Origin of the sequence: Kitasatospora sp. NPDC005751, from assembly GCF_040630835.1 — a bacterium.
Taxonomy (GTDB): Bacteria; Actinomycetota; Actinomycetes; order Streptomycetales; family Streptomycetaceae; genus Kitasatospora.
On sequence record NZ_JBEXYC010000010.1, the window covers coordinates 1 to 115343 of the forward strand.

The 115343-nt window shown below is 75.4% G+C and carries 87 protein-coding genes, 1 pseudogene and 1 riboswitch; of the genes and pseudogenes, 53 read left to right on the forward strand and 35 right to left on the reverse strand.

Annotation, left to right across the window (positions count from 1 at the left end; all coding sequences use genetic code 11):
• Positions 1–125: 125 nt before the first annotated feature.
• The 3 genes from ABZ497_RS12655 to ABZ497_RS12665 form a co-directional block, all read right to left on the reverse strand.
• On the reverse strand, positions 126–3356 hold the full coding sequence (locus ABZ497_RS12655; protein ID WP_359804619.1) for an amino acid adenylation domain-containing protein: 3231 nt from the start codon (positions 3354–3356) through the stop codon (positions 126–128).
• Positions 3353–9010 carry an amino acid adenylation domain-containing protein gene (locus ABZ497_RS12660; RefSeq protein ID WP_359804621.1) on the reverse strand — a complete coding sequence of 1886 codons (5658 nt, stop codon included), beginning with the start codon at positions 9008–9010 and terminating at the stop codon, positions 3353–3355. Before ABZ497_RS12660 ends, ABZ497_RS12655 begins: the two co-directional genes overlap by 4 nt.
• Before the next feature lie 102 nt (positions 9011–9112).
• Positions 9113–12406: an amino acid adenylation domain-containing protein gene (locus ABZ497_RS12665; protein ID WP_359804623.1), complete on the reverse strand. Its 3294-nt coding sequence runs from the start codon at positions 12404–12406 to the stop codon at positions 9113–9115.
• Positions 12407–12994: 588 nt separating this feature from the next.
• Between ABZ497_RS12665 and ABZ497_RS12670 the strand changes: the two genes are divergently transcribed.
• The 5 genes and pseudogenes from ABZ497_RS12670 (at position 12995) to ABZ497_RS12690 (ending at position 20031) form a co-directional block, all read left to right on the forward strand.
• Entirely contained in the window at positions 12995–16117 is a 3123-nt protein-coding gene (locus ABZ497_RS12670) for a phosphocholine-specific phospholipase C (protein ID WP_359804625.1), read from the forward strand.
• A gap of 242 nt (positions 16118–16359) precedes the next feature.
• Positions 16360–16626 (forward strand): annotated as a pseudogene (locus ABZ497_RS12675) (DUF899 family protein); the annotation flags it as partial.
• Positions 16627–16799: 173 nt separating this feature from the next.
• Positions 16800–17195: a hypothetical protein gene (locus ABZ497_RS12680; RefSeq protein ID WP_352295246.1), complete on the forward strand. Its 396-nt coding sequence runs from the start codon at positions 16800–16802 to the stop codon at positions 17193–17195.
• Positions 17196–17270: 75 nt separating this feature from the next.
• Positions 17271–19418, forward strand: coding sequence for an MMPL family transporter (locus tag ABZ497_RS12685; RefSeq protein WP_359804627.1), 2148 nt, complete (start codon positions 17271–17273; stop codon positions 19416–19418).
• A 46-nt stretch (positions 19419–19464) separates the two neighbouring features.
• Positions 19465–20031, forward strand: coding sequence for a MarR family winged helix-turn-helix transcriptional regulator (locus ABZ497_RS12690; RefSeq protein ID WP_359804629.1), 567 nt, complete (start codon positions 19465–19467; stop codon positions 20029–20031).
• Between the two features lie 50 nt (positions 20032–20081).
• On the opposite strand, the gene ABZ497_RS12695 is transcribed toward ABZ497_RS12690, so the two are convergent.
• Positions 20082–20852: a TetR/AcrR family transcriptional regulator C-terminal domain-containing protein gene (locus ABZ497_RS12695; RefSeq protein WP_359804631.1), complete on the reverse strand. Its 771-nt coding sequence runs from the start codon at positions 20850–20852 to the stop codon at positions 20082–20084.
• Positions 20853–20977: 125 nt separating this feature from the next.
• Here ABZ497_RS12695 and ABZ497_RS12700 point away from each other — a divergent pair, with 125 nt between their 5' ends.
• Positions 20978–22165 (forward strand): FAD-dependent monooxygenase, encoded by a 1188-nt coding sequence (locus tag ABZ497_RS12700; protein ID WP_359804633.1) that lies wholly within the window; start codon positions 20978–20980, stop codon positions 22163–22165.
• On the opposite strand, the gene ABZ497_RS12705 is transcribed toward ABZ497_RS12700, so the two are convergent.
• The 3 genes from ABZ497_RS12705 to ABZ497_RS12715 form a co-directional block, all read right to left on the reverse strand.
• Positions 22138–22905 carry a response regulator transcription factor gene (locus ABZ497_RS12705; RefSeq protein ID WP_359804635.1) on the reverse strand — a complete coding sequence of 256 codons (768 nt, stop codon included), beginning with the start codon at positions 22903–22905 and terminating at the stop codon, positions 22138–22140. The genes ABZ497_RS12700 and ABZ497_RS12705 overlap by 28 nt on opposite strands.
• Positions 22906–23511: 606 nt before the next feature.
• Positions 23512–24765 carry an MFS transporter gene (locus tag ABZ497_RS12710; protein WP_359804637.1) on the reverse strand — a complete coding sequence of 418 codons (1254 nt, stop codon included), beginning with the start codon at positions 24763–24765 and terminating at the stop codon, positions 23512–23514.
• Positions 24762–25370, reverse strand: a complete 609-nt coding sequence (locus ABZ497_RS12715; RefSeq protein ID WP_359804639.1) for an SDR family oxidoreductase — start codon at positions 25368–25370, stop codon at positions 24762–24764. Before ABZ497_RS12715 ends, ABZ497_RS12710 begins: the two co-directional genes overlap by 4 nt.
• A gap of 179 nt (positions 25371–25549) precedes the next feature.
• Between ABZ497_RS12715 and ABZ497_RS12720 the strand changes: the two genes are divergently transcribed.
• Entirely contained in the window at positions 25550–28933 is a 3384-nt protein-coding gene (locus ABZ497_RS12720) for a BTAD domain-containing putative transcriptional regulator (protein WP_359804641.1), read from the forward strand.
• Positions 28934–28975: 42 nt separating this feature from the next.
• Here ABZ497_RS12720 and ABZ497_RS12725 read toward each other — a convergent pair whose 3' ends face one another.
• Both ABZ497_RS12725 and ABZ497_RS12730 read right to left on the reverse strand, forming a co-directional pair.
• Positions 28976–30196, reverse strand: coding sequence for an LLM class flavin-dependent oxidoreductase (locus tag ABZ497_RS12725; RefSeq protein ID WP_359804643.1), 1221 nt, complete (start codon positions 30194–30196; stop codon positions 28976–28978).
• The gene (locus ABZ497_RS12730) at positions 30193–31551 is read right to left on the reverse strand and encodes an NtaA/DmoA family FMN-dependent monooxygenase (protein WP_359804645.1); all 1359 of its coding nucleotides are present in this window, start codon (positions 31549–31551) and stop codon (positions 30193–30195) included. Before ABZ497_RS12730 ends, ABZ497_RS12725 begins: the two co-directional genes overlap by 4 nt.
• A gap of 262 nt (positions 31552–31813) precedes the next feature.
• Here ABZ497_RS12730 and ABZ497_RS12735 point away from each other — a divergent pair, with 262 nt between their 5' ends.
• Positions 31814–32605 carry an arylmalonate decarboxylase gene (locus tag ABZ497_RS12735; RefSeq protein WP_359804647.1) on the forward strand — a complete coding sequence of 264 codons (792 nt, stop codon included), beginning with the start codon at positions 31814–31816 and terminating at the stop codon, positions 32603–32605.
• An 81-nt stretch (positions 32606–32686) separates the two neighbouring features.
• Here ABZ497_RS12735 and ABZ497_RS12740 read toward each other — a convergent pair whose 3' ends face one another.
• Together ABZ497_RS12740 and ABZ497_RS12745 are read right to left on the reverse strand one after the other, a co-directional pair.
• Entirely contained in the window at positions 32687–34588 is a 1902-nt protein-coding gene (locus tag ABZ497_RS12740) for a hypothetical protein (protein ID WP_359804649.1), read from the reverse strand.
• A gap of 54 nt (positions 34589–34642) precedes the next feature.
• Complete coding sequence (locus tag ABZ497_RS12745) at positions 34643–36172, reverse strand: SDR family oxidoreductase (RefSeq protein ID WP_359804651.1); 1530 nt, start codon at positions 36170–36172, stop codon at positions 34643–34645.
• Positions 36173–36454: 282 nt separating this feature from the next.
• On the opposite strand from ABZ497_RS12745, the gene ABZ497_RS12750 reads away from it, so the two are divergent.
• On the forward strand, positions 36455–37177 hold the full coding sequence (locus tag ABZ497_RS12750; RefSeq protein ID WP_359804653.1) for a CBS domain-containing protein: 723 nt from the start codon (positions 36455–36457) through the stop codon (positions 37175–37177).
• A gap of 157 nt (positions 37178–37334) precedes the next feature.
• A complete protein-coding gene (locus ABZ497_RS12755; RefSeq protein ID WP_359804655.1) occupies positions 37335–37985 on the forward strand; it encodes a beta-glucanase in 651 nt (216 codons plus the stop codon).
• Between the two features lie 55 nt (positions 37986–38040).
• Here ABZ497_RS12755 and ABZ497_RS12760 read toward each other — a convergent pair whose 3' ends face one another.
• Positions 38041–38412 carry a hypothetical protein gene (locus ABZ497_RS12760; RefSeq protein ID WP_352290761.1) on the reverse strand — a complete coding sequence of 124 codons (372 nt, stop codon included), beginning with the start codon at positions 38410–38412 and terminating at the stop codon, positions 38041–38043.
• A gap of 151 nt (positions 38413–38563) precedes the next feature.
• Here ABZ497_RS12760 and ABZ497_RS12765 point away from each other — a divergent pair, with 151 nt between their 5' ends.
• Positions 38564–38932, forward strand: coding sequence for an SHOCT domain-containing protein (locus tag ABZ497_RS12765; protein ID WP_359804657.1), 369 nt, complete (start codon positions 38564–38566; stop codon positions 38930–38932).
• Positions 38933–38991: 59 nt separating this feature from the next.
• Here ABZ497_RS12765 and ABZ497_RS12770 read toward each other — a convergent pair whose 3' ends face one another.
• Positions 38992–39402 (reverse strand): organic hydroperoxide resistance protein, encoded by a 411-nt coding sequence (locus ABZ497_RS12770; RefSeq protein WP_352290759.1) that lies wholly within the window; start codon positions 39400–39402, stop codon positions 38992–38994.
• Positions 39403–39661: 259 nt separating this feature from the next.
• Here ABZ497_RS12770 and ABZ497_RS12775 point away from each other — a divergent pair, with 259 nt between their 5' ends.
• Both ABZ497_RS12775 and ABZ497_RS12780 read left to right on the forward strand, forming a co-directional pair.
• Positions 39662–40144, forward strand: a complete 483-nt coding sequence (locus ABZ497_RS12775; RefSeq protein WP_359804883.1) for a MarR family transcriptional regulator — start codon at positions 39662–39664, stop codon at positions 40142–40144.
• Positions 40145–40335: 191 nt separating this feature from the next.
• Complete coding sequence (locus ABZ497_RS12780) at positions 40336–42501, forward strand: TnsA endonuclease N-terminal domain-containing protein (protein ID WP_359804659.1); 2166 nt, start codon at positions 40336–40338, stop codon at positions 42499–42501.
• Positions 42502–42769: 268 nt separating this feature from the next.
• Here the strand turns inward: ABZ497_RS12780 and ABZ497_RS12785 are convergent, their stop codons facing one another.
• From ABZ497_RS12785 to ABZ497_RS12815, 7 genes are all read right to left on the reverse strand, one after another.
• The gene (locus ABZ497_RS12785; protein ID WP_329491376.1) at positions 42770–43153 is read right to left on the reverse strand and encodes a VOC family protein; all 384 of its coding nucleotides are present in this window, start codon (positions 43151–43153) and stop codon (positions 42770–42772) included.
• 127 nt (positions 43154–43280) lie between these two features.
• Positions 43281–44240: an STM4011 family radical SAM protein gene (locus tag ABZ497_RS12790; RefSeq protein ID WP_359804661.1), complete on the reverse strand. Its 960-nt coding sequence runs from the start codon at positions 44238–44240 to the stop codon at positions 43281–43283.
• Positions 44237–45571 (reverse strand): STM4012 family radical SAM protein, encoded by a 1335-nt coding sequence (locus ABZ497_RS12795; protein WP_359804663.1) that lies wholly within the window; start codon positions 45569–45571, stop codon positions 44237–44239. The genes ABZ497_RS12790 and ABZ497_RS12795 overlap by 4 nt, the downstream gene beginning before the upstream one ends.
• The gene (locus tag ABZ497_RS12800) at positions 45568–46461 is read right to left on the reverse strand and encodes an STM4013/SEN3800 family hydrolase (RefSeq protein ID WP_359804885.1); all 894 of its coding nucleotides are present in this window, start codon (positions 46459–46461) and stop codon (positions 45568–45570) included. The genes ABZ497_RS12795 and ABZ497_RS12800 overlap by 4 nt, the downstream gene beginning before the upstream one ends.
• 74 nt (positions 46462–46535) lie before the next feature.
• Positions 46536–47783 (reverse strand): STM4014 family protein, encoded by a 1248-nt coding sequence (locus tag ABZ497_RS12805; protein ID WP_359804665.1) that lies wholly within the window; start codon positions 47781–47783, stop codon positions 46536–46538.
• A 15-nt stretch (positions 47784–47798) separates the two neighbouring features.
• Positions 47799–48740: an STM4015 family protein gene (locus ABZ497_RS12810; RefSeq protein ID WP_359804667.1), complete on the reverse strand. Its 942-nt coding sequence runs from the start codon at positions 48738–48740 to the stop codon at positions 47799–47801.
• A gap of 98 nt (positions 48741–48838) precedes the next feature.
• Positions 48839–49792 (reverse strand): STM4015 family protein, encoded by a 954-nt coding sequence (locus ABZ497_RS12815; protein ID WP_359804669.1) that lies wholly within the window; start codon positions 49790–49792, stop codon positions 48839–48841.
• 154 nt (positions 49793–49946) lie between these two features.
• Here ABZ497_RS12815 and ABZ497_RS12820 point away from each other — a divergent pair, with 154 nt between their 5' ends.
• The 3 genes from ABZ497_RS12820 to ABZ497_RS12830 all read left to right on the forward strand — a co-directional run bounded on the left by ABZ497_RS12820 (position 49947) and on the right by ABZ497_RS12830 (position 52153).
• Positions 49947–50273 carry a hypothetical protein gene (locus ABZ497_RS12820; RefSeq protein ID WP_359804671.1) on the forward strand — a complete coding sequence of 109 codons (327 nt, stop codon included), beginning with the start codon at positions 49947–49949 and terminating at the stop codon, positions 50271–50273.
• Positions 50274–50400: 127 nt separating this feature from the next.
• Positions 50401–51519 (forward strand): DUF6745 domain-containing protein, encoded by a 1119-nt coding sequence (locus tag ABZ497_RS12825; RefSeq protein ID WP_359804673.1) that lies wholly within the window; start codon positions 50401–50403, stop codon positions 51517–51519.
• Positions 51520–51571: 52 nt separating this feature from the next.
• Positions 51572–52153: a MepB family protein gene (locus ABZ497_RS12830; RefSeq protein ID WP_359804675.1), complete on the forward strand. Its 582-nt coding sequence runs from the start codon at positions 51572–51574 to the stop codon at positions 52151–52153.
• Positions 52154–52195: 42 nt separating this feature from the next.
• Here ABZ497_RS12830 and ABZ497_RS12835 read toward each other — a convergent pair whose 3' ends face one another.
• On the reverse strand, positions 52196–53062 hold the full coding sequence (locus ABZ497_RS12835) for an NAD(P)H-binding protein (RefSeq protein ID WP_359804677.1): 867 nt from the start codon (positions 53060–53062) through the stop codon (positions 52196–52198).
• 158 nt (positions 53063–53220) lie between these two features.
• On the opposite strand from ABZ497_RS12835, the gene ABZ497_RS12840 reads away from it, so the two are divergent.
• Positions 53221–53610: a helix-turn-helix domain-containing protein gene (locus tag ABZ497_RS12840; RefSeq protein ID WP_359804678.1), complete on the forward strand. Its 390-nt coding sequence runs from the start codon at positions 53221–53223 to the stop codon at positions 53608–53610.
• 138 nt (positions 53611–53748) lie between these two features.
• On the opposite strand, the gene ABZ497_RS12845 is transcribed toward ABZ497_RS12840, so the two are convergent.
• Both ABZ497_RS12845 and ABZ497_RS12850 read right to left on the reverse strand, forming a co-directional pair.
• Positions 53749–53958 (reverse strand): hypothetical protein, encoded by a 210-nt coding sequence (locus ABZ497_RS12845; protein ID WP_359804680.1) that lies wholly within the window; start codon positions 53956–53958, stop codon positions 53749–53751.
• A 218-nt stretch (positions 53959–54176) separates the two neighbouring features.
• Positions 54177–55628 carry a phosphatase PAP2 family protein gene (locus tag ABZ497_RS12850; protein WP_359804682.1) on the reverse strand — a complete coding sequence of 484 codons (1452 nt, stop codon included), beginning with the start codon at positions 55626–55628 and terminating at the stop codon, positions 54177–54179.
• A 152-nt stretch (positions 55629–55780) separates the two neighbouring features.
• On the opposite strand from ABZ497_RS12850, the gene ABZ497_RS12855 reads away from it, so the two are divergent.
• From ABZ497_RS12855 to ABZ497_RS12865, 3 genes are all read left to right on the forward strand, one after another.
• A complete protein-coding gene (locus ABZ497_RS12855; protein ID WP_359804684.1) occupies positions 55781–56425 on the forward strand; it encodes a lysophospholipid acyltransferase family protein in 645 nt (214 codons plus the stop codon).
• Between the two features lie 596 nt (positions 56426–57021).
• Complete coding sequence (locus ABZ497_RS12860) at positions 57022–57780, forward strand: class I SAM-dependent methyltransferase (RefSeq protein WP_359804686.1); 759 nt, start codon at positions 57022–57024, stop codon at positions 57778–57780.
• Positions 57781–57838: 58 nt separating this feature from the next.
• Positions 57839–58084 carry a hypothetical protein gene (locus tag ABZ497_RS12865; protein WP_359804688.1) on the forward strand — a complete coding sequence of 82 codons (246 nt, stop codon included), beginning with the start codon at positions 57839–57841 and terminating at the stop codon, positions 58082–58084.
• Positions 58085–58093: 9 nt separating this feature from the next.
• On the opposite strand, the gene dnaE is transcribed toward ABZ497_RS12865, so the two are convergent.
• Positions 58094–61651, reverse strand: a complete 3558-nt coding sequence (dnaE, locus tag ABZ497_RS12870) for a DNA polymerase III subunit alpha (RefSeq protein ID WP_352290743.1) — start codon at positions 61649–61651, stop codon at positions 58094–58096.
• Between the two features lie 381 nt (positions 61652–62032).
• On the opposite strand from dnaE, the gene ABZ497_RS12875 reads away from it, so the two are divergent.
• Entirely contained in the window at positions 62033–62827 is a 795-nt protein-coding gene (locus ABZ497_RS12875; protein ID WP_329491395.1) for a metal-dependent hydrolase, read from the forward strand.
• 45 nt (positions 62828–62872) lie between these two features.
• On the opposite strand, the gene ABZ497_RS12880 is transcribed toward ABZ497_RS12875, so the two are convergent.
• Positions 62873–64234 (reverse strand): MFS transporter, encoded by a 1362-nt coding sequence (locus ABZ497_RS12880; protein ID WP_359804690.1) that lies wholly within the window; start codon positions 64232–64234, stop codon positions 62873–62875.
• A gap of 365 nt (positions 64235–64599) precedes the next feature.
• Here ABZ497_RS12880 and ABZ497_RS12885 point away from each other — a divergent pair, with 365 nt between their 5' ends.
• The 6 genes from ABZ497_RS12885 (at position 64600) to ABZ497_RS12910 (ending at position 72009) form a co-directional block, all read left to right on the forward strand.
• The gene (locus ABZ497_RS12885; protein WP_359804887.1) at positions 64600–65967 is read left to right on the forward strand and encodes a hemolysin family protein; all 1368 of its coding nucleotides are present in this window, start codon (positions 64600–64602) and stop codon (positions 65965–65967) included.
• Positions 65964–66989 (forward strand): hemolysin family protein, encoded by a 1026-nt coding sequence (locus ABZ497_RS12890; protein ID WP_352290741.1) that lies wholly within the window; start codon positions 65964–65966, stop codon positions 66987–66989. Before ABZ497_RS12885 ends, ABZ497_RS12890 begins: the two co-directional genes overlap by 4 nt.
• A gap of 248 nt (positions 66990–67237) precedes the next feature.
• Positions 67238–68149: an alpha-L-glutamate ligase gene (locus ABZ497_RS12895; RefSeq protein ID WP_359804692.1), complete on the forward strand. Its 912-nt coding sequence runs from the start codon at positions 67238–67240 to the stop codon at positions 68147–68149.
• 78 nt (positions 68150–68227) lie between these two features.
• Positions 68228–68401, forward strand: a riboswitch (M-box (ykoK) riboswitch).
• Between the two features lie 364 nt (positions 68402–68765).
• On the forward strand, positions 68766–69935 hold the full coding sequence (locus ABZ497_RS12900; RefSeq protein WP_359804694.1) for a magnesium and cobalt transport protein CorA: 1170 nt from the start codon (positions 68766–68768) through the stop codon (positions 69933–69935).
• A gap of 257 nt (positions 69936–70192) precedes the next feature.
• Complete coding sequence (locus ABZ497_RS12905) at positions 70193–71266, forward strand: helix-turn-helix transcriptional regulator (RefSeq protein WP_359804696.1); 1074 nt, start codon at positions 70193–70195, stop codon at positions 71264–71266.
• Positions 71267–71349: 83 nt separating this feature from the next.
• A complete protein-coding gene (locus tag ABZ497_RS12910) occupies positions 71350–72009 on the forward strand; it encodes a helix-turn-helix transcriptional regulator (protein ID WP_329491402.1) in 660 nt (219 codons plus the stop codon).
• Between the two features lie 103 nt (positions 72010–72112).
• On the opposite strand, the gene ABZ497_RS12915 is transcribed toward ABZ497_RS12910, so the two are convergent.
• A complete protein-coding gene (locus ABZ497_RS12915; RefSeq protein ID WP_359804698.1) occupies positions 72113–72940 on the reverse strand; it encodes an alpha/beta hydrolase in 828 nt (275 codons plus the stop codon).
• A gap of 378 nt (positions 72941–73318) precedes the next feature.
• On the opposite strand from ABZ497_RS12915, the gene ABZ497_RS12920 reads away from it, so the two are divergent.
• From ABZ497_RS12920 to ABZ497_RS12930, 3 genes are all read left to right on the forward strand, one after another.
• Positions 73319–74080, forward strand: a complete 762-nt coding sequence (locus ABZ497_RS12920; RefSeq protein WP_359804700.1) for a hypothetical protein — start codon at positions 73319–73321, stop codon at positions 74078–74080.
• Positions 74081–74515: 435 nt separating this feature from the next.
• On the forward strand, positions 74516–74722 hold the full coding sequence (locus ABZ497_RS12925; protein ID WP_359804702.1) for a hypothetical protein: 207 nt from the start codon (positions 74516–74518) through the stop codon (positions 74720–74722).
• Between the two features lie 106 nt (positions 74723–74828).
• Positions 74829–76022 (forward strand): aminotransferase class I/II-fold pyridoxal phosphate-dependent enzyme, encoded by a 1194-nt coding sequence (locus tag ABZ497_RS12930; protein ID WP_359804704.1) that lies wholly within the window; start codon positions 74829–74831, stop codon positions 76020–76022.
• 141 nt (positions 76023–76163) lie between these two features.
• On the opposite strand, the gene ABZ497_RS12935 is transcribed toward ABZ497_RS12930, so the two are convergent.
• On the reverse strand, positions 76164–76631 hold the full coding sequence (locus tag ABZ497_RS12935; protein ID WP_359804706.1) for a MarR family transcriptional regulator: 468 nt from the start codon (positions 76629–76631) through the stop codon (positions 76164–76166).
• 88 nt (positions 76632–76719) lie between these two features.
• Between ABZ497_RS12935 and ABZ497_RS12940 the strand changes: the two genes are divergently transcribed.
• Positions 76720–77565, forward strand: coding sequence for an SDR family NAD(P)-dependent oxidoreductase (locus ABZ497_RS12940; RefSeq protein ID WP_359804708.1), 846 nt, complete (start codon positions 76720–76722; stop codon positions 77563–77565).
• A 191-nt stretch (positions 77566–77756) separates the two neighbouring features.
• Positions 77757–78983: an ROK family transcriptional regulator gene (locus tag ABZ497_RS12945; RefSeq protein WP_329491409.1), complete on the forward strand. Its 1227-nt coding sequence runs from the start codon at positions 77757–77759 to the stop codon at positions 78981–78983.
• A 95-nt stretch (positions 78984–79078) separates the two neighbouring features.
• Here ABZ497_RS12945 and ABZ497_RS12950 read toward each other — a convergent pair whose 3' ends face one another.
• Positions 79079–80488 carry a lamin tail domain-containing protein gene (locus ABZ497_RS12950; protein WP_359804710.1) on the reverse strand — a complete coding sequence of 470 codons (1410 nt, stop codon included), beginning with the start codon at positions 80486–80488 and terminating at the stop codon, positions 79079–79081.
• A 364-nt stretch (positions 80489–80852) separates the two neighbouring features.
• Here ABZ497_RS12950 and ABZ497_RS12955 point away from each other — a divergent pair, with 364 nt between their 5' ends.
• Positions 80853–81614 carry a hypothetical protein gene (locus tag ABZ497_RS12955; protein WP_359804712.1) on the forward strand — a complete coding sequence of 254 codons (762 nt, stop codon included), beginning with the start codon at positions 80853–80855 and terminating at the stop codon, positions 81612–81614.
• A gap of 48 nt (positions 81615–81662) precedes the next feature.
• Here ABZ497_RS12955 and ABZ497_RS12960 read toward each other — a convergent pair whose 3' ends face one another.
• Complete coding sequence (locus ABZ497_RS12960; RefSeq protein WP_329491412.1) at positions 81663–81881, reverse strand: hypothetical protein; 219 nt, start codon at positions 81879–81881, stop codon at positions 81663–81665.
• A 214-nt stretch (positions 81882–82095) separates the two neighbouring features.
• Here ABZ497_RS12960 and ABZ497_RS12965 point away from each other — a divergent pair, with 214 nt between their 5' ends.
• Positions 82096–82905 (forward strand): arylamine N-acetyltransferase, encoded by an 810-nt coding sequence (locus ABZ497_RS12965; RefSeq protein ID WP_359804714.1) that lies wholly within the window; start codon positions 82096–82098, stop codon positions 82903–82905.
• A gap of 79 nt (positions 82906–82984) precedes the next feature.
• On the opposite strand, the gene ABZ497_RS12970 is transcribed toward ABZ497_RS12965, so the two are convergent.
• Positions 82985–83170, reverse strand: coding sequence for a DUF397 domain-containing protein (locus tag ABZ497_RS12970; protein WP_359804716.1), 186 nt, complete (start codon positions 83168–83170; stop codon positions 82985–82987).
• A gap of 29 nt (positions 83171–83199) precedes the next feature.
• The gene (locus ABZ497_RS12975; protein ID WP_359804718.1) at positions 83200–84045 is read right to left on the reverse strand and encodes a helix-turn-helix transcriptional regulator; all 846 of its coding nucleotides are present in this window, start codon (positions 84043–84045) and stop codon (positions 83200–83202) included.
• A 258-nt stretch (positions 84046–84303) separates the two neighbouring features.
• Here ABZ497_RS12975 and ABZ497_RS12980 point away from each other — a divergent pair, with 258 nt between their 5' ends.
• On the forward strand, positions 84304–84741 hold the full coding sequence (locus ABZ497_RS12980) for an ATP-binding protein (protein ID WP_359804719.1): 438 nt from the start codon (positions 84304–84306) through the stop codon (positions 84739–84741).
• 73 nt (positions 84742–84814) lie between these two features.
• On the opposite strand, the gene ABZ497_RS12985 is transcribed toward ABZ497_RS12980, so the two are convergent.
• The gene (locus ABZ497_RS12985) at positions 84815–86266 is read right to left on the reverse strand and encodes an APC family permease (protein ID WP_359804721.1); all 1452 of its coding nucleotides are present in this window, start codon (positions 86264–86266) and stop codon (positions 84815–84817) included.
• Positions 86267–86573: 307 nt separating this feature from the next.
• Here ABZ497_RS12985 and ABZ497_RS12990 point away from each other — a divergent pair, with 307 nt between their 5' ends.
• From ABZ497_RS12990 to ABZ497_RS13005, 4 genes are all read left to right on the forward strand, one after another.
• Entirely contained in the window at positions 86574–87617 is a 1044-nt protein-coding gene (locus ABZ497_RS12990; protein ID WP_359804723.1) for a chitinase, read from the forward strand.
• Positions 87618–87628: 11 nt separating this feature from the next.
• Positions 87629–89284 carry a glycosyl hydrolase family 8 gene (locus ABZ497_RS12995; RefSeq protein WP_359804725.1) on the forward strand — a complete coding sequence of 552 codons (1656 nt, stop codon included), beginning with the start codon at positions 87629–87631 and terminating at the stop codon, positions 89282–89284.
• The gene (locus tag ABZ497_RS13000; protein ID WP_359804727.1) at positions 89284–91380 is read left to right on the forward strand and encodes a PQQ-dependent sugar dehydrogenase; all 2097 of its coding nucleotides are present in this window, start codon (positions 89284–89286) and stop codon (positions 91378–91380) included. The genes ABZ497_RS12995 and ABZ497_RS13000 overlap by 1 nt, the downstream gene beginning before the upstream one ends.
• Positions 91381–91695: 315 nt before the next feature.
• Positions 91696–92265, forward strand: coding sequence for a hypothetical protein (locus ABZ497_RS13005; protein WP_359804729.1), 570 nt, complete (start codon positions 91696–91698; stop codon positions 92263–92265).
• Positions 92266–92308: 43 nt separating this feature from the next.
• Here ABZ497_RS13005 and ABZ497_RS13010 read toward each other — a convergent pair whose 3' ends face one another.
• Positions 92309–92605 (reverse strand): class I SAM-dependent methyltransferase, encoded by a 297-nt coding sequence (locus tag ABZ497_RS13010; RefSeq protein ID WP_359804731.1) that lies wholly within the window; start codon positions 92603–92605, stop codon positions 92309–92311.
• Between the two features lie 458 nt (positions 92606–93063).
• Between ABZ497_RS13010 and ABZ497_RS13015 the strand changes: the two genes are divergently transcribed.
• The 4 genes from ABZ497_RS13015 to ABZ497_RS13030 all read left to right on the forward strand — a co-directional run bounded on the left by ABZ497_RS13015 (position 93064) and on the right by ABZ497_RS13030 (position 99668).
• Positions 93064–94272 carry an AAA family ATPase gene (locus ABZ497_RS13015; protein WP_359804733.1) on the forward strand — a complete coding sequence of 403 codons (1209 nt, stop codon included), beginning with the start codon at positions 93064–93066 and terminating at the stop codon, positions 94270–94272.
• Positions 94269–94829, forward strand: a complete 561-nt coding sequence (locus ABZ497_RS13020; protein ID WP_359804735.1) for a hypothetical protein — start codon at positions 94269–94271, stop codon at positions 94827–94829. The genes ABZ497_RS13015 and ABZ497_RS13020 overlap by 4 nt, the downstream gene beginning before the upstream one ends.
• A gap of 193 nt (positions 94830–95022) precedes the next feature.
• Positions 95023–96699 (forward strand): hypothetical protein, encoded by a 1677-nt coding sequence (locus ABZ497_RS13025; protein WP_359804737.1) that lies wholly within the window; start codon positions 95023–95025, stop codon positions 96697–96699.
• Positions 96696–99668: a bpX6 domain-containing protein gene (locus ABZ497_RS13030; RefSeq protein ID WP_359804739.1), complete on the forward strand. Its 2973-nt coding sequence runs from the start codon at positions 96696–96698 to the stop codon at positions 99666–99668. The genes ABZ497_RS13025 and ABZ497_RS13030 overlap by 4 nt, the downstream gene beginning before the upstream one ends.
• 237 nt (positions 99669–99905) lie before the next feature.
• Here the strand turns inward: ABZ497_RS13030 and ABZ497_RS13035 are convergent, their stop codons facing one another.
• Together ABZ497_RS13035 and ABZ497_RS13040 are read right to left on the reverse strand one after the other, a co-directional pair.
• Complete coding sequence (locus ABZ497_RS13035; RefSeq protein WP_359804741.1) at positions 99906–100817, reverse strand: hypothetical protein; 912 nt, start codon at positions 100815–100817, stop codon at positions 99906–99908.
• Positions 100814–101242: a hypothetical protein gene (locus ABZ497_RS13040; RefSeq protein ID WP_359804743.1), complete on the reverse strand. Its 429-nt coding sequence runs from the start codon at positions 101240–101242 to the stop codon at positions 100814–100816. The genes ABZ497_RS13035 and ABZ497_RS13040 overlap by 4 nt, the downstream gene beginning before the upstream one ends.
• A gap of 169 nt (positions 101243–101411) precedes the next feature.
• Here ABZ497_RS13040 and ABZ497_RS13045 point away from each other — a divergent pair, with 169 nt between their 5' ends.
• The 10 genes from ABZ497_RS13045 (at position 101412) to pgm (ending at position 115302) form a co-directional block, all read left to right on the forward strand.
• The gene (locus ABZ497_RS13045; RefSeq protein ID WP_359804745.1) at positions 101412–104945 is read left to right on the forward strand and encodes a CHAT domain-containing protein; all 3534 of its coding nucleotides are present in this window, start codon (positions 101412–101414) and stop codon (positions 104943–104945) included.
• 74 nt (positions 104946–105019) lie between these two features.
• Positions 105020–106240: a tetratricopeptide repeat protein gene (locus tag ABZ497_RS13050; protein ID WP_359804747.1), complete on the forward strand. Its 1221-nt coding sequence runs from the start codon at positions 105020–105022 to the stop codon at positions 106238–106240.
• A 206-nt stretch (positions 106241–106446) separates the two neighbouring features.
• Complete coding sequence (locus ABZ497_RS13055) at positions 106447–107505, forward strand: phosphatidylinositol-specific phospholipase C domain-containing protein (RefSeq protein ID WP_359804749.1); 1059 nt, start codon at positions 106447–106449, stop codon at positions 107503–107505.
• A gap of 85 nt (positions 107506–107590) precedes the next feature.
• Positions 107591–108010, forward strand: a complete 420-nt coding sequence (locus ABZ497_RS13060) for a GNAT family N-acetyltransferase (protein WP_359804751.1) — start codon at positions 107591–107593, stop codon at positions 108008–108010.
• Between the two features lie 141 nt (positions 108011–108151).
• Entirely contained in the window at positions 108152–109222 is a 1071-nt protein-coding gene (locus ABZ497_RS13065) for a DUF4129 domain-containing protein (protein ID WP_359804753.1), read from the forward strand.
• On the forward strand, positions 109219–109836 hold the full coding sequence (locus ABZ497_RS13070) for a hypothetical protein (protein ID WP_359804755.1): 618 nt from the start codon (positions 109219–109221) through the stop codon (positions 109834–109836). Before ABZ497_RS13065 ends, ABZ497_RS13070 begins: the two co-directional genes overlap by 4 nt.
• Positions 109837–109933: 97 nt before the next feature.
• Positions 109934–111031: a MoxR family ATPase gene (locus ABZ497_RS13075; RefSeq protein WP_359804757.1), complete on the forward strand. Its 1098-nt coding sequence runs from the start codon at positions 109934–109936 to the stop codon at positions 111029–111031.
• The gene (locus tag ABZ497_RS13080) at positions 111028–112602 is read left to right on the forward strand and encodes a DUF58 domain-containing protein (RefSeq protein ID WP_359804759.1); all 1575 of its coding nucleotides are present in this window, start codon (positions 111028–111030) and stop codon (positions 112600–112602) included. Before ABZ497_RS13075 ends, ABZ497_RS13080 begins: the two co-directional genes overlap by 4 nt.
• A complete protein-coding gene (locus ABZ497_RS13085) occupies positions 112599–113246 on the forward strand; it encodes a hypothetical protein (protein ID WP_359804761.1) in 648 nt (215 codons plus the stop codon). Before ABZ497_RS13080 ends, ABZ497_RS13085 begins: the two co-directional genes overlap by 4 nt.
• 406 nt (positions 113247–113652) lie before the next feature.
• Positions 113653–115302: a phosphoglucomutase (alpha-D-glucose-1,6-bisphosphate-dependent) gene (gene pgm, locus ABZ497_RS13090; protein WP_359804763.1), complete on the forward strand. Its 1650-nt coding sequence runs from the start codon at positions 113653–113655 to the stop codon at positions 115300–115302.
• The last annotated feature ends 41 nt before the right edge of the window (positions 115303–115343 follow it).

The window sequence follows — 115343 nt, forward strand, 5'->3', positions numbered from 1 at the left end:
GCTACTTACCGTCCGCCGGGCCCTTGCCGTCCGAGGAGTTCCCACCCTCGGACGACCCGCCGCCGCCGTGCTTGTTGCCCCGCCGAACCTCCGGCGGGGCGACCGGCGTCACGCGCTCCGGGCGGTCAGTCGGTGAGCCGGGCGGCGGCCTCCTCCTCGCTGAGGGCCTCGATCTCGGCGATCAGCAGGTCCTCGATCCGGGCGGCGAGGGCGGCGGCGGTGGAGAGTTCGAAGGCGTCGCGGATCGGGACGTCCAGGCCGACGGCGGCGCGGATCCGGGCCACCACGCGGGTGACCAGGAGGGAGTCGCCGCCGAGGGCGAAGAAGTCGTCGAGGACGCCGACCCGGGGGAGGCCCAGGACCTCCCCCCAGAGGTCGGTGACGAGCTGTTCGGCGTCGGTGCGCGGGGCCAGGTACTCGGCGGTGGCGGTCGGGTCGGGGGTGGGGAGGGCAGCGGAGTCGAGCTTGCCGTTGAGGGTCAGCGGCAGCCGGTCGAGGAGGACGACGGTGTCCGGGACGAGGTAGGCGGGCAGCGACCGGGCCAGGTGCTCGCGCAGGGCGGCCGGTGCGGGTTCGGCGCCGGGGGCCGGGACGGCGTAGCCGACCAGGCGGCGGCCGGCGAGGACGACGGCGGCCGCTCCGGCCACCTCCGGGTGGCCGCTGAGGGCGGCCTCGATCTCGGCCGGTTCGATCCGGTACCCGCGCAGCTTGATCTGCTCGTCGGTGCGGCCCAGGTACTCCAACTGCCCGTCGGCGCGCCAGCGGGCCCGGTCGCCGGTGCGGTACATCCGCGCGCCGGGGCTCGTGCCGGTGAAGGGGTCGGGGCGGAAGGCGGCGTCGGTGAGGTCGGGGCGGCCCAGGTAGCCGCGGGCCAGGCCGGCGCCGCCGATGTGCAGCTCGCCCGCGGCGCCGCGCGGGAGCAGGGCGCCGTGCTCGTCGAGGACGTAGAGCCGGACGCCGGGGAGCGGGCGGCCGAGGGGCGGGCGCCGGGTGGTGTCCGGGGCGGTGAGGTCGGCGGCGGTGACGATCACGGTGGCCTCGGTCGGGCCGTAGGTGTTGACCAGCCGGACGGCGTCGCCGTGCCGCTCCCGCCAGCGGGCGACGGAGTCCGCGCGGGCCTCGGAGCCGCCGAGCACCACCAGCCGCAGGGCGGCCGGCCAGGGCGTCCGCCCGTCGAGGGAGACCAGTTCCTCCCAGTACGCCGTGGGCAGGTCGAGCACCGTGACCGACCGGCCGTGCGGGCCGCGGAGCAGCTCGGGCAGGGTGCGCCCGCCGCCCGGGAGCAGGACCACGCAGGCGCCGGCGGCGAGGGCGGGCCAGAGCTCCTCGGCGTGGGTGTCGAAGCCGATCGAGGCGAACTGGACGATCCGGTCACCGGGCGCCAGCCGGTAGCCGTCCGGGCCGGCCATCCAGTCGACCCGGGCGGCGAGGGCCGGGTGGTCGACGGCCACCGCCTTGGGGGTGCCGGTGGAGCCGGAGGTGTAGAGGACGTACGCCAGCCCGGCCCGGTCCGCACCCGGGGAGGGCGCGGCGGCCGGGACGATCCGCGGGCCCGCGCCGCTCTCGGCGCCCTCGCTGTCGCCCTCGCCCTCGCCGTCGCCCTCGCTGTTCTCGTCGGTGAGCAGCAGGACGGCGCCCGACTCGCGGAGCATCAGCCGCCGCCGCTCCTCGGGGTGCGCCGGGTCGATCGGCAGGTAGCCGGCCCCGGCCTTCCAGACCGCCAGCAGCGCGACCACCAGGTCGAGCGAGGGCGCCAGCCGGACCGCCACCAGCTGACCGGCGACGGGTCCGAGCCGGGCGGCCAGGTCGTCGGCCCGCCGGTCGAGTTCGGCATAGGAGAGGGTGCGGCCGTCGCACTCCAGGGCCGGGGCGTCCGGCGCGGCGGCGACGCGTTCCGCGAAGCGGAGGAGCCACGGGCGCACCGGCCCGGCGTGGCCGGGCACCGGTCCGGTGCCGAGCGCGAGGAGTTCGGCCTCCTCCTCCGGCCCGATCAGCCAGTCGCCGTGCAGCGGCAGCGCCGCGTCCTCGACGACGGCGGCGAGCAGGGCCCGGCAGCGGGCGCCCAGCGCGGCGACCGTCGTGTCGTCGAGGACCTCCCGGTCGAAGGCGAAGGAGAGCGTCAGACCGCCGTCCGGCGTCCGCCAGCTGTCGAGCAGCAGATCGGTCTTGGCGCGTTCGAAGCCGGAGTCCATCGAGGCGGTGCGCACCCCGGCCGGCAGGTCGGCGCCGCCGTCGCCGCCGGCCAGGTCGTACTGGCTCTGGTGGACGAACACCGCCTGGTAGAGCGGCGCGGCGCCGGCCTCGGCGGGCAGGCCCAGGTGGGTGGCGAGCCGCTCCACCGGTACCTCCTGGTGGCTCAGCGCGCCCAGGGTGGCCGTCCGCACCCGGTGCAGGACCGTCCGGAAGTCCGGCTCGCCGGTGAGGTCGGCGCGGATGATCCCGGTCCGGGCGAAGTAGCCGACCAGTGCCTCCTGGGCGGCCTCGGTCCGACCTGCCAGGGGGGTGCCCACCAGGAAGTCCCGGGTGTCGGTCCAGCGGGCCAGCACGCACTGGTAGGCGGCCAGCAGCACCATGAACGGGGTGCAGCGCTCGCGCCGGGCCAGTGCGTCCAGGGCCGCCGTGAGTCCGGGGCCGAGCTCGACCGGGGCGAAGCCGGCCGGATGCCGCGGGTGGTCCGGCCGCGGGTGGTCCAGCGGCAGCCGCAGCCGGCCGGTGCCGGCCAGCTTCTCGGCCCAGTAGCGGAACGCGGCCTCGGCGCCGCCGGCCGCCGCGCGCTCCCGCTCGGCGCGGGCGACGTCGCCGTACCGGAGGGCGAGCGGTGCCAGGCCGGCCGGCGCCTCGCCGGTCTCCTCCCGGTAGAGGGCGAGCAGTTCGCGCCAGAGGATCCGGAACGACCAGCCGTCCGAGACGATGTGGTGCACCACCACGGCCAGCGCGTGCTCGTCCGGCCCGGCGGAGACCAGGACGGCCCGCAGCGGCGGCCGCTCGGCCAGGTCGAAGGGCGCGTTGACGGCCGGCCGGCAGGCCTCGGTGAAGTCGCGCTCGCTCGCGCCGGGGGCCAGCTCGACCAGGGCGAGCTGGACCGGCGCGGGCGGCTCGACCAGCTGGACGGGCGCCTCGCCGTCCAGGGCGAACCGGGTGCGCAGGGTCTCGTGGCGGGCCGTCAGCCGGTCCAGCGCGGCGCGCAGCGCGCGCTGGTCGAGCGGACCGCTCCAGCGCCGGCAGAGGTACATGGTGAAGCCCGTGTCGGCGGGGTTCAGTTGCTGGAGGAACCAGAGGCGCCGCTGCTCCTCGGTGAGCGGGTGGGCGGCCTCGGTCGGGCGGGCGGCGCCGGTCGTCTGGTCGGTGCTGGTCATCGGACGGCGGCCTCGGTTCCGGTACGGCGCGCGGGCGGGGTGTCGGCGGGCGCGGTGGGGGTGGGGGTGGGAGTCGGGGTGGGCTGGGCGGTCGTGGTGGCGCGGCCCGTCAGGGCGGCCAGGCCCACCAGGTCGTCGGGCTCGGCGTCGGGGACGTCGCGGTCGAAGTGGCGCAGCGCGGGAACGGCCAGGCAGGCCAGCACCAGCAGCACCATGGCCAGGCCGAACAGCAGGTAGAGCAGGCCGATGCCGCGCCCCTCGCCGGTGCCGATCAGCCGTCCGACGGTGCCGGCGAGCGCGCCGTCCTCGTCGACCCACGGCTGGACCAGGCGCGGCCCGAGCGGCGCCACCAGGGCGAAGCCGACCGGCAGGGTGGACCAGGCGACCATGGTGTTCACCGCGATCACCCGGCCGTGGAACCGCAGCGGGACCTTGGTCTGCACGATCGTCGCGTAGACGCCGTTGACCAGGGCCAGTGCGTAGGCCATGCCGAAGGCGCCGAGCGCCACCGGCAGCACCGAGGGCCGCAGACCGGTCACCAGGCAGGCGCCGGCCAGTCCGAGGGTGGCGAACAGGACGCCGCGCAGCCGCAACCGCCGGGGCCCGCCCCAGACCAGCAGGGTCAGACCGCCCAGCACGGCGCCCAGGCCGGCGGCGACGGCGACCCACCCGGCCGCCGCGAGCGGGGCGAAGGAGAGCACCAGCGGGGTGGTGAGCAGGAACAGCGGGGAGAGGAAGATGTTGAGGACGGCGAAGAACAGCAGCATCGCGCGGAAGTGCCGGCTGCCCAGCGCGCGCCGGAACCCGGCCCGGATCTCGGCGGCGACGCTCTCCCGCCGCCGGGCCGCCATCACGTCCGGGAAGCGCACGGCCAGCGTGACGGCGGTGGCCACCACGTAACTCGCCACGTCGAGGGCGAGGATGCCGCCGAGGCCGAGCGCGGCGAGCAGTCCGACGGCGAACAGCGGCACCAGGAACTGGGCCAGCCCGAAGGCCATCTGGACGATGCCGTTGGCCCGGCCGAGGAACCGCTTGGGCACGAGCTGCGGGACGGCCGAGTTCCAGGCCAGCCGCTGGAAGGTGAGCGCCGTCGAGAGCACCGCGATCAGGACGTACGCGTGCCAGATCCGCAGGCCGTCGGCGAGGAACAGCAGCAGCATCACCGCCTGGGTCAGGCCGGCCGCGACGTCGCCGTACAGCATGATCCGGCGCCGGTCGCCGCGGTCCACGACGGCGCCGGCGATCGGCGCCGCCAGGATGCCGGGCACCAGCCCGCAGGCCGCCAGCAGGCCGAACTGGGCGAGGGAACCGGTGGTCAGGTAGATCCAGACCGGCAGGGCGAACTCGGTGAGCGCCGAGCCGATCATGGAGATCTGCTGCCCGGCGGCGACGCCGAGGAACCGCCGCATGGTCGGCCGTGCCGCCGCCGGGCTCTTCGCGCCGGCCGGGGTGCGCGCGCCGGGCGCGGCGGGGCGGGCGTCGGCGCTCTGCTCGGCGCCGTCCCGGGAGAGGCCGGCCAGCCACCAGGTGGCGCCGTCGGCCCGTTCGTGCCGCCGCTCTCGCCCCGCCGCGACCGAGCGGTGCACGGTGGTCAGGATCTCGGCGAGTTCGGCGGCCCGGTACTTGAGATAGAAGTGGCCGGCCTCGTCGAGCACCACCACACCGGTGGTGTCGCTGAGCCGGTGCCACTCCCGGTACCGCTCCTCGTAGAACTCGGTGGCCGGGTCCCGGTCGCCGCAGACCGCGATCACCGGTGCGGAGATCCGGCCGTCCTCGCTCTCGAAGAGCCGGGTGAAGTACTGCTCGGCCTCCTTCGTGCCGGTCCGGCGGTTGCGCACCATCAGGCGCAGCTGCTCGGCGCCGACCTCGTCGGTGTCCAGACCGGCCGCCGCCAGGGCGTTGACCATGCCCTGGTCGCTGCGGAGCCGGTCGGCGATCCGCGCCCACCGCTCGCCGACGGCGGCGCCGCGCCCGCGCGGCCGGGCGAACGGGAAGATCCCGCCGAGGTGCACGGCCTCGATGTCCCGCCCGGCCGCCTCGACCAGGCGGGCGACCTCCACGGCGAGCCGGACCCCGACCCCGCAGTGGCCGTAGAGGACGATCCGCCCCTCGACGGTGTCGACGATCTCCTGGGCGCAGCGGGCGGCCACCTCGTCGATGTCCATCGCCTCCTCGCCCAGCTCGTGGCCGGGGACGGCCAGCGAGTGCAGCGCCCAGTCGGCGGGCAGCGCGTCGGCGAGCGGCTTGTAGATGAGCGCGCTGCCGCCGCCGTACGGGGTGCAGACGATGCTGGCGGTGGTCCGGCGGCCGGCCGGGGTGAGCCGGTGCAGCAGGCGGCGGGGGCCGCGGTCGGCGTCCGGGTCGCTGAGCAGGGCGGCGAGGCGCCGGACGGTGGGGTACTTGAAGAGGTCCATCACCCCGACCGGAGTGGGGAGTTCGGGGTAGGCCCGGCGCAGTCGGGCGACCACCTGGGTGGCGAGCAGCGAGTGCCCGCCGAGTTCGAAGAAGTCGTCCAGGGCGCCGACCCGGGGGACCCCGAGCAGTTCGGCCCAGAGCCCGGCGAGGAACCGCTCGGCCTCGTCCTGCGGTTCGACGAACTCGCCGGTGGCGGCGGGCTCCTCGGGCTCGGGCAGCGAGCGGCGGTCGACCTTGCCGTGGGCCAGCAGGGGGAGCCGGTCGAGGACGACGAAGCGGGCCGGCACCATGTAGTCGGGCAGCACCTCGGCGAGGGCCTCGCGCAGCTCGGCGGGCGCCGGCGCCGGGCCCCCGCCCGGGTGTTCGAGGTAGCCGACCAGCGCCTGCCGCAGTCCCTCGCCGCGCGCCAGCACCACGGCCTGGGTGACGCCGGGCAGGGCGGTGAGGGCGGCCTCGATCTCGCCCGGCTCCACCCGGTAGCCGCGCACCTTGATCTGGTCGTCGCCGCGTCCCAGGTAGTCGAGGGCGCCGTCGGGCCGCCAGCGCGCGAGGTCGCCGGTGCGGTAGAGCCGGTCACCGGGCGCCCCGAACGGGTCCTCGACGAAGCGCTCGGCGGTCAGGTCGGGGCGGCCCAGGTAGCCGCGGGCGAGCCGGTCGCCGCCCAGGTACAGCTCGCCGGTGACGCCCGGCGGCACGGGCTGCAGCGCCTCGTCGAGCACGTGGCAGCGGGCCCCGGCGAGCGGGGTGCCGATGGGGGTGCTCCCCGGGCCGGCCGTGCCGGCGGTGACCTCGTGGACGGTGACGCCCACGGTCGCCTCGGTGGGGCCGTAGTGGTTGAACACCGCGCAGCGGTCCAGGGCGGCCAGTTCGGCGGCCCACGGCCAGGCCGAGGCCTCGCCGCCGAGCACCAGCGCCCGGCGGGGCAGCAGCCGCTCCAGCGGGGCGTCGGAGCCGAGCGCGGCCAGGTGCGAGGGGGTCATCTTGAGGTAGTCGAGCTCCAGGGCCTCGATCTGCTCGGCGAGTTCGGCGCCGGCGATCCGGCGGGGGAGCAGGTGGACCCGGCCGCCGCTGCTCAGCGCCAGGTAGAGCATCGTGATGCTGAAGTCGAAGGACAGCGACTGCAGCAGCCCGTAGCTCGCGCCGGGCTCGATCCGCAGCCGCTCGCGCACCCCGGCCAGGTAGTTGAGGATCTGCCGGTGCTGGACGGCGACGCCCTTGGGGGCGCCGGTCGAGCCCGAGGTGTAGATCACGTAGGCCAGGTGGTCCGGGCCGGCGGCCTCGTCCAGCGGTTCCGGGTCGGGCGTGAGGGGCTCCGGGCCGGGCGGGCCCGCGTCGAGCAGCAGCTCGGCGCCGGTGTAGCCGGGGAAGCGCCCCCGCAGCGCGGTGTCGGTGACCAGCACCCGGACCTCGGCGTCGGCCACCAGGTGGGCGAGCCGGGCGGGCGGCTGCTCCGGGTCCAGCGGCAGGTAGGCACCGCCGGACTTGAGCACGCCGACCAGGGCCGCCGCCAGTTCGGGGGACTGCTCCAGGCAGACCGCGACCCGGTCGTCGGGCCGCACACCGAGCGCCCGCAGCCGCCGGGCGAGGCCGGTGGCCCGCTGCTCCAGCTCGCGGTAGTCGAGCGTGCGGTCCCCGAGGACCACGGCCGGGCGCTCCGGGTGGTCCCGGGCGGTGGCGGCGAGCAGCGCCGTCAGGGTGTCCGGCGCACCGGCGGTGGCGGGCAGCGGTGGGCCGGCGGCCCAGGTCTCCAGGACGTCCCGCCGTTCGCCGGGGGTGAGCAGCGGCAGCCGGGAGACCGGGCGGGCCGGGTCGGCCACCGCGGCGGCGAGGAGCAGTTCGAACCGCTCGACCAGGCGCCGGACGGTCGCGGCGTCGAAGAGGTCGGTGCGGTAGGTGAGCAGCCCGTACAGGCCGCCGTCGGACTTCTCCCGCAGGTAGAGCGCCAGGTCGGTGCGGGTGGTGGTGGCCTCGTGGCCGAAGCCCTCCCGGGCCGGTGCGCCACCGGGGCGGGTGCTGGTGCCGGTGCTGGTGTGGGTGCTGCTCGCGGTGCGGTCGCCGTAGTTCTGGAACGCGAAGCTCACCTGGAAGACGGCCGACCGGCTGACGTCGCGCTCGATCTCCAGGTCGGCCACCATCTGCTCGAAGGGCACCTCCTGGTGGGTGTACGCGTCGAGGGTGGTCTCGCGGACCCGGCCGAGCAGCTCGGTGAAGGTCGGGTCGCCCTCCAGCCGGGCCCGGATCGGCAGGATGTTGACGAACAGCCCGACGACGTCCTCCAGTTCGCGGTGCAGGCGGCCCGCGAAGGCCGAGCCGACGGCGAAGTCCCGCAAGCCGGTGTGCCGGCCCAGCAGGGTCTGCAGCGCGGCCATCAGCACCATGTACGCGGACGCGTTGGCGGAGCGGGCCAGGGCGTTGACGCCGCTGCCGAGTTCCGCACCCCAGTGGAACTCCAGGGCGGCGCCGTCGAAGGTCAGCACCGGGGGCCGCGGTCGGTCGGTGGGCAGGTCGAGGACGGGGACGTCGCGCAGCTCGGTCCGCCAGTAGGCGCGGGAGGCGGCCAGCGCGCCGCCGGCCAGCCGCTCGCGCTGCCAGTGCGCGTAGTCGCCGAACCGGACGGCGGGGGCCGCCAGGCCGTCCGGGGTGCCGTCGGCGTGCCGGGCGTAGAGCGCGTCCAGCTCGCGGTGGAGGATGTCCAGCGACCAGCCGTCGCTGACGATGTGGTGCATCACCAGCGCGAGCACGTGCTCGTCGGGTGCGATGCGGACCAGCAGGGCGCGCAGCAGCGGCCCGGCGGCCAGGTCGAACGGCTCGGCCGCCAGGGCGCCGAGTTCGGCGGTGGCACGCCCGGCCGGGTCCGGGTCGGCGGTGGCGTCGACGAACCGGGCCGCGCACGGGGCGGGTTCGGCGACGCGGACCTCGGCGGTGCCCTCGGGGGTACCGGGGAAGGTCATCCGCAGCGCCTCGTGCCGCGCGACCAGGTCGGTCAGGGCGGCGTCCAGCACGTCGCGGTCGAGCGGCCCGCGCAGCCGGCGGGCCGGGGCCAGCGTGTAGGCCGTGGAGCCGGGGGCGAACTGGTCCATGAACCAGAGCCGTTCCTGGCCGCTGGAGAGCGGCGGGGCGGTGCCGGGCGGTCTGGCCGGCACGGTTCTGGCGGGGGCCGAGGCGGTCCGCAGCCGCTGGGCGAGCAGGGCGCGCTTGGTCGCGGACAGCCCGGCCGTGGGGTCCTGGATGTCGGTCATCGGTGATCCATTTCGGCGCACGTCGGAGGTGGCGGTGCCCTCGGGGCGGGAGCGGCCGCGGGGTGAGCGGGCGGGCGCGGTGCAGCGCGCCCGCCCGGGAGGTCAGCGCAGGTCGCGGACGGCCGCGGCGATGCCGAGCGGCGTCGGGGTGGCGAAGAAGACGTCGAAGTCGAGCTCGACGCCGAGCAGGTCGCGGATCCGGGCGGTGATCTGGATGATCGTCAGGGAGTGCCCGCCGAGCTCGAACAGGTCGTCCTCGGCGCCCAGGTCGGGCAGTCCGAGCACCTCGGCCCAGATCCCGAGCACGGCGTCGAGCACCTCGTCGTGTTCCTGCTGCCCGGCTGCTCCGGTCGCCCCGGTCGAGCCCTGGCTCGCGGCGTCGGCCGGGCGTGGGGGAACGGGCAGCGCACGGCGGTCCAGTTTGCCGTTCGGCGTCAGGGGCAGCCGGTCGAGCACCGCGAAGCGCTGCGGTACGGCGGCGGCCGGCAGCGTCCGCTGAAGGAACGCGCGCAGTTCGGCGGCGTCCGGCACGTCTGCCCCGGGCGCCGGGACGAGGTAACCGGCGACGAACGGCTCCGCGTCGCCGGCCGCTTCGTCCCGCCGGACGGCGGCGGCCGCCTCGGCGATCGCGGGGTGGGCCAGCAGCGCCGACTCGATCTCGCCGAGCTCGATCCGGTGGCCGCGGATCTTGACCTGGTCGTCGAGCCTGCCGAGGAACTCCAGTTCGCCGTCGGCGGTCCAGGCCACGAGGTCGCCGGTGCGGTAGAGCCGCTCGCCGGGCGCGCCGAACGGGTCCTGAACGAAGCGTTCGGCGGTCAGCCCGGGCCGGTCCAGGTAGCCCTCGGCGACGCCGTCGCCGCCGAGGTACAGCTCGCCCGGCACACCGATCGGGAGCGGCCGGCGCCGCCCGTCCAGCACGTACGCGCGGGTGTTGGCGATCGGTCGGCCGATCCGGACGGCCTCCGGTGCGGCCGGGACCTCGGCGCAGGTGGACCAGACGGTGGTCTCGGTCGGTCCGTAGACGTTGAGGAGCCGGTCGGTGCCCGCCCGCAGCTCGCGGGCCAGCGGCAGCGGCAGGGCCTCCCCGCCGACCAGGGCGGTCAGGCCGGGCGGCAGCGGTCCGGCGCCCAGCAGGACCCGCCAGCCCGAGGGGGTGGCCTGGGCGTGGGTGACGCCCTCACGCTCCACCAGCGACCGCAGGCCCGGGCCGTCGACGGCGAGGCCGTCCGGCGCGAGCACCAGCCGCCCGCCGGTGACCAGCGGCAGCAGCAGTTCGAGCGCGGAGATGTCGAAGGAGAGCGAAGTGAGGCCGAGCCAGACGTCCCGGGGGCCCGAGCCGAGCCGGTCGGCGAAGCCGGAGAGCAGGTTGACCAGCGCGCGGTGGCCGATCTCGACGCCCTTGGGGCGGCCGGTCGAGCCGGAGGTGTAGAGCACGTAGGCGAGCCGGCCGGGCGCGGTCCGGGTGGTGGCCGGGTCGTCTGCCGGCGCGTCGCCCGCCGTGTCGCCCGCCGCGTGGGTGAGCCGCAGTAGCGTCGGGGCCGCGGCGGCCACCTCGGGGGCCGGCTCGCGGTCGGCCAGCAGCAGCGCGGCGCCGGAGTCCGCCAGGACGAGGGCGAGCCGGTCGGCCGGGTAGCCGGGGTCGAGCGGCAGGTAGGCGGCGCCGACGGTGTGCACGGCGAGCAGCGCGGCCGGCAGGTCGGCGGTGCGGCCGAGGTGCAGAGCGACCAGGTCGTCCCGGCCGACGCCGGCCGTGGTCAGCGCGTTCGCCAGCCGGTCGGTGCGCCGCAGCAGCTCCCGGTACGTCAGGCGCTCGGCACCGGCCACCACCGCGAGGGCCTCGGGCGTGGCGCCGGCGCGCTCGCGGACCAGGTCGAGCACCGTCCGGTCGGCGGGGTAGGCGTGCTCGGTGGCGTTCCAGGTGCTCGTGACGAGCCGCTGCTCGGTCTCGTCGAGCAGCGGCAGGTCCGCCAGGGCCGCTCCCGGGTCGGCCGTGGCGGCGGCGAGCAGGGCGGTGAGGTGTCCGGCGATGCGCCGGGCGGCGGCGGGGGAGAGGACGGCCGGGTCGTACTGGAGGGAGAAGCCGACGGCCCCGGCGTCCTCGACCGCCTGGAGGTGAAGCGTGTTGCGGGAGGCGTGCGGGAACACCGTCCAGTCGACCCGGGTGGTGCTGCCCGGGAACACCGGGTCGGCGGTGGTGCGGCGGCGGTAGCCGAACGAGACGGGCGCCAGCCCGGTCCGCGGCGTGAGCCCGGGCACGGCGGCGCCGAACGGGACGGCGCGGTGGTCCGAGACCAGGCGGACCTCGGCCCGGACGGCCCGGGCGTACTCCGCGAACGTCACGTCCTCCCCGGCGCCGGCCGGGGCGTGCACCGGCAGCTCGTTGACGAAGAGGCCGATGTCGTCACGCCGTTCCGGACGGCGGGTGGCGAAGGGGACGGCGACCGGGACGGCCTCGCCGCCGTAGCGCCGCAGCAGGCCGTGCAGGCCGGCGAGCAGGAACTCGAAGACGGTGACCCCGCAGTCGCGCGCGGCGTCGACCAGGGCGGTCCGGCCGGCGCCGTCGAGCCGCCAGGTGACGGCCTCGCCCCGGCCGGCGTCGGTGGTGGCCCGGGGGCCGTGGGGCAGCACCGGGTCGGTGGCGGCGGCCCACCGGGGGCCGTGGAAGGCGGCCGCCCGGCGGACGGCCTCGGGCCCGGGTTCGATCCTGAGGGCGTCGCGCCGGTCGTCGGGGGCGGCGGGGTCGAGGGACGCGGGGTCGGAGGTCGCGGGGTCGGCGGCGGGGGAGTCGGTGGCGGCCGGTCCGCCGGCTCGCGCGGCGGCGTAGGCGGTGGCGAGGTCGGCGGCCAGGACGTCCTTGGAGTGCCCGTCGAACACCGCGTGGTGGGCCACCACCAGCAGGTCGGCCGCCCCACCGGCCCGCCGGAGCAGGGTGAACCGGGCGAGCGGTCCGGCGGCGAGGTCGAACGGGAGGGCCAGGTCCTCGGCCAGTCGCTTGGCCAGGCCTTCGCCGCTGTCGGCCGTCGCGTCGACGACGGTGAGGGCGGGCGGCCGCCCCGCCGGGACCTCGCGGACCAGGCCGTCCTCCTCGACCAGCGCCGCCGCGAGCGCGGGGTGGCGGGTGACGGTGGCGGCGACGGCCCGTGCCAGGGCGTCGGCGTCGATCCGGTCGAAACGGAACCGCAGGGCGAGGTGGAAGGCCTCGGGGACGGCGGTCCGCCTGGTCGTCAGCCAGATCCCGTGCTGGGCGGGGGAGGCGGGGCGCCCGGCCCGGGCCGGAGTGTTCGCCGCTCTCGCGGGGTCCTCCTCCGGTGCGGCGGACGGGCCCGGTGTGATGGAGGAGACTGGTGCGGCGGACGAGCCTGGAGTGGCGGCGGAGTCGGCGGGGGAGGGGGACATGGCGGGCTCGATTCGGGAGTCGGAGGCGGGGCTGCGGTGACCCGTCCGACCGGGTTCCGCCGCGACGGTGCGGCCCGGTGGAGGGCGCGGCCGTCGGATGCGGTCCGGGCCGCCCCGCGGACCGGTCGACAGGCCGCTGGAGCAAGGCCGACCCGACTCCCAGGTTCCCCCCTGATGCGTCAAGCGGTCCGATCTTCTCCCCCGTGGAAAGATCATTGGCCTGGACCTGTCGTGAGATTTCCACAGACCACATGCCTCGTCAAGGGTTGTTCACGACCCGGGCGGGGCGGTCCGACGGTTCGTCAACTATCTTCTGCCGCAAGCCGTCCCGGTGGCGGCCTTGAGGGCCGCCCCGACGGCGGGTTCGGACCGGGGCCGGACCGGGGGCGACGGCGGTCGGGGGCGGCTGCGCGGGCGGCGGCGGGAGGGGTGACAGGTGCAGTCAAGTTGTCTGTACAGCTCGGGGTTCTCTGTCCGTCATCGAAACGCCATCGAACCGGTCCACTTCCGTTGATCTCGGACGCCTATACATAACGGGTCTGGGCCGAAACGGAGGCCCAGCATCCGTGATCAAGGAGCCGTCCCCCGATGATTCCGATGCCCGAACTGTCGCGCCGCACCCTGCTCGGCGGCGCGGCGGCGGCCGCCGTGCTGTCCGCCCTCCCGCTCAGCGTGCGTGAGGCGCTCGCCGCGCCGGCCCGCCCCGGCAAGCTGGCGGACATCCAGCACGTCGTGGTGTTCATGCAGGAGAACCGCGCGTTCGACCACTACTTCGGTACGCTCCCCGGTGTGCGCGGCTTCGGCGACCGGACGGCGGTGCGCGGGGTCAACGGGCGCTCGGTGTTCCACCAGCCCGACCCGGGGCGCAAGGAGGGCCACCTGCTGCCGTTCCCGATGAACGCGGCCCACACCAACGCCTACCAGCAGGGCGCCCCGGCGTTCGGCTTCGTCGACTCGATGAACGCCTGGAACGACGGCCGCGCCGACGGTTCGGTCACCCGCCGCTCCGGCGGCTGGCTCGGCCAGGGCTACTACGAGCCCGCCGACATGCCCTTCTACAACGCGCTCGCCTCGGTCTTCACGACCTGTGACGCCTACTACGCGTCGGTGCAGTGCAACACCAACACCAACCGCGAGCACCTGATGACCGGGACCAGCGGCGGCACGGTGCGGGACACCCCGGTGACCGACAACACCGAGATCCCCGGCGGCTACGAGTGGACCACCTACGCCGAGCGGCTGCAGAAGGCCGGGATCAGCTGGAAGACCTACCAGGCGCTCGACAACTTCGACGACAACGCGCTCGCCTGGTTCACCCCCTTCGTCAAGGCCAAGCCGGGCGAGCCGCTCTACGAGCGCGGCCTGCGCGCGGTCGGTGACCCGGCGAAGAAGGACGACCCCTTCGCGATGGGCGACGCCCTCGTCGAGGCGTTCACCGCCGACGTCCAGGCCGACCGGCTGCCGCAGGTCTCCTGGCTGGTCGCGCCCGCCGCGCTCTCCGAGCACGCCAACTACGCCCCGCCGAACGGCGAGCACCTGACGGCCCGGCTGCTCGCCGCGCTCGCCGCCAAGCCGGAGGTGTGGGAGAAGACCGTCTTCATCCTCAACTACGACGAGCACGGCGGCTTCTTCGACCACCAGCTGCCGCCCGTCCCGCCGCTGGCCGCCGGGCGCGGCAAGTCGACCGTCCCGGTCGACGGCGAGGTCGTGGTCCGGGTCTCCAAGGGCGGCTCGACCTACCACCGGGTGGTCGGTCAGGACGGCAAGTATCGGGTGAAGGCCGCCGACGGCTCGCTCTCCTGGTCCGACACCCTGCCCGCGGGCGAGACCCTGGTCTCCGGCCCGTACCCGATGGGCCTGGGCGTGCGCGTCCCGATGATCGTCGTCTCGCCGTGGACGCGCGGCGGCGTGGTCGACTCCACGGTGTACGACCACACCTCGGTGCTGCGCCTGCTGGAGCAGCGCTTCGGCATCGAGGAGCCCAACATCAGCCCGTGGCGCAGAGCCGTGACCGGCGACCTCACCAACGTCTTCGACTTCTCCGGGCGCAACCCGGTCTGGCCGCAGCTGCCCGACACCAGCGGCAACCGGCAGAAGGTCGTCGACACCGGCAAGCTGCCCGCGCCCACGGTGCCCGATCCGCAGGCCTTCCCGCAGCAGCAGCGCGGCACCCGCACCGCCCGGATCAGCCCGTACGACCTGCTGGTCAAGCCGAAGCTCAAGGGCGACGAGCTGACCGTCGACTTCATCAACCAGGGCCGCCAGGCCGCCGTCTTCGCCGTTTACCCGGCGCCCGGCACCGCGCCGCGCCACTACACCGTGGGCGCCAAGAGCCGCCTCTCCGACGTCTGGACGGTCGGCCCCGAGGGCTACGACCTGCGGGTGCACGGCCCGAACGGCGCGCTCTGGCACCTGCGCGGGGACGCCGCCTCGGCGTACGAGATCTCGCTCTCCGAAGAGCAGAACGGCAAGGTGCTGGAGGTCGACGTGATCAACCGCACCCGCACCGCCCAGACCTTCCTGGTCGGCGACCTGGCCTACGGCGACGGGCTGCGCGAGGTGCGGGTCGCGGCGGGCGACGACCGGACCGTCAACGTCAAGGTCGGCCCGGAGGGCTGGTACGACGTCGCGGTGGGCGTCCGCGGCGAGCTCGGCTTCCGCCGCCGGATCGCCGGGCGCTTCCCGTGGGACGGCGACCACCTGGTGACCGACCCGGCGATGGGCCTCGCCGACCCGCTGGCCCTGGACGTCACGCTCAAGGCCGCGTCCACCACGATCGACGAGGCGATCCTGCTGCCCGGCCGTCCGGCCCGGGTCGCCGCCCGGTTCACCGCGACCGCCGCGCTGACCGCGATCGAGGTCCAGCCGGTCGTGCCGGCCGGCTGGACGGTCACCGCCGTCACCCCGCCGCCCGCCTCGCTCGCCGCCGGTGCCACCGCGATCGCCGAGTGGGACGTCACCCCGCCCACCGTGCTGCCGGACGGCGCCACCCACCGGATCCTGGTCACCGCCCGCGCGGCGGCCGGCAGCCGCTTCGCGATCGCCGACGGCGAGATCGCGGCGCGCACCGCTCCCGTGATGGCCGGTCACCTGCTCGGCGAGGACTTCGAGTCGTTGGCCGGCTCCCTCCAGCCGCTGGCCGGCGTGCTCGGCTGGACGCCGCAGGCGCCGCAGGGCTGGTCGGTGGTGAACGCGCCGGCCATGCCGCAGGGCACCACCCGACTCCAGGGCTGGACGTTCCACACCAAGCGCGCCTGGTCCACCCCGGCCGGGCAGGACCGCGGCAACTTCAGCCGCGGCCTGGGCATCCTCGCGGTCGCCGACCCGGACGACTGGGACGACACCGGTTCGCCGTCCCGCAAGGGGGTCTTCGACTCCACCCTGGTCTCGCCCGCCGTCCAGCTGCCGGCCGGCGCGAGCACCCTCCACCTCGCCTTCGACTCGCACTACCGGCAGGAGGCCCCGCAGAAGGCGGCCGTCACCGCCGTCTTCGACAACGGCACCGAGACCCGGCTGGTCTACTACAGCAGCGACCCGACCGGTAACGACAACGCCGGCAAGGACGTCCAGAACGCCTTCGTCACCAAGCAGTTCGCCGTTCCGGCGGGTGCCCGCTCGGTGACCCTGAAGTTCCGGATGTACGACGCCGGCAACAACTGGTTCTGGGCCGTCGACCACGTCCGCCTCGACACCAAGCCGATCACGGGCTGACCCGGTAGATCCTGCTCGCGGCCCGCGTACCCCGAGGGGGTGCGCGGGCCGTTCGGTCGGGCCGGGGGCTTGTCGTCGGGCATCGGGTCGGGTCGGCGGGTCGGTGCGGCGGGTCGGGTCGCCGAGTCGGGGTGGCGGATTTCGGCTGGGCGCGCGCGTCCGGCCGGGTGTTGTCGGACCTCTCTGGTGTCGTAGGAGGGTGAACGCCGCCGCCCGGTCACCACGACGCCACGGAGGACACCCTGACGACCACGTCGGACGATTCGACCTCCTCGCCGCCCGGGTGCCCGCCCGTGGTCGACCTAGCGACCTGGCAGGCCGCCCGGGACGAGCTGCTGGTCCGGGAGAAGGCCCACACCCGCGAGGCCGACGCCATCGCCGCGGCCCGGCGACGGCTGCCGATGGTGGAGCTCGACGGGACGGTCGGGGTCGTCGGCCCCGACGACCCCGTCCCGTTCCCGGACCTGTTCCAGGGCCGCGACGAACTCGTGGCCTACCAGCACATGTGGACCCGCCCGGGGGCGACCCCGGAGGAGTCCCTCGGCCGACACGACCACCACTGACGGCGGTGGGACATCCGGCCCGCAGGCGCCGCGAACCCCCCAGCCTTCCTCCCGGACCCACGGGCCGTCCACGAACCTCGCTCACCGACCTCGCTCACCGACTCAGGGAGATCCGCGCCATGAACTCTCGTCTGCTCCGGCTGACCGGCGCCGCCACCGCCGTCTACGGCCTCGCTGTGACCCGTCGGCCCGCCCTGCTGGCCGCCCCCTCCGGACTGACCGCCGCCGACGGCTCGCTGCCGCGCTCCACCGCGGCCTGTCTGCGCCCGCTCGCCTTCCGGGACGCCGCCTGCGGCCTGGCGATGGCCTTCGCACCCGACGACTCCGCGCTGCGCGCGGCCACCCTGGTGCGGATCGCCTCCGACCTGGGCGATGCCGCCCTGCTGGCCACCGCGCTGCCGGAGCGCCGGCACCGGGTGATGGCGGTGGCCGTCTCCGTCGGCTGGGGTGCGCTCTCGGTGGCCGGGCTGCTCGGGGGGAGTCGGAAGCAGCCGTCGGGCCGCCATACCTCTTGATGGCCAAGTTTCTCAATCATCGAGAGATATGATGCGGAGGTCCGTCACCTGCCCCCGCCCGAAGGGCGCTCCGCGATGCGCACCGGTCCAGCCGCTCCCCGCCCCGCCTCCCGGCGTCGAACCAGACTGCTGGTTCCGCTCGTCCTGCTGGCCGTCTGGCTCGGCCTGGGCGGCGCCTTCGGCTCCTACGCCGGGAAGCTCTCCGAGGTGGCCACCAACGACCGGGCCGCCTTCCTGCCCCGCAGCGCCGAGTCCACCGAGGTGGCCCGGCTCGGGGAGGACTTCCGGACGGCGGCCACGCTCCCGGTGATCGTCGTCTGGGAGAGTCGCACCGGAGCGGTCGGCGAGGCCCAGCGCGCCGCCGCCGGCCGGGCGCTGCAGGAGGCCTCGGCCGTCCCCGGTGCCACCGGCCGGGTGTCGCCCGCCGTGCCGTCCGAGGACGGCCGGGCGCTCCAGGGCGTCGTCCAGCTCCGCTCCGACCTCGGCCGGCAGACCGGGGACAGCGTCCGCGCCGTCCGCGAACTCGCCGACCAGGTCCCGGACACCACCGTCGGCCTGGCCGGTCCGGCGGCGGTCGCGGCCGACCTCGGCAGTGCCTTCGCCGGCATCGACGGACTGCTGCTCGGCGTGGCCCTCGGCGTGGTGCTGCTGATCCTGCTCGCCGTCTACCGCAGCCTGCTGCTGCCGCTGCTGGTGATCCTCGGCGCGGTGTTCGCCCTCGGAGTCTCCTGCGCGCTGGTCTACCTGCTCGCCGACCACGGCCTGGTCCGGGTCGACGGCCAGGTGCAGGGTCTGCTGTCGATCCTGGTGATCGGCGCGGCCACCGACTACGGACTGCTGCTCTCCGCCCGCTTCCGCGAGGAACTGCACCTCCACGGTGACCGGTTCGCGGCGATGCGCACCGCCTGGCGGCAGTCCGTCGAGCCGATCGCGGCCTCCGGGACGACGGTCGCCCTCGGCCTGCTCGTCCTGCTGCTCTCCGACCTCACCAACAACCGGGCGCTCGGCCCGGTCGGCGCGATCGGCATCGGCTGCGCGGTGCTCTCCGCGCTGACCTTCCTGCCGGCCGCGCTCGTCCTGCTCGGCCGCGCCGCCTACTGGCCGGCCCGGCCGGCCGCCGACGGGCGCGCCCCGGTGAACGCCGTCTGGCAGCGGGTGGCCGCCCTGGTCGGGAGCCGGCCGCGGGTCACCTGGGCCGCCGGCCTGGCCGTGCTCGCCGCGCTGGCCGCCTTCGCGCCGACCCTGGACTCGGGCGGCGTCCCGCAGAGCGAACTCTTCATCAAGGCCCAGCCCTCGGCGGCCGGGCAGGCGCTGCTCTCGAAGCACTTCCCCGGCGGCGCCGGCAATCCGGCCGTGGTGATCGCCTCCGCCGGGCGGGCCGAGGCGGTCGCCGCCGCGGCAGCCGTCCCCGGGGTGGCCGGCGTCCGTCCGTACACCGGCGGTGCGCCCGGCGGTGCCCCGGCGGAGGTGGACGGGCGGGTCCGGCTGGACGTCACGCTCGCCGACCCGGCCGACAGCGACGCGGCCATCGCCACCGTCCGGAGCCTGCGGCAGGCCGTGCACGCGGTGCCGGGCGGGGACGCGCTGGTCGGCGGCTACACCGCGCAGCAGTACGACACCCGGATCACGGCGGAGCGCGACCGGGCACTGATCATGCCGGTCGTGCTGCTCTGCATCCTCGCCGTGCTCGTGGTGCTGCTGCGCTCGCTGCTCGCTCCGCTGCTGCTCGCCGGTACCGTCGCGCTGTCCTACCTCGCCACGCTCGGCGTCAGCGCGGTGGTGTTCGACCACGTCTTCGGCTTCTCCGCCATCGACCCCTCCGTGCCGCTGTACGGGTACGTGTTCCTGGTCGCGCTGGGGGTGGACTACAACATCTTCCTGATGACCAGGGTCCGTGAGGAGACGATGCGGGTAGGGACCCGGGAGGGGGTGCTGCGCGGGCTGACGGCCACCGGCGGAGTGATCACCTCGGCCGGGGTGGTGCTGGCCGCGACCTTCGCCGCGCTGGGTGTGATCCCGCTGGCCTTCATGGCCCAGATCGCGTTCATCGTCGCCTTCGGCGTGCTGCTGGACACCCTGCTGGTGCGCTCGCTGCTGGTGCCCGCGCTGGTCCGGGACCTGGGCGAGCGGGTCTGGTGGCCGGCCCGGCCGGGTCGCACGGCGGTCGGTACGGCGGCGCCCGAGCCGGTCGGCGAGCCCGCCCGAGGGTGCCCGGCCGGTTAGGCTGAACGGGTAACAGCGGGTGGAACACCGTAGGCGACCGGAGCGGATGACCTTGTCGGAGCAGGACCCGAGCACGCCCCCGCCCGCCCCGGCACCGTCCGCCGCCCCGGTACCGTCCGCCGCCCCGGCGCCTGCGGACCCGTCCGCGACCGTACCCTCCGACACCCCGGCGCTCGGGCGGCTCCTCCAGGCCCTCGCCTCCGAGATGAACCTGCTCGGGCACGGCTTCGCCGCCGCCAGCGGTCTGCACGCCACCGACGTCCAGGCGCTGCTCGCCGTGATGCGGGCCGAGCCCGGCCGGGGCGGGATCACCCCCGGCCGGCTCGGCGAGGAGCTGGCCCTCACCTCGGGGGCGGTCACCGCCGTACTGGACCGGCTGGAGCGGGCCGGACACATCCGCCGGACCAGGGACGCCGCCGACCGCCGGCAGGTCCTGGTGCACTACCTGCCCGGTGCCGGGCGGATGGCCGCCGAGTGGTTCGCGCCGGTGGCCCGGCGCACCGAGGCGGTGCGCGGCGAGTTCACCCCGGTGGAGCTGGCGGCGGTGGCCCGTTTCCTCGGCCGGATGACCACCGAGCTGGAGGACCTGCGCCACTCGCGCCGACCCGCGTAACCCGCGCTGACCCGCGCCACCGCTGACGTGGGCTGACGGCCGGACGCCCGTCAGTCCGTCAGCCCGTCAGCCCGTTTCCGCCGGGCGATCAGGGCCGCCAGGCCGTCCAGGATGCGCTCCAGGCCGAACTCCAGCGCCCGGTCACGCCCGTCCCGCACGGCCATCGCCGCCGCGAGCGCCGGGAAGCGGTCGGCGTGCTCCTGGACCAGCCCGCCGACGACGGCCAGCAGCCGGGACTCCGGCTCCCCGCCCGGTCCGGCCGCGCGCGCCTGTGCGGTGATGCTGCGGACGTGGCCGGCCAGCAGGACGGCGGTGTCCGTCCGCTCCGGCCCGGTCAGTCCGGTGCCGTCGAGGGCGGCCACCACCCGCTCCAGCCAGCCGAGTTCCTTCGGGCCGAGCACCCGGGGGCCGACGGTGGCGTCGATCAGCCAGGGGTGTGCGTTGAAGGTGGTGGCCAACTGGCCCGCCCAGGAGTGGAGTTCGGCGCGCCAGGCGGGCGAGGCGCCCGCCAGCTCCCGGTTCGCCGCCGGGGCCCCCGGTACGGCCCCGGCCGGTTCGTCGATCGCCGTCTCGACCATCAGGGCCACCAGTTCGGCCTTGCCCGGCACATAGCGGTAGAGCGCCATCTTGGTGTAGTCGAGCAGGCCGGCCACCCGCTGCATGGAGACGGCGCCCAGTCCCTCCGCGTCCGCGATCCCGATCCCGGCCCGGGCGATCCGGTCCAGGCTGAGCGCCGGTTTGGGCCCGCGGGTCGGCTTCGGGGGCGGCCCCCAGAGCAGCCGTGCCGTCGCCTCGGCCCCGTCGCCGGATGTGCTGCTCAAGCTCCCGCTCCCGTCCCGTTCCGGGTCGGCCCTTGCCGAACCGACCTAACTGTGTCTACCGTACACAGCAGCAATCAGTGTCCAGTAGACACAGTTTCTCGGCTCTCCCGGACGGAGTGGTTCACATGGGTACCAAAGTCCTCATCTCGGGCGCGAGCATCGCCGGCCCGGCACTGGCGTACTGGCTCGGGCAGTACGGCTTCGAGCCCACCGTCGTCGAGCTGGCTCCCGCCCTGCGCGGCGGCGGCCAGGCCGTCGACTTCCGCGGCGACGCGCACCTGACGGTGCTGCAACGGATGGGCCTGCTCGACGAGTTGCGCCGGATCGACACCGGTGGCAGCCCGATGGACTTCGTCGACCGGCACGGTCGGCGCCGGCTCCACCTGCCGGCGGACTTCGCCGGTGGCGAGGTCGAGGTGCCGCGCGGCGAACTGGCCCGGCTGCTCCACCGGCACAGCCTGCCGTCCACCGAGTACGTCTTCGGCGACACGGTGACCGCGCTGGAGGAGACGCCCGACGGCGTCCGGGTGGAGTTCCGCCACGGGTCGCCGCGCGAGTTCGGCCTGGTGGTCGGCGCGGACGGTCTGCACTCCACCGTCCGCCGGCTGGCCTTCGGCCCCGAGCAGCGCTTCGTCCGCCACCTCGGCTACTACGCCGCCACCTGGCAACTGCCCAACTACCTGGGTCTGCCGCCCGGTTCGGTCGGCCTCAACGTGCCCGGGCGGCTCGCCGCGGTCGGCGCGGACCACCGGGACCGGACCCGGGCCGGCGCCTTCTTCCTGTTCGCCTCACCCGAGCTGCCCTACGACCGGCACGACCAGGAGCAGCAGAAGGCGCTGCTCGCGGACGCCTTCGCGGGTCTCGGCTGGGAGGTGCCACGACTGCTGGAGAGTCTGCGCGAGGCCCCGGAGCTGTACTTCGACTCGATCAGCCGGGCGGACGTCCCCGCCTGGTCCGCCGGCCGGATCGCCCTGGTCGGGGACGCCGCCTGCGGCGCGACCATCGGCGGCATGGGCACCGGTACCGCGATGGTCGCCGCGTACGTCCTGGCCGGCGAACTCGCCCGCGCCCGGGGCGACCACCGCACCGCCTTCGCCCGGTACGAGGACGCCGTGCGCGGCTACGCCGAGGGCTGCCAGCGGGGCGGCGACCGGACCGGGCCCTTCCTGGCGCCGGGCACGGCGGCCGGACTCCGGCTGCGCGACAAACTGTTGGGCCGGCGCTGGGTCCTGAACCGGATGCTGGAGCTGGGCCGGAAGGTCAGCAGCACGATCGCCCTGCCCGACTACCAGACCGAGTTCGCCACCCGCTGATCCTCGGCGGCCCCCTCGTGCGGGGCGGCCGCGGCGCCGGACGGGTCGCCGGGCGCCGGTCCCTTCGACCGTGCGGCGTGTCCCATCCGGTAGCCGATCCCGCGGACGGTGATGATCCACCGGCTGGAGCCGAGCTTCGCGCGCAGGGTGCTCACATGGGTGTCGATGGTGCGGCTGGCCTGCCCCCAGTCACTGCCCCACACCTTCGCCATCAACTCCTTGCGCGACACCACGGTCTCGGAGTTGGCGGCGAGGATGTAGAGCAGCTCGAACTCCTTCGACGTCACCTCGATCAGCCGGTCGCGCAGGCGCACTTCGCGGGTCCGCGGATCGATGTGCAGCGGGAGCAGCGAGATGGCCTCGGGCGCCGCCGGCCCGGAGCGGCGGGAGGACCGGCGGAGCACCGCGTCGATGCGGGCCCCCATCTCCCGGAAGCCCCAGGTCTGGGCGACGCAGTCGTCGGCTCCCGCCTTCAGGGCGAGCACCCGCTCCAACTCGTCGTCGCGACGGGTGAAGGCGATCAGTGGGACGTCGCTCTCGGTCCGCAGGCTCCGGCACACCTCGATGCCGTCGACGTCCGGCAGTTCCAGCGAGAGCAGCACCAGATCGGCCTCGCGGTACGTGCGGAGGGCCTGTGCGCCGGTGCCCACGCTGCGGGCGACGAAGCCCTGCCGGCGCAGGTCGCGCACCATCGATTCGGCGGAGCTGATCTCCCGTTCCACCACGAGTACGGTCCTCATCTTCCCTGCTCCTCCTCCGGACGCCACGCCCCTCCGTGCCCACCCTCGTCCGCTCCCCGGGTCGCGGCCCTGGGCGTCGTTCGCACAACAAAAGTACCGCTTGGCACGGCAACCAGGCGGAACCCGGCCGACCGGCCGGATATCCGCTCCGACCTGCGGAGACACGCTGTGGAAATGCTCCCGGCACAGATCCGGCGAGGCTGCCCGCCCGGCCGGCGGCCGGCGGCCGCGGGCGCACCCGAAGTCCTTCGGCCGCTGGTCAGCGGGCTGTGGACGGGCGGGCGGCGGCTCCGGCCCGGGCGGGCACGGACGGCAGCCCCGGCGCTCGTGTCAACAGCTCATGAAATCTGCCGCGACACCCGGAACTTGGGCGGCACGGCGCGGCACGGCGCGGCACGGCGGGGGAGCGGGAGGCAGGCGGGTACGGCGGGTACGGCGGGTAGGCGGGTACGCGGAGAGGCGAGCGAAGAGGCCGGGGGAACGCCGGAAGCCACCGAAGGCCCGGGGGTCAGGTTGCCTTCGGTGGCCGTTCCGGGGAGGGCGGGATCACTGGACCCCGCCCGGTCGCGCTCCAGGAGCTCAAGGAGCTCCAGGAGGCCTGCGAGCCTACGAGCCCTGGGGCGTGGGCCGCTTGGCGGGGAAGCCGTGGCTGCGGGCCACCAGGACCACCACGAGCACCGGGAGCAGGAGCAGCAGCACCGTCCAGGGGAAGGAGTCACTGCCGCTCACGTCGAGCAGGACACCGCCGATGATGCCGCCGGCGGCCATCGCGACGTTCCACAGCGTCACGAGCATGGTCTGGGCCGCGTCGGCCTGGTCACCGCCCGCGTCGGCCACCGCCGTCTGCAGCAGGGTCGGAATGCCGCCCCAGCCCAGACCCCACAGGGCGGCCGCGATGTACACCAGGGCCGTGGTGTCGGCGAGCACCGCGAGCAGCAGCGCGGCCACCGCGACGAGCAGGGTGCTGGCGACGGTGAGCGCGCGCAGCTTGGCGTGGATCTGCGAGCCGACGATCCAGATGCTCGCGAGCGAGGCGCCGCCGAAGACCAGCAGCACCAGGTCGGTGCTGTCGCCCAGGCCGTGGTCGTCGAGGAAGGTGGCGATGTAGGCGTACAGCACGGTGTGCGCCAGGACGAAGACCAGTGTCACGAAGAGCACGGGGGTCACCCCGGGCACCTTCAGCGCCCGCAGCATCTTCGGCCGCTCGCCGGCCAGCTGGCCGGGGTAGTCGGGCACGGTGGCGGAGATCCACACCAGCAGCAGGACGGTGAGACCGGTCATCACGAAGAACGGCACGCGCCAGTCGGTCTGGGTGCCGAGGAAGGTGCCGGCCGGGACGCCGAGCGAGAGCGCGACCGGGATGCCGGCCATCGCGATGGCGATCGCCTTGCCCTGGAGTGCCACGGGAGCCATCCGCCGTGCGTAGCCGGCGAGCAGCGCCCAGGCCAGGCCGGCGGCGACACCGGCGACGAACCGCGCGACCATCGTCAGCCCGTAGATCGACGACACCGCCGTGACGGTGTTGGCCACGGCGAAGCCCGCCATGGCCGTCAGGAGCAGCCGCTTGCGCCGCCAGCCGGCGGTGGCCGAGGCGAGCGGGATCGCGGTCAGGGCGGTGCCGATCGCGTAGATCGTGACGGTCTGGCCGGTCGCGGACTCGCTCACCGCGAGGTCCGAGCTCATCGAGGGGAGCAGGCCGGCGGGGAGGGTCTCGGTGAGGCTGGTGATGAAGACGGCGGTGGCGAGGGCGATCAGGGCGAGCAGCGGAAGCTTCTGCGGTTCCTCGCCCCCCGCCGCCGCGGGGGGCGAGGAGCGGGTCTCCGCGCCGGGAGCGTCGGTGATGTCGGGTGAGGTGCTCATGGGGCGTGCTCCGGATGTTCCAGGGGACGGGGCGGACGGGTGGTGCGAAGAAGAGGTCGCGGGGCGGGCCAGGCGTGGCCAAGCCCGCCGTCGACGGGGAGCCGGGCGCCGGTGGTGAAGGTCGCGTCGGTGGCCAGGAAGAGCGCGGCGCGGGCGACCTCCTCGGCGGAGCCGAGCCGGCCGAGCGGTGGCAGCGCCGGGCCGCCCGCGGGCGCCGCCTCGATGCAGCCGGGGGCCACCGCGTTGACCCGGATGCCGCGCGAGACCAGTTCGGCGGCGAGCGCCCGCACGGCGTCGGAGGGCGGCGCCGGGGCGGTGAGCACCACCGCGCCGCCGTCCCGGAGGTACGGCAGCAGCGGGCGGACCCCCGCCACGGCATCGGCGAACAGGAGGTCGGTGTCGTCGAGACCGGTACCGCCGTCCTCGGCGCGCTCGACGACGGTGGCGGTGGAGCCCAGCTCGGCCCTGGCCCGGGCGCGTTCCCCGGCGGTGCGGGCGGCCAGCAGGACCAGCGCCCCGCCCTCCACCAGGCGTTTGGCGATGGCCAGGCCGATGTCGGTGTCCTGGCCGAGGACGACGGCCCGGCGGCCCGCGTACCTGGTCATGTCGGTCACTCCTTCCCGCCGCTCGGCGACTCGGTGGGTCCGACCCTGCCCGAGGGTCCTTCCGGGCCGCTGCGGATCCACTGCGGATCCACTGAGGGTGGGCTGACGGCCGGCTGACGGCCCGTCGAAGATCCCCCCGGGCCGGTCCGGCGCCACCGGGGCGCGGTACGGTGACCGACATGCGGTTTGGGGTACTGGGACCACTCGTGGTGTGGGGCGACGACGGCGAGGAGATCACCGTCCCCGAGGTCAAGGTCCGGGGACTCCTCGCCGACCTGCTGGCGCACGGCGGCGGACCGGTCTCCGCCGACCGCCTCATCCAGGACCTGTGGGGCGACGAACCGCCCGGGAAACCCGAGGGCGCGCTCCAGGGCAAGGTCTCCCAGCTGCGCCGGGTGCTCGGCCGGGAGCGGGTGCTGCGCCAGGGCGCGGGCTACCGCCTCCGGCTGGACCGCGGCGCCGGCGAGCTGGACGCCGACCGCTTCGGCGCCCTGGTGGCCGACGCCGGTGGCGTCCGCGACCCGCGCGCCCGGGCGGAACTCCTGACCGAGGCCCTCGACCTGTGGCGGGGGCCGGCGTACGCGGACTTCGCCGACGAGGACTTCGTCCGGTCGGCGGCGTGCCGCCTCGCCGAGCAGCGGCTCGCCGTCCTGGAGGACCAGGCCGAGGCGCGGCTCCTCGCCGGTGACCACGCGCTGCTCGCCGGCGAGCTCGCCGCCCTCGTCGCCGGGCACCCGCTGCGCGAGCGGCTGCGTGCCGTCCAGATGCGCGCCCTCTACCTCGCGGGCCGTCAGAGCGAGGCGCTCGCGAGCTACGAGGACCTCCGCGCCCGACTCGCCGAGGAGCTGGGCGTCGACCCGGCCCCCGCGCTGACCACCCTCCACCAGGCCGTCCTGCGCCAGGACCCCGGCCTGGACCCCGGCCCGGACCCCGGCCCGGGCACCGCGCGGGCCGGTTCGGCACCGGCCGCCGCCGCCTCGCTCGCCGCGCCCGTAGCCCCCGACACCCCGACGCCCGCCCCGCCCGTGGCCCCCGCCTCCGCCCCGCCCGCCGGCGAACACCCCAACCTGCCGGTCCCGCTGACCCGCCTGATCGGACGGGACGCGGCCGTCGCCCAGGTGTCCCGGCTCCTGGACGACACCCGCCTGGTGACCCTGGCCGGCGCCGGCGGCGTCGGCAAGACCCGGCTGGCCGTCGCGGCCGCCGCCGCGGTGGCCGCTCGGGAGCCGGCCGGGAACCGCCCCGACGGGATCTGGCTGGTGGAGTTCGCGGGGGTCCGCGGCGGCACCGCCGCCGACCTGGCCCAGGTCGTCGCCACCACGCTCGGCGTCCGGGACGACGCCCCCGCGCCGCCGGGCACGGGCGGCGGGGCGGGGCCCGCCTCGCCCGTCCACCGGCTCGCCACGGCGCTGCGGGACCGCCGCACCCTGCTGGTCCTGGACAACTGCGAGCACGTCGTCGACGCGGCGGCGGAACTCGCCGAGCTGCTCCTGCGCACCGCACCGGACCTGCGGGTGCTGGCCACCAGCCAGGAGCCGCTGGGCCTGACGGGCGAGGCGGTGTTCCTCGTCGAGCCGCTGCCGACCGACGACGCCGTGCGGCTGTTCAGCGAGCGCGCCGCCGCCCACGACCCCGGCTTCCCCCGCGACCCGGACGGCGGCGACCTCGCCGACCGCGAGGCCGTCGCCGAGATCTGCCGCCGGCTGGACGGCATCCCGCTCGCCCTGGAACTCGCCGCCACCCGCGTGCGCACCCTGGGGGTCCGGGAGCTGGCGACCCGGCTGGGCGACCGGTTCCGGCTCCTGAGCTCCCGCCGCCGCGGCGCCCCGGCCCGCCAGCAGACCCTGCGCGCGGTGATCGACTGGAGCTGGGAGCTGCTCAGCGCACCCGAACGGATCGTGCTGCGCCGCCTGGCGGTGCACAGCGACGGCTGCGACCTGGACGCCGCGGAGGCCACCTGCGCGGGCGACGGCGTGACCCGCTACGAGGTCCTCGACCTGGTGACACGGCTCGTCGACCGCTCCCTGGTGGTCGTCGTCGACCAGCCCACCGGGCGGCGCTACCGCCTCCTGGAGTCCGTCGCCGCGTACGCCACCGAACGCCTGGACGAGATGGCGGACCTCGCCGCCGTGCGCGGCCGCCACCTGCGCCACTACCTCGCGCTCGCCGAGCGCGCCGAGCCCCGGCTGCGCGGCGCGGACCAGCGGCCCTGGCTCGCCCGGTTGGACGCCGAGGCGGGCAATCTGCGCGCGGCCCTCGACGAGGCGCTGCGCCGGACCGCGGAAGGGGACGGCGACGAGGCGGTCCGGCTGGCCACCGCCCTGGCCTGGTGGTGGCTGCTGCGCGGCCGGCTCACCGAGGGCCGCCGCAGCCTGGCCGCCGCGCTCGCCGCCGCTCCCCGGCCCAGCTCCGAACTCGCGCTCCTGCACGGCGCGTTCGCGCTCCTCACCGGCGACCGCGCGGAGGCGCACGCGCTCGCCTGCACGGTCGCGTCGGCCGGTGCGGTGCCCGACCCGGTGCGCCGCGCCCGGGCCCTGTGGCTCTGCGCGTACGGCCTGTTCAGCGCGGGCGAGGCCGCCGAGGGCGAGGAGCTGAACGCGCGCGCCCTCGCGGTCTTCGCCGAGGAGGGCGATCAGTGGGGCACGGCCGCCGCACTCGGTCTGCGGGCCACCCTCGCCCTGGTCCGCGGCGACCTCGCCGGTCTCGGCCGCGACGGTCTGCGCAGTGCCGCGCTCTTCCGCGAACTGGGCGACGGCTGGGGCGAGTTGCAGACGGTCTCACCGCTCGCCGCGCTCGCCGAGATCAAGGGGGAGTACCCGGAGGCGGCCCGCCGCCAGCGTGAAGGGCTGCACATCGCTCGGGAGTTGGGGCTGGAGGCCGAGGTGTCGGCCCGGCTGTCCGGGCTGGGCCGGCTCGCCCTGCTGGCCCACGACTGGGAACGGGGCCGGGAGCTGCACGAACAGGCCCGCCGGATCGCCGCCGAACAGGGCTACAAGTACGGGGAGATCCATTCCGAGATGGGCCTCGCGCTCGGCGCCCGCCGTTCGGGGGACCTGGCCGCCGCCGAGGCCCATCTGGTGCACATCCGCGACGGCTACGCGGAGGTGTCCTCGGAGGCGGGCGACCACCTGCTTCTCGCGGAGCTCGGCTTCGTCGCCGAACTCCGGGGCGACGCCGACCTGGCGGCCGACCGGCACCTGAGCGGTTGGGCGGTCGCCCGCTCCCTCGACGAACCGCGCGCGCTGGCCCTCTCCCTGGAGGGCCTGGCCGGCGCGGCCGCGGTCGCCGGCCGGGGCGCGGCCGGGCGGCGCGGCGCCGAGTGCGCGGCCCTGCTGCTCGGCGCCGCGGACGCGGCACGCCGGGGTGTGGGGGCCCCGTTGCCGCCCGCCGAGCGCGGCGACACGGACCGGATCGCCGCGGCCGCCGTGGAGGTCCTGGGGGCGGCCGCCTTCGCGGCGGCGTTCGCCCAGGGCGGCCGGCTCACCGCAGTGGAGGCGGTGCGCCGCGGCTGCGAGGCCCTCGGCCAACAGCCGGCGGGCGACCCCGCCGCGGCGCACCACTGATCAGGCCCGCCGCGGCGCACCCCCGAGCGCACCGGGCCGAGGTCAGACCCGCGCGTACCGGTTCGCCGGCCGCTCCAACCCCAGGTGCCCGCGCAGCGTCGTCGCCGTGTAGGCCGTGCGGAAGGCACCACGGCGCTGCAACTCCGGTACCAGGGCGCGGGTGATCGCTTCGAGGTCGTGCGGCAACGCCGCCGGGCGGAGCCGGAAGCCGTCCAGCCCGGCCGAGCGCCAGTCGAGCAGCAGATCGGTCAGAGCGGCCGCGGTGCCGGTGAACACCACGGCGTCCGAGGCGAGTTCGGCGCCTGCCAGCTCGTCCAGCCGGGCCTTGCGGTCGGCGGCGGCCGCCGGACTGTCGTCCAGCAGCACGATCAGGTCCGCGAACCGCCGCAGCGGCCTGGCCCGCAGGTCACGGCCGGTGGCGGCGACGGCCTCGTCGACCTGCGCGAGGATCCGTTCGACGCCGGGGCGGTCGTGCGGGGTGACGAAGACGACGTCCGAGGCGCGGGCCGCGAACTCGTACGGCGTCGAGGCGTGGGCCAGGCTCGCGACCAGCGGCTGGCCCTGCGGCGGGCGCGGGGTGATCGCCGGCCCCCGGACGCTGAAGTGCTCGCCCTCGAAGTCGATGTGGTGCAGCTTGTCGCGGTCGATGAAGCGGCCGGTCGGCACGGACCGGATCTCCGCGTCGTCCTCCCAGCTGTCCCACAGCCGTCGTGCCACCTCGACCACGTCGGCGGCCTCCGCGAAGAGCGGGCGGAGCCGCTTGGCGATCAGCTCGGGGTCGCGGATGTCGTCGTCGGTGAGCTGCGGGGTGGTGCGGCGGCCGAAGTGGGCGGCGTCCGAGGCGCGGGAGGCGATCTGCGGCCGCCAGCCCGCCCGGCCGCGGGCGGCGTGGTCCAGGGTCGCGATGGCGGTCGCGAGGTGGAACGGTTCGGTGTGGGTGACGTTCGTGGTCGGTACCAGGCCGATGCGGTCGGTCAGCGGCGCGAGCAGGGCGGCCAGCAGTACGGCGTCGACGCTGCCCCGGACCCGGTCGGTGCGGTCGTCGGGGCGGTGGAAGGGCTCGGACTGCAGACCGAGGCCGTCCTCCAGGGTGACGAAGTCGAGCAGCCCCCGCTCGGCCTCGGCCACGAGGCCCGCCCAGTAGCCGGGGGTGAACAGCTCCGACGGCCTGGCGTCCGGCGCCCGCCAGGCGGCCGGGTGCCATCCCGCGCCGTCGAGCGCGACAGCCAGGTGCAGCGGGGAGTCGGACGGGGTGGCGGTCACGAGGTCTCCTTCGGGGAGCCGAGGCCGAGATGGTCGCGGAGCGTCGTTCCGGTGTACTCCTCGCGGAACACGCCCTTCTCCTGGAGGAGCGGAACCACCCGGTCCACGAAGTCGCCCAGGCCGTCGGGCGTCAGGTGCGGTACGAGGACGAAGCCATCGGCCGCCTCGCTCTGCACGAAGCGGTCGATCGTGTCGGCGACGGTCTGCGGGCTGCCGACGAAGTTCTGGCCGCCGTGGACCTCGATCATCAGTTGACGGATGCTCAGCCCGCGCTCCTCGGCGATCTTGCGCCACCGCCGTGCCGTCTCCTCACGGCCCTTGCGGAACACCGAGTGCCCCTTCAGCAGGAGGGCGTCCGGCTCCGGATCGATGTCGGGCAGCGGCCCGTCCGGGTCGTACGCCGAGAGGTCGCGGCCCCAGACGCCCTCCAGGTGGGCGATCGCGGTCTGCGGGCTCACCTGCGCGCGGGTGATCTCGTCCGCGTACGCGGTGGCCTCCTCGTCCGTGTCGGCCACCACGGCGGTCGCGGTGGGCAGGATCTTCAGGTCGTCCGGGCGCCGGCCGTACGCGGCGAGCCGGGACTTCACGTCCCGGTAGAACGCCCGGGCCTCGTCGGGCCGGTTGTACTTGCTGAAGATGACTTCGGCGTCGGAGGCGGCGAACTCCCGGCCCACGTCCGACTCCCCGGCCTGGATGATCACCGGGTGGCCCTGCGGGCCGCGCGGGGTGGTGAACCGGCCCGCGATGTCGAAGTGCGTGCCGCGGTGGGCGAAGGTGCCGGCGCCGGGGCGCACGAACCGGCCGGCCGCCGCGTCGGCGGGTACGTCGCCGTCCGCCCAGCTGTCCCACAACTCGCGCGTGGTCTGCAGGAACTCGGCCGCCCTGGTGTAGCGGTCGGCCTCGGCGAGGAAGCCGCCGCGGCGGAAGTTCTCGCCGGTGAAGGCGTCGTAGCTGGTGACCACGTTCCAGGCCGCCCGGCCGCCGCTGAGCAGGTCCAGGCTCGCCAGCTTGCGGGCCACCTCGTAGGGCTCGTTGAAGGTGGTGTTGACGGTCGCGGCGAGCCCGAGCCGGTCGGTGACGGCGGCGAGTGCGGCGAGCACCGTCAGGTTGTCCGGACGGCCCACCACGTCCAAGTCGTAGACCTGGCCCTTGTGTTCGCGCAGCCGCAGCCCTTCCGCCAGGAAGAAGAAGTCGAACTTGCCGCGTTCCGCGGTCCGTGCGAGCCGGATGAAGGAGTCGATCGCGATCTGGCTCTCGGAACGGGGGTCCGACCAGACGGTCACGTTGTGGATGGCCGGCAGTTGCACGGCGAGGTGCACCTGCTTCCTTCCGGCGTGTTCTGCGGCGGCAGGCACGGGGCTTGCTCCTTCGGGGAAGGGCCGGCCCCAGGGAGGCCGGCCGCGTGGCCACGCGTGTGCAGTCCGGTCCACGGGGCGGCTGTGATCACCAGGGTTCACCGAACGGATGTGGCGGACAAGGGGATTCGGGTCAGGGATGTGTGGGGGAGTGTCAAGGAATGTCAATAACGGGAACGGCGTGCAAAGCGCTTGTGAGTGGTCTGTCGCTTAACGTCGGCGGATCTGTCCCCTGTGTCGGCGTTCGGCCTACTGTGCGGCCATGGATCTCTTCTCGCTGCCCAGACTCGGAGTCGTCGTCCCCCCGGAGAACCCCACGGCGGAGCCGGAGTTCAACCGCTTGATCGGTGCCGCCGTGCACGTGTACACCTCCCGCTTCCCCACCACGCCGGGGGTGGAGCTCCGGGAGATGCTGGAGACCTACAACCGGGTCCTTCCCGACACCCTCGACGGTTTCGGCGGCATGCGGCTGGACGCGGCCGTGGTCGCCTGCAGTGCCTCGCACTACCTGCTGGACCCGGCGGGCGACCGCGCCCTGTGCGAGGAGATGTCGAACCGCTCAGGGTTCCCGGTCAGTTCCTCGACGCAGGCGATCCTGGCCGCCTGCGAGGCGCTCGGGGTGAACCGGCTGACCCTGGTCTCGCCCTACCAGCCGTGGCTCACCGCGACCTCCCGCGCCTTCTGGGAGCGGGCCGGGCTCACGGTGGACGGCGTCGTCCTCGTGCCCGCCGGGACGGCCCCGGACGGGTCCGACCACTTCGACCCCTACGAGGTGACCACGGGCCGGATCCGCGAGCGAATACGGGCCCACCAGCAGGAGAACGGGATCCCCGACGACTCCGCGCTGCTGTTCACCGGGACCGGGATGGGGACGCTCGGTGCGCTCGCCGAGCTCGCGCGGGAGGACACCAGCGGGCGCCCGCTGCTCTCCTCGAACCTGGCGTCCGCCTGGTGGGCGCGCCGCGTGACGGGACGGCGGACCGGGTCCGCGACCGCCGGGGACGCGCATCCGCTGCTGCGACGCCTGGACGTCCGGGCCCGCTGGGCGGCCTGAGACACCGTCGGGCGTCGGTGCGCCCGCGGCCGGCGGGCGCACCGGGGGCGGCTGCCGAGGGGGAGGCTCCCGCGGCCGCCCTCACCGCAGCGGAGCGATCCGGCTGCCGCCGTCCAGTACCGCCTCCAGCGTGACGGCGGCCCGGCCGGGCCGCTCGACCGCCAGGGTGTGGTCCGGCGTGGCCCGGTCGGCCGACCAGTCCGGTCCCTTGGCCGTGATCCGGCCGACCCGCCGGCTGCCCGCGGCCAGCAGGAACTCGGTGCCCTGCGGCGAGCGCCACCACGTCCACCCCACCGTGTCCTGTTCGAACCGGCTGCACGCCCGGCCCGGCCCGCCGCCCGTGCGCTGCGGGCCCCGGGCGTTCGGCAGCAGCACGGCGGTCGCGGCGCTGCCCTCGCCGTTCCAGCGGTCGGCGCGCAGGCAGACCCAGGACGCCGCGCCCGCGTTCTGGGGCAGCTGCTGCACCGCGAAGGCCCAGAGGTTGAGCTGCTTGACACCGGGGGTGCCGTCCGGAACGGCGCAGCCCGCGCGGGCCCAGGCCAGCAGCGCGTCCTGGCCGACCGCCTCGCGGGGCTGCCGGGCCGGCTGGGTGCGGTCCGGTGGCGGGGTGTAGCTGAGGTGGGCGGGCACCAGCCCGCCGAGGTCGGCCAGCAGGAAGGAGTGCTTCTCGGCGATCGTGGTGGAGGAGCGCAACTGGAGCACGGTGGCGCCCAGGCAGTCCGCGAGCGCCCCCGGGGAGCGCGAACCGGGGGCGCTCGCGCCGGGTGCCGCGGCGGTCACGCCGTCCACGCGGTCCAGCGCCCTGGCGGGTACGTCCGGCTGGTCGATCCGGCGGGTGTCGGCCGCGTCGATCCACGGGGCGAGCAGGTAGCGGGCGGTCGCCCCCTGGCGGTGCAGCACCACCGCGCCGGCGGTGGTGACGGAGGAGTCGTCGGCACGGGCGAGGTCCAGCCCGCCGCCGGGTCCGTCGGTCCAGCGGGCGAGCCGGCCGCCGTCGTAGAGCACCACCACGGCCGCGCCGTCTACGGTGCCGGCGAACAGCAACTGGGGCGGGCCCTGCGGCGGGGCGGCCGGGGTGCCCGGCTCGGGCCTGGTCCGCGGGCCGGGGCCCGACCAGGCGGCGAGCGCCCGGCCGAGCAGGGCGGTGTCGTCACGGCGGTCGCCGCGGGCGGGCCAGGCGGAGAAGTCGATCCGGGCGGTGTGCTGCCACTGGTCCGCTGCCACCCGGAGCAACCGGGCCGGGTCGGGCGCCGTTCCGCCCGGCGGGACGGCGAGCGGACGGACGGGCGCGCCGGCCGGGGCCGGGGCACCGGGGACGGCCAGCGCGGCGGCGGTACCGGTGAGCGCGAGCGCGGCCACCGCGAGCGAGGCACCGAAGGCCCGGCGGCGGCGCAGCAGGTCGGTCGGCTGGACGCGCACCGCGCAGGGGTCGAAGGCCGACAGGCCGTGATCCGGTCCGGCGCAGAGCCGTGCGGCCTCGTCGACGGCCTGCCCGGGGTCGGTCGCACCGGCCTGAAGCAGCACCTCCGCGGCCTGCTCGGGCGTCAGCTCCTCCACGGCGAGCAGCGCGAACGCGGACCGGGCGGGCGCCCCCAGGGCGGCCAGTTCGCGGTCCAGTGCCGCGTCCCGGTCACCGCCGCCAGGGGTGAACAGCCGCAGCCCCCAGACCCGGGGCGCCCGCAGCCGGTCGGCGGGCCGCGGGTGCAGCGCGCCGCGCAGCACCCGCAGGCGCAGGGCGGCGTACAGCGGGTCCTCGTCCGTGCCGGCCGGCTCCCGCAGCCTGCTCCAACGGGAGGGCAGGGCCCGCTGGACGGCGGCGTGCGCGGCGAGCACCCGGCTGTGGCGGTCCCGGTCGGCCGGCAGGGCCAGGTACGCGAGCCGGACCAGCCGGCGGTAGTGGCGGACCAGGGTCGCCTCGGCCCGGGCCACCGGACGCGCGCCCGCGCCCCGGGGCGGTGCGCCGCCGTCTATCCGTCCTGCCAAGGCGTTCTCCCCGGAGCCGTCTGTCGTGTGGTGGCGGACGGTCCAACGAGTCGATCATGTGATGGTTGCGCCGTCCGGGGCGGTGTTCCGGGATCCGGCGGCGCGTTCGGTGATCCGGCGCGCCATCCCGCCGAAGACGATGGCGTGGAACGGTGCCACCGACCACCAGTACGCGTGCCCGGCCAGCCCGTGCGGGTGGAACAGTGCCCGCTGCCGGTAGCGGCTGCCGCCGAGGCCGTCCGGGGTGACGGACAGCTCCAGCCAGGCCAGCCCGGGCAGCCGCATCTCGGCGCGCAGCCGCAGCAGCCGCCCGGCCTCGATCTCCTCCACCCGCCAGAAGTCCAGCGAGTCGCCGACCCGTAGCCGGGCCGGGTCACGCCGGCCCCGGCGCAGGCCGACGCCGCCGGCCAGCCGGTCGAGCCGGCCGCGCAGTGCCCAGGCGAGCGGGAAGGAGTACCAGCCGTTCTCGCCGCCGATGCCCTCCACCACGCGCCAGAGCGCGTCCGGCGGGGCGCCCACGTCGCGCTCCCGGACGTCCTGGTAGAGGCTGCCGCCGGCCCAGTCCGGGTCGGTGGGCAGCGGGTCGCTCGGCGCGCCGGGCAGGGTGGCGGAGGACCACCGGGTGGCCACTTCGGCGTCCCTGATCCGCCGCAGTGCCAGCCGGACCGCCTCGTCGAAGCCGGTCGGGCCCCCGGACGGGTCGGGCACGTACTCGGCGAGGTCGTCCTCGCCGCGGACCACCTCGTGCCGCAGCGACTCCACCAGCGGGCGGGCGAGCGAGTTGGGGACGGGCGTCACCAGGCCGACCCAGTGGCTGGAGAGCCGGGGGGTGAGCACCGGCACCGGGACGATCAGCCGGCGCGGCAGCTCGGCGACGGCGGCGTAGCGCATCATCATCTCGCGGTAGGTGAGGACGTCCGGGCCGCCGATGTCGAAGGCCCGGTCCACCTCCGGCGGCAGCCGGGCCGCCGCGGTGAGGTAGTACAGGACGTCCCGGACGGCGATCGGCTGGATCCTGGTGTCGACCCAGTTCGGGGTCACCATCACGGGCAGCCGCTCGGTGAGGTAGCGCAGCATCTCGAACGAGGCCGAACCGGATCCGATGATCACCGCGGCCCGGAGTTCGGCGGTCGGCACCCCGCTCGCCCGCAGCCGGCGGCCGACCTCGGCGCGCGAGCGCAGGTGCGGGGACAGCTCGGCGGCCGGCACCCCGGCGGGGTTGATACCGCCGAGGTAGACGATCCGGCGGACCCCCTCCCGGGCCGCCGCCTCGCCGAAGGCCCGGGCGGCGGCCCGGTCGGTCGCCTCGAAGTCACGGCCGGTGCCCAGCGAGTGGACCAGGTAGTAGGCGACGTCGATGCCGGCGAAGGCCCCGGTCAGCGACTCCGGCCGGGTGACGTCCCCGGCGGTGGCCTCGACCGAGGCCCGCCAGGGGTGGTCGCGCAGCCGGCCCGGGTCGCGGACCAGGCAGCGGACGGAGTGCCCGGCGGCCAGCAGCTCGGGGACGAGCCGGCCGCCGATGTAGCCGGTGGCGCCCGTGACCAGGCAGCGCAGCGGGGCGTCGGGGGTGCTCGGTCCGGCCATGGTGCCTCCCAGAAAGCCGCGTCAGGGGTGCGGGGTTCGGCGCGGCGGCGCCGGCGGGCGGGCCGCACGCGCCCTCCGCCAGCTTCGCCGCCCGCCGTCCGGGCCGCCACAGCACCGGCCCGGCACCCGCCCGCGCGGGCCGCCGTCCGGAGCGGGCCGGGCTCGACGGCCGGGCGAGCGGACCGCACCGCCGTACGCTGTGAGGGGAGCGTCGGACGGCAGTGCCGTTGGTCCCGGGATGTCAGCCCCTTCGGCCTCTGGCCGGGGGCGCGGCCGGGAGGGATGCTCCAGATATCCGGCCGGGCGGCGGTCGTCCGGCCGACATCGCTCGTGGACGAGGTGACCGGCGTGCTGCATGCCACCGTCGAATCAGTGATGACCAGTCCCGTGGTGCGGGTCGCGCCCGAGACCGGGTTCCGGGAGATCGTCGCCGTGCTGACCGAGTACGACATCACGGGTGTCCCGGTGGTGGACCCCGACGGGCGGCCCCTCGGCATCGTCTCCGAGGCGGACCTGCTGCTCACCCTGGCCGCTCAGGAGGACCCGGGCAGCCTGGTGCCGCCGCCCGAGCTGACCCGGACCGGGCCGGGCGGGGCCGTCACCGCCGCGGACCTGATGACCGGCCCCGCCGTCTGCGTCACCCCCGGCACCAGTGTGGTGGCGGCCGCGCGGCTGATGAGCCGGCACGGGGTGAAGCGACTGCCCGTGCTGGACGAGGACGGCCGGGTGTTCGGCATGGTCAGCCGGGGCGACCTGCTGCGCGTCTTCCTGCGCGAGGACCGGGTGATCCGCCGCGAGATCGTCGAGGAGGTGCTCGGCCGGATTGAGGGCGTGAGCCCGGCGGAGGTGGGCGTGGAGGTCGACCAGGGCCGGGTGGTGCTCAGCGGCAGCGTGCCGGCGCCGCACCTGGTGCCGATCGTGCTGAGCCTCTGCCGCTCGGTGGACGGCGTGGTGTCGGTGACGGACCGCCTCGGCAGCAGCGACGAGGCCGCCGTCGTCGGCTGACTCCGGCCCGGGCCGGCCGCTGTCCCGTCGCGTCCCGCCGTCCTGACCACGGACTCGGAGCGTCCGCTTCGCATACTGCGGAGAGTATCGGGTAAGTCACTCATTGTGTGCGGCGGCAGCGGGCCGCCGAACGCGCCGGGTGACCCGGGAGGCGGCCGTGGCAGTCGTGTTCGACGCGGATTTCACTTCGACCAGGCAGTGGGTGGCGGGCCGCAGCAGCGCCTATCCCCGGATGGGGCCGACCAACCGGGGCGATCACAAGCTGGACTTCCTGAGCCGCTCCTACTGCCCCGGTGGCGTGTTCGCCGCCGTCCGGCGGCACGGCGGCGACCTGTGGACGTGCAGCCTGCTCACCACCGAGGGCAGCCCGGAGGCGTTCCAGGTCCGCACCGGCGACGTGCTCACGGCGCGGGTCACGCTCCCCGTCGAGACGGGCGCCTGGCCGGCCATCTGGACCTGGCGGGACGGCGGCAACGAGGTGGACGTCTTCGAGTACCACCCCGACCATCCGGACCTGCTGGAGGTCTCGAACCACGTTCGCGGCGGCTCCCGGTACTGGCACGGCGCCGACGCCGGGATAGCTCCCGGCGCCACCTTCGACCTGCGGGCGGTGCTGGGCGCGCGCTCGGTGGACTGGTTCGTGGGCGACACGCTCGTGCACGCGGACCGGCGCGGGGTCGGGCCGGACTTCCACGCCTACCTGATCGTCAACCTCTCGGTGGCGGACGGCACGTACCACGACCGGCCCCCGGCCACGGGTCCGGACCGGCTGAGCTGGACCTGCCACAGCCTGCGGATAGAGCGCTGACGAAGGCCGCGCGGCTGCCCCCGGGTCGGCGTCGTCGGCCCGGGGGCAGCGCGGTTCACCGGTCCGGCGGGAACGTCGCCGTGATCAGGCCGCGCGGGCCGGTGCGCTGGAACCAGACCACCCGGCGGTACGGGCCGATGTGGGCGGGGTGCGTCACGTACAGGTCGTCGCGCGGGGCGCCTTCGTTGCCGGGGGCGAGGGCGGCGTCGACGGCCTGGTCGGCGATGGTGGCCAGCAGCGCGTGCGCCGTGGCGGCGGCCGCTTCCGGGGCGATGGCGAGCGCGGTGAGCTCCGCCCAGAGCCGGCTGGAGACGTAGAAGATCGGCGAGTGGCGCAGGGCCGGATGCAGGCGTCGGTCCTCGTAGCGGCGGAGCACCCCGGCCGCGACGAGCCGCTCGCGGTCGTCGGCCGGCGGGTGGTGGTCCATGGGCCGCAACGCTACCCCGACGGGCACGATCGGCGCGTCGCGAGCGTTTCTCAGACAATCCTCAGGTCCGCCGGAGCACCTGCGGGCGCAGGATGGTGATGAGGCGCCGATCACCTCGATGGGCCCTGCGGGGCCGGAGGAGGAGGCCGTGATGGGGCACTGGAACGGTCCGCGCCACGGGCACGGCCACGGTCACGTCCTGGGCGGCTGGGGCTACGGCCTGCTGGCCCTCCTGCTGCTGCTGGTCCTGGCGGTCCTCGTCCTGGCGGCCGTCGCGCTGGTCCGTCACCTGTCGCGGACCTCGCGGGGCGCGCGGCCGGTGCCGCCGGGCCCGTGGGCCGCGACCGGGCCGGCCGGGCCGCCGCGCCGGGCGGTCTCGCCGACGGCCGAGCAGCTGCTCGCCGAGCGGTTCGCGCGCGGCGAGATCGACACGGAGGAGTACCGGCACCGCCTGGACGTCCTGCGGGACGCCGGCGGACCGGGTGAGGCCGCCGCCGGGGAGCCGCCCGGCGGCGGATGACGCCGCGGGGCCCCGCCGACGGCGCGGCGGGGCCCCGACCTGCCGGGGGGCGGGTGCTGCTACTCGACGACGAGCTCCACCGGGATGTTGCCCCGGGTGGCGCGGGAGTAGGGGCAGACCTCGTGCGCCTGCTTGACCAGGAGCTCGCCGCCCTCGCCGGCCAGCGCGTCCGGCAGCTCGACCCGCAGGACGACCGCGAGGCCGAAGCCGGCTCCGTCCTTGCCGATCGAGACCTCGGCCGTGACCGAGACCTCGCTGGTGTCGACGCGGGCCTGTCGGCCGACCAGGCCCAGCGCGCTGGCGAAGCACGCCGCGTAGCCGGCCGCGAACAGCTGCTCGGGGTTGGTGCCCTGGCCGCTGCCGCCGAGGGCGGGGGGCATCGCCAGCGCGAGGTCCAGCTGTCCGTCGGAGCTGACGGCGCGGCCCTCTCGGCCGTTCGCGGTGGCCACAGCGGTGTAGATCGCGTCCATGGGTCTGGTCCCTTTCGTCCTGCGTCCGTACTGCTTCTGTCCCCGGCGGCCGGTGGGGCCGCCTTCCGGGTACAAGTAGAGCACGCAATTCAATTGCGCACAACTCAATGGTGCGCACGGCCGCTATCATGGAGTCATGGCAACACCCCCCGAGACCGCCGCCGCCGACGCGCCGTCCGTCGACGCCCTGCCCGTCCACGCCGCTTCCGTCGGTGCCGCTTCCGCCGATGCCGCCCGCTCCGGAGCGCCCGTCGCGGACCTGCTCCACGGCGAGCAGCCGCTCCGCGACGAGGACCTGCTCCGGCTCGACCAGCAGATCTGCTTCTCGCTGAACGCCGCCTCGCGCGCGTTCGGCGGCGTCTACCGCGTCCTGCTCAAGGACCTGGGGCTCACCTACCCCCAGTACCTGGTCATGCTGGTGCTCTGGGAGCACCGCGAGTTGCCCGTGAAGCGGATCGGCGAGCACCTGCGCCTGGACTCCGGGACCCTCTCGCCGCTGCTCAAGCGGCTGGAGGCGGCCGGCCTGGTCCGCCGGGAGCGCAGCCCCGAGGACGAGCGCTCCGTCACCGTCAGCCTCACCGACGCCGGGCGCGAGCTGCGCGACCGCGCCGGGCAGGTGCCGCGCAGGCTGCTCGCCGCCACCGGCCTGGCGGTCGAGGACCTCGCCGACCTGCGAGCCCTGCTCAACCGGGTGACCGGCGCGCTCGACTCCGCGCTCCTGGCCGACGGCGCCGAAGGCTGACGCCGACGGCGCCGAGGCTGACCGGCCGGGCCCGCCGGTGCGGCGGCGTCCAGTCGGTGGCGGCGGGCATACTGGATCCCTCGTGAACGAACCCGGGGGGGAACGTGGAGGGTCCGGCACCCGCGTCGCGGCAGGGCCGCGCGTGGAGCGACGAGGAGACCGGGCGGCTTGTCGACGGCGTTCGGGAGGGTTTGGACCTGTCCGAGCTGGCCGGGCGGCACGGCCGGACGACCGGGGCCATCGGCGCCCGGCTGGCCCGCCTCGTGCCCGAGGCCGAGCTGGTCGAGGCCGAGCTGGTCGAGGACAGTCCGGCTTCCGGCGGCGGACCGGCCTCCGGTGTCGCGCTGGTCGGGAGTGCCGAGCTGGAGTGGCTCCGAGCGCGCCTGGCCGCCGACCCGGACTATCCGTGGCGGAGCGTGTTCGACGCGCGCCGCCGTCCCCCACGCGGGCTGCGCCGGCGACGGGCCGCCGGTCACGCTCCGGCGGCCGCCCCCGGGGAGCCTGCCCCGGCCGGGCCCACGCGCGGCGAGCCCGCCGCCGGGCCGCAGTGGTCGGCCCGCCTCGATGACGTGCGGGCCGAGTGGGAGCGGACGATCGGGCACCAGCTGCGGGCCGAGCGCCGGGCGGAGTTCCTCGCGCGTCCGGTCGTGGCGGACCTGGCGGTCGTGGCCGCCCCGCTGCGGCAGGCGGCCGCCCGACGGCTGTGGGAGGGCGAGGCGCGTCTGCTGCTGGACGACTGGCTCCTGGAGTGCCTCTGCCCCGGGGCGTCGAGGCTGACGACCGACTGGGCGCCGATCGCCGAGCGCGACCCCGACACGGTGCTGCTGCTCCGCGAGCTGGCCGCCGCCGCGGCGGCGGAGATACCCGCTGGGCGGAGCCGCGAGATCGTCTGCCGCCGCCTCGGGCTGCACGACGGACCGGCCGAGTCGTTGGCGGCGGTGGGGGAGGCGTTCGGGATCTCGGGGGAGCGGGTCCGCCAGCTCCAGGTGAAGGCGGTGCGCGGCATGGCGAGCACCGCCGCGCCGGCGACCCGGAGCCTGCGGACCCTGCTCGCCGGGCTGAGCCGGGTCGATGATCCACCGTGCCCCGACGGTTCGCCCGCCGGGGATGGGCCGGATCCGCTGGACGGCTCCCGGACCGCCGGTGCAGCGGTGGCGGACCCCCCGGCGTCGGCCCGACTGCTCGACCTCGCGGAGGTGCTGCTGCCGGCGGTCCCGGTGCGGCAGGCCGCGCTGGTGATCGCCCAACTGGCCGGTGCTCGGAAGCTGCGCGCGGAGAACCTGGCGGCCGAGGCCGTGACCGTGCGCGCCCTTCGCCACGACGCCGCGCGTCGCGAACTGTCACGGCAGGGGCGGATCGAACGCGCCGCCCGACGCTGGGCCGCACTGGAGGCCGAAGTCAGCTGGTTCGGGGCGCCCCAGCCCGCCCCGCCGCGCGGGGAGCTGGCGGCCCTGCGGGACACGGCCGGGGAGGACGGGCGCTCCGGGTCCTGGCGCTGCCCCAAGCTGGGCCGCGAGGTCGCCTACGAGTCGGAGACCGAGTGGCGGGTCGTCCAACTGCTCAGCTTCGCCCCGCAGATCGCGTACTACCAGGAACAGCCCCTGGCCATCGGCTACGACTTCGACGGTCGCCGGCGCACCTACTACCCGGACCTCCTCGTGGCCACCACCGACGGGCGCTGCGTCCTGATCGAGGTCAAACCGGTCTACGAGATGGCGACCGCCGTCAACGTCGCCAAGTACCGTGCGGTGGAGGCACTCTGCCGGTCCCGCGGGTGGGGTCTGGTGGCCACCGACGGCTGGAGGACCCGCAGACTCCTGGAGGACCGCCCGGTCGACGGCCGGTTGGAGGCCGCGCTGGACGAAGCGCTGGCGAGGGGCGGCGAACTGACCTGGCATCAGGTCAGGGCTGCCGCAGGGGCCCTGCCACTGAAGTCGCTGGACCTCGCCGCGCTGGTGCTCCGGCGCGGCTGGGTCTGGCGCACCCACCCCTACCGGCTGCGGGGCGGCGCACCGGCGAGCATTCCCGCCCCGCTGTCGGATCCGGCTCCGGCATCGGATTTCACTCCGGTGTCCGCCCCCGCCCCGGACGCCCCCGCCCCGGACGCCCCCGCCCCGGACGCCCCCGCCCCGGACGCCTCCGCGCCTTCGCCGCCGTCGCCGGGGACGGAGCCGATCCCCCTCTTTCCGGAGGTGTCCCCACAGCCGAGGGTCGTGCCCTCCCCGGCGGAGGTCGAGGCGGCCCGAACGGCGGCAGGCGGCTGGACCCGGGCCCAGCTCGCCGCCTGGGGAGTGGCCTGGCCGGCCCCGAAGGGGTGGAAGCAGCGCCTGGCGCAGGAATGGGCGGCCGGTAGGTAGCACCGGTGCGGTCCCCCGTGCGCCCGGGGCGGCGCGCCGGGTCCGCCCGGGTCCGCCCGGGCGGGTACGCCGGACCTCGTGGCCCCGGTGCCGGCAGTCGGCGGTACCGGCGCCATGGCACGGGCCCGGCCGCCTCGCCGGAGCCGGTCCACCGGCGAGGCGGCTGCGGCATGCCGACACCCGCGCCACCGTGGCGGTGGTGCCCGGCACGGTGGTACGAGCCGACGGTGCGGGCCGGGGGGCGGGTGCTACCCGGCGGCCCGTGCGCTCACGCGGTCCGCTCGTTCAGGCAGATGATGTTCCCTTCGCTGTCCTTGAACCAGGCCGCGCGCATGCCCTCGGCCTCCACGACGCCGTCGACGGTCTTCAGACCCGGCATGTCGTACTCCTCGAAGGTGACCCCGCGGCCGCGCAGCGTCGCCATCTCGCCGTCGAGGTCGGGGACCTTGAAGCTGGCCAGCGTGTGCGCGGCCTGGCCGGCGCTCGGCGTCTCGTACATGCCGAACTCCGTGCCGCCGCACTCGAAGCTGACGTCCTGCTCGTTCTCATCGGTGAGCTTCAGGCCGAGGGTGTCGGTGTAGAAGCGCTTCGCCCGGGCGAGATCTGCCGCCGGGATGATGGCCACCATCGGTGCGTCTCCAAGCATTGCCATCGCCTCCTCCCTCCAGGCTAGATACGCCGGGGCCGATCTGCCCAGGGCCGGCGGCGCCGGAAGCCCGGTGTGCCCGGAGGGTGGCGGGCCGCTACCGCGCGGGCGGTGAGCGGCCGGGTGCGCCGCGTCACCAGGCGTGCGGCACCCGTTCCAGGACGCCTCCGGCGAAGAGGTCGTAGAGCGGCAGGGTCTCCAGGTGCACATAGCCGATGTGGCAGTCGCAGACCGGCAACGGGCAGGGCCGGGAGCGCAGTTGGCGCCGGTACGAGCCGTCGTAGAGGTTGCCCAGAACGCCCCGGACGAAGTGGCAGCGGCGGACGGTGCCGTCGCCGTCCACCGAGAGCACGGACTCCCCGGTGCGGCAGGGGCGACCGGCGCTGGGGTGGGGGTGCCGGCTGTAGCCGAAGTACGGGTCGAGCGCCGTCCAGTCGGCGGCCTCGGCGTCGTTGTAGGTGAGCCCCTCGGCGGCGTTGATCCAGAGGTAGACCGCCGGGTCCAGCGCGGCGCGGAGCCGGCGGGCCTCCCCGAGGTGCCCGGGTTGGCCGACCACGCCGACGCTGTACCGCACACCGAGCGCGTCGAGCTCGCGGCACTTGGCCAGGAACCGCCGGTGGTCGACCTGTCCGGGGTGGTACGTCACCCAGAGGGCCAGCGTGTCGGGGTCGGCCTCGGCGAGCCAGCCGGTTCGGCAGCTGAGGTTGGTCTGGATCGCCACCCGGCGCACGTGCGGCAGCCGGCTCAGCTCGACCAGCGCCCGCCGGTACCAGGACCGCACCAGGCCCTCGCCCCAGGGCGTGAAGAGCACGGACAGCGTGTCGCCGGTACCGGCCCGTCCGGCGGCCCAGCCGGTGAACCGCTCCAGCGCCGCCCGGTCGGCCCGCAACTGCTCCGGCGTGTCACGCCGCTTGGCGAACGGGCAGTACGGGCAGTCGTAGTCGCAGGAGGACAGCGGGCCCCGGTAGAGCAGGGTCAGGTCGACCCCGCCGTCGTCCGGCGCGGGCCGGGAGGCCGCCGCCGGTACGAGGTCGGGGCCGGACCGGGCGTCGCCGGTGGCCGGCCGGGGCGCGAGCATGCCGAGGAAGGTCATTTCGCCTCGTACTCGGCCATCAGCCGGTGGACCTCGGGCGAGAACAGCATCGGACCGGCCGCGTCCGAGTGCGCCAGCCCCTCCGGCGAGAGCATCAGGCGCAGCTCGTCCTGCGCCAGCCAGCCCCGGGCCTCGAACGCGGCCAGCTCGGCCGGGAAGTCCTCGAGGGGCGTGCTGCCGAACCGGGCGCGGTAGTCCGCCAGGGGCATGCCCTCGGCCTGGAGCAGCGACTGGACGAGGTGCCGCCGGCGGGCCTCCTCCGGCGTCATGTACCGACCGACCTCGGCGTGCCGGAAGTCGGTGGTGGCCACGTAGTCGTCGATGATGCCGCGCACCTCGGTGGCGTTCACCGCGTAGTCGAAGGAGTAGTGCAGCCGCGAGGTGTAGGAGCGGGCCCCGCAGCCGAGGCCGACCATGCCGTCGGTCTGGCAGGCGTACTCGCCGCTCCCGGCCTGCGGGGAGGCGGCGCGGCGGAACATCCGCATCGACACCTGCTGGTAGCCCCGGGCGAGCAGGTGGTCCCGGCCGGCCCGGTAGAGCGCGAGCCGGCGGGCGTCCCAGGCGGCCGGGCTCTCCTGCTCGCCGCGCCGGGCCAGGCCGGTCAGCGGCCGGACGTACAGCGGGTAGAGGTACAGCTCCTCGGGCTCCCAGGCCAGCGCGGCGTCCAGCGAGCGCAGCCAGCCGGTCTCGGTCTGGCCGTCGATGCCGTAGATGAGGTCGATGTTGAGGACGGGGAACCCGGCGGCGCGGATCCGCCCCAGGGCGGCCTCGACCTCCGCGCGCTTCTGCGGGCGGACGGCGGAGCGGGCCTCCTCGTCGAGGAACGACTGCACGCCCAGGCTCAGCCGGGTGGCGCCGCGGGCGGCCAGCACCTCCAGGCGGTCGGCCGTGGCGGTGGCGGGGGAGGCCTCGACGGAGAGCGGGACCGCCCGCAGGTCGACGCCCGTCCGCCGCTCGGCGATGTCGCAGAGCCGCTCCAGCTCGCCGGCGGTGAGATAGGTGGGCGTGCCGCCACCGAACGCCACCAGCGCGAACCGGGCGCCGTCGTCCAGGGCCTCGCGGACGGTGGCGGCCTGGCGGTCGAGCGCGTCCAGGTAGGCGGTGGTCAGCCCTTCGGGGCTGCCGATCCGGGTGAACAGGTTGCAGAAGCCGCAGCGGACCTCGCAGAACGGGATGTGCAGGTAGAGCGAGAGCGCGTGCTGCGGCTCGCCGTCCCACAGCTCGCGCAGCGCGGGACGCTCCGGCAGCCGCCGGTAGGCGGTCTTGTGCGGGTAGGCGTAGACGTACGACCGGTAGGGCGAATCGGTCGGCGGGGCCGCGGCCGTGGTCATGCGGTCTCCTCGGCAGTGGCAGTGGCAGTGGCAGTGGCAGTGGCAGTGGCTGTCGGGCGGGTGGCTGCGGTCGGGCCGGGTGCCGGGCGGGCCGGGAGGGTGAAGTGCGCGTACGGCACCGTCCAGACCACCTCGTGGCCGATCCGGTGGCCGGTGTATCCGTCCTCGCCGTACGCCGTTCCGTGGTCGGAGCAGACGATCGCGAAGCACGGCCGGCGGGCGCTCATCGCCGCGAAGAGCCGGCCGATGTGGGCGTCCACGTACTCCAGGGCGGCGGCGTGGCTCTCCCGGGAGTCCCCGTCCTCGCGGGTGCCGCCCGGCAGGTGGAACCAGTTGGGCTGGTGCAGCGCCGAGACGTTGAGGAACAGGAACAGCGGCTGCCCGGCCGGCTGTTCGGCGGCGACCTGCTCGGCCCTGGCGACCTGCGCCTCGAAGGAGGTGGGGGAGGGGACGCCCATCTCCGGCGACCAGTGGCTCTCCTGGAACAGCCCGGGCAGCACCGAGCCGAGCGGGCCCTGCTTGTTGAAGAAGCCGACGCCGCCGATGCAGACCGTCCGGTACCCGTGCCCGGCGAGCGCGCCCGGCAGGTCGGGCGCGTCGAACACCCAGGTGCGCGGAGCGGTGCTCTCCGACCCGGCGAAGCGGGCGGCGAACAGCCGCGGGTGCGGACCGCCCGGAGCGGCGGGGGTGGGCAGGAAACCGGCCAGGATCGCCTGGTGCGCGGCGTAGGTGAAGCTGCCCGGGGAGTGTCGGCGCTCCCAGCGGCCACCGGGGAGGACGGCGGCGAGGTGCGGGATCCGCCCGGCCGCGGCCAGTTCCTCGGCGACGTCGAACCGCAGGGTGTCCAGGGTGACGAGGAGCAGGTCGTGGGTGCCCACGACGGCGTTCATGTCGGGCGCGGCGGCGGCCGCCGGCGGTGTCGGCGGCGCGGCCGGCGCGGGCGCCCGGTGGTGGTGCTGGTGGTTCATCGCGTGGGTTCCATCGGTTCCGTCGTCGGTGCGTCGTTCCTGGGCCCGGGCCGGTGGCCCGGGTGTCGTAGCGCGGAGATCTGGGCGGCGTAGGTGTCCAGGCCCTCGGCCGGGCCGCCGGGCAGGCCGGTCAGGTTCGGCAGGAGGTCGCCGAAGGCGTTCACCTCGCCGACCACGGCCCGGCGCCACCCGGCGGTGGGCAGGACGTCGACGCCGACCATCGGTGAACCGGGGAAGCAGGCCGCCGCCCGCTCGGCCGTCTCCAGCAGGCCCGGCCAGGCGTGGCCGGCGGCCTGCTGCGCCACGGCGAGGCTGCCGCGGGCGCCGCCGAGGTGGAGGTTGGTCATCGGCTGTGCGCTGGTGCGCACCACCACGTGGGTGGCCCGCCCGGCGATCACCACCACCCTGAGGTCGGCCGAGCGGCCCGCCTGGGCGGCCTTCGGGATCCACTGCTCGACGTGCAGCCCGTCCGGTGCCAGGCGGTCGACCAGGTCGGCCGCCTCCCGCTCGTCCCGGTAGCGGCGGACCCGCAGCGAATTGTGCAGCTGCCCGCCGGCCAGCTCGACCGAGGTGGTGGCGAGCACCTGCCCGCGCGGGCCGAACTCCAGCGCCACCACGCCGGACGCGGAGGAGCCGTGCGCGGGTTTGACGAAGACCCGCCGCAGCCCGGCGGCCCGCAGCCGCTCCCGGAGGTCCGCCCAGCCGGTGATCCCGGCGCCGTCGAGCGCGCGCGGCACCGGCACCCCGGCGCCCGCCAGCAGTGCGTGCGCCCGCCGTTTGTCGAACATCACGGCGATCTCCTCAGGATCGCCGAGCAGCCGCACCCCCGGCACCCGGGCCACCGCGCGCAGGGCGTCCACCACCCCGGTGTACCAGGCCGCGCCGCCCTCCACCCTGGTCGGCGCGTACGAGGGGCCGAGGGCCGGGCCGCGCAGCAGCTCGTCCACGGCCGGGTCCTCGCCGGGCGACTCGATCCGCAGCAGGCTCCCCGCGGGCACGACGAACCGGCCGCGCAGGACGTCGATCCAGCGCAGCACGACCGGCTCGGGCAGGCCGGCCGCGCGGGCGGCGGCGGCGAACAGCGCCACCCGCCGGTGCCCGGGATTCCCGAGGACGGCCAGCGGCGCGTCCTCCCCGGCACCGGCCGGGGGCGCGGCCGGTCGGAGCGCCTGAGGCCTGGGCGCCTGCGGGGTGGCCGCCAAGCGGGAGGCCGGCTGCGGGGAGGCCGTCTGGGGGGTGCTCATCCGGACCGCGCCGGGCTACTCGGCGACCGCGACGTAGCGGTCCTCGGGGTCGTCCTCGTACTCCGCCTCGGCCTCGTCGAGGTCGAGCTCCACCCCCGGCAGGGCTTCGCGCAGCCGCTGCCGGAGCTCCTCGGAGAGGTAGTGGTGGTGCAGGTCGAGCAGCCGAAGATGGGTCAGCGGCTGGCCCTCCAGCAGGGCGGCGGCGCCCTCGTCGGACAGCACGCCCATCGAGAGGTCGAGCACCTCCAACTGCGCCACGACCGGCGCGTGCGCGACGGCGGCGGCGATCTCGTCCTGGTACTCGCTGTTGGCCAGGGCGAGGTGGCGCAGGGCCGGGAGCCGGGCGCCGTCGAGGAGGGGCGCCAGGTCGTCCACGGTCGAGTCGCCGCCGTACTCGTCCACCCCGAGCCAGAGCTCCAGCCGCTCCAGGGCGGGCAGTTCGGAGCCGGCCACGGCCCGCACCACCGTGCCGGGCAGCCCGCCGGCCTCGAACCGCAGGGCCTTCAGCCGGTCGTGCCGGAACGGCGCGAGCGCCAGCCCGCCGCCACCGCGCACCACCAGCTCGGTGAGCCGGGGGAAGGCCGCCGCCACCACGGTGACGTCGGACATCTCCAGCCAGGAGATCTCGCACTCCTCGGACGTCACGTCGGCGACGAAGAGCGCTTCGAGGGCGGGGAGCCGCCCGGCGTCACCGACGACCCGGGCCAGGGCGTCGGTCACCGGCCCGTAGCCGTCCGTCCACCAGGGGCCGATCAGCAGCGCCCGGACCTCGTCCGGGTCCACCGTGTCGAGGAAGGTGTTCCAGAGCGCGTCGAAGCCGGTGCCCGCGCCGTAGGGCACGGCGAGCCGCCACGCGGCGGCGCCCGGCGCCGGCCGGTCGCCCGTGGCACCGGCCTCGCCGGAGAACTCCACCACGGGGAGCCCGTGGAACTCCCGCTGGTGCTGGTAGGCGTGCATACGGTCCCCTGTGCTGGGTGCGCTGCCGGTGAGCGGCAGGTGGTGAGTGGTGGGCGGCGAGCGGCGAGCGGTGAAGGTGTGGGCGGGGCGGTGCCCGGCTATTCGGCGACCGCGACGTAGCGCCACCGGTCGTCCGGGCTCCCGGCCTCGGAGAGGTCGAGGGCCACCCCGGGCAGGGCCTCCCGGAGCCGTTCCTGGAGCGCGTCGGTGAGGTAGTGGTGGTGCAGGTCGAGGGCCCGCAGATGGGTGAGCGGCTGGCCCTCCAGCAGGGCGGTGGCGCCCTGGTCGGTCAGGACGCCCATCGAGAGGTTGAGCGAGTCGAGCCGGGCGACGACCGGGGCGTGCGCGACGGCGGCGGCGATCTCGTCCTGGATCTCGCTGTTCTGCAGGCCGAGGTGGCGCAGCGCCGGGAACCGGGCGCCGTCGAGGAAGGGCGCCAGGTCGTCGAGGGAGGAGTCGCCGCCGTAGTTCTCGACCCCGAGCCAGAACTCCAGCCGCTCCAGCGCGGGGAAGTCGCTGGACGCGACCGCCCGCAGCACCGCGGCGGGCAGACCGCCCGACTCGAACCGCAGGGCCTTCAGGTGCTCGTGACGCAGCGCCTGGAGGGCGATCCCGTCGTCCTCGACCATGGAGCCCGCGGCGCCGCGCACCACCAGCTCGGCGAGCAGCGGGTACGTCGTCAGCACCGGCGTCACGTCGACCATGTTGATCCAGGAGATCTCGTTCTCCTCGTACGTGATGTCGCCGATGAACAGGGCGCGCAGGGCCGGCAGCCGGTCGGCGGCGGCGAGGATCGCGGCCAGCGGCCCGGTGAAGCTCTCCGGCCCGTCGGAGGACCACTCGCCGACCACCACGGCGGTGACCCGCTCGGTGTCGACCGCGTCGAGGAACTGCTGCCAGCGCTCGACGAACGACGTGGGCGAGTCGAACTCGATGCCGACCTTCCAGGCGACCGCCGCCGCCTCGGGCAGGGCGGTGCCGTCCTCGACCGCCTGGACGAAGTCGAGGACCGGGAGGCCGTGGAACTCTTCGATGTGCTTGCCGACCGTCATGCGCTGCTCCTCCGGGATGCGGGCCGAACAACTGTCTACCAGCCGGGTCCGACAAACCGGTCGCCGGGGCGGACCCGGGCGCGTTTGTCGGACCCCTGTTCTACGTTTCGGACCGTGAGATTCCGACGCCCGTCGGGTCGGTCAGGGAGGACTGATGTATCGCCAGGGTGACGTGCTGATCGTGCCGACGGCGGAGGCCGCGGTGCCCCCGCGGGTGGCGGCGCTGGCCGCGCAGCCCCGGGACGCGCGGGGCTGGCTGGTGCTGGCGCTCGGCGAGGTCACCGGCCACGCGCACGCTGTGGTCGGCCCGGGGGAGCTGCGCCGGGAGGCCGGGCCGTTCGGCGCCGCCTGGCTGCACCTGCCCGAGGGCGGTCGGGTGGTGCACGAGGAGCACGCCGCGATACCGCTGCCCAAGGGCTGGTACCGGGTGGTGCGCCAGCGCGAGTACGTGCCGGGCGCGGTGCGCGTCGTCGCGGACTGACGAGGTCCGGGCGGGCGGGGCCCGCGGGCGGCGAGGCGGGCCGGGGGCCGGCGGCTCCCGGGGTGGTGGCGGTGGACGGAACGAGTGGGTCGGCCGGGCACGGGCCCGGCCGGGACAGGAGCAGGTGATGGTGACGGAGCAGACGGTCGGGCCGGCCGGGGTGACGGCCCGCTGGCGGGCGTGCGCGGCGGCCACCGGGGCGGCCGACCGGGTCGCGGTCGAGCGCGCGGTGCGGGCCGCCTACCGGGCGGCCGGGCTGGCCGAGCCGGCCGAGGTCCGCTGGTTCGGCTCGCCGCCGGCGGCGGCGCAGGCGGCCCTGGAGCTGCGGGCCGCCGGCGCGGTGAGCGTCCGCGAGGCCGTGCGGACGCTGCCCTGGGAGGCCGCCAGGCGGCGGGCCGTGGAGCGGGTCGGGCCGGCCGGGTGGGCGCCGCTCTGGTCCCTGACCGGTGGGGAGATCGGCCCGGTGACCAACGCGCTGGCCGGGCGGATCCGCGACGCGGTGCTCGACCGGCTCGCCCCCGAGCCCGACCTCGACGAGGTCGACCAGCCTGAGGCCGACGTGGCCCGCGCCCGTCGCACCGCCGTCCGGCTGGCGCTGCTGGACGCCGTCCGGGGCCAGCACGACGCGCCGTGGTTCGCCGCCTTCGAGGCGGCCGGCGTGCTCGCCGGTGCACCGGCGGAGCGGGCCGGGATCGACGCGCTGGCCGGGATCGACGCGCTGGCCGAGGTCGCGGGCGAGGCCGGCTGGTGGTGGCCGTACGAGGGCGTGGCCCTGGTCAGCGAGCGGCCGGTCGCGCTGCACCGCGACGAGGCGGGCCGGCTCGACCGGGCCGACGGCCCGGCCCTGGGCTTCGCCGACGGCTTCGCCCTGCACGCCTGGCGCGGCATGCCCGTCCCGGCCGACTTCCTGTCCGGCCTCGGCGGCGTCACGGTCGAGCGGATCCGGACGGAGGAGAACGCCGAGCTGCGCCGCGTCCTGCTGGAGCACTACGGCTACGAGCGGTACCTGGCGGACTCCGGCGCCGAGCCGCTGCACCGCGACGAGACCGGTGTGCTCTGGCGGATCCAACTCCCGGACGACGAGGCGGTGGTGATGGTCGAGGTGGTCAACTCCACCGCCGAGCCGGACGGCACCTTCCGCACCTACTGGCTGCGGGTCCCGCCGAGCACCCGCACGGCCCGGGCCGGGGTCGCCTGGACCTTCGGCATACCCGAGGCGGAGTACCACCCCCGGCGCGAGACCTGAGCGGTCGCCTGCCCGGCCCGGGCGGGCCGGGCGGCTGTGACAGGGTGAAGCCATGGCGACGAACGACGAGCACCCGGCCGGTCCCCGCGCGGGCCGCCTCGAACCGTGGTCGGACACCGACCAGGTCCACGGCGATCTCCACGGCGATCTCCGTGCGGCGAAGGCGCTCGTCTACGACCCCGGCGGGTTCACCTGCACCCGGCCGGTCCCCGAGGCCGAGAGCGCCGACTACGCCGCCCACGCCTTCACCCTGGACGGCCGCCCGGTCCGCTTCCGCGCGGCCAGGACGACCCCCACCAAGGCCGGCCAGTTCGTCACGGTCTGGAAGAGGTCCCCGGGCGGGCCGATCCAGCCCTTCGACGCCACCGACCCCGTCGACCTCTTCGTCATCGGCACCCGCGACGGTCGCCACGCCGGCCAGTTCGTCCTGCCCATGGACGCCCTCCGCCGGCACGGTGTCGTCGCGGTGGACGGTTCCGGCGGGAAGCGGGCCTTCCGCGTCTACCCGCCCTGGGCGACCACCACCAACCGGCAGGCCGGCAGCGCGCAGGCGTGGCAGCTGGAGCACTTCCTGCACCTGCCCGAGGACGGCCCCGTCGACCTCGCCCGGGCCCGGGAGCTCTACCGGCGGTAGCGACGGCCGGCCGACCGGCCGCCGGCCGCCCCCGACGGCCGGTCACTCGGCGGGGCTCGTCCGGTGGAAGGCGGCGGCGTTGCGCCGGGCCCAGTCGGCGAAGGTGCCGGCGGGGCGGCCGAGCAGGCGTTCCACGTCCGGGCTGACCTGCCGTTCGGCGTCGGTCGGCGCGCCGAGGATGTCGAGCGTGCCGTCGGCCACGTGCTCCGGCATGAAGGCCAGGAGGTGCGCCCGGGCGGCCTCGCGGCTCAGCTCGACGAAGGCGAGCGGCGCGCCGGTCGCGTCCCCGAGGGCGGCGGCCTGCTCGCGCGGGGAGACCGGCGCGGGCCCGGTCAGCACGTACGTCCGGCCGTGGTGCTGCCCGTCGCCGCGCAGCACGACGGCCGCCACGGCGGCGAGGTCCGCCGGGTCCACGGTCGGCAGGGCCACATCGCCGAACGGTGCCGGCACCGTCCCGCCGGTGCGGACCGGCTCCGCCCAGGCGAAGGCGTTGGAGTGGAAGCCGCTCGGCCGCAGGATCGTCCAGTTGAGCCCGGACTCCCGGACGGCCTGCTCGAAGGCTCCCAGCCGGGCGTGAGAGGGCGGCACCGGCCGGGTGCCCAGGATCTGGGAGGAGAGCAGCACCACGTGCCGCACACCCGCGGACCTGGCCACGTCGACCAGCGCGGCCGGGCTCTCACCGCCCGTCAGCAGCTCGCCGGAGAGGAGGAGGAACAGCGCCTCGGCGCCGTCCAGGGCGGTCCGCAGGCTCTCCGCGTCCGCGAGGTCGGCGCGGTGGTGCCGCACGCCGTCCGGCAGGGTGGCGTCCGCCGGCCGCCGGGACACCGCCGTCACCTGCTCGCCCGCCGCCGCCAGCGCCTGCACCAGCGGTCGTCCGACCTTGCCCGTCGCACCCGTCACCACGATCATGTCCGTCCCCGTCCTTCGCACTTGGTTGTCGTCAATTCACCCTGCTCGCAGGGGAGTTACGGCCACCTGAGGGGATCCCCCGGTGGCGACAGGACGACGCTAACAGCCTGCGTACAGTAGGTACCTAGAGGAAAGTGACCCGGCTCGGAGGGGGCGGCATGAGCGAGATGGCCTGGGCGGCGGACGGAACGACCGATCCGGTGCGGGCGTGCCCGATCGGCCCGGTGGTCGACCTCGTGTTCAGCCGCTGGACCACCCCGGTGCTGTGGACGCTCCATGCGCACGGCCGCCAGCGCTACGTCGAACTGCAGCGGCGGGTGGCGGACATCAGCCCCAAGGTGCTCACCCAGCGGCTGCGCCGGCTGGAACGCGACGGGCTGGTCCGGCGGACGTACCACGCCGAAGTGCCGCCCCGCGTCGAGTACGAGATCACCGAACTCGGTGACAGTCTCGCCCCGCTCTTCGCCACCCTCGCCGACTGGTCCGCCGCCAATCTGGACCGCGTCGCGCAGGCCCGCGAGGAGTACGACAGCGCGCCGCCCCGCTGATCCTCGGTGGATCCGCCGGCGCCGCCATGGCGACCGCGAAGCGGGCCGACGGCGCACCACCGCCCGCGCGGGGGGCGCGGGCGGTGGTGGCGGTCCGGGCAGTACCGGTACGCCCGGTGCCGGGCGGTTCTCGGAGGGTCAGGAGATCTCGTTGCCGTTGAACGAGCCGACCACGTTGTCGCCACCGGTGTTGAAGATGTCGGCCCCGGCGAGCTGGTTGCCGGTGCCGATGACCGTGATGGTCGTGGTGGTCACCTCGGGGCCGTCGGCGAACGCCTGGGTCGGGACGGCGGCGGCGGCGCCGATGGCGGCCAGGAGGACGGCGACGGTGCGGACGGTACGGTACATGGCGTAACCCCTTCGTAGGCTAACTTGCTCTGCACACTAGGGACTCGGGGCGGGCACCGCCGGGGAATGTCACCCGGATGGTGCGCCTTGCGTGTCGCCCCCCGGCCGGGGCCGCGACCTGGCCGCGGCCCGGCCCGGGGCTTTACCCAGAGCCCGGACCGCGGCCGCGGGCGGCGCCTACGGTGGGCTGCCTCCGGCAGGCCCCACGGCCCCGCGCGCTACGAGGGCGCGGGGCGGTACACCGTCAGGGCGTTCGGCGCCTTGCCCAGCCGCAGGGCACCGGCCGCCGGCACACTCTCGCCGTCCACCGCGATCCGGTCGGCGTCGCCGAGCGAGTCGAGGCCCAGTCCGGTCAGCCGGGCCGAGTGGTAGACCCGCGAACGCGACAGCGTGCCGGAGAGGAAGGCCGCCGCCAGCCTGGTCCGGGCGAACGGGCTGCCGCCGTCCACCACGCGGATGTCCAGCAGGCCGTCGGCCAGGCCGGTCCGCCGGGTGGGGGCGAAGCCCGGCGGGTCGTAGGCGCCGTTGCCCGCGAACAGCAGCCAGAGCCGCCGGCTGCGTCCGCCGGCCTCGACGGTGACCGGTTCGGCACTTCCCAGCGCCCGGGCGACGGCCACCGCCAGGGCCGGCCACTTGCCCAGTCGGCCCTCCAACGACTCGCGGAGCCGGACCAGTTCGGGATACACGCCGAGACTGAAGGTGTTCAGGAAGATCCGCCGCTCGGTGTCGTCGACGGCCAGGCCCAGGTCGACCCCGCAGGCGGAGCCGGCCTCCACGGCGCCCGCCGTCGCCTCCAGCGACTCGATCCCGAGGTCCAGCGCGAAGTGGTTGAGCGTGCCACCGGGGAAGACGGCCAGCGGCAGGTCGCGCTCGACCGCCAGGGAGGCGGCCAGGTTGACACTGCCGTCGCCGCCGCAGACCCCGAGCGCGCCGCCGTCCGCCGCCGCCCGGTCGGCCGCCTCGGCGAGCAGGGCGGGCAGGTCGTCGTCCGGTCCGCAGACCCGCACCTGCGCGCGCGGCAGCAGCGTGTGCAGGACGGCCGCGGTGTCCTCCGGGCCGTCGGCGAGCAACGCCCCGCTCCCCGAACCGCTGTTGACCACTACCGAGAGCCCGGCCCCCTCGGTCAGCGCCGGCGCCGGCCGGGGCGGCGGGCCGGCGAGCGGCGGCCGGTCGTTCGACCGGGGCCACCAGCGAAGCGTCAGGGCCGCCAGCCCCGAACCCAGCGCGAACCCGGCCAGCACGTCTCCGGGGTAGTGCGCGCCGGTGTAGATCCGGGACGCCCCGACGGCGGCCGCCACCGGCGCCACCACGACGCCCAGCAGCGGCGCCTCGATCGCCACGGCCGTCGCGAACGCGGCGGCCGAGGCGGAGTGGCCGGACGGGAAAGAACTCGTCACCGGCTGCCGCAGCAACTGCCGCACCACCGGCACCTGGTCCAGCAACGGGCGCGGACGGCGGGTCAGCTGCTTCGCGGCGATGTTGGCCACGGCCGAGGCCATCGCCAGCGATCCGACCCCGCGCAGCGCCGCCCGCCGCCCGGCCCGGCCGCCGACCGCCCCCAGCACGGCGGCCGTGCCCATCCAGAGCACCCCGTGGTCCGCGGCCCGGCTCAAGCGCCGTAGCCACGGCTGGGCATGGCGCAGGCGCGCCAGCGCCACTCGGTCGAACAAAGCACGGTCCACTGCGTCGAGTCGCCTCATCCGGCGAGCCTAGTCGGGCTCCCGCAGATCTGCGCGGCATTGAGTACGGGTACTCAGGCGTGCCGGGCCGGAACGGCGAACACTGGTGGCAGCTCACCCGCCCACCGGAGGACCCACCAGCCATGCTCAGCCGAACCGCCGCCCTCCTCGTCCCCGCCTTCGGCTCCCTGCGGGTGAGCGCCGACCCCGAGGCCGTGCTCGCACCCGGGAGCATCGTCGCCGCCAACCACACCTCGCTCGCCGACCCCGCGATCGTGTTCGCCGCCCTGCACCGCCTCGGCGCGCGACCGGTGGTGCTCGCGACGGCCGGCCTCTGGCGGGTCCCGCTGCTGGGGCGGCTGCTGCGCCACGAGGGGCACATCCCCGTCCACCGCGGCACCGAGCACGCCGCCGACGCCCTGGACCGGGCCGCCGACGCCCTCGCTGCCGGACACCTGGTCCTCATCTACGGCGAGGGCGGCCTGCCGCGTCGTTCCGACTCCGGCGAGCTGGCGCCCGGCCCGTTCCGCAGCGGCCTCGCCCGGCTGGCGGGGGCCACCGGCGCACCGGTGGTCCCGCTCGGCCAGGCGGGCGCCCGCCGCCTGAGCTCCGGCGGCGCGGTCAAGCAGCTCGCCGGCCTCACCACCGCCCCGGCGCGCCGCCCGGCCCTGCACGTCCACCTCGGCGCCCCACTGCACCTGGACGACGACCTCGCCACCGCGACCGCCACCGCCCACCGCGCCGTCACGGCCGCCTGGGCCACCGCCGCCCGCAACGCCGCCGCCTGACGGGAGCCGCGACGCACCACCGCGTCGACCGGCCTCTGCTTCGACCGGCCTCTGCGTCGACCGGGCGACCCGAGCGGGCCGGTCGGCCCCGGGACCGCAGCCGAGGAATCGGCCCGACGCCGGGCCGCGGCACCCGACCGCGGGGACGTCGCCCCGCCCGGTGACCAGCCGCGCGGACCTGTTCGGCCCCCTCCCACCCCCGACCATCGGAGGGGCCTCCCGGGCGATCAGCACCGGCGAACCCGCCGGCGCCCCACCCGCTGCCCCCCGCGGCTGGGCCGAAGCCCTGCGACCCCACCCGCCCGGCGCAGGTGGATCACCGCCACGCACTCCGTCGGCCGCCGGGGACACCGGGTGACTCCCCGTCCCGGCCCCGCGCGTCCGCCCCGGGCACCCCGCCGGGCCTGGGCGGCGATCCCGGCGCCGCGACCGCCGACGCTCTCGGGGCGGGGCGGCTCCGGTGTCGCCGATTCCTCCGCCGGCCCCTTCGACGAGGAGGCCGCCGGGCCGCGCCGGGACGGCCGGTGCTCCGCTCGGCAGGCCCGCCTGCGGAAATCCGGTTGGCCGGGCCTGCCGGTGGCCGCGATGATGCGGTTATGTCGCGTACGTTCGAAGAGCTGATTGCCGAGGCCGAGGCCGTGTCCGTCGATGGCTGGGACTTCTCCTGGCTGGACGGGCGGGCCACCGAGCAGCGCCCCTCCTGGGGCTACCAACGCCTGCTGGGGGAGCGGCTGGCGGCGGCCTCGGCGGCGCTGGACATCCAGACGGGCGGCGGCGAGGTGCTGGCCGGCGCCGGTCCCCTGCCGCCCGCGATGGTCGCCACCGAGTCGTGGCCGCCCAACGTGGCCCGGGCGACCGGGCTGCTGCACCCGCTGGGAGCGATCGTGGTCGCGGACCCGGACGAACCCCCGCTGCCCTTCGCCGACGGGGCGTTCGACCTGGTGACCAGCCGTCACCCGGCGACGGTCTGGTGGGCGGAGATCGCCCGTGTGCTGCGGCCCGGTGGTACGTACGTCGCGCAGCACGTCGGCCCGGCCTCGGTGTTCGAGCTGGTCGAGTACTTCCTCGGCCCGCAGCCGGAGGCCCGCCTGGCGCGGCACCCCGACACCGAGAGCGCCGACGCCCGGGCCGCCGGGCTGGAGGTGACGGACCTGCGGTCCGAGCGGCTGCGGATGGAGTTCTTCGACATCGGCGCGGTCGTGTACTTCCTCCGGAAGGTGATCTGGATGGTGCCCGGCTTCACGGTCGCCGCCCATCGCGACCGGCTCCACGACCTGGACCGGCAGATCCGCGCCGAGGGTTCGTTCGTCGCCTACTCCGCACGCTTCCTCATCGAGGCCCGCAAACCGCTGTGACCTCGCGGCCGGGGGGGCCGAGCTGGTCGAGCGGCTCGGTCGGGACACCGCCGAGGAGGTGCGGTGCCGGGCCGCGTCGGACCCGCGGCTCTCCGCGGCGTCGGCGGTCCGGCTGCTCGACGACCCGGGGCCGGGGGTCCGTCATGCCGCCGCCCGCAATCCCCGGCTGCCCGCCGCCGTCCTGGTCGCCCCGCTGCGCGAGCCCGACAGCGCGGCGGTCGCGGCCGGGAACCCCGGCCTGCCGGTCCAGGTGCTGCGCGCACTGGGCCGGCGGGCCGGGACGCCGGTCCGGCCGGAGGGCTGACGCGGCCCGCTACAGGGTGCCCGCCCAGGAGTTGGTGCCGAGCAGGGTCTTGATGTCCGAGGCGAGTCCGTTGTCGGGATTCACCAGGAAGCCGAGTTCGTAGAGGGTGTCCTTGTCCCAGTTGGTGGTCAGCAGCCGGACCGGGACGTCGCCGGGGTGGGCCTGGAGGGCGAGCTTCAGCTCGCCCACCACGGTCGGGGTGATCTTGCCGAGCGGCGCCGTGATCTGCACCGGCGGCTTGGTGCCGAGTTCGGCGGAGGAGACGTCGAGGGTGGTGATCTCCTGGCCGAAGATGCTCAGCGAGCCGTCGCGCTCATTGAGCCGGCCCCGGGCCGAGATGACGTTGTCCTCGACCATCTGATCGGCCATCAGGTTGTAGGTGGCGGGGAAGAAGAGCACCTCGACCGAGCCGTCGCGGTCGGCGAGGGTGATGATGGCCCAGGCGTTGCCCGCCTTGTTGATCCGCCGGTCGACGGCGGTGATCAGGCCGGCGAGGCGCACCTCGCCCTCGGTGCGGCCGGAGCCGAGGAGTTCGGCGATGGAGGTGTCGCGGTTGCGGGAGAGGATGTGCTCGGCGCCGTCCAGCGGGTGGCTGGAGACGTACAGGCCGAGCATCTCCCGCTCCAGGCTGAGCAGTTGCCGGCGCGGCCACTCCCGGTCGGTCAGTTCGAAGTCCAGCCCGATGGCCGGTGCGCCGCCGTCCCCGGTGTCCAGGGCGCCGAACAGGTCGTCCTGGCCGATCGCCTGCTGCTTCTTCAGGCCGGTGACGGCGTCGATCGCGCTCTCGTGGACGGTGCTGAGCGACAGGCGGGTGTGGCTGAGCGAGTCGAAGGCGCCCGCCTTGATCAGGGAGTCCACGGTGCGCTTGTTGCAGACCACCAGCTCGACCTTGTCCAGGAAGTCCGCGAAGGAGGCGTACTTGCCCTTCTCCTTGCGGGTCTTGACCAGGGACTCGATGACCGGCACGCCGACGTTGCGGACGGCCTTCAGACCGAACCGGACGTCGCTGCCGACGGCGGTGAAGTCGACCACGGACTCGTTGACGTCGGGGGACAGGATCTTGATGCCCATCTGGCGGCACTCGGCGAGGTAGACCGCCATCTTGTCCTTGTCGTCCGCCACCGAGGTGAGCAGCGCCGCCATGTACTCGGCGGGGTAGTTGGCCTTGAGGTAGGCCGTCTGGTACGAGACCAGGCCGTAGGCGGCGGAGTGCGATTTGTTGAAGGCGTAGCCGGCGAACGGGACCAGCACGTCCCAGACCGCCTGGATGGCCTCGTCGGAGTAGCCGCGCTCCTTGCAGCCCGCGTGGAAGGGGACGAACTCCTTCTCCAGCACCTCCTTCTTCTTCTTGCCCATCGCGCGGCGGAGCAGGTCGGCCTGGCCGAGGCTGTAGCCGGCCAGCACCTGCGCGGCTCGTTGCACCTGCTCCTGGTAGACGATCAGACCGTAGGTGGGGCCGAGGACCTCGCTGAGCGGGGCCTCCAGCTCGGGGTGGATCGGGATGATCTCCTGCTGGCCGTTCTTGCGCAGCGCGTAGTTGGTGTGCGAGTTCATGCCCATCGGGCCCGGCCGGTACAGCGCCGAGACGGCGGAGATGTCGGCGAACTCGGTGGGCTTCATCAGCTTGAGCAGGGCGCGCATGGGGCCGCCGTCGAGCTGGAACACGCCCAGGGTGTCGCCGCGGGCGAGCAGTTGGTAGGTGGTGGGGTCGTCGAGCGCGATCTTCTCGATGTCGACGTCGATGCCCCGGTTGGCCTTGACGATCTTGATGCAGTGATCGATGATGCCCAGGTTCCGCAGACCCAGGAAGTCCATCTTGATCAGGCCCATGGCTTCGCACGACGGGTAGTCGAAGCCGGTGATGATCACGCCGTCCTTGTCCCGCATGTGCAGCGGGATCAGGTCGAGCAGCGGGGTCGAGGAGAGGATGACGGCGGCGGCGTGCACACCGGTGCCGCGGATCAGGCCCTCGATGCCCAGGCCGGTGTCGATGATCTTCTTGACGTCGGGCTCGTTCGCGTACAGCGAGCGGATCTCGGTGCCCTCGTTGTACCGCGGGTGCTTCTCGTTGAAGAGGTCCGCGAGCGGGACGCCCTTGCCCATGACGTCCGGCGGCATCGCCTTGGTGATCCGGTCGCCCATCGCGAACGGGTAGCCGAGGATGCGGTTGGCGTCCTTGACGGCGGCCTTGGCCTTGATCGTGCCGAAGGTGTTGACCTGCGCGGTGTAGGCGGAGCCGTACTTCTCGGTGACGTAGCGCACCATCTGGTCGCGCTGGCGGTCGTCGAAGTCGATGTCGACGTCCGGGGGGTTGATGCGCTCGGGGTTCAGGAACCGCTCGAACAGCAGGTCGTGCTCCAGCGGGTCCAGCTCGGTGATCCGGGTGAGGTAGGAGACCATCGAGCCGGCCGCCGAGCCTCGGCCCGGGCCGACCGGGATGCCGTTGTCGCGGGCGTACTGGCAGATGTCGGCGACCACGAGGAAGTAGGCGTCGAACCCCATCGGGGAGATGACGCCCATCTCCAGCTCGATCCGGTCCAGGACCTCCTGGCTCGGGTTGTCGCCGTAGCGGACCTTCAGCCCGGCGTCGATCTTCTTGCGCAGGAACGACGCCTGGGTCTCGCCCTCGGGGACGTCGAACTGCGGCATCCGGTCGACGTAGGTGAAGACGTCCTCGTACGACTCGACCCGCTCGGCGATCGCCAGCGTGTTGTCGCAGGCCTCCGGGAGCTCGCGGAACAGCTCGCGCATCTCGTCGGCGGTCTTGATGTAGTAGCCGGTGCCCTGGAACTTGAACCGGTTCGGGTCGTCCTTGTTCTTGCCCACGCCGACGCAGAGCAGGCTGTCGTGCGCGTCCGCCTGGTCGGCGGTGACGTAGTGCGAGTCGTTGGTCGCCAGCAGCGGGATGTTCAGCTGCTTGGCCAGGCGCAGCAGGTCCTGGCGGACGTCCTGCTCGATGGACAGGCCGTGGTCCATCAGCTCCAGGAAGTAGTTCTCCTTGCCGAAGATGTCCTGGTAGGCGCCGGCCGCCTTGACCGCCTCGTCGTACTGTCCGAGCCGCAGCCGGGTCTGCACCTCGCCCGAGGGGCAGCCGGTGGTGGCGATGATGCCGGTCGCGTTGGCCGCGATCAGCTCGCGGTCCATGCGGGGCTTCATGTAGTAGCCCTCCATCGACGCGAGCGAGGAGAGCTTGAAGAGGTTCCGCAGACCGGTCGCGTTCTGCGCCCACATGGTCATGTGGGTGTAGCGGCCGCCGCCCGAGACGTCCTTGCCGCCCTCGCCGTCGGAGCTCGCCGGGCGCTGACCGCCGGGGGACCAGAACACCTGCTTCTTCAGGAAGCGCGAAGCCGGGGCGACGTAGGCCTCGATGCCGATGATCGGCTTCACGCCGGTCTTGGCGGCGGCGTGGAAGAACTCGTACGCGCCGAACATGTTGCCGTGGTCGCTCATCGCGATGGCCGGCATGCCCTGCCGCTCGGCCTCCGCGAAGAGCTTCCCGTTCTTCGCCGCTCCGTCCAGCATCGAGTACTCGGTGTGGACGTGCAGGTGTGCGAACGTGTCGGACACGGCGGTGGGCTCCTTGTCGGTGCGGCGCGGTGCTGCGCGCTTCGGTGCGTGCGGTGCGCTTCGCTGCGGGGCGCGAGGCGGTACGGGTGGGGCTCCGGCGGGTGCGGGGCGGGGCGCGGTGCACGGGGCCGGTGGGGCTTGCGGTCCGGGGGCGTAAGCCGTCCAGGCTAGCGGGTCCCGGGCCCGGACTCGCGATCGCGGCGGCCGGTCCCGCCCGGGCGGCGTGTCGCGGGCGCGGTGCTTGACAGCGCCCTCGGCGGCGCACTGCCGACGGGGGCGGTCGGGTTCGACCCGGCGACGGGAGTGGATCTTGGACGGCTAGGCTGCTGCCCCGTCACGTCCTCGTGGAGGGCGCTTGGGAACGAGGGCGGGAGCCAGCTCATGATGGGACCGGCGCATGCGCTGTCGGGTGCGGCAGCGTGGCTGGGGGCGGGGGCGATCGCCGCGGGGCTGGGCGAGCCGATGCCCTGGCCGGTGCTGCTGGCGGGAACGCTGATCTGTGCGGGGGCCGCGCTGGCGCCGGATCTGGACCACAAGGCGGCGACGATATCCCGGGCGTTCGGGCCGGTGTCCCGGACGCTCTGCGAGGTGATCGACAAGCTCTCGTACGCGGCCTACCGGTCGACCCGGAAGAAGGGCGACCCGCGCCGCTCGGGCGGGCACCGGACGCTGACCCACACCTGGCTGTGGGCGGTGCTGTGCGGCGCCGGCGCGGCCGCGGTGGCGGTCTACGGCGGCCGCTGGGGCGTGCTGGCGGTGCTCTTCGTGCACATGGTGCTGGCGATCGAGGGGCTGCTCTGGCGCCACGCCCGGGTCTCCAGCGACGTGCTGGTCTGGCTGCTCGGGGCGACCAGCGCCTGGGTCCTGGCGGACGTCCTGGACAAGCCGGGGAACGGCTCGCAGTGGCTGTTCGACCAGCCCGGGCAGCAGTACCTGTGGATCGGCCTGCCGATCGCGCTCGGCTCGCTGGTGCACTGCCTCGGGGACGCGCTGACGGTCTCGGGCTGCCCGGTGTTCTGGCCGATCCCGATCGGGCGCAAGCGCTGGTACCCGGTGGGGCCGCCGAAGGGCATGCGGTTCCGGGCGGGCAGCTGGGTCGAGCTCAAGGTGCTCACGCCGGTGTTCATGGGCCTCGGCGGGGTCTGCGCGCTGGGGGCGCTCGGCTTCTTCGGCTGAGCCGTGCGGCCAAGGGTGCCCCTGACGTCCCGGGGTGCCCGGCCGTCAGCCGGGGCGGACGTCGCCGTGCGCCGGCCACCGGCGGTGGTACTGGTCGATGACGAAGCGGTGCCCGTGCCGCCAGCCGCCGGCGGCCGGGTGGGCGTCGCCGAGGTGGGGGTGGTCCGGCGGCAGGTCGGCGTGGACGTGGTCCAGCTCGGCGGCCTCCCGGGCGGGCCAGAGGGCGGTGGCGGCGGCCGCCGAGGCGAGCGCGACGGCGCCGAGGGCGGCGGCGGTGGCCGGGAGCCCCGCTCCGGCGGCCAGCCAGCCGGCCAGCGGGTAGGTCAGCAGCCAGCAGGAGTGGGAGAGCGAGAACTGCGCGGCGAAGGCGGCCGGCAGGTCGGCGTCGGCCGCGGAGCGGCGCAGCACCCGGCCGCCGGGGGTGAGGACCGCCGAGCAGGCCGCGCCGATCGCCGCCCAGGCGGTCAGCACGGCGCCCCAGGACCACGCGCTCGGGGCGGTGGCGGTGACGGCGGCGACGCCCGCCAGGACCACCGGCAGGGCGAAGGCGGCCGGCAGCATCACCGCCCGGTCGCCGATCCGCCCGAGCACGCGCGGCAGCAGCAGCGCGGCCAGGATGGAGCCCGCGCCGTACGCGCCGAGCGCGAGCGAGAGGGCGCCGGCCGGCCGGTGGAAGTGCTCGCGGACCAGGACGACGGTGTTGACGAACACGATGGCGCCCGCGGCGGCGACGCCGAGGTCCAGGGCGAGCAGGGCCCGCAGCCGGGGAGTGGCCCAGAACAGCCGGGTGCCGAAGGCGGCCTTGGCGTAGACGCCGCCGGCGCGCTCGACGGGCGCCGGTTTGGGCAGGACGGCGGAGACCACCAGGGCCGCCGAGGCGAGGAAGCCGGCGGCGGTGCCCGCGAACAGCCAGCCGCTGGAGAGCAGGGCCAGCAGCCCGGCGGCGAGGGCCGGGCTGAACAGGCTCTCCAGGTCGTAGGCCAGCCGGGACAGCGACAGGGCCCGGGTGTAGTCGCGCTCGGCGGGCAGCACCTCCGGCAGGGTGGCCTGGAAGGTCGGCGTGAACGCGGCGGAGGCGGCCTGGAGGAGGAAGATCAAGGCGTAGACCTGCCAGACCTGGGTGACGAACGGCAGGGTGAGCGCGACGGCGGCCCGGGTGAGGTCCATGGCCACCATCAGGGCCCGGCGCGGGATCCGGTCCGCCAGCGCGCCGGCGAGCGGGGCGATGGTGACGTACGCCACCATCTTGATCGCCAGTGCGGTGCCGAGGACGGCCGAGGCGTGGTCGCCGGCGATGTCGTAGGCCAGCAGGCTCAGCGCCACGGTGGCCAGACCGGTGCCGGCCAGGGCGACGAGCTGGGCCGTGAACAGGTGGCGGTAGGTGCGGTCGCGCAGGATGGCCGGCATGCGGTGGTCCCGTCCCCGGTCGGCGTCGTGCGGGTACGCCCACCATCGTAGCCAACATGTGCGTACCTGTGCACATGTTTCCGGCGGCGAGGGCCGTGCCGGCGGCGGTGACGGCCGCGGCGACGGCAGGGTTGGCCCGAAGCGGCGGCGACCGCACAGGTGGCGGCCCTTACGGCACTCTGATTTGCCAACCCTTTACACTCCTGTAGAGCTGGTGACCCGTTCCCCCCCGGACCGGGCCGCCCGCCGACCGGCCACCCTCGTCGCAGTGAAGGAGTCGCGGACCCCGCGATGGACGAACCTCCCAGTTCTCACCGTGCTGTTCCCGTCAAGACGTGTTCGACCAACGGGGCGGGGGTGGCACGGTGACCGACGTCCTGCTGCTGCTCCTCGCCCTGGTGCTCACCGCCGCCTGCGCGGTCTTCGTCGCCGCGGAGTTCTCCCTGACCACCGTCGAGCGGGGCGCCCTCGAACGCGCCGCCGACGCCGGTGAGCGCGGCGCCCCCGTCGCGCTGAAGGCGGCCCGGCGCCTCACCTTCCAGCTCTCCGGCGCCCAGCTGGGCATCACCATCACCAGCCTGGTGATCGGCATGGTCGCCCAGCCGGCCGTGGCGGGGCTGCTGCGCGCACCGCTGGAGGCCCTGGGCCTGCCGAGCGGCGCGGTCAACACCGTCGGGATCCTGCTCGGGGTCCTGCTCTCCACCGTCGTGCTGATGGTCGCCGGCGAGCTCGTGCCCAAGAACTGGGCCATCTCGCGCCCGCTCGCCGTCGCGAAGGTGGTGGCCGGGCCGCAGTACTACTTCTCGGCCGCCTTCTCGCCGCTGATCGGGCACCTCAACAACACCGCGAACCGGGTGGTGCGGCGCCTGGGCCTGGAGCCCGCCGAGCACCTCGCCTCCGCCCGGACGCCGCAGGAGCTGGTCGCCCTCGCCCGGCACTCCGCCCGGGCCGGCGCGATAGAGCCCGACACCGCCGAACTCTTCGTCCGCTCGCTCAACCTGCGCGAGCTGACGGCGGAGAACGTGATGACCCCCCGGGTCGACGTCCGGGCCCTGGAGGAGCACGCCACGGCGGCCGACGTCGCCAACCTCACCCGGGCCACCGGGCTGTCCCGGTTCCCGGTCTACCGCGGCAACCTCGACCAGGTCGTCGGCGCCGTCCACATCAAGGACGCGCTCACCGTCCCCGCCGACCGGCGCCACCTGCACCCGGTGGCGAACCTGGTGACCGAGCCGCTGCTGGTGCCCGAGACGCTCACCGTCGACCGCCTGCTGGACCTGCTCCGCGGCGAGGAGACCATGGCGGTGGTGATCGACGAGTACGGCGGCACCGCCGGCATCGCCACCCTGGAGGACATCGTCGAGGAGGTCGTCGGCGAGGTCGTCGACGAGCACGACCCGGCCGAACTGCCCGACCTCATCGACCTCGGCGAGGGCCAGGACGGCCGCCACCGCTGGGACGCCGACGGCATCACCCGCACCGACCAGCTCGACACCGTCGGACTGCCCGACACCGAGGGGCCGTACGAGACCCTCGCCGGACTGATCGCCGACCACCTCGGCCGGATCCCCGTGCCCGGCGACGTCGTCGAGACCCACGGCTGGACCCTGCACGTCACGGCCGTCGCGCACCACGTCGCCGAACGCGTCCGGATCAGCGGCCCGGCACCCGACGCCGACCCGGACACCGGTACCGCCGACGGCACCGGACGCCGCCCGGAGGAGAACCGATGACCGCGATCCAGCTCGTCATCGGGCTGCTCACGCTGGTGACCAACGCCTTCTTCGTCGGCGGCGAGTTCGCCCTCATCTCGGTGCGGCGCAGCCAGATCGAACCGCGCGCGGAAGCCGGCGACCGGCGCGCCCGCACGGTGATCTGGGGTCTGGAGCACGTCTCCGCGATGCTGGCCACCGCCCAGCTCGGCATCACCGTCTCCTCGCTGGTGCTCGGCGCGGTCGCGGAACCCGCGATCGCCCACCTGCTGGAGCCCCCGCTGCACAGCGTCGGCGTGCCGGACGCCCTGATCCACTCGATCGCCTTCGTCGTCGCGCTGACCGTGGCGACCTACCTCCACATGCTGCTCGGCGAGATGATCCCCAAGAACATCGCCCTGGCCGCGCCGGAGAAGGCCGCCTACCTGCTGGTGCCGCCGCTGGTCGCGGTGACCCGCGCGGTACGGCCGATCGCCTTCTCCATCAACGCCTTCGCCAACCGGATCCTGCGCCTGCTGAAGGTCGAGCCCAAGGACGAGGTCGCCTCGGTGTTCACCGAGGAGGAGCTGGCCCGCATGGTCAAGGACTCCTCCGACGCCGAACTGCTCAGCGACCGCGACACCGAGCTGTTGCGGGACGCCCTGGAGCTGGGCTCGCGCCCGGTCTCCGAGGTGGTCACCCCGCGCGAGGAGATCGTCTTCGCCGGCCCCGGCACCACGCCGGTCGAGCTGGAGCAGCTCGCCGCCCGGACGGGGTTCTCCCGCTTCCCGGTGCTGGACGCGGACCGGACGGTGCTCGGCTACCTGCACATCAAGGACGCCCTGGAGCAGGACGGCGCCCGCGACCGGCCGTTCCCGGCCCGCGCGCTGCGCCCGATCGCGCGCGTCCCCGAGTCCACCCCGCTGGACGACGTGCTGACGGCCATGCGCCGCTCCGGCACCCATCTGGCCGCCGCGATCGCCGCCGACGGCACCGCCTCCGGCCTGGTCACCATGGAGGACGTCCTCAAGGAGCTGGTCCGCCCGGCCCCCGCGCGGCCGTAGCGGCGGGCGGAACGCGCGCCCGCCGCCCGCACCCGTGACACAGCCCGCCCCGGACGCCACTGGGGCGGGCTGCGGGCTTTCCGGAGCCCGCCGCGAGCCGGCGCGACCGGCGACCGCGCCTGCCGCCCCTGCCGGCCCGGCAGGGGCGGTTTCGGCCATCCGGGGCCGGAGCGGCGCAAGAGGCACCCTTGTCGCCGCGGGCCGGGCAGCTGTTCCATGGCGGCATGGTCCGAAGCGAGCTCGTTCTGATGACCGATCACAGCTCGACCGAGGGCAGCCGGGAGATCCTGTCGACCGCCGTGCGGGAACTCACCGGCCGGGCACCCGTCCTCCTCGACGCCCGGCACTTCATGACCGGCGGCACCGGCCGGATCTCCGGCTCCGGTGCTTCCGGCGCGGGCGGCGGCCTCCGGCTGGAGGTGCCCGGCGAGGGCGTCGCCGTGACGGCCGGGGCGGTGATCGTCTACGAGATCCCGCCGCACCGGCGCCGTGACTTCGAGCAGTGCCAGCGCCTGCTCGGCGCCCACGGCGCCCGCTCGCTCGGCACCGACGTCGACGCCTGGCGGGTGGCCACCGAGAAGGACCGCACCGTCGAACGTTTCACCCGGGACGGCATCGCGCACATGCCCACCGTCGCTTTCTCCCGGCCCGCCCCGGGGGCCGTCGCCGAGGCCTTCGACCGGCTCGGCGGCGACGTCTGGGCCCGGCCGACCGTCGGGATGGGCGGCAACGACGTCTTCCACCTCACCACCGCTGCCCAACTCGCCGCCGCCGCCCGCTACTACGCCGAGGCGGGGGCCGACTGGCTGATCGCCCGCGACGCCCGGAACTTCACCGCGGACGGCCGGCGCCACCAGTACCGGGTGGTGGTCCTCGACGGACGCGTGGTGCGCGCCGTCGAGCACGTCCAGCCGGACCCGGACGCGCCCTGCAACGAGAGCCGGGGCGCTCTCTCGGTCGTCCTGCCGGAAAGTGAACTACCGGCCGGTCTCGCCGAGTTGGCGATCTCCGCGACCAAGTCGCTCGGCCTCCCGCTGGCCGGCGTCGACCTCGCGGCCGAGAGCGGCGGCGTGGTCTTCGAGGTGAACGTCCACCCGCAGTTCGGCACCGTCGGCGGCCTGGAGTCGACCGCCGTCCCGTACGTGGCCGCGCACCTCTAGCCGGGGCCGGGGCGCCACTCCGGTCGGGGCCCTGGTCGGAGGCACGGGCGCGCGGGTACTAGAATCGGGACAGTTGTGCAGGCACCTCGTTCGGTGAGGCGTCGCCACGGACACAGGCCACTGACCCCACGACGTCGAGAGACGCCCAGGTTCAGGACAGGTCTCCCCGGCCTAAGGGGTGACCCCAAGTGGCTGCACCCCCGGGTGCTACGCCGTGGCGTGCCAAAGCTCTGACGAGATCAGGGGTGCCCACCCGTTCCCGCAGGGCAGCCGTGCCCTCGGCCGTACGGCGTGGCTCGCTCCCTGATGGCCCGGTAACGGCGACCCGGGGTACGGGCGCCCCGACGGCGAGGAGGTGAGAGCTGTGGATCCCAGTAGTCCGGGCCGAAGTCGGCCCTGCCCCGGCACCGCTCCCTCTTCTCCTGGCCCCCGGCACCCCTCCTCCCGTACCGCTCCCGCTCCCCGCCGCCGCACCGCCCGTCGCTGACGACGGGCCACCGCGCGGCCGGGCGCCGTGCGCGGTGGAGGCCGGCCGGGCGCCTCCCCACCCGCCCCGGCTTCCCGCGACCGACGTCCCGGGAGCGCGGCGGACACCGAACCGTGGAGGTACCCCGCCATGTCCGACTGGCGTGTGCGCGCCGTGCGCGCGAGCAAGCGTCCGTTCTCCCGCTCCGACAACACCGCCCCCGGCGGCGAGGTCCAGCCGGCGCCCGAGCACTCGATGGACCCCCGGCCCGACCAGCCGGTCGAGCCCGTGGCGCTGGAGCGCTCCGTCGTGGAGGCCGCCGTCTACCGCGCCGGCCGCCGGGTCGAGCCGCCCGCCAGCCTCGCCGACATCTACCGCCAACTGCCCGCCAAACCCGGCACGATGGCCTGGATCGGGCTGTTCCGGCCCGCCGAGGCACAGCTGCTGGAGGCCGCCGAGCGGTTCAACCTGCACGAGCTCGCGGTCGAGGACGCCATCGTCGCCCACCAGCGGCCGAAGCTGGAGCGCTACGGCGACACGCTGTTCGTCGTGCTGCGCGCCGCCCGCTACCTGGACGACGTGGAGGAGGTCGACTTCGGCGAGGTCCACCTCTTCGTCGGCCCCGACTTCGTCCTCACCGTGCGCCACTCGCAGGCGCCCGACCTCTCCGCGGTGCGCCGCCGGCTGGAGGACGACCCGGAGCTGCTCGCCCTCGGCCCCGAGGCCGTGCTGTACGCGGTGCTGGACGCGGTGGTCGACGGCTACGCGCCGGTGATCGCCGGTCTCCAGCACGACATCGACGAGATCGAGACCGAGGTGTTCGGCGGCGACCCGCAGGTCTCCCGGCGCATCTACGAACTCTCCCGCGAGGTGATCGAGCTCCAGCGGGCCACCCGGCCGCTGCTGGAGATCATGAAGAGCCTGGAGGCGGGCTTCGGCAAGTACGGCACCGACGACGAGCTCCAGCGGTACCTGCGGGACGTCGCCGACCACGCCACCTACGCCGCCGAGCGGGTGGACGGCTTCCGGCAGATGCTGCAGAACATCCTCACCGTCAACGCGACCCTGGTGTCGCAGCGGCAGAACGAGGAGATGAAGCAGCTGGCCGAGGCCGGGCACATGCAGAACGACGAGATCAAGAAGATCTCCTCCTGGGCCGCCATCCTGTTCGCGCCGACCCTGATCGGGACCGTCTACGGCATGAACTTCGAGAAGATGCCCGAGCTCAAGTGGGCCTTCGGCTATCCGTTCGCGATCGGCCTGATGGCGCTGGTCTGCGTGAGCCTCTACTTCATCTTCAAGCGGCGCGACTGGCTGTAGCGGGGGGCGGGACGGGGACCCGACCCCGGGCGTACGGGGTCGGGACGCCGGGAGTACGGGGTCGGCCGTTCCGGCGTACGGGTCCGGCACTCCGGGCGTACGGGTCCGGGACTCCCGGCGTACGGGTCCGGCACTTCCGGCGTACGGGCCGGGACCTCCGGTGTAGGGGACCGGGCCGGTGCCATCCCTGCGGGGGATCCGGCACCCCGCCGATCGGGGCGCGCCCGGTGCTTGGTGTGCGTGCTAGCTTCCGGGCCATGGGATCACGTGGGTCACGCGCGGCCGCGGCGCAGCAGGCGATCGAGGGCGTAAGGGAGTTGGCCGGTGCGAGGCTGACGGCCGAGCAGGTGTTCCGGCGGGCCGACGAACTGCTGCGCGACGTCCTGGAGTACGACGCCGTCTGCTGGCACACCGCCGACCCGGCGACCGGTCTGGTCAACTCCGTGCTGAGTGACGACCTCAGCCTGGACTCCTTCGAGAACGCCGTCCGGCTCGAGGTGTGGGCCGACGACCCGGCCACCTTCCCCAGGATCCGCCGCAGCGGCGTCCGGGCCGAGACGCTCAGCAGGGCGACCCAGGGCCGCCCCGAGCGGGCCGCCCGCTTCCGCGAGCAGATCGCCCCGGCCGGGTTCGGCGACGAGCTGCGCGCGACCTTCGACGCGCACGGCGGGATGTGGGGCTGCGCCGCGTTCATGCGGGCGGCCGACCGGGGGCACTTCCTCGGCCGCCACCGCGAGCTCGCCGACACCGCCGCCCGGCACCTGGGCCACGCGCTGCGGGCCTGCCACCTGCCGCCGGGCGGTGGGGCGGACGCCGACGCGGGACCGGCCGTCGTGGTGCTGGGCCCGTCGAACCGGCTGGTCGCCATCTCCGGTCCGGCCGAGGAACTGCTCGCCCGGCTGGCCGACCCGTCCCGCACCTCGCTGGGGCTGCCGACCGCCTTCGCGATGGCCGCCGAGCAGGCCCGCCGCACGGCGAGCGGGCTGCCGGTGCCCCAGGCGAAGATCCGCATCCAGTCCGGCGACGGCCGCTGGTACGTGCTGCACGGCTCGTCGCTGCAGGGCTCCGCGGCCGGCGAGGTGACGGTGGTGGCGACCGCGGCCACCCTGGCCGACGCGATGCCGCTCTACCTCTCCGCGTACGGGCTGACCGCGCGCGAGCAGGAGGTGGCGCTGCTGCTGGTGCGCGGCTGCGACACCCGGGACGTCTCACGGCTGTTGACGATGAAGCCCTACACCGTGCAGGACCACCTCAAGGCGGTGTTCGCCAAGGCGGGAGTGGCCAGCCGCCGCGAGCTGATAGCCCGGATCATGCTCGGCGGCGGGCACTGAGCGGGGCGGCGGGGCGGGCGACGGGACCCGGTCGGCCGATGCCCGTTTGACAAATCCCCTTGCCGGAGCGGCAGATAGGAGCCATGGCCGACCACCCCCACGACAGCGTCCACCCCACCGCAGACCCCACCGCGGACCCCCGCGGCGCCGCCGGTGACGACCTCGCCGCGGTCCTGACCACGGTGGGCCCCCGCCTGCGGGCCCTGCGGCGCGAGCGCGGCAGCACCCTGGCCGGGCTGAGCGCGGCGACCGGGATCTCCCTCAGCACGCTGTCCCGCCTGGAGTCCGGTCAGCGCAAGCCGACCCTGGAACTGCTGCTGCCGCTCGCCCGGGAGTACCGGGTGCCGCTGGACGAACTGGTCGGCGCCCCGGCCACCGGCGACCCGCGGATCCACGCCCGCCCGTTCAAGCGCTACGGCCAGACCTTCATCCCGCTCACCCGCCACCTCGGCGGGCTGCACGCCTACAAGCACATCATGCCGCCGGGCCACGGCGCCGGCCCCGAGCTCGAAACGCGGGTGCACGAGGGCCACGAGTGGGTCTACGTGCTCGCCGGGCGGCTGCGCCTGCTGCTCGGCTCGCAGGACCTCGTCCTCACCGCCGGGGAGGCCGCCGAGTTCGACACCAGGACCCCGCACGCGTTCGGCAACGCCGGGCCGAACGCGGTCGAGTTCCTCAGCCTGTTCGGCGCCCAGGGTGAACGCATCCACGTCCGGGCGAAGCCGGGAACCCCCGTGCGTTAGCTGTCCGCGGGGTTCCGATCGGGGCCCCGCGAGGCGGTGCGGAGCGGGCCGGGGACGAGTGTCGAGGAGAGCACGGGGAGCGGCACGAGCGGCGCGGGGACACTCAGGACTTGAGGAACTCCAGGAGGTCGGCCTCGAAGGCGGTCCGGTACGCCCCGTGCAGACCGTGCGAGCCGCCCGGGTAGACCTTGAGGACGTTGTCCGGGACGAGCTTCGCCGCCTTCAGCGCGGCGGCCGCGATCGGGACGATCTGGTCGTCGTCACCGTGCGCGATCAGCGTGGGGATGTCGATGCGCCGCAGGTCCTCGGTGAAGTCCGTCTCGGAGAACTGCCGGACGCACTCGTACGCGCCGCGCGCGCCGACCTGCATGCCCCAGAGCCAGAACGCCCGGCGGATGCCCGCGGCGCCGACGAGGTCCGCGTCGGGGCGGTCGAACCCGTAGAAGGACTCGCTGAGCTCCCAGTAGAACTGCGAGCGGTTGCCGTCGACCCCGGCCCGGATGTCGTCGAAGGCGGCGAGGGGCGTGCCCTCGGGATTGCCGGGGCCCTGCAGCATCAGCGGCGGGACGGCGCCGAGCAGGACGGCCTTGGCGGCCCGGGCCGACCCGTGCCGGCCGAGGTAGCGCGCCACCTCGCCGCCGCCGGTCGAATGGCCCACCAGGACGGCGTCACGCAGGTCCAACTGCTCGATCAGCTGGGCGAGGTCGTCGGCGTAGGTGTCCATGTCGTTACCGTGCCAGGGCTGGTCGGACCGGCCGTGGCCGCGCCGGTCGTGGGCGATCGCACGGAAGCCGTTCCCGGCGACCAGCCGCAGCTGTTCGTCCCACACGTCGGCGTTCAGCGGCCAGCCGTGACTGAAGACGACGGGGCGGCCGCTGCCCCAGTCCTTGTAGTGGATCCGGGTGCCGTCGCTGGTGGTGATGGTGGGCAAGGGGGCTCCTTCGCACGGGATGCGGGACGGGGAGGAGGCGGGGACAGGGCGGGGTCGGGGCACGGTCGGGGCTTCGGCTGTCCCCGGGGCGGGTCGGTCGTGCGGGTCGGTCGTGCGGGTCGGGCGGCCCGGTGGGGCATGACCGCGCACTCCGCCGACGCTAGGCCCGGAGCGGGCCCGCCGCCCCGCGAAGGTGACGCTCCGTCAGCGTGTCGGCCGGGAACGTCGGCCGAACGGGTGACCGACGACTGGTGCCGAGGCAGCCGGGGCCCGCCCGGCCGACGGTTCGGCGACGGCCCCCGGCCGGTGCCGGACAGCTGCCATCGCGCCTGGTGGGCAGCGGTCCGCCGGGCGTCCGGGCCGTCCTATGCTGGCGGGATGACCGAACTTCCCGGCTTCGCCGCGCTGCTGGCCCGACTGCTGGACCACCGGGGCCCGGAGCCCGCCGAGTCGGCCCGCCGGGCCGGCGTCACCGACGCCGAGCTGGCAGCGGTGCTGGACGGCGCCGCGCCGGATCCGGCGCTGCTGCGCCGACTCGCGCCCGCCCTCGGCCTGGACACCGCCGACCTGTTCGAGATCGCGGCGCTGCCGCTGCCGGCGGACCTCGCGCCGGCCGGCGGGATGGCCACCACCTCGATCGTCGGCGTGGTGCGGTTCGGCATGGCGCTGCCGGCCGACCGGCGGGCGGAACTGCGCTCCTTCGTCGCCTCGCTGCCGCCGGCCGACCGGCCGGGGCGGATCGAGGGGCTGCCCGCCTCGGCGCCGGACCCGGCCTCCGCCGGGAACCTGCTGATGCGGATGGTCGCCACCCGGAACCTCGGGTGGACCGGAACCACGAAGATCTTCCACCTGCTCACCGGCCGGTACTGGATGTCCGACGCGTACGGGCGGATCTCCTCCGGGGCGGACGCGCCCACCCCGGACCTGGTCGCCGACTTCGCGCTCGTGCTGGGCATCCCGGCGGGCGACCTGGCGGCGCTCCTCGGGATGCCGCTGCCGCCGGAACTGCCCGGGCCGGACGCCGCCGTCGCGGACGCCGCCCTCGCGGACGCCGCCCTGCTGCTCCGGGGCCTGCGGCGGCTGGGCGTCGCGCAGCTGCGCGAGGCGGAGGACCTGGCGAGGGCCCTGCAGCCGTCCTGACCGGGGCGGGCGGCCGGTGGTCCGGTCGGCGGGCGGTGCGGCCCGCTGGTGGTGCGGTCGGCCGGTGGTCCGGTCGGCGGGCGGGCGGCCGGTGGTGCGGTCGGCCGGTGGTCCGGTCGGCGGGCGGTGCGGCCCACCGATGATTCGGGCGGGCTCCGGCGCGGATCCTCTACAGCGCTGTAGAGTCGTTCGGGTGGCGACTACGCCCGGTCGCGCGGCCGTCCCGTCGGGGAGCCGGCGACCGCACCGGAACGGGAGGGCGCAACCGTGGTGGAAGGTCGGGGCATGCCCGTACTCGAAGGCAGGCGCGAGGCACGGAACGGAACAGAGCCGCGCGGAACAGACCCGCGCGGAGCAGGACCGGGCGGACCGGGGTGGGGTGAACCCGGGCCGGACGGACCGGAGCGGGGTGGACCGGAGCGGGGCGCGGGCCCGGTGGACACCGAGGTGGAGTGGGTCTACCAGCCGGTCGAGGTGCACTTCGACGACGACCGATGGGCCCTCGGGCGGATCAGCGGATGGTGGCAGGACGCGGGCGGACGGCGCTGGTGCCGGCTGAGGGTGGCCCGGAGCGGTCGCCCGGCCCGCTGGGAGCCGTTCGACCCGGCGCGGGTGGTTCTGCTGCCCGTCGGCGGACTCTGAAGCCCCGTCGGGGCGGTGCCGCCCGGGCCCGGACCGGGCCGCGGCAGGCCACTTGCCCGGGATTGGCCCTGGCCCCGGCGGAGCGGACCGGTCGAGGATGAGCGGTATGAGCGATTTCGACAGCGCGCTGCGCCCCGAGAGCCGGATCGTCCACCCGCCCGTCCCGGAGGTGACCGGCAGCCGCCCGATGGGAGTGCCGCTGCACCAGAGCCACCTGTTCGCGTTCGAGGACAACGACGCCCTGACGCGTGCCTTCGCCGGACCGGACGAGGCCTTCCTCTACAACCGCTACGGCAATCCGACGGTCCGCTCGCTGGAGCAGGCGGTCGCCGGGCTGGAGGGCGGCGCGGGCGCGATCGCCACCGCCTCCGGCATGGGCGCGATCAACACCGTGCTGCTCGCACTGCTGAGCTCCGGCGACCACGTGATCGCCCAGCGGAGCCTGTACGGCGGCACCTTCGCGATGCTCGCCGACCTCGCCCGGCGCTGGGGCGTGGAGGTCACCCACGTCGGGGGCGACGACCCGGAGGAGGTGCGGGCCGCACTGCGCCCCAACACCCGCCTGCTGCACCTGGAGACGATCTCCAACCCGACCACCCGCGTCACCGACCTGCCCGGGCTGATCGGGGTCGCCCGGGAGGCCGGGGTGCTCAGCGTGGTGGACAACACCTTCGCCACCCCGCTGCTCTGCCGGCCGATCGAGCACGGCGCCGACATCGTGGTCCACTCGGCCACCAAGTACCTCGGCGGGCACTCCGACGTGCTGGCCGGGATCGCCGTCTTCGCCGACCCCGAACTCCACCGCACCGTCTGGCACTACGCGGTCGAACTGGGCGCCTCGGCCGACCCGCACAGCGCCTGGTTGACGCTGCGCGGCCTGCAGACCCTGGCCCTGCGGGTGCGCCGGCACTGCGAGAGCGCCCGGGAGCTGGCCGGCCGGCTGGCCGGTCACCCGGCCGTCACCGGCGTCCACTACCCGGGCCTGCCCGCCCACCCCGACCACGAGCTCGCCCGCCGGCTGCTGCCGGAGGGCCACGGCGGGGTGCTCGCCTTCGACCTGGCGGGCGGCCGGGAGGCGGCCCGGGCCTTCACCGAGTCGGTCCGGCTGGCCTCGCTGGCCCCCTCACTCGGGGGCGTGCACACCCTCGTCCTGCACCCGGCCAGCACCTCGCACCGCCAGCTCGACGACGCGGAACTGGCGGCGGCCGGCATCGGCCCGGGCACCGTCCGGGTCGCCGTGGGGATCGAGCATCCCGAGGACCTCTGGGCCGACCTGGAGCAGGCGCTCGCCAAGGCGTGAGCCCGACGGCCGTGCGGCAGTGCGGCCGGGGCGGCCAGGACGGCGATGTCGTCCTCGGCCGCCCCGGCGGCGGCCGGGCCGAGCGCGTGCGGCGCGGCGAAGTGCAGGTCGTCCGGCGCGCCGGCGGCGCGTGCGGCGCGGTCAGGCCCCGGGTGCGGGCGGCTGCTTGAGCTTGGCCCAGACGACCTCCAGGGCCGCGATGTCCGCGTCGTCGAGCCGGTCGTCGAAGGCCTCGGCCAGGACGGCGCGCCGGGTGGCGTCGGCGGCGGCGAAGAGCCGGCGGCCCTCGGGGGTCAGGGTGATCCGCACGGAGCGGGCGTCGACGGGGGAGGGGACGCGCTCGACCAGGCCGCGGGCCTGGAGCGAGTCGGCCACCCGGGAGACCTGGCTCCGGCTGAGCAGCGTCTTGGCGCCGAGGTCGGAGGCGGCCACCGGCTCCGCCTGCCCGTGCAGCCAGAGCATCACCTCGAACCAGGAGAGCGGCAGGTCGTGGGCCTTGCCGAGGGCCTGGTCGACCTTGGCACTGAGGGTGGTGCCGGCCCAGACGAGCCCGTAGAAGGCGTGGTCGCGGGCGGTGAGCTCGCCCAGGGTGAGTTCGGTACGCGCCATGCCGACACCCTACCTGTTTGCGTGTGCGCACACACGGATCTATGGTGTGTGTGCACGCACGCAAATCCGAGCCGTCGGGAGCACCCTCATGACCACCGCCCGCATCGCCCTGATCACCGGTACGTCCTCCGGCATCGGCCTGGCCGCCGCCGTGGCCGTCGCCCGCGCCGGGCACCACGTCGTCGCCACCATGCGTGACACCGGCCGCTCCGGCGCGCTGCTCGCCGCCGCCGAGGCGGCGGGCGTCGCCGACCGGATCGAGGTGGCCCGGCTGGACGTCACCGATCCGCGGTCGGTCGAGGCCTGCGTGGCCGGTGTGGTCGCCCGGCACGGGCGCCTCGACGCCGTCGTCAACAACGCCGGAGCCGGCTACGTGGGCACCGTCGAGCAGGACGGACTGAAGCCGGTCCGGGCCACCATGGAGGTCAACTTCTTCGGTGTCGTCGACGTCACCCGCGCCGCGCTGCCGCACCTGCGGGCCGTCGGCGGCCGGGTGGTCACCGTCACCAGTGTCGGCGGCGTGGTCGGGCAGCCCTTCAACGAGGCCTACTGCGCGGCCAAGTTCGCCGTCGAAGGCTTCATGGAGGCGCTGGCGCCGGTCGCCGCCACCGTCGGCGTCAAGGTCATCGTCGTCGAGCCGGGCGCGGTGGCCAGCGAGTTCGTCGCCAGCCAGGGCCTGGACATCCCCGCCCTACTGGCCGCCGCCGGCCCCTACGCCCCCGCGCTGGACGCCTACGCCGCCCGCACCCGGGCGGCGTTCACCCGGGCGCAGACCCCGGAGCAGGCCGCCGAGTCGGTGGTGGAGGCGCTGACCGCCGAGCAGCCGCCGTTCCGGATGCAGACCTCCGAGACCGCCCGCGCCTTCGTCGGCGCCAAGCTCGCCGATCTGGACGGCTCCGCGGTGCAGGAGCTCACCGGTGGCTGGGTCGGCTGACCGCCGCCGGGGCCGCCCCCGCACCTCCTCTGGTTGAGGACATGCCAGGTCAGCGGGGTGCGGAGCTACACCTGCCCCCCGAGAGGTTCCAGCCGATGGACGGATTGACGACCGGTCATACTGGGCGAGGCCTGAGCGCAGGCCACAGGCGCCGACGACGGCGCCGAGCACGCCCCAGACCGGAGGAACCGATGAGCCGCCACCTGCCGACCACCGTTCCGCCGGGCGCGACGCCGGCGCAGCCGTGGAACCGGCAGCGACTGCGGAGCAACAACGAATGGCTGCTGCTCGAACTGCTGCGCACCGGTGGCCCCTCCTCACGCGCCCAGCTCGCCCGGGACACCGGGCTGTCCAAGCCCACCGTCTCCGCCGCCCTGGCCGCGCTGGAGCAGGCCGGACTGGCCCGCGAGGCGGGCCGGTTCGTCCCCGAGCGCGGCCGGACGGCGGTGCTCTACGAGCCGGACCCGACGGCCGGCCACGTACTCGGCGTGGACATCGGCCGTGGCTGGCTCCGGGTCGCGGTGGCCGACCTCGCCGGGCGGATCGTCGCCCGCCGGGACGTGCCCAACAAGGGCCGCTCGGCCAACGCGGTGGCCGACGCCGTGGTCGCGGCCGCCCGGGAGACCGCCGCCGAGGCGGGGCTGGCGGCCGGCGACATCGTGCACGCGGTGATCGGCACCCCGGGTGTCTGGGACGAGCAGCGGCGCGGCGTGCGGTACGCGACCAGCCTGCCCGGCTGGGGCAGACGCGGTCTGTTCGACCGGATCGCGGCGGGGCTGGAGACTGCCGTCACCGTCGGCAACGACGCCAACCTCGCCGCCCTCGGCGAGTTCACCCTCGGCGCCGGGCGGGGCAGCCGGATGTTCGCCTACCTGCTGATCGGCACCGGCCTCGGCGTCGGCGTCCTCAAGGACGGCGAACTGCTCTCCGGCGCGCACGGCGCGGCCGGCGAGGTCGGTCTGGTTCCGCTGCCCCCCGGAGCCGACGGCGAGCCGGGCGGGACGATCGAGCAGGAGGCCGGGGCCGACGCGGTGGTCCGCACCGCACTGGGCCTCGGCATGCGCGGCCCGCTGACGGCCAAGCAGGTCTTCGACGCGGCCCGGGCCGGCGACCCGCTCGCCGCCCGCGCGGTCGAGCGCGAGGCCGAACAGCTCGCGTACGCGATCGCCGTACTCGCGGCCGTGCTCGATCCGGACCTGGTGGTGCTCGGCGGCGGCGTCGGCGGCAGCGCCGACCTCCTGCTGGAACCGCTGGAGCGCGAGCTGCACCGCCTCACCCCGCTGCGCCCCAAGCTCGCCCCGAGCGGGCTGGGGGAGCAGGCCGTGCTGCTCGGCGCCGTCGCCACCGCCCTGGACACCGCGCGGCCCGAGGTCTTCGAGCGCCGCTCGGCGCTGGCCGACCACGGCGTGCCGCTCTGACGGACCGCGGCCCCGCCGCTCCGGCGGACCGGCCGACCGGACCATCGCGCCGTGGCCCCGGCCGGAGCGGCCCGGACCACGGCGGTGCCTCCCGGTCAGCAGCTGATGCTGCCCCGGCGCAGCGCGTGGCCGCCGGTGTTGCTGTCGTCGGCCCAGTAGACGGGCTTGGCGCCGGCGGTGCACTCCCCGGCGCCGGCCAGGGCGAAGCCCTCGTTGTTCAGGTTGGCCAGGCCGCTCGGCCGGTTGAACACCGCGGTGGTGACGAAGGTGCCGCCCGCGCCGACCTGCATCGTCCGGTGCTGGCCGTCGCAGGTGTCGTCGCACACCACCCAGAGCCGGGAGGCCTGCGGCTCCCACTGCAGCTCCATGACCCCGGCCATGCCGCTGCCGAGGGTGGCCACCTTGGTGAACGCCCCGCTGTCCTGGAGGACGAAGCCGTAGATCTGGCCGCCCTCGACGCCGACCAGGAACACCCCGCCCCCGTGCGCGCCGTACCCGGCCGGGTTGTAGGCCGCGTGGGTCGACTCGTCGGTGAACCCGGCGCCGGTCAGATAGCCGTCGGGGATCCAGGTGATGCCTTCGAGCCCGAGGTTGGAGCCCACCGACGGCAGGGCGGAGGTCAGGTTCCACTCCTTCGCGGCGGTCAGCGTGGTCCCCGTGCCGCTCACGTCGTACCGCAGGACGGAGAGCCTGCTGGTGCCGGAGGCGTCGCCGTTGCGCTCGCTCGCGACGAACACGCCCCCCGAGGCGCCGGCGCCGGTGAGGGTGACGCCCTCGCTGTCAGGGGTGCCGGAGCCGCCCGGGAAGCGCAGCTTCTTGCCGGCCGTCCAGCCGTTCGCGGTGTCCGGCTTCCACCCGCCGGACCCGTTCGGCACCAGCCGCCACAGCTTGCCGGAGTTCTGCGCCCCCCACAGCACGCCGCCCTCCTGGTAGAGACCGCTGAGGTCCGACCCGAAGACGTTGGAGGCGTCGGCGTTCGCCACCGTCCCGCTGCCCGGCCAGGCCACGGGCGAGGTGCCGCCGGTGCTGCCGCAGGCGTTCGCCGCCCCCAGGGTGAGCGCCGCCTTGCGGAAGGCGCCGGTGCCGTCGGGGCAGCGCGACCAGGACGGGGCGGAGTGCTCGCTCCAGCTGAAGCTGTCGACCAGGGTGCTGCCGTTCGGCAGGTACAGCCGTGCCTTGTCGGAGGAGCCCAGGCCGAACGCGCCGTGGACGTCGAAGGCGCGGAACCCGCCGGGGGCCAGCGTGGTGCCGGCGGCGATCGCGTACTTCGAGCCGTTGTCGTCGTCCTTGAGGATCCAGCCGGAGACGTCCACCGCGGTGGTGCCCTTGTTGTAGAGCTCGACGGAGTCGTCGACGTCCCCGGTGGTCACCACCTCGTTGATCCGGATGTCGTCGGTCGAGGCCGCGCGGGCGGGCGAGGCGCTCAGCAGCCCCGCCGGCCCGGCGGCGGCGACGAGGAGGAAGGCGAGGCTTCGGCGCCAGCGCGGTGCGCGCGATTCGGTCACGATGTCCGTCCCGGGATCGTCCTGTCAGGGTGTCACCACCCTGCCGCCACCGACCCAACGGGTGCCCGCCGCCGGGCGAGCGCCGTATGAACAGCGGACGAACCGCCGGGCGCGGCCCGGGCGGCAGGAGACCGGGTAGGTCGTACTTCCCACTGTTCCCCTCGCCGCCCCCGTGAACCGCCCCTCCCGCGGGCCCGAGCTCCGGCGGGGGCGGGAGCCCCCCGGGGCGCCCGGGGCCGGTGGGGTCCGCCGTGCCGGGCAGCGGCGTCCGTGGGCATCCTCTCGATGTCCAAAGCCCTTACACGTCAAGGAATATGACGTAGCGGCCCGGGAGCGTGCTTCCCCGGCCGTCCTGTCGGCGGCGTTGAGCGGCCTCGGCAGGTCCCTGCACGACGGCGGGCGACCGCTGGAGGCCGTCGACCCGCTGCACGAGGCGGCGGCGCTGGCCGCCGAGCAGGACGACGCGTCCGCCGAGGTGTGGGCGCTGGCCCTGCTCGGCTCCGCCCTCACGATGGCGGGCCGGCGCACGGAGGCCGCTGCCGCGTTCCGGCGTTCCCGGGCGGCGGTGCGGCGCGTCCAGGAGCCGGTGTCCCGGGCCGCGGTCCACCCCGCCCGGCCGGATCGGCCGGCGGCGCCGCCGGTCACGGTGGTGGAGGCGACGGTGCCCCCCGGAGCCGTCCCGCCGGGCGCCGCCGCCCGAGGTTCGCGGTCGGGCGGCGGTGCGGCGTCCGAGAAGGGTTCGCACTTCCGGCGCGCGTCCACCGCCTACGCCCAGGTGACGGTCGTGCTGGCCGTCGCGGCCTGGGCGGCCTTCGCGCCGGGCGGGCCCTGGGCCACCGCGGCCGCCGTCGTCACCGGAGTGAGTGCGGTGCTCGCCCTGGTGGCCGGGCTGGCCTTCCGGAACGCCGGCGGCGCGGACGTCGCGACGCCGGCCCAGGTGGCGCTGCGGGCCGTCTGGACGCTCCTGACGGTGCCGGTGCCGCTGCTGCACGTGATCTCGTTGATGCGCGGTGAACTGTTCCTCACCGGGCCCGTGCCGAGCCTGGCCGGCTTCGTGGCCTACCTCGGCCTGGCCGCCCTGGTCCGCCGGGTCGGACGGTTCGGCGCGGTGGCCCTCGGCGTGTAGCGGCGAGGGCCACCGCGCGCCGCCCGGGCCGCGGGCCCCGGCCCGCGCCTAGCCGACAGCCTGGTACCCACCGTCCTCGGCGCGGAAGATCTGCTTGGCCTTGGCGAGCAACTGGAGGTCACGGCGCACGGTGCGCGGGTCCGGGCGGGGCAGGTAGGTCTCGCGGGCCCGGTGCCAGTCCCAGGTGCCGCCGTCCTTCCGCATGATGTCCAGGAGCCGCTGCCGGCGCTCGATCGCCGAGGCGGGTGGGGTTTGGTCGTCGTTCATGGGTTCATTCTCTCGCATCGCGGTGCCGGGTCGGGACGGGGGCGTCCTGGGCGGCGGGAAACCGCGCGTAGTCGTCCGTGTTCCCGCCGTTCAGGGCCGGACCATGATCCTCCAGCCGGGACCGACCCGGCGGCAGAGCCTAGGCCGCTCGGCCGATCGCGACCGGGACCAGCGGCGGAGGCCGGCCGGACCGCTCGGTCCGTACCGTGGTGGAATGACTGTCGATCTGGAGAAGTACTTCGCCCGTATCGGATGGGAGGGCGAGTCCGCGCCCACCGCCGCGACCCTTCGCTCCCTGCACCGCGCGCACATCCTCGGCATCCCGTTCGAGAACCTCGACGTGGTCACCGGCTCGGTGCCGTCGCTGGATGTCGGTGAGCTCCAGGCGAAGCTCGTCGACAGCTCCCGCGGCGGCTACTGCTTCGAGCACAGCTCCCTGTTCGCTGCGGTGCTGGACGAGTTGGGCTTCGGGGTCACCCGGCTGACCGGCCGGGTGCGGGTCGGCGCGCGTGCCGGGGAGGTCCGACCGCGGACCCATATGGTGCTGGCCGTCCAGGTGCCCGGCGAATCCGGCCGCCACCTCGTCGACGTCGGATTCGGGTCCATCGGCGGGCTGCTGGAGCCGCTCCCGATGATCCCCGGTGAAGCTCGCGAGGCTGCCGGGCGCACCCACCGGCTGGTCGTCGAGGAGGCGGACGGCCCCGCGCCGATCTGGGTGCTGCAGGCGAGGACGGGCGAGGTCTGGGAGGACCAGCACGCCTTCACCCTGGACCCGGTCCCGGCGCCCGACCTCACGATGTCCAACTGGTTCGTGGCCACCTACCCGCGCTCGCCGTTCCGTCGGTTCTACCTCCAGCGCACCCGGACCGCCGATCACGTGCGGCTCGACGGGAAGACCTTCACCCACACCGACGCGGCGGGCACGACCACCGCCCGGGAGCTCGAAAGCCCCGAGGAACTGGTGGAGTTGCTGGCGTCCGAGTTCGGCATCAACCCGCCCCCGGGCGTCGCCGCGGCCTTCTGACCCCGCACCTCGGAGTTCGGGACACCGGGGTTGCGGCCTCGCGCCAATTCGGCGCGGGGCCGCCGGCTGCTCCGGAGGGTCAGCTCCCGGCGGGGAAGTCGCCGGAGCGGACTCCGGCGATGAAGGCCCGCCAGGCGTCGGCGGGGAAGTCGAGCGCGGGGCCGTGGGCGTCCTTGCTGTCCCGGACCACGATGGCGCCCTCAAGTTCCCCGCACTCGACGCAGTTGTCGTTCGGGTTGCTGGCCAGTGCCTTCTTCCATTTCACGGGAAGGGCTGAGGCGACGGGGAAGTGGGTCACTTGAGCTTGTCTCTCTTCTCTGCGATGAGGTTGAACGACTGGTCGAGATCCAGGGCGGTCGCCATGATCTCGTCGAATGCCGCTCGGTAGAGGTCGACGTGATCGGGGTCCTCCACCCAGTCGCTGCTCAGCATTCCGCTGAGCAGCACGAGATCGAGATCCCGTTGCCGGAATTCCAGGAGAGCGAAGGAGCCGGTCATTCCGGGGTGTGGCGGTGCCATGGCCGGCATGATCTGAATCTTGACGTTGGGGAGCTTGCTGAACTGCTGAAGTTTGTCCAGCTGGTCGACCATCACGCCAGGGGCCGCGGCCATGGTCAGGGCTGATTCGTGGATGACGGCCCACAGCTTGAGGGGGTTCTCGGCTCTAGTCAGGACGAACTGACGGTTGATCCGGACCTCGACGCGCTCTTCGACACTGGTCTTCGTCAGGACGCCGCTGGCGATGATGGCGTGGGCGTACTGCCGAGTCTGGAGCAATCCTGGGATATAGGCCGACTCGTATGACCTATTGCCGATCGCTGTCTCTTCGAGACGGATCAGGTCGGTGTAGAGCGGGTTCAGCTGCTCGTATCCGGCCATCCAGCCCGGTCGGCGCTTGTCCCGGAGGATCTCGACCAGGACTTCCTTCAGCTCCTCGTCGCACTCGTAGAAGTCGAGGAGCGCGCGGACCACTTCGGGCTTCAGTTGGACCCGGGCGTTCTCGTATCTGCTGAGCTTCACGAGGTTGACGCCGTCGACCTGGGCGACGACTTCCTCGGCCGAGAGGTTCTTGAGCTCCCGAAGCCTCCTGAGCTCCGCCGCGATGCGCCGGTAGCGCACAGCCGGCACTGCAACCGCCATCTGTGTAACCCCTCCAGAGCTGTCCGTGCACCAGTGTGCACGTCCCGGGTGATGGTTCGCCACTGCCAACCCGAGCTTATGGGCGCCACCTTGGCATCTGAACTGAAAGTTTTCATATTTGCTCGACATGGCTTGCGAGGGAGCTGAGCCATGCTCCATGCTGATGGTGATGGAGCGATGACGCACGGTGACATGTGTCGCCGTCTGCCTTGTCTGCCGATGCCTCCTGATCCCCCGCATGCGGAAGGTGGTTCCCCCATGTCCGGAACGCCCGAAAGCCCGGTCGCCGTCATCCATGAGCGCAGTTGCTGGCTGCTGCGCAGCGACAGATCGCCGGGTGATGCCCGGCGGCTGCTCGAAGAACTGCTCGTGGAGGTCCCGGATGGCCAATGCTTCGCGGAGGCCGGGCTGTTGATCGTCTCGGAGCTGGTGACCAATGCCGTGCTCCACGGGACGCCCGGCGGCAACCGGGTCCGGCTGGTGATGTCCGTCTGCGCCTCGTGGCTGCGGATCGAGGTGCACGATGCTCGGGCGGACAGGGAGCCTGTGCTCCGGGCCGGTGGCTCCGACGACGAGTCAGGGCGGGGGCTTTTCCTCGTCAAGTCCCTCTCGCGCCGTTGGGGTTGTGGTCCTCGCCCGGGAGTCGGGAAGATCGTGTGGGCGGAGGTCGGGCCCGAGGGGTGGGGCGCCGCGTGAGGCGGGCCCGAGGGGACCGCTGACGCGACGGCGGCCCCGAAGCTCCGGGGCCGCCGTCGCGTCAACGGACAGGTCAGGCCGTGGCGTCCGCCGTGGTGGTCGGCCTCAGGTACTCCTCGCGGATCTCGCGGGGGCCGAAGGGCCAGGTGCGTTCGGTGCGGGCCCAGAGGAGGAAGGCGCCGCAGCCCGCGACGACCCAGGCCAGCGACCACTCGATGGGGTGGAAGCCGGGCGCGTTGCGGTCCGCGTAGCCGTAGATGACCAGCCAGCCGACGGCCGCGACGATGCCGGGCGCCGGGTAGAGCCACATCCTGTACGGCCGGACGAGTCCGGGCTGGCGGCGGCGCAGGACGGTGACCGCGACGATCTGGGCGAGGGCCTGGACGATCACCATCACGGTGGTGAGCAGGTTGATCAGCAGGGTCAGCGGGGGGTGGTCGGTGCTGGCGCCGAGGTGGCGGCCGAGCAGGAAGCCGGCCGCGGTGAGTACGCCCATGGCGGCCAGGCCGAGGACGGGGAAGCCGTGCCTGGGGTGCAGCCGGCCGAAGGCCCGGAAGAAGACGCCGTCGCGTGCCGCGTCGTAGGGCACCCGGGAGCCGCCGAACAGGCCGGCGAGGACGGAGGCGAAGGCGGTGACCAGGATCAGTGCGGTGACCACCTGGGCGGCGCCCTTGCCCCAGGTGCTCTCCAGGACCGCCGAGGCGACCGACTTGGAGGCCACCGACTCCGGGTCGAGCATCGCGTGCCAGTCCATCGCGCCCAGGACGCCGATCTGCAGCAGCAGGTAGATGGTCATGATGCCCACGATGGACAGCACGATGGCGCGCGGCAGGACCCGGCCCGGGTCGCGGACCTCGGCGCCGACGTAGGCGGCGGTGTTGTACCCGAGGTAGTCGTAGATGCCGATGGTGAGGCCGGCCGCGAAGCCGATCCAGAACTGGCCGTGGGTGAGTTCGACGGCGTGCGCGGGCCAGTCGAAGGCGCGGCTCGGGCTGAAGTGGGTGTAGCAGGCCACGATCACGGCGAGCACCGAGAGGATCATCACCCCCCACATCACGGTGGTGAGCCGGGCGATGTTCTCGACCCGCCGCCAGAGCAGGAGCACCACCAGCGCGCAGAACGCGATCCCGACCAGATCGCCCTGGCCGCTCGTCATGCCGGGCCAGAGGTAGCCGAGGTACTGGACGAAGCCGACCACGCCGGTGGACATGATCAGCGGGATGAAGAGCATGGCCGTCCAGACGAAGAGGAACGGCATCAGTCGCCCGGTCCGGTACTGGAAGGCCTCGCGCAGGTAGACGTACGTCCCGCCGGCTCCCGGCAGGGAGGCGCCGAGTTCGGCCCAGACCAGGCCGTCGGCGAGGGCCAGGACGGCGCCGGCTATCCAGCCGATGACGGCCTGCGGGCCGCCGAAGGCCGCGACCATCAGCGGGATCGTGACGAAGGGGCCGATGCCGCACATCTGGCTCATGTTGAGCGCGGTGGCCTGGAAGAGGCCGATTCTTCGGGTAAGGCCGGGGGACACCGGGGCCTCCGAGCGTGGGGGAGTGGGGCGCCGGGCGGGGTGCCGGGGGGTTCAAGTTAGGGAGCATTACTTATTTCGTCAAGCCGCTCGGCCGGCAAGGGGGTTACTCCGGTGACAGTTGGGAAACTTTCCTAACGAAAGCCATTGACCGCGCGCCGCGCCGCCCCGATTCTGTAGGCGCCCGCTGTGGTCGCCGCCGTCCGCCCCGAGTGCTCCGCTCCTCCCTCCGCCTCGCTCCCCCCTCCGCCTCGCCCGTCTCCCCCTCGATCCGCCGTCGCAGGCGGTGGATCGGCGAAAGTGAGTTGGCATGCCCATATCTATCGGAGTCCGCCCGACCGCCCCGTCGGTGGCCGCCGTCCTCGGCTCGGCCGCCCTGCTGCTGGCCTCGGCGACCACCGCGACAGCCGCCCCGGCCGCGTCAGCCGCCCAAGCCGCCCCGGCCGCTCCCGCCGCGGCGGCGGCCGTGCCCGCGATGGCCGCCGCGCCGTACGAGTACCTGGGCTGGGGCAGCCCGCAGAAGCCCACCGACGTGATGAAGGCGACCGGGGTGAAGTGGTTCACCCTCGCGTTCGTCCTCTCCGACGGCGGCTGCAACCCCAAGTGGGACGGCAGCCGGGCGCTGACCGGTGGGTCCGACGAAGCGGCGATCAAGTCCATCCGGGCGGCCGGCGGCGACGTGGTGATCTCGGTCGGCGGCTGGAGCGGCAACAAGCTGGGCGAGAAGTGCTCCAGCGCGAGCGCGCTCGCCGGCGCGTACCAGAAGGTGATCGACGCCTACAAGCTCAAGGCGCTGGACATCGACATCGAGGACACCGAGTTCTCCAACGCGACGGTCCGTCAGCGCGTCGTCGACGCACTGAAGATCGTCAAGACCAAGAACCGGGGCATCGTCACCTACGTGACCATGGGCACCACCCCGAGCGGCCCGGACGCCACCGGGAGGGACCTGATCAAGCGCGGCGCGCAGGCCGGCCTCGCCAACGACGGCTGGGTGATCATGCCGTTCGACTTCGGCGGCCACACCGGCCCGATGGGCCAGGCCTCGGTCAGCGCGCTGGAGGGCCTGAAGGCGGCGGTCAAGAGCGCCTACGGCTACGGTGACGACGCCGCGTACCGGCACATCGGCGTCTCCTCGATGAACGGGAAGACCGACGAGGCGGGCGAGACGGTCACCACCGCCGACTTCCGGACCATCCTCGGCTACGCGCAGCAGCACCACCTGGCCCGGTACGCCTTCTGGTCGGTCAACCGCGACCGCGCCTGCGGCTCCGGCACGGACGCCGACGCCTGCAGCGGCGTCGCGCAGTCCCCGTACGAGTTCACCAAGATCGTCGTCCAGTACCAGGGCTGAGGGGCATTCCGATGACACGACCGAGCACCAGACACCGCGGCCGCGCCGCGGCCCTGCTCGCGGGGGCCGGCCTGGCCGCCGGGCTGCTCGCGGCCCCGCCGGCCTCGGCCGCGCCGGTCCGCTACGAGGCGGAGGGCGCGGGCCTGTCGCAGGGCGTGGTGGAGTCCAACCACAGCGGCTACTCCGGCACCGGATTCGTCAACACCGACAACGCCACAGGCAGTTGGGTCGAGTTCACGGTCGACGCGGCGAGCGCGGGCAACGCCGTGCTCGGCATCCGCTACTCCAACGGGACCACCGCGAACCGCCCGGCGGCCGTGGCCGTCAACGGCGCCACGGTCGAGCCGGCCCGGGCCTTCCCGTCCACCGGGAGCTGGGACACCTGGGCGACCTCGACGCTGACCGTCCGGCTCACCGCCGGGGCCAACCGGATCCGGCTCACCTCCACCACCACCGGCGGCACGGCCAACCTGGACTACCTGGACGCCGACCTCGGCAGCGGCCCGGCCCCGGGCGGCCCCGCGGTGCCGTTCGGCAGCCACCGCTACCCGTACGCGGCCGGCACCCTCAAGCCCTCCGGCGCGCAGTCCGTGACCGACCAGCAGGTGATCGACAAGTACAACGCCTGGAAGGCCGCCTTCGTCCGGCAGAACTGCGGCAACGGCTGGTACGAGACCATCTCGCCGGACGCCGACCACCCGTACGTCGCCGAGGGCCAGGGCTACGGCATGGTGGTCACCGCGCTGATGGCCGGTGCGGACGCCAACGCGCGGACGGTCTTCGACGGCATGGTGAAGTTCGTGCTCGCCCACCCGTCGGTGAACAACGCCAACCTCCTCGCCGCCGAGCAGGACTCCTCCTGCCGCAGCGTCAACGGCTCCGACTCGGCGACCGACGGGGACCTGGACGTCGCGTACGGGCTGCTGCTCGCCGACCGGCAGTGGGGCAGCGGCGGGACGTACGACTACAAGGGCCTGGCCGTCAAGCACATCAACGCGATCAAGGCCAGTGAGGTCAACCCCACGACCCACCTGATGCGGCTCGGCGACTGGTCCACCTCGGGCGACTCCACCTACTACATCACCCGCTCCTCGGACTGGATGATCGACCACTTCCGCGCCTTCCGGGCCGCGACCGGCGACACCACCTGGGACACCGTCCGCACCGCCCACCAGAACCTGATCACCAAGCAGCAGAGCGGCTACGCCCCGAACACCGGGCTGCTCGCCGACTTCGTGGTCAACACCAACGGCACCGCCAAGCCCGCCGCCGGCGAGGTGCTGGAGAGCCCCAACGACGGGGACTACAGCTGGAACGCCTGCCGCGACCCGTGGCGGATCGGCGCGGACGCCGTCACCAGCGGGGACGCCGCCTCGCTCGCCTCGGCGCGAAAGATCAACACCTGGATCAAGGGCAAGACGGGCGGCGACCCGGCGAACATCGCCACCGGCTACAAGCTGAACGGCACGGTCTTCGAGAACGGCCGAGACATGGCCTTCACCGCGCCGTTCGTGGTCACCGCGATGACCGACCCGGGCTCGCAGGCCTGGCTGGACGCGCTCTGGGCCAAGCTGGCCGGCACCGCGATCGACCCGGCCCTCTACTACGGCGGCAGCGTGCAGCTGCAGTCGATGATCGTCGCCTCCGGAAACTACTGGGTGCCGTGATGACCGACACCGGACACCCGCGCACGACAGCCGCGGCGCACCGGCGGACGGCGCTCGCCCGGGCCGGCGGAGCGGCGCTCGCCGCGGCCGCCCTGGTCCTGGGGGCCGTGGCGGCGCCGCCCGCGGCGACCGCCGCCACGGCGGCGAGCACCGACTACCAGGCCGAGGACGCCGTGCTCGCGCAGGCGAAGACGGCCACCAACCACACCGGGTACACCGGGACCGGCTTCGTCGACTACACCAACACCACCGGCTCCGCCGTCGAGTTCACGGTGAGCGCCACCGCGGCCGGGACCGCCTCGCTGACCTTCCGGTACGCCAACGCCGGTACGGCGAACCGCCCGATGGACATCGCGGTCAACGGGAAGGTCGTCGCCGCCGGTGTCGCCTTCCCGCCCACCGCCGACTGGGACACCTGGGCGGAGAAGACCGTCGGCGTCGCCCTCGCCGCCGGCGCCAACCGGATCCGGGCCACCGCCACCACCGCCGACGGCGGCCCCAACCTCGACCGCCTCCGGGTGGGCGCGGCGGCCGACACCACCCCGCCGAGCCGTCCCGGTGCGCCGAGCTGCTCCGCCGTCGGGCCGAACGCTCTGACGCTGGGCTGGGGAGCCGCCGGCGACGACGTCGGCGTCACCGCCTACGACATCTACGAGCACGGCAACAAACTCGCCGAGGCGCCGGGCACCGCGACCTCCCGGCAGCTCACCGGGCTGGCCCCGGCCACCACCTACAACCTCACCGTGATCGCCCGGGACGCCTCCGGCAACGCCTCGCCGGCCAGCGTCGCCGTCGACTGCACCACCACGGCGGGTACCGACCCGGCGCCCGGCCGGCCGGGCACCCCGACCGTCTCGGCCGTCACCGCCACCGGCGCCACTCTGACCTGGGGCGCCGCGACGGACGACAAGGGCGTGGTCGGGTACGAGATCCGCAGCGGCTCCGCCGTCGTGAAGAGCGTCACCGGCACCCCTCCGGCCACCTCGGCGGCGGTCACCGGGCTCGCCTGCGACGCGCCGTTCACGCTCTCGGTGGTCGCCCGGGACACCGCGGGCAACTACTCGGCGCCGTCCGACCCCGTCTCCTTCACCACCGGCGCCTGCCCGGCCGACGGCGGCGTCCCGGGCTCCCCGAGCGCCCTCTCCACGGGGTGGACGATTCCCTGGGGCATCGCCTGGCTGCCGGACGGCACCACCTCGCTGGTCACCGAGCGGGACAGCTTCAAGGTCTTCCGGCTCACCACGGGCGGCGCCAAGACGGCGGTCGGCACCGTGCCCAACGCCGTCACCACCGACGGGGAGGGCGGCCTGCTCGGCATCGCCGTCGACCCCGACTGGGCGGGCAACCACTACGTGTACCTCATGCACACCGCCGCCGAGGGCAACCGGATCGTGCGGATGACGTACAACGGCTCCACGTTGAGCGGCTACAAGGTGCTGCTCCAGGGCATCAAGAAGAACCGCTACCACAACGGCGGCCGGCTGGCCTTCGGCCCCGACGGGTACCTGTACGCGTCGACCGGTGACGCCCAGACGTCCTCGCTGGCCCAGGACAAGAACTCGCTCAACGGGAAGATCCTGCGGCTGACCACCGACGGCAAGCCGGCCCCCGGCAACCCGTTCGGCAACTACGTCTACAGCTACGGCCACCGCAACCCGCAGGGCCTGGCGTTCGACCGCGACGGACGGCTCTGGGAGGCGGAGTTCGGCGACTCGAAGCGGGACGAGCTCAACCTGGTCAAGCCCGGGGCCAACTACGGGTGGCCCACCTGCGAGGGCACCTGCGGGGTGGCCGGGATGACCGACCCCAAGGCGAGCTGGCCGGTCAACGAGGCCTCGCCGAGCGGGATCGCGATCGTGCGCAACGTGGTCTACATGGCGGCGCTGCGCGGTGAGCGGATGTGGCGCATCCCGATCGACGGGAACACCGAGAACGTCGGGACGCCGACCGCGTACTACGTCGGCGCCTACGGCCGGCTGCGGACGGTGTCCAAGGTGCCCGGGGCCGACCGGATCTGGCTCACCACCACCAACGCCGACAACAACGGCGGGGCGGCCGACGGGGCCGACAAGGTCTTCACGATCTCGATCGGCTAGCGGCGCGGGGCCTCCGCAACGTGACGGCCCGGGCCCGGAGACTCCTCCGGGCCCGGGCCGCGACGGCCTACGCGGGGCGGGGCCGCCATGGCCTCGGCGGCGCGCGGGCCGGACGGGCGTGGGGGCCGGTCGACCGTGGGTGATCGGCGCCGGGCGGCCCGGTTGCTCTCCGTGGTCGCAAGGTCTCGATCTGCCAACGAAGTGTGCGGGATGTGCTTGTGGCGTGTGGTCGCCCTGATTGAATCCCGAACATCTTTTCATCGGATCGGAGCGTCTCCCCTCATGTCTCCCCTGCCCTCACGCACGTCCGCACGAATGTCGTCCCGCACGGCCGCACGCACGCGCGGCGGCCGTCGCGGTCTGGCCGCCGTCGCCGGACTCGTCCTCACCGTCGGTCTCGCGCTGACCGGGTGTGACCCGACGCCGGCCGACGGCGCCACGACCGCCGCCTCCCCGCCCGCCGTCACGGCGCCGGCCGCACCCGTCGCCACCGTCCCGCCGGCCACCCCCGCACCGGTGGTCACCGCGCCCGAGCCCGCGCCGGTGGTGACCCCGTCGGCGGTGACCACGCCGGTGCCGCCCGCGGAGCCCGCATCCGCGCCGACCACGGCCAGGCCCCAGTCGGCCGCGCCCAAGACGCAGCCGCCCGTCACCAAGGCCGCGCCGGAGCCCAAGGCGACCACCGCGAAGCCGCCGACGGACCCGGAACCGACCGCGCAGCCCAAGGCGGCCGCCGACGACTGCGAGATCCGCTCCAATGCCGGCAACTGCTACAAGGCGGGCCAGTTCTGCCGCGACGCCGACCTGGGCAAGAGCACCCACGAGGCCGGCGGCCGGGTGATCTACTGCCGCATGGTCAGCGGCAAGCCGCACTGGCAGGCCTGATCCGCCGGTCCGCACCGATGAGGCCCCCGCCCCGCCGGCTCCCTCATCGGTGCGGCGGTGCCTCGAACCCCGCGCCCGGTACCAGCTCCCGAGCCCGCTGGACCTGGACACCGCTGATGTCGACGCCCGTGACGCGGTGCCCTGCCGCGGCGAGCGACCGGGCCACGGGAACTCCGGTCCCGCACCCCACATCCAGTACCGCGCCCGCATCCGGAAGCCGACCGAGCAGATCCTCGATCCATGATCCGTACTTCGTCTCGCTGCCGAACGCGCGCTCGTACTGAACGGAGAGCAAGTCGTACCCGCGCCGGACCAAGTCCTTCGGATCTTCAGGATTCACAAGGGTGCACGGTAACGGCCCCCGGCACGCGGAGCGACACCGTTTCGGCTGCCTCCGGGCTGGAGCCGGAGGCCACCGCAGGCCCCGCAGAGACCAACCCCGAGGAGCACGACACGGGAGGAATATCGGCTCTCCGCCAACCTCGACCTTCCACCACCCGAGGCCTTGAAGTGCCGAGGTCAGTGACGTCCTCCGGACACGCGCCGGGGCAGTTCACTGACCCAATGAGTGCCCACCTCGTCGGGCGGTCGGGGCCTTACTCCCGGAAGAAGGCGACCGAGCGGATTCGCAGCCTGTCCGACACGGGCCTGCCGTGAGGCCCGAGAGTGAAGGAGCGGCCGGCCCGCATCACTCCGACAGCGGTGAGCAGCGAACCCGTGGGGGTCCGGATGCCGCGGGCGGGTAGCCCGGAAACCGGTTGGTGGGCGCCGCGGAGCCGCCCGTAGACTCCGGTGCTCGTGACCGAGACCAGCGCCACCGCAACCGCCCATGCCGCCGCCGACGCCGAGCTGATCGGGCACGCCGTGGCCGCCGCCGGGCAGGGCATGATCGACCGCGAGACCGTGGCCGAAGTGGTGGTCCTGTGCGCGGTGGCTGGCGAGCACCTGCTGGTCGTCGGCGCGCCGGGCACGGCCAAGTCCGAGGCGGTCCGCCGGATCGCGGGGCAGCTCGGCGGCCGCTACTTCGAGTACCTGCTCGGCCGGTTCACCGAGCCCAACGAGCTGTTCGGCCCGGTCGACCTGCGTCGACTGCGCGAGGGCCGGATCGAGTTCGAGACCGCCGGGATGCTTCCCGAGGCCGAGATCGCCTTCCTCGACGAGGTGTTCCTCGGCTCCACCGCCGTCCTCAACACCCTGCTCGGCCTGCTCAACGAGCGGGTCTTCCGGCGCGGCGGCACCGTGCTGCACAGCCCGCTGCGGGTCTGCGTGGGCGCGGCCAACCACCTGCCGGACGACCCGGCGCTCGCCGCCTTCGCGGACCGCTTCCTGGCCCGGGTCTTCGTCGAGCCGGTGGCGGACGCGCGGCTGGAGGAACTGCTGGAGGCCGGCCGCCGGCCGGCGGCGTCCCCACTCCACCCGCGCGACCTCGCCGGTTCGGGCGATCCGATGGGCCCGACCGGCCTCGCGGCCGCGGCCGACCGGCTCGGCGCGCTCGACCGGCTGGCCGCCGCCGCCCGGGCCTGCGACCTCGACGAGGTCACCCCGCTGGTCGCCGCCGCGCTGCGCCGGCTGCGCGCCGCGGGCGTGCCGATCAGCGACCGGCGGGCGGTCCGGTCGCAGAAGCTCGTCGCCGCGGCCGCCGTGCTCGACGGCCGGACGGCGGCCTCGGTCCGCGACCTGTGGGTGCTGCCGCTGGTCGCCCCCACCGCCGACGCCCAGGCGCAGGCCCGCGACACCCTCGCCGACCTGGTCGAGAAGGCCGCCAACCGCAGCCTGGCGCACGCCGCCGAGGAGCTGTCGCGCAGCTCGGCGGCCCGGGCCGAGCGGCTCGTCCGCACCGGTGCGCAGCTGCTGGCCGCGCACCGCACCCTCCCCGAGGGGCGGGACTCCCGGCTGCGGCTGGAGGCCGCGCTGCGGGAGATCGACGCCGGGTTCGACCCGGCCGACCTGTCCGGGGCCCTGGCCGGGATACGTGCCGAGCTGGTCGCGGCGGTCGCGCCCGCATGACCGGTACCGTCACCGCCCCGCCGTCCGGTTCGCTGCCCGGCTCGCCGTCCGTCCCGCTGTCCGTTCCGCTGTCCGTTCCGCTGTCCGTCCCGCCGTCCGTCCCGCCGTCCGTCGCACTGCGCTGGGAGCGCCGCGAGCCGCCGTTGCCCGCCGCCGCCGTACTCGCCCTGGGCGATGCCGTGGCCGCCCTGGCCGTGGCCGCGCGCGAACGGCTCGCCGGCGGTGCCCGGCTCGGCGTGGTCGCCGGCGACGGCGCGCTGCTGGTGCTCGGCGCCGAGGCCGACCTGCCCTGGGCGGACGGCGCCCGCTACCTGGGCCTCGACGCCGGCGTCCTGGTACCCACCACCGCGCGCCCCCGGCCCGCCGCGGCGCTCTGGCGCCGGGCCGTCGGTGCCGAGGGCGACCGGCTCTGCGTCCTGCTCCCCGGGCACGCCCTGGTCGCCGACCCGCCGCCCCCGACCACCGACCCCGCCGCACTGGACCCCTACACGGGCTCCACCGAGGACGCGTCCACCCCGGCGGCGCCGGAACCGGCCGCCGGGGGTGGCCCGCGATGACCGCCCGACCCACGGCCGTCCCGCCGGGCCACCCCGGGCCGGCCGCGCGAACCCGCCGTCGGCGTCCGGGCGCCGCCGCGCCAGGGTGCGGCTGCCTGTTCCCCGGTGTCGGGGCCGTGCCCGCCCCCGCGCCCACTCCCGCCGTCCGTCGCGCCCCGAGCGCCCCGGGCCCGTCCTGCGGGAGTGTCCTGCGATGACCGCCCGACTCCCCGCCGCGCTGGCCCCCTGGGCCGCCGGTCTGTCCGCGCTGACGCCGGAACTCGCCGTCGCGCTGGGCCCGTTGCTGCGCCGCCTGGATGCCCTGATCGGCGAGCGTGAGCCCGCCGTCGACGACCGCGGCACCCCGGACGGGCACGGCGGCCTCGCCCGGTCCGGTCGGCCCGACCAACTGCTGCCCTCCGAGTGGCTGCTGGCCGACGAAGCCCCCGACGAGTTCCTGCGCCGCCTGGCCGAGGGTGAACTCCTGCACCTGGCACCCGAGTTCCGCGCCCCGACGGTACGCGGCCGGATCGTCGCGCTGGCCGACACCGGCCCTGCCCAGGCGGGCGCCGGGCGGCTCGTCCAGCTCGCCGCGCTGCTGGTCCTGCACCGCCGGGCAGCCGCGCGCGGCACCGAACTGGTCGTCGGCATCCTGGGTGACCCGCCCGGCCAGTGGCTCACCGGGGACCTCCCGGAGCTGCTGCCGCGCTGGCTCGCCGCCCGCCGGCACACCGACCCGACGCCCGAGGACGTCCGGCGGGCCCGGCAGGGGCTGGACGACGCCGACCGGTCCTGGCTGCTCACCTCGCCCCGGCTGGCCGACCGGCTCGCCTCCCGCCAGCACGTGCTGGCGAGCGAGCCGAGCGGCTGGAGCGCCGACGGCGCCGTCCGCGTCACCGTGCGCCTCGCGCGGACGTCCGTCGAGCTGCCGCTGCCCCCGGCGCCGATCGCCGTCCGGGCGCTGCGCGGCGCCGAGTTCCGCCGGGCCGCGCCGGCGGTGGTCGCCGTTCCGGTCGGGGCGACCGGGCGGGCGCAGCCGGTCTTCACCACCGACGCCCGCACACTCCTGCTGAGGGGCCGGAACACCGCCACCCTGCTCGCGGCCAACCTGCCCGGTGCCGGGCCGGAGCACGACGGCGCGATCCGGACCCGCCGCCACCACCTGCACGGGCCGGTGGTCGCGGCGGGCCGCATCGGCCGGCGCCTGATCGCCCTCCACCTCAGGGGGGAGCGGCTCCTCCCGTACGTCAGTGGCCGCCCGCTCGGGGCGAGCGGCGAGTTCACCGTCGAGCTGGCCGCCCTCGGGCTCGACCGGGCCGTCCTGGAACCCGTGTGCACCGGCCCGCTCCGGCCGGTGCTGCGCGACGGCGACGACCTGCTCTGCCCGCTGGGCGGCCGGTGGTGGCGGATCGAGCGAGGCGGGAGCGCCCGCGACGACGGGCCGTTGGCCCCCGGCGCGGAGGAGCGCGGCTTCCAGCGGGTCCGCGAGCGGCGGCTGTTCCCGCACCCGCTGCTGCCCGAGGCGGAGCGGGCCCGGCACGTCGTGCACGGCGGCACCACCCAGGCCTGGTCCGAGGACGGCAGGAACTGGGTGGTGCAGCCCCGGCAGGGCGGCCGGGTACGGCTCTCGTTCCGGGAGCGGGCCGAGGTGGTCGGCCTGGTCCACCAGGGCGCGGTGCCGGCGCTGATCACCTGCACCCTCGACGGCCGGCAGGTGCGCAGCATCCGGCCGGACGGCACCCGCACGCTCGGCCGCTTCTCCGGCGGCGTCAGTCCGGCCGCCGTCCACCCGACCCTGCCCCTGCTCGCCGCCGAACCGCGCCCGGGCCGGATCGTCATCGGCGACGCCAACACCGGCCGCGTCCTCTACCACCTCGGGAGCGACCAGTGAGCGCCACCGCCGCCGCGTTCCGCGCCACCGTGGCCGCGGCCGGCTTCGTCCTGGACGTCCCGGTGATCGGCGCGGCCGAGGCCGCCGAGCGCGTCCTGGCCCACTGGGCGGACGGCGCCGAGCTGCGCGCGCTCCCGGACGGCCGCTGGCTGCTCGTCCTCGCCGAGCCGGTCGAGGCCCGGGCGGACCGCGCACCCGGACTGCCCGTGCGGCGCCTGCCCGGCGGCGGGCTGGCCGCCGTCGGCGCCGAGGGCGCCCCGGTGCCGACGGGCCGGCTCGTCCTCCCCGTGGCGGGGGCGGTGACGACGCTCCCGATCGCCGAACTGCCGCCGCTGGACCCCTCGGACTGGCTCGACCCGGCCGGACTCACCCTCCACCGGCTCGCGCCGGTCGGTGCGGTGGCCGAGCCCGCGCCCGTCGTCGAGGACCTGCCCCGGCCCGCCCGGCCCGACCTGCGGGCGGCGGCCGGCGTCGGGGCCCGCTCCGAGCGCGCCCGCCGTCTGACCGAGGCGGCTCCGCCCGGCGGCGGTCGGCGGGTCCGCCTCCCGGGCCTGTCCCGGGCCGCCCGGTGGTTCGGCCGGCTTCGGCTGCCCCGCTGGGGGGACGGGTCCGGCCCGGTGGCGTTCATGGCGGCGGCCGTCCTCATCGTCGTCGTCGCCGTGTTCCTGGTCGTCCGGTTCGCCCAGCTGATCGTGGACCGCGGCTTCCACCCCGGCGGGGTCCTGCTCGCGGTGGCCGTCACCGCCCTCCTCGCCCGGGGCAGTTGGGCCGCCCGGGGCACGTCCGCCGGAACTGGCGGTTCCGCCGCGCGCCCGGCGGGCGGCCGGCCGGTCCGCACCCGGCGGCCGCTGCTGCGGGGGCTGCTCGCCCGGCTCGTCGTGCGCAGCCCCGCCGGCCGGCTGGTCCACGGCCGCCACGCCCGCTACCTGCGGGAGCTGACCCGCGCCTTCGAGCAGCGCCGCTGGGACGACGCGCTGCGCGACGCGCTCCGGCTCGCCGGCGAATCCCGCCCCACCGAGCAGGGGTGGCTCTCGCTCGGCCTGCCCCGGCGCTTCGCGGGCGCGCTGCGGCCGACCCCGGTCACCGGCGGCCCGGCGGGCGTCTCGCCGATGTCCGGGCCGACCGTGCAGCAGCACCTGGCCGGTCTCTACCGGCAGGCCGCCACCGCGCTGGAGCGGGAGGGGCGGATCGACGAGGCGGCGTTCGTGCTCGCCGACCTGCTGGACGCCCCGGCCGAGGCGGTCGCCCTGCTGGACCGGCACGGCCGGACCGCTCAGGCCGCCGAACTCGCCGAGGGCCGTGGGCTGGCCGCCGATCTGGTGGTGCGGCTCTGGTGGCGGGCGGGTGAGCGCGCGCGGGCGGTCCGGACGGCGCACCGGCGGGCCGCCTTCGCCGACGCCGTCGAGCGGCTGAGCGCCGATGACCCGGGGGCCGGGCGTGAGCTGCGGGCCGCCTGGGTCGAGCACTGCCGCGCGGGCGGCGACCGACTGGGCGCGGTCGAAGCCGCCTGGCCGGACGAGGAGTTGCGCCCCTCGGTGGCCGCCGACCTGCGGGACGCGGTCGCGCTCGGCGGCCCGGCGCGCGGCCGGGCACTCGCCCACCTGCTGGCCCTCGGCGCGGGGGAGGCGACCCGGGCGCTCGCGCTGGCCGTCCTGGAGGACGCCGGCGACGACACCGGCACCACCGATGACACCGGCACCACCGATGACGCCGGCGCCACCGACGCCGGCCGCGGCCGGGCGACCGGCCGGTCCGCGCTGGCCGGTGCGCTGGCCGGACTGCCGGGCGCGGACCCGGCGAACGACCGCGAACTCGCCACGACGGCGCTCCGCGCCGTGGTCCGCGATGGCGGCTTCGGCGGGGCCGGCGGCTCCGGCGCCCCGCTCGACCAGCGCACCGAGACCGCCCTGTTCGAGCAGCTGGCGAGGCGAGCCGACCCGCTGGTCGCGGCGGATCTGCCGCGACCGCGCCGGCCCGCCCCTCCCACGGCCGACGCCGGGCACGAGTGGGCCTTCGTGGACCGGCCCGGGACGCTCCCGGTCCTGGACGCGGCGCGGCTGGAGTCGGGCCTGCTGCTGGTGGCCTGCGGCCAGGCGGGGGTGCGACTGCTCGGGCCCGACGGCCGGGTGAAGGCCCGCTGGGACGTCCCGGCGGACGAACTCGTCCTGGCCGACCACGGCGGCGCCGCCCTGCTGGTGGCCCGGTACGGGCAGGTCCGCGAGATCTCCCGGCTGGACCTCGGCACCCGCGCCGTCCGGTACTGGGGCACGCTACGGGTGCGCGGGCTCGTGCCGTCCTTCGACGGCCGACAGCTGCTGACCCGGGACGAGGAGGGCATCGCCGTCCTCGACACCCTGGCCGCGCGCCCGACCGTGGTGTGGCGGGAGCTCGGTGGCGAGCAGCGGCCCGTCGGCCCGCTGGTGCGCACGCCCACGTCCTGCGCGTCCGTCGTCGCCTCCCGGCTGCCCGGGGGTGGCGTGCTGACGGAGCTGTGGCGCTGGGACCAGCCCGGCTGGGAGCTGCGCTCGCGCACCGCGCTGGACGCCGAGCTCCTCGGCGAGGGCACGGCGCTGCTGGCGACCGGCCGGCTGCTGACCGGCCAACCCGATCCGGCCCGGGGCGGCACCACACTGCGCTGGTCGACCGACCGGGAGCCGGTGGAACGACTCGTCGACGGCGTGGCGCCGACCGGGCCGGTCGTCGACGGCGAGCACTGGGCCCTGACGCTCGCCCCGGCCGCTGACGGCACCGTCCGCGTCCACACCGGCACCGCGAGCGAGGCGGAGCCGCCGCGGACCCTGCTGCTCCCGAACGCGACGGCGGCGGGGCAGCCGGGTGCCGGTCTGCCGGCGGTGGGCCTGCGCCACCACGGCGGGGCACTGACGTTCTGGCACCGCTCCGGCCGGGTGCTCGCCACCACCGCCGACGGCTCGGCCGTCCTCGCCAACCTGCGGGTCACCACCGGCTGACCGCTGCTCGGCCGCCGAGCGGCGCGCGGTGGACCCCGAGCGGCGCGCGGTGGACCCCCACCGGGCGGGGAGGGCCGCTGGGCTGTCCGCGGGGGGCGCCGCCACGGGGCTCGTCGCCCCGGCGGGGACGGCCTCCCGGCCGCCGGAACCGGCCGGGGCGCCGGCCGGAGCGCCGGTGGAGCGCCGCCGGAGCCCGGTGCCGGCTGCCGGGCGGCGGTGCGGGGCCTCGGCGGGCGGTCAGTCCACCTTGGCCAGGGCCCGGGAGAGCCGTTCGCCCGCCGCGCGGTCGAAGCCGTCGGGGCAGTCGATGCCCTGGGACTGTGCCAGTTCGCGGACGTGCAGGTCGGCGAGTGCCTCGGTGAGGTCGGCGAACGCCACCGCGGCGTCCCGCCCCCGGCGCAGGCCGAGGCCGACGGCGGCCGCGCCCGCCGGCGCGGCCGGCCACCACCAGAGGCCCAGCAGCAGGTACCCGATGCCCCAGGCGCAGAGCCGGGCGGCGGCGCCCAGCTGGAGGCGGGCGGTGTGCAGCTCCGCGCGGGTGCCGTCGGCGGCGAGCAGCCACAGATGGGGCCAGGCGGCCGCGAGGTCCAGGCGGTAGGCGCGCCAGAGGCGTTGGCCGGGGGCGGCCAGCCGGTCCCCGGTGCTGAACGGATGGCGCGGGCGGGCCGCCGCGACGCGGTTGCGTTCGGCGTAGCGGAGCTCCGCGGTGTCGGCCAGGTCGTCGGCGTCGGCCGCGCCGGCGATCCGGGCGCGGCCCGCCGCCAGCAGGGCCGACCGGTAGGCCTCGTCCGCCGTGCGCCAGCGGCGCAGCCGCCGGTCGGCGAGGCGGCGCAGCAGCGGGCCGCGCGCCTCGGCGCACCAGAGCAGTTCCACCCCGGTGCCCAGCGCCTGGGCGGCCGCCCCGATCGCGGCCGCGCCGACCAGGACGGCCAGGGCGACGACGGCGATCACGGCGGCGCTGTGCGAGCCGGGCGCGGCGGCCAGGTCGTCGAGCCGTGAGCGGAGCCGGCCGAGGTCGCCCCAGTGGCGCTGGCCGAGGACGCCGGCGGTGGTCAGGGCGGCGAGGTAGAGCAGGCCGGGGAGGGCGAGCAGCGCGACCCAGCGCTCGGCGATCCGGCCGCCCAGCGCGCCGAGGAAGGCGCTGGTCACCGGAGTCCGACCGCGCGCAGCGGCTGTCCGAACACCCGGCACTGCGACGCCTGCGCGGCGTCCGGCACCTCCACCCGGCCGCAGTGGCCGTGCGGGCAGGCCAGGACGTGCAGCGGCGGGTGGCCCGGGCCGGAGACCGGCAGGGCGCGGTAGGCGGGGCCGGGGACGGGGGTCGTGCGGAAGGAGCCGAGCCCGGCGCTGTGCCCGGCCATCAGCAGCAGCTCCTCCAACTCGTCGAACACGTCGTCGAGTTCCGCCGCCGACCGGCCGGACCGCAGCTCAGCGGTGAGGTGTTCCACCAGGCGGTGCCCCGCCGGGCCGAGGTCGAGCGAGTCGGGTGCGGAGGTCAGCCGCCGGCAGAACTCCCCCAACCGCGCGTGCCCGGCCGTCGGACCGTCCGGCTCGCGGCTCGCCGTCTCGACCACCCGGCCCCCTTCATGGCGTCGTCCGCGGATCATGGATCGTCGTCGCGGATCGTGGATCAGTATAACGACGGCCTCCTGACGGCACGTTCGCTAGGCTATGGAGCGATTCCACCCGCCGAGGCGGGGAGTTGGAGCAGACCGGCCGATCGGCGCGACGGAGCGCCCGGGGGTGATCGTCTCGCAGGCGCGGCTTTCGGTGACGGGAGGCGGGGCGGATCCGGCCGCCGAACTCCTGCTGCACCACCTCAGAACGGGCGACCGGGCGGCGCTGGACCGGGCGGTCCGGACGACCCGGAAATACCTGCGCACGGCGCCGCCGGGCGACCCGGGCCGGCCCCTCCGGGCGGGCAACCTCCTGGTGGCGCTCCTGGTGCGCTGGCAACTGCTCGGCGACCGGCGGGACCTGGACGCCCTGATCGAGCTCGGGGTCGAACGCGCGGCGGCCGAGCCGCCCGCGGCCCAGGACGTCCGGCTGCTCGCCCTCGGGTACCGGACCAGGTTCGACCTCGACCACCGGCCGGCGGATCTGGACGGCGCGGTGGCGATGTTCGCCCGCGCGGCCGGCCTGCCGCAGCAGCCGCCCACCGTGGGGGAGGCGCTGGCCGGCCTCGGCGCGGCACTGTCCGAGCGCTACCGGGCCGCCGGCCGCGAGCAGGACCTGACCCGGGCCGAGAGTGCCTACCGGCGGGCGCTGGACGGCCTGCCGTCCGACCCCGACGACCTCGTCGCCCTGCTGCTCGGTCTCGCCGAGGTGCTGCACTCCGGCTACGAACTCACCGGCGACACCGAGGCGCTGGAGGAGGCGCTGGGGCTGTGGCGCGAGGTGCCGGCCGTGGTGCCGGCGGGCCACGAAGCCCGGCTGCCGGCGCTGCACAACCTGGCCCAGGGCCTGCGGACCTGGTACGCCCTCACCGGTGACCCGGGCGACCGCGAGGAGATGCTCCGGGTGAACCGGGCCTCGCTGGCCGCGACGCCGGCCGGGCAGCCGGGCCACGGCGGCTGCCTGGCCGGGCTCGGGGTGGCCCTGCGGCTGGCCGCCGAGGCCACCGGCGACCTGGCGGTGCTGCGGGAGTCCGTCGACCTGCTACGCCGCGCCGCGGCCGTGCCGGAGGGGGACGCCACCCGGCGCCCGCACCGGCTGAACAGCCTCGGCAACGCGCTGCACCGGCTGGCGCAGTGGACCGGTGACGTGGAACTCCTCGACGAGGCCGTCGAGGTGCTGCGCGAGGCGCTGGCCGGGGAGCGGCCCGGCACGAAGACCTTCGGCGAGATCCTCGCCAACCTCGCCATCACCCTGCGGGAGCGCGGGTTCCAGACCGACGACCCGCAGGCCTTCCGGGAGGCGGCCGAGCTGGCCCGCCGGGCCGTCGACGAGGGACCGGTCCGGCCCGCCGACCGGGTCGACCGGCTGGCCAACCTCGGTGTGGTGCTGCAGAGCCGGCACGGTGCGACCGGCGAGCCGGCGGTGGCCGACGAGGCGATCGCGACGGCCCGCGAGGCCCTCGCGTTGACCCGGTCCGGCAGCCCGGCCCTGGGCGACCGGCTGAACCACCTCGCCAACGCGCTGCGGGCCCGGTTCGACGCGACCGGCGACCTGGCGGACCTGGACGAGGCCGTCGCCCTGCTGGAACGCGCCGTCGAGGAGAGCCCGTACGGCGACCCCCGGCTCGCCCTGGTGCTCTCCAATCTCGGCAACGCCCGGCTCGACCAGTACCGCACGACCGGGGACGGGGCGGCGCTGGAAGCGGCGGTGAGCGACCTCGGCCGGGCCGTCTGGGCCGACGCCGAGGGCACCGCGGCGCACGGCGGCTACCTGCGGTACTACGCCGACACCCTGCTGATCCTCCACCACCGGGACGGCGACCCGGGCGTGCTGCGGGCCGCCGAGGACGCCTACCGGCGGGCCGCGCGGACCGAGGCGATGCCGGCCCACGGCCGGGTCCTGGCCGCCTGGGAGTGGGGCGCCGCGGCGGCGACCGGCGAACGGTGGGAGGAGGCCCTGCACGGCTACGAACTGGCCGTACGGCTGCTGCCGTTCGCCGCCTCGGGCCGGCTGGCCCGCGGTGACCAGGAGCGCAGCCTCTCCCGGGTGCACGGGTTGGCCGCCGAGGCCGCCGCCTGCGCCGTTCAGACCGGGGACCTCGTCCTCGCCGTCCAGCTGCTGGAACAGGGCCGGGGCGTCCTGCTGGGCCGCACCATCGCCACCCGCGACGGCCTGGGCCGGCTGCGCCGCGCCCATCCGGCGGCCGCCGAGCGGTTCCGCGAGCTGAGCGAGCGGATCGACGCCGCCGACGCCGCCGACGCCGACGCCGACGCCCCCGACGCCCCCGACACCCCCGACGCACGGGACGCACGGGACGCCGCCGACCCGGCCGACGGGGCGCCGGGGCTGTCCGGCACCACCGGCAGCCACCTGCGGCACACCCTGGCGGCGCGGTTCGAGCAGCTGGTGACGGAGATCCGCGCCCTGCCGGGCTTCGCGGACTTCTTCTCCCCGCCCTCCCCGGACCTCCTGGCGGCGGTCTCCCGGCGCGGGCCGGTGGTGCTCGCCTACTGCAGCGGGTACCGCAGTGACGCACTGGTCCTGTGGTCGGGTCAGGTCCTGCTGGTCCCACTGCCCGGGGCCACTCCGGAGGCGGTGGACGAGCAGGTCCGCCGGCTGGAGGCGGCGCTGGCGGCGGCGGCCGACCCGGCGACCGACCGGGCGGCCCAGGTGGCGATCGGCGAGGTGCTCCGCTGGACCTGGGACCACGTCACCGGACCGGTGCTCGACCGGCTCGGCCTGTCCGGGGCGGCGGCGGACGGCCGGTGGCCCCGGGTCTGGTGGTCGCCGGGCGGCGCGCTCTCCGCCCTGCCTCTGCACGCGGCGGGCCACCACGGGGACGCGACGGGCCACGACGGCGGAGCGGGCCGGCCCGAGGCGGCGCCCGGCGGGAGGCCCCGCACCGTGCTCGACCGGGTGGTCTCCTCCTACACCCCGACCGTCCGCGCGCTCGCGTACGCCCGCACCCGGGAGACCGGACCGGAACCGAGCGGACCGGGCCCGGCCGGACCGTCGGCGGGCGGGTCCGCGCCCGGCCGCCCCCCGGCCGCCGACGGCCTGCTCGCTGTGGCGCTGCCCGAGACCCCGGGTGCCCGCCCGCTCACCGGCGCCCGGCGCGAGGTCGAGCTGCTCCGCGGGCTGCTGCCCACCGAGCTGCTGATCGGCGAGGAGGCCACCCTGGCACGCGTCCTCGAAGCGCTGCCCCGCCACTCCCACGTGCACTTCGCCTGCCACGGCGTCAGCGAGCCGCGGGACCCGTCCAACGCCCGCCTCCTCGTCCACGACCACCGGACGGCGGCGCTGACGGTCCGCCGGATCGCCCGGCTGGACCTGCCCGCGGCCCGGCTCGCCGTCCTCTCGGCCTGCGAGACGGCACGGGGCGCCGCGGACCTGGCCGACGAGGCGATCCACATCACCTCCGCCTTCCAGCTCGCCGGGTACGCCCATGCCGTCGGCACCCTCTGGCCGGTGCACGACCTGCTGGCGCTGCGGATGACCAGGCTGCTCTACCAGGGCCTGCGGGCCGGCCGGCCCGCCGGGGCGCCGGGGCTGGACACCGACCGGACGGCCGAGGCGCTCCACCACGCCGTCCGGCAGTGCCGGACGGCGTTCGCCACCAGTCCCGGCCTCTGGGCCGCCCATGTGCACGCCGGCGCCTGACCGGCCGGGCCGCGACGACGAGACGACGAGACGACGAGACGACGAGACGACGAGACGACGAAGGAGGACCACCGATGAGCGGATGGTGGCGCAGGCGGGCCGAGCGTGCCGCGCGGGCCGACGGCACGGGCGGCCCCGCGCCGTCGGGACCGCCGGGCGAGGGCGCCGAGGACGGGGCGGCCGCCGCCGACGGGCTCCGGGAGCCGCGCTGGCAGCCGCCCGGGGCCACCATCACCGTCACCGAGGTGACGGAGGGCCGGCCGGAGCAGGAGATCGCCCGGGTCCGCGTCCAGCCGGTGGAGGTGGCCGAGTGGCGGGCGAACGCGGCCATCGAGAAGCTGGGCGCCGACCACCCCGAGACCCTGATCCTCCTGCGGGAGTACGCCCGGGTCCTGGCGCACACCCCGGGCGGCGACGACCGCGCGGTCGAGCTCTACGAGTACGTCGCGGGCACCCAGCGCGCGGTGCTCGGCGCCCGCCACGAGGAGACCCTGCGGACCGACGCGGAGCTGGCGGACCTGCTGCACCACCTCGGCCGGGTCCAGCAGGCCGAGTCGCTCTGGCAGGCGAACTTCCGCGCCAGGGCAAAGACACTCGGCCGGGACCACCCGGACACCCTGCACAGCGCCGACGGGCTGGCCGCCGCCCTGGAGTCCCTGCGTCGCTCCGCGGAGGCCGAACCGCTGCTGCGCGACACGCTGGACCGCCGGACCAGGCTGCTGGGCGCGGACCACCCCGAGGTGCTGTCCGCCGTCAACCGGCACGCGGCCGCCCTGATCAACAGCGGCCGCCACCGGGCGGCCGAGCGGTCCCTGCGGGCCCTGGTACCCCGGCTCGAACAGCGCTACGGGCGTGACCACGAGCGCACCGTGGCGGCCCGCAGCAACCTCGCCGCCGCCCTGGTGCGGCTGGGCCGCCATGCCGAGGCGGAGCCGCAGCTGCGGGCGGTGGCGGCCTCCTGGGAGTCGCTCGCCGGGCCGAACGCCGACGACACCCTCTCCGCCCGCAACAACCTGGCCGCCGTTCTGCACGGCATGGCGCGCTACCAGGAGGCCGTCCCCCTCCTGCGGGACATCCTGGCCCGGCGGATCGCCCTGCACGGGGACGGTCACCCCGTCACGGTGAGCTCCCGGGAGAACCTGGCCAACGTCCTGATCGACGCCGGCCTCCTCGCCGAGGCGGCCGGCCTGCTGACGCGCTGCGCCGCCGACTACAGCCGGATCCACGGCCCGGGCCACCCCCGTGTGCAGGTCGTCCGGGAGCAGCTGGACTGGTTGCGCGAGAACCTGCGCTGACCGCTGACCGCTGACCGCTGACCGCTGACCGCTGACCGCTGACCGCTGACCGCCGGTCACCGGTCACCGTCGGCGGCGCCGCGGGATCGTCCCGTCCCCGTCATGGTGTTGTTGTGTCCCCTTCACATGAGGGATGCTCAGCCGCGGCATCCTTCCGAACGGCGGAAGCGACCGCCGACCGCGTTCTGACAAGGGGACAAGTCATCGTGACCGCACGCCGCGCCCTCGCCGGCACCATCGCCACCGGTCTGCTCGCCGCGGCCGCCGCCCTCCTTCCGGTGCAGTCGGCCGCCGCGAGCGGCCCCGGTGAGCTCCCGTTCGGCTCGGCCACCACCGTCGGGCTGCACAACACCTACGACCCGGCCGCGTTCGGCTACCTCGCCCAGGGCCTGGACACCGGCACCGGCATGATCGAGCTGGACGCCTGGACGGACACCGTGACCAAGGAGTGGAAGGTCAGCCACTCCAACCCGCTCGGCAACGCCAACAACTGCGTCAGCGCGAGCACGCCCGCCCAGCTCTACACCGGCGGTGCCAACAAGAACCTGGAGACCTGCCTGGACGACGTCCGGGTCTGGCTCGGCGCCCACCCCGGCGCCGGCCCGCTGGTGGTCAAGCTGGAGCTCAAGGCCGGGTTCGCCGCCAACCGCGGCATGGGCCCCGCCCAGCTCGACTCCCTGATCGCCGGCCACCTGGGCTCCGCCGTGCTGCGCCCGGCCGACCTGCTCGCCAGGCCGGGCGGCGGCTCGTACGCCACGGCGGACGACGCGGTCCGGGCCGGCAACTGGCCGACCAGGGCCTCGCTCGCCGGGCGGGTGCTGGTGTACGTGATCCCCGGATCGCTGGAGGAGGGCAACCCCTTCGACACCCTGCACACCGACGTCGAGTACGGGCGTCACCTGCGCGACCTGGCCGCGGCCGGGCGGATCGGCGACGCCCAGGTGTTCCCGGCCGTGCACGGCGCCGCGGCCGGCGATCCCCGCGCCAAGTACCCGGAGGCGGCGATCCGCCCCTGGTTCGTGGTCTTCGACGGTGACGCCGCCGCCTACCTGGGCGGCATCGACACCGCCTGGTACGACAGCCGGCACTACCTGCTGACGATGACCGACGCGCAGAACGTCGCACCCGCGATCAGCGCCACCGACCCCACCGCCGACCAGGCCCGCGGCCGTACCGAGCAGCTCGCCCGGGCGCACGCGAGCATCGTCTCCAGCGACTGGCGCAAGCTCCCCGCCGTGCAGTCGCTCGCCCTGACGCGGGGCTGACGGCCCGTCCCGCCACCGCCGTCCCGCCCGCCGTCCCGACCCGCGCGTTCCGCCGGGAGGGGCGGCGGTGGCTATCCTGTAATGCATGACTAGCACGAGTGACCATTACGAGCTGCGGGCCGGTGTGCCGGACGTGGACACCTTCCGACGGCTGCGGACCGGCGCGGGGATGAGCGACCGGCCCGCCGCGGCGGTGGCGGCCGGGCTTCCCCACACCTGGCACGGGGTGACGGTGCACCTGGACGGCCGGGTGGTCGGGATGGGCCGGATCGTGGGCGACGGCGGGTCCGTCTTCCAGATCGCCGACGTCTGCGTCCTGCCCGAGCACCAGGGCCGCGGCCTCGGCGGGCGGATCATGGCCCTGCTGACCGCCGAACTGGAGAGCCGGGCCCCGGCGGGCGCTTACGTCTCGCTGATCGCCGACGGTGACGCCCACCGGCTCTACGCCCGGTACGGCTTCCGGGAGACCGCCCCGCACTCGGTGGGCATGCACCGCCTGGTCTGAGCCCGTTCGCGGGGGCGGCGGCCGCCCGGGTGCGGAGGCCTCGGTGGCCCGCGACGCGGGGTGACAATACGACAGTTGGTGTGCGACGCTGCATCCTCGCGCGGAGCCGACCGCGCTGCGGGGGAACCGGGAGACGGCCGCGTGGACGACGAACTGCACCCGAGCGGGCCCCGCCACGACGGGCGAAGCGGTCCGGACGACCGCGCGGGCGACACCGAGCGCGCGGGCGGGTCGGCCGGCCGGACCGTGGGCGTCCTGGTCGCCGTCGTGGGCCTGCTCCTCGCGGCCTCTGCCCTGCGGCCGGACGGCGGTCTGCTCGGTGCGCCCGCCGCCACGGTGCCGGTGGAGGCCCTCGGACTCGTCCTGCTGCTCGCGCTCGGCTGGCTGTTCGTCATCGGCCGCTTCGCGCTGCGCTTCCGCGCGGAGGTCCGCCACCTCGACGGGCCGACGCCGTGGGCGGAGCGCCTGCGGGAGGCCACCGCGGTCCTGCTGCCCGGGGCCGCCGCCGCGGTGCCGGTGCTGCTGTTCGTCTTCCACGGGCGGGCGGTCGAGGACTCGGTCGATCCGCCGTCGCTGCCGCCGGTGCCGGACTTCACCCCGCCCCCGGCGTCGCCGCCGCCGGTCTGGCCCGACCCGGTGTCCGGCAAGAGCTGGCTCTCGACGGTGATCCCCGTGGTGTTCGGCGCGCTCGCCGTCGCCCTGGTGGTCGTCGTGGTGGTGGTCGCCGTCCTGCTGCTGCGGCGGCTGCGGATCGCCCGGCGGCCGCCGTCGGCGCGACTGCCCGCCGCGCCGGCCCGAGGTGAGGACGCCCTGGCCGCCGCGGTCGACACCGCCCGGCGCGCCCTCACCGGCGCCGACGCGCGGGCGGCGGTGATCGCCTGCTACGCCGCGATGGAGGCCTCGCTGGCGGCCTCCGGACTGTCCCGCCGGGCTCCCGAGAGCCCGACCGAACTGCTGGAGCGTGCGGTGACCGACGACCGCGTCGACCCCGTCCACGCGCGGGCGCTCACCGCGCTGTTCCGGGAGGCCCGGTACTCCACCCACCCGATGGACGAGACCCATGTGCGCCGGGCGCGGTCGGCCCTCGACGCGCTCGCCGAGCGACTGGCGGACCGGGCCGGGCCACCGCCGGAGCCCGCGACGGCGGGGGCAGCCGGGGCAGCCGGGGCAGCCGGGGCAGCCGGGTCGGCCGGTACCGGAGGCCACCGATGAGCGCCCGCCGGCACGGGCGACAGGCCGACCCTGCCGTCTCCTCCGCCGCCCCCGCCCCCGCAGCCGTGGACCCGAAGGTCCGGGCCGGTGGCGAGCTCGCCGCACCCGGCTCGGTCCGGCACAGCCTGATCGAGCTGACGGTGGCGGCCGTACTGGCCGAGGTCCTGTTCGCGCTGGTCGGCGGCGCGCCCGCGGCCGCCGCCGGAGCCGTCCTGCTGACCGCCACCGGACTGGTCGCCGGCCGGTACGTGGCCGGTGCGGGCTTCCTCGACATCGGCCTGCGCGACCGGCAGCGCGTGATGGACTCCCGGGAGCCGGGCCTCGGCGACTGGCGCTGGACCGTCCGTCAGGGCCTCGACCCGAACGGCGACGCCCGGCCGTTGCGCGGCCGGCTCCGGCGGCTCTTCGCGGCGCGCCTGTCCGAGACCCACGGCGTCTCGCTCGACACCGACCGCGCCCGGGCCGCCGAACTGATCGGTCCCCGGCTGTGGCCGTGGATCGACCCGGACGCCGCGGACCCGGACGCGGCCCTCCCGGGCCCCGTCCTGCTCGCCCTCGTCGACCGGCTCGAATCCCTCCAGCCGCCCGGCCCCAGGCCGTCGAAGTCCGGGTAGCCGGCGCCGTCCCCGAGGGACGCCCAGCACCCGCCGTTTCCCCGCACCCCCGCCGGACCCGGTAGTTGGCCGGCCGACGCCGCCCTTCAGGAGAGCCATGACCGCCGTTCCCCAGGCCCCCGTCCCGGACACCGAGCACGCCCCGGTGGCCGAGCAGTCCCCGGGGCGTCCGGCCGAGGCCCAGGTGCTGACGCCGCAGGAGGCCGGCCGCCGCGCCCGCGCGGTGGTCGAGGAGATCGAACGCGCCGTGGTCGGCAAGCCCGAGGCCCTCCGACTGGTGATGCTGGGGGTGCTGGCCGGCGGCCACGTGCTGATCGAGGACCTGCCCGGGCTCGGCAAGACCCTGCTGGCCCGCTCGTTCGCCACCACCCTCGGCCTGGACTTCCGCCGGATCCAGTTCACGCCCGACCTGCTGCCCTCGGACGTCACCGGCGCGCCGTTCTACGACCGGCGCAGCGGCGAGATGGTCTTCCGCCCCGGGCCGCTCTTCACCCAGCTCCTGCTGGCCGACGAGATCAACCGCACCCCGCCGAAGACCCAGGCCGCGCTGCTGGAGGCGATGGCCGAGGGCCAGGTCTCCGTCGACGGTGCCACCCGCCGGCTGCCGCAGCCGTTCGTGGTGATCGCCACCGCCAACCCGATCGAGTACGAGGGCACCTACTCGCTGCCGGAGGCGCAGCTCGACCGCTTCCTGCTCCGGGTGCGGATGGGCTACCTCACCACCGGTCTGGAGGCCTCGATGCTCCGGGCCCGGCTGGACCGGGCGGTGCCCGAGCCGGTCCTGGAGACGGTCAGTAGTCCGGCCGAACTCCTCGCCATGCGGGCGGCGTTGGAGCGGGTCGAGGTCGACGACGACCTGGTCGACTATGTGATCGCGCTGGTCCACGCCACCCGCAACGACCCGCAGATCCAGGTCGGCGCCTCGCCCCGGGGCGGTCTCGCGCTGGTCCAGCTGGCCCGGGCCCGCGCGATGCTGGAGGGCCGCGACTACCTGACCCCGGAGGACGTCAAGGCGCTCGCCGTTCCGGCCCTGGCCCACCGCATCACCCTGACCCCGGAGTTGTGGGTGCGCCAGGTCGAGGCGGACGACGTGCTGGCGCGCCTGGTCGCCGCCGTCCCGGCGCCGCAGACCCTGCCGCGCGCGGCCGGCGGGCCGGGGAGCGGCCCGATGGACGCCCCGGACGCCGCCCGGTGAACCCCGAGCCCTCCGCCGCCGACCGGCCCGGGCAGCAGGCCCGCCGGCTCGCCGCCCAGAGCGCGGGACCCGGCGGGCGCCCGGTACGGCGGCTCGCCGGCCCGGCCGCCGGCCCCGGTGCGCGCCCCGCCCGCGGCCGCCCGGCCCGGACCGCCCGGACCGGAGGGCCGACCGGTACGCGGTCCGGCCTGAGTGCCGACCCGCGCACCGGCCCGGGAACCGCCCGGCGGACGGCCACCCGGGGCCCGGAGCAGGCCGCCGCGCGCCTGGTCGCCCGCAGCGCCCGGGCCACCGCGGCCGGCCTGCCGAGCACCCCGCCCTCCCCGCACTGGCGCCCCGGCGAGCGGACCCTGCGCCTGCTCACCGTGGCCACCGTCGCGGCCGTCGCCGCGCTGGCCACCGGCCACGCCTGGCTGCTCGCGCTGGCCGCGGGACCGGCCGTCCTGCTCGCCCTGGCAGCCCCGGGCACCGGCCGGCCGTCCCGGCTGGCCGCCGAGAACAGCGTCGAGCCGAGCCGCTGCCTGGAGGGCGAGCCGATCACCGTACGGGTCACCGTCCGCCACGACGGACGGATCGGCCGGCTCGACCCGGCCGTCGCCCTCGGCCCCGGCGTCGCCCTGACGGCGGTGACCGTCGGCGCCACCGAGGTCGACCTGGTGCTCCGGGCCGAACGCTGGGGCCGCTGGACCCTGGGCAGCGTCGACATCGACGTCTACGACGCCGGCGGTCTGGCCCGCCGGACGGTGCGCACCGACCTCGGCACGGTGGACGTCTTCCCGGTACCGAGCGCGGCCCGACTCACCCCGATCCCGGTACGGCTGCCCGAACGCCTCGGCGAGCACACCACCGCGCACGAGGGCACCGGCGTCGAGGTCGTCGGCGTGCGCCCGCACGTGCCCGGTGAGCGCCAGCGGCGCATCCACTGGCCGTCGACCACCCGCCGCGACGCCGTCCAGATCAACCAGTTCGCGGCGGAGCGGGCCGCCGACGCGGTCGTCCTGCTGGACACGCTGGCCGACTTCCTGGACGCGGCCACCGGCCGGTCCAGCCTCGACGAGACGCTGCGCGCGGCCGGCGGCCTGACCCGCGCCTACCTGCGCCGGCACGACCGGGTCGGCCTGATCGCGGTCGGCGGGAAGCTGCGCTGGCTCGCCGCGGGCAGCGGGGACCGGCACTTCTACCGGATGGTGGAGAGCGTGCTGGAGGTCCGCCAGGACCGGGGCCACCGCGGCCCCCTGGTGCCCCGGCTCCCGGCGGCGGCGCTGCCCGGCCACGCGCTGGTGTACGCCTTCACCTCGCTCGCCGACCAGCGCATCCTGGACGTGCTCGGCCAGGTCCGCGACCGCGGCAACCCGCTGGTCGTGGTGGAGGTCCCGGCCGGCGAACCGGCGGTGGAGCCCGGTGACGAGATCGGCGCGGTGGCCCTGCGGCTCTGGCACGCCGAACGCGAGGCGATGCGCTCGGCGCTGCGCGCCCGCGGCATCCCGGTGGCCCGCTACACCCCGGGCGAGGCGCTCGACCTGGCGCTCGCGCCACTGCTGCGCCGCCGGATCGGGGGAGGAGCCCGATGACCACCGTCGACGACACCCTGGCCGCTGCCCCGACAACCGCCTCGGTCGCTGATTCGGTCGCTGCCGAGCCTGGGATCGCGCCCGCCGCCCGGTGGGTCGGGTGGGCCGAGCGGGCCGCACTGCGCTGCACCGGCGTGGCGCTGGCGCTCACCGCCGCCGGGGTCGGCGGCACCGTCGACGGCGCGGTGGACCGGTTCGGCCCGGTCGCCGCGGTCGTCGCCGCGGTCTTCGCCCTCTGGGCCGCCCCGCCGCTGGACGAGCCGCCGCGCCGCCCGCACAGCTGGCCCGGTCGGCTCGCCGCGTCGCGCAGCACCGTGCTGGCGGCCGGGAGCGTGCTGCTGGCCGCGCTGGGCGAGCCCCCGTTCGGCGGGATCGCGGCGGTGGTCGCGCTCCTGATCGGCTACCTGCTGCTGGTCGACGTCCTCGGCCCGCAGCGCGACCGCGTCCGGCCCGTGCACGCACTGGCCGCCCTCGCCGCGTCCGGCCTGGTCCTGTCCGTGGCCCTCGCGTCGACCGGCGCGGGGGAGTGGTCGCGCCCGATCGCCCTGGCCGGCCTGGCGGCCGCGGCCTGGGGCGTCACCCATGCGCTCCGACCCCGGCCCGGCCTCCGGGCACGGCCGGCGGAGCCTCACCCCGGCGACTGAGCGCCCGCGGGCCCGCGCCGGGTCGCCGGTCGCCCGGTGCCGGGGTGTTCCGCCGTCGCCGTGCGCGCCCCGGGTCCGGGCCGGGTGGCCGTGTGCGGCGCTCCGGGCACCGGCCCGGGCCGGGCTGCGACCCCCCGCCTCGCCGGGCGCCGCTCGTGCGGGGTGCTCCGGTGCCCGGGGTCGCCGGTCGCCCGGTTCCGGGGTGTTCCGCCGTCGCCGTGCGCGCCCCGGTCGTGCGCCCCCCGCCCCGCCTCGCCGGGCGCCGCTCGTGCCGGATGGTCCGGTGCCCGGGGGTCGCCCCGTGTGGGCCGAAGGTCGCGCGCTGGCTACGATCGGTGAGCACGGGGCAGAAGGATGCGCCGGGCCGCGCGGCCGGCGCACGGCGAGGAACACTGTGGGAGAGACGATGGCACACGCACGGGCCGGGCAGCAGGCGCAGCCGGACGACCTGGTGGACGTGGCACGGTTGGTGACGGCGTACTACACGCTGCACCCGGACCCGGAGGAGCCGGGCCAGCGGGTGGCGTTCGGCACCTCGGGGCACCGCGGCTCCTCGCTGGACGCCGCGTTCAACGAGGACCACATCGCCGCCACCACGCAGGCGATCTGCGAGTACCGGGTGGCCCAGGGGACCACCGGCCCGCTGTTCCTCGGCGCGGACACCCACGCCCTGTCCGAGCCGGCCCGGGCGACCGCCGTCGAGGTGCTGGCGGCCAACGGCGTCACCGTCCTGCTGGACAGCGCCGACGGCTACACCCCCACCCCGGCCGTCTCGCACGCGATCCTGGCCCACAACCGGCGCCACCCGCAGGCACTGGCCGACGGCATCGTGGTGACGCCCTCCCACAACCCGCCGCGCGACGGCGGGTTCAAGTACAACCCGCCGAGCGGCGGTCCGGCCGGTTCGGAGGCCACCGGCTGGATCCAGGACCGCGCCAACGCCCTGATCCGGGACGGCCTGCGGGGCGTCAAGCGGGTGCCCTACGCCCGTGCCCTGGCCGCCGCGACCACCGGCCGCCACGACTACCTCACCGCCTACACCGAGGACCTGGTCTCGGTGCTGGACCTCGACGCGGTGCGGGCGGCGGGCCTGCGGATCGGCGCCGACCCGCTGGGCGGGGCGTCGGTCGCCTACTGGGGCCGGATCGCCGAGACGCACCGGCTGGACCTGACCGTCGTCAACCCGGTCACCGACCCGACCTGGCGGTTCATGACGCTGGACTGGGACGGCAAGATCCGGATGGACTGCTCCTCGCCGGCCGCGATGGCCTCGCTGATCGAGCGCCGGGACCGGTTCGCGATCGCCACCGGCAACGACGCGGACGCCGACCGCCACGGCATCGTGACGCCGGACGGCGGCCTGATGAACCCGAACCACTACCTGGCCGTCGCCGTCGACTACCTGTACCGCCACCGCGCCGACTGGCCGGTGGACGCGGCGGTGGGCAAGACGCTGGTGTCCTCCTCGATGCTGGACCGGGTCGCCGCCGACCTCAAGCGGGACCTCGTCGAGGTGCCGGTCGGCTTCAAGTGGTTCGTCGACGGGCTGCTGGAGGGCTCGATCGCGTTCGGCGGCGAGGAGTCGGCCGGGGCGTCGTTCCTGCGCCGCGACGGCGGGGTGTGGACCACCGACAAGGACGGCATCCTGCTGGCCCTGCTGGCCTCGGAGATCACCGCGGTGACCGGCCGCACGCCCAGCGAGTACTACCGCGACCTCACCGAGCGTTTCGGCGCCCCCGCCTACGCCCGGGTGGACGCCCCGGCCGACCGCGAGCAGAAGGCGCTGCTGGCCCGGCTGTCCCCGGAGCAGGTCCGCGCCGGCGACCTGGCGGGCGAGGCGGTCACCGCCGTCCTCACCGAGGCGCCCGGCAACGGCGCCGCGATCGGCGGGATCAAGGTCTGCACCGAGAACGCCTGGTTCGCGGCCCGCCCCTCGGGCACCGAGGACGTCTACAAGATCTACGCGGAGTCCTTCCACGGGGCCGACCACCTCGCCCGGGTCCAGGCCGAGGCGCGCGAACTGGTCAACGAGGTCCTCGCGGGCCCGGCGGCCTGACCTCCCGCTCCGCACCTGCCGTTCCGCACCTGCCGCTTCGC

What these genes read in the sequence shown, in the direction of transcription:
- ABZ497_RS12655 (WP_359804619.1), bottom strand. Translation starts at nt 3,356, where the DNA reads ATGACCAGCACCGACCAGACGACCGGCGCCGCCCGCCCGACCGAGGCC.
- ABZ497_RS12660 (WP_359804621.1), bottom strand. Translation starts at nt 9,010, where the DNA reads ATGACCGACATCCAGGACCCCACGGCCGGGCTGTCCGCGACCAAGCGC.
- ABZ497_RS12665 (WP_359804623.1), bottom strand. Translation starts at nt 12,406, where the DNA reads ATGTCCCCCTCCCCCGCCGACTCCGCCGCCACTCCAGGCTCGTCCGCC.
- ABZ497_RS12670 (WP_359804625.1), top strand. Translation starts at nt 12,995, where the DNA reads ATGATTCCGATGCCCGAACTGTCGCGCCGCACCCTGCTCGGCGGCGCG.
- ABZ497_RS12680 (WP_352295246.1), top strand. Translation starts at nt 16,800, where the DNA reads ATGAACTCTCGTCTGCTCCGGCTGACCGGCGCCGCCACCGCCGTCTAC.
- ABZ497_RS12685 (WP_359804627.1), top strand. Translation starts at nt 17,271, where the DNA reads ATGCGCACCGGTCCAGCCGCTCCCCGCCCCGCCTCCCGGCGTCGAACC.
- ABZ497_RS12690 (WP_359804629.1), top strand. Translation starts at nt 19,465, where the DNA reads ATGACCTTGTCGGAGCAGGACCCGAGCACGCCCCCGCCCGCCCCGGCA.
- ABZ497_RS12700 (WP_359804633.1), top strand. Translation starts at nt 20,978, where the DNA reads ATGGGTACCAAAGTCCTCATCTCGGGCGCGAGCATCGCCGGCCCGGCA.
- ABZ497_RS12705 (WP_359804635.1), bottom strand. Translation starts at nt 22,905, where the DNA reads ATGAGGACCGTACTCGTGGTGGAACGGGAGATCAGCTCCGCCGAATCG.
- ABZ497_RS12710 (WP_359804637.1), bottom strand. Translation starts at nt 24,765, where the DNA reads ATGAGCACCTCACCCGACATCACCGACGCTCCCGGCGCGGAGACCCGC.
- ABZ497_RS12715 (WP_359804639.1), bottom strand. Translation starts at nt 25,370, where the DNA reads ATGACCAGGTACGCGGGCCGCCGGGCCGTCGTCCTCGGCCAGGACACC.
- ABZ497_RS12720 (WP_359804641.1), top strand. Translation starts at nt 25,550, where the DNA reads ATGCGGTTTGGGGTACTGGGACCACTCGTGGTGTGGGGCGACGACGGC.
- ABZ497_RS12735 (WP_359804647.1), top strand. Translation starts at nt 31,814, where the DNA reads ATGGATCTCTTCTCGCTGCCCAGACTCGGAGTCGTCGTCCCCCCGGAG.
- ABZ497_RS12745 (WP_359804651.1), bottom strand. Translation starts at nt 36,172, where the DNA reads ATGGCCGGACCGAGCACCCCCGACGCCCCGCTGCGCTGCCTGGTCACG.
- ABZ497_RS12750 (WP_359804653.1), top strand. Translation starts at nt 36,455, where the DNA reads ATGCTCCAGATATCCGGCCGGGCGGCGGTCGTCCGGCCGACATCGCTC.
- ABZ497_RS12760 (WP_352290761.1), bottom strand. Translation starts at nt 38,412, where the DNA reads ATGGACCACCACCCGCCGGCCGACGACCGCGAGCGGCTCGTCGCGGCC.
- ABZ497_RS12765 (WP_359804657.1), top strand. Translation starts at nt 38,564, where the DNA reads ATGGGGCACTGGAACGGTCCGCGCCACGGGCACGGCCACGGTCACGTC.
- ABZ497_RS12770 (WP_352290759.1), bottom strand. Translation starts at nt 39,402, where the DNA reads ATGGACGCGATCTACACCGCTGTGGCCACCGCGAACGGCCGAGAGGGC.
- ABZ497_RS12785 (WP_329491376.1), bottom strand. Translation starts at nt 43,153, where the DNA reads ATGGCAATGCTTGGAGACGCACCGATGGTGGCCATCATCCCGGCGGCA.
- ABZ497_RS12790 (WP_359804661.1), bottom strand. Translation starts at nt 44,240, where the DNA reads ATGACCTTCCTCGGCATGCTCGCGCCCCGGCCGGCCACCGGCGACGCC.
- ABZ497_RS12795 (WP_359804663.1), bottom strand. Translation starts at nt 45,571, where the DNA reads ATGACCACGGCCGCGGCCCCGCCGACCGATTCGCCCTACCGGTCGTAC.
- ABZ497_RS12800 (WP_359804885.1), bottom strand. Translation starts at nt 46,461, where the DNA reads ATGAACGCCGTCGTGGGCACCCACGACCTGCTCCTCGTCACCCTGGAC.
- ABZ497_RS12805 (WP_359804665.1), bottom strand. Translation starts at nt 47,783, where the DNA reads ATGAGCACCCCCCAGACGGCCTCCCCGCAGCCGGCCTCCCGCTTGGCG.
- ABZ497_RS12810 (WP_359804667.1), bottom strand. Translation starts at nt 48,740, where the DNA reads ATGCACGCCTACCAGCACCAGCGGGAGTTCCACGGGCTCCCCGTGGTG.
- ABZ497_RS12815 (WP_359804669.1), bottom strand. Translation starts at nt 49,792, where the DNA reads ATGACGGTCGGCAAGCACATCGAAGAGTTCCACGGCCTCCCGGTCCTC.
- ABZ497_RS12820 (WP_359804671.1), top strand. Translation starts at nt 49,947, where the DNA reads ATGTATCGCCAGGGTGACGTGCTGATCGTGCCGACGGCGGAGGCCGCG.
- ABZ497_RS12825 (WP_359804673.1), top strand. Translation starts at nt 50,401, where the DNA reads ATGGTGACGGAGCAGACGGTCGGGCCGGCCGGGGTGACGGCCCGCTGG.
- ABZ497_RS12830 (WP_359804675.1), top strand. Translation starts at nt 51,572, where the DNA reads ATGGCGACGAACGACGAGCACCCGGCCGGTCCCCGCGCGGGCCGCCTC.
- ABZ497_RS12835 (WP_359804677.1), bottom strand. Translation starts at nt 53,062, where the DNA reads ATGATCGTGGTGACGGGTGCGACGGGCAAGGTCGGACGACCGCTGGTG.
- ABZ497_RS12840 (WP_359804678.1), top strand. Translation starts at nt 53,221, where the DNA reads ATGAGCGAGATGGCCTGGGCGGCGGACGGAACGACCGATCCGGTGCGG.
- ABZ497_RS12845 (WP_359804680.1), bottom strand. Translation starts at nt 53,958, where the DNA reads ATGTACCGTACCGTCCGCACCGTCGCCGTCCTCCTGGCCGCCATCGGC.
- ABZ497_RS12855 (WP_359804684.1), top strand. Translation starts at nt 55,781, where the DNA reads ATGCTCAGCCGAACCGCCGCCCTCCTCGTCCCCGCCTTCGGCTCCCTG.
- ABZ497_RS12860 (WP_359804686.1), top strand. Translation starts at nt 57,022, where the DNA reads ATGTCGCGTACGTTCGAAGAGCTGATTGCCGAGGCCGAGGCCGTGTCC.
- ABZ497_RS12875 (WP_329491395.1), top strand. Translation starts at nt 62,033, where the DNA reads ATGATGGGACCGGCGCATGCGCTGTCGGGTGCGGCAGCGTGGCTGGGG.
- ABZ497_RS12880 (WP_359804690.1), bottom strand. Translation starts at nt 64,234, where the DNA reads ATGCCGGCCATCCTGCGCGACCGCACCTACCGCCACCTGTTCACGGCC.
- ABZ497_RS12890 (WP_352290741.1), top strand. Translation starts at nt 65,964, where the DNA reads ATGACCGCGATCCAGCTCGTCATCGGGCTGCTCACGCTGGTGACCAAC.
- ABZ497_RS12895 (WP_359804692.1), top strand. Translation starts at nt 67,238, where the DNA reads ATGACCGATCACAGCTCGACCGAGGGCAGCCGGGAGATCCTGTCGACC.
- ABZ497_RS12900 (WP_359804694.1), top strand. Translation starts at nt 68,766, where the DNA reads ATGTCCGACTGGCGTGTGCGCGCCGTGCGCGCGAGCAAGCGTCCGTTC.
- ABZ497_RS12905 (WP_359804696.1), top strand. Translation starts at nt 70,193, where the DNA reads ATGGGATCACGTGGGTCACGCGCGGCCGCGGCGCAGCAGGCGATCGAG.
- ABZ497_RS12910 (WP_329491402.1), top strand. Translation starts at nt 71,350, where the DNA reads ATGGCCGACCACCCCCACGACAGCGTCCACCCCACCGCAGACCCCACC.
- ABZ497_RS12920 (WP_359804700.1), top strand. Translation starts at nt 73,319, where the DNA reads ATGACCGAACTTCCCGGCTTCGCCGCGCTGCTGGCCCGACTGCTGGAC.
- ABZ497_RS12930 (WP_359804704.1), top strand. Translation starts at nt 74,829, where the DNA reads ATGAGCGATTTCGACAGCGCGCTGCGCCCCGAGAGCCGGATCGTCCAC.
- ABZ497_RS12935 (WP_359804706.1), bottom strand. Translation starts at nt 76,631, where the DNA reads ATGGCGCGTACCGAACTCACCCTGGGCGAGCTCACCGCCCGCGACCAC.
- ABZ497_RS12940 (WP_359804708.1), top strand. Translation starts at nt 76,720, where the DNA reads ATGACCACCGCCCGCATCGCCCTGATCACCGGTACGTCCTCCGGCATC.
- ABZ497_RS12945 (WP_329491409.1), top strand. Translation starts at nt 77,757, where the DNA reads ATGAGCCGCCACCTGCCGACCACCGTTCCGCCGGGCGCGACGCCGGCG.
- ABZ497_RS12960 (WP_329491412.1), bottom strand. Translation starts at nt 81,881, where the DNA reads ATGAACGACGACCAAACCCCACCCGCCTCGGCGATCGAGCGCCGGCAG.
- ABZ497_RS12965 (WP_359804714.1), top strand. Translation starts at nt 82,096, where the DNA reads ATGACTGTCGATCTGGAGAAGTACTTCGCCCGTATCGGATGGGAGGGC.
- ABZ497_RS12975 (WP_359804718.1), bottom strand. Translation starts at nt 84,045, where the DNA reads ATGGCGGTTGCAGTGCCGGCTGTGCGCTACCGGCGCATCGCGGCGGAG.
- ABZ497_RS12980 (WP_359804719.1), top strand. Translation starts at nt 84,304, where the DNA reads ATGTCCGGAACGCCCGAAAGCCCGGTCGCCGTCATCCATGAGCGCAGT.
- ABZ497_RS12990 (WP_359804723.1), top strand. Translation starts at nt 86,574, where the DNA reads ATGCCCATATCTATCGGAGTCCGCCCGACCGCCCCGTCGGTGGCCGCC.
- ABZ497_RS12995 (WP_359804725.1), top strand. Translation starts at nt 87,629, where the DNA reads ATGACACGACCGAGCACCAGACACCGCGGCCGCGCCGCGGCCCTGCTC.
- ABZ497_RS13000 (WP_359804727.1), top strand. Translation starts at nt 89,284, where the DNA reads ATGACCGACACCGGACACCCGCGCACGACAGCCGCGGCGCACCGGCGG.
- ABZ497_RS13005 (WP_359804729.1), top strand. Translation starts at nt 91,696, where the DNA reads ATGTCGTCCCGCACGGCCGCACGCACGCGCGGCGGCCGTCGCGGTCTG.
- ABZ497_RS13020 (WP_359804735.1), top strand. Translation starts at nt 94,269, where the DNA reads ATGACCGGTACCGTCACCGCCCCGCCGTCCGGTTCGCTGCCCGGCTCG.
- ABZ497_RS13025 (WP_359804737.1), top strand. Translation starts at nt 95,023, where the DNA reads ATGACCGCCCGACTCCCCGCCGCGCTGGCCCCCTGGGCCGCCGGTCTG.
- ABZ497_RS13050 (WP_359804747.1), top strand. Translation starts at nt 105,020, where the DNA reads ATGAGCGGATGGTGGCGCAGGCGGGCCGAGCGTGCCGCGCGGGCCGAC.
- ABZ497_RS13060 (WP_359804751.1), top strand. Translation starts at nt 107,591, where the DNA reads ATGACTAGCACGAGTGACCATTACGAGCTGCGGGCCGGTGTGCCGGAC.
- ABZ497_RS13070 (WP_359804755.1), top strand. Translation starts at nt 109,219, where the DNA reads ATGAGCGCCCGCCGGCACGGGCGACAGGCCGACCCTGCCGTCTCCTCC.
- ABZ497_RS13075 (WP_359804757.1), top strand. Translation starts at nt 109,934, where the DNA reads ATGACCGCCGTTCCCCAGGCCCCCGTCCCGGACACCGAGCACGCCCCG.
- ABZ497_RS13085 (WP_359804761.1), top strand. Translation starts at nt 112,599, where the DNA reads ATGACCACCGTCGACGACACCCTGGCCGCTGCCCCGACAACCGCCTCG.
- pgm (WP_359804763.1), top strand. Translation starts at nt 113,653, where the DNA reads ATGGCACACGCACGGGCCGGGCAGCAGGCGCAGCCGGACGACCTGGTG.